General features: G+C 63.0%; 73 protein-coding genes, 1 pseudogene and 1 riboswitch (1 of these 75 only partly in view). Of the genes and pseudogenes, 34 read left to right on the forward strand and 40 right to left on the reverse strand.

Annotated elements, in window-relative coordinates; translation table 11 throughout:
• The 6 genes from ACTJKM_RS01030 to coxB all read right to left on the reverse strand — a co-directional run.
• Positions 1–580 carry the 5' portion of a cytochrome c oxidase subunit 3 gene (locus ACTJKM_RS01030; protein WP_057250682.1) on the reverse strand. Its footprint begins 299 nt before the window's first position, so only the first 580 of its 879 coding nucleotides appear in the window; its start codon is at positions 578–580; its stop codon lies beyond the left edge, outside the window.
• A gap of 64 nt (positions 581–644) precedes the next feature.
• Positions 645–1,238 carry a cytochrome c oxidase assembly protein gene (locus ACTJKM_RS01035; protein WP_057250684.1) on the reverse strand — a complete coding sequence of 198 codons (594 nt, stop codon included), beginning with the start codon at positions 1,236–1,238 and terminating at the stop codon, positions 645–647.
• Between the two features lie 11 nt (positions 1,239–1,249).
• Positions 1,250–1,390 carry a hypothetical protein gene (locus ACTJKM_RS01040; protein WP_043619862.1) on the reverse strand — a complete coding sequence of 47 codons (141 nt, stop codon included), beginning with the start codon at positions 1,388–1,390 and terminating at the stop codon, positions 1,250–1,252.
• Positions 1,390–2,346, reverse strand: a complete 957-nt coding sequence (locus ACTJKM_RS01045; RefSeq protein ID WP_112995466.1) for a heme o synthase — start codon at positions 2,344–2,346, stop codon at positions 1,390–1,392. The genes ACTJKM_RS01040 and ACTJKM_RS01045 overlap by 1 nt, the downstream gene beginning before the upstream one ends.
• Before the next feature lie 98 nt (positions 2,347–2,444).
• A complete protein-coding gene (gene ctaD, locus ACTJKM_RS01050; protein WP_057250686.1) occupies positions 2,445–4,133 on the reverse strand; it encodes a cytochrome c oxidase subunit I in 1,689 nt (562 codons plus the stop codon).
• A 20-nt stretch (positions 4,134–4,153) separates the two neighbouring features.
• Entirely contained in the window at positions 4,154–5,035 is an 882-nt protein-coding gene (gene coxB / locus ACTJKM_RS01055; RefSeq protein WP_440659836.1) for a cytochrome c oxidase subunit II, read from the reverse strand.
• Between the two features lie 341 nt (positions 5,036–5,376).
• On the opposite strand from coxB, the gene ACTJKM_RS01060 reads away from it, so the two are divergent.
• The gene (locus ACTJKM_RS01060) at positions 5,377–5,931 is read left to right on the forward strand and encodes an invasion associated locus B family protein (RefSeq protein WP_373419799.1); all 555 of its coding nucleotides are present in this window, start codon (positions 5,377–5,379) and stop codon (positions 5,929–5,931) included.
• Positions 5,932–6,065: 134 nt separating this feature from the next.
• On the opposite strand, the gene ribB is transcribed toward ACTJKM_RS01060, so the two are convergent.
• From ribB to ACTJKM_RS01075, 3 genes are all read right to left on the reverse strand, one after another.
• A complete protein-coding gene (gene ribB / locus ACTJKM_RS01065; protein WP_112995322.1) occupies positions 6,066–7,166 on the reverse strand; it encodes a 3,4-dihydroxy-2-butanone-4-phosphate synthase in 1,101 nt (366 codons plus the stop codon).
• A gap of 126 nt (positions 7,167–7,292) precedes the next feature.
• Complete coding sequence (aroC, locus tag ACTJKM_RS01070; protein WP_058320384.1) at positions 7,293–8,393, reverse strand: chorismate synthase; 1,101 nt, start codon at positions 8,391–8,393, stop codon at positions 7,293–7,295.
• Positions 8,394–8,508: 115 nt separating this feature from the next.
• Entirely contained in the window at positions 8,509–11,682 is a 3,174-nt protein-coding gene (locus ACTJKM_RS01075) for a bifunctional diguanylate cyclase/phosphodiesterase (RefSeq protein ID WP_425986469.1), read from the reverse strand.
• Between the two features lie 295 nt (positions 11,683–11,977).
• Between ACTJKM_RS01075 and ACTJKM_RS01080 the strand changes: the two genes are divergently transcribed.
• Positions 11,978–12,238 (forward strand): DUF1344 domain-containing protein, encoded by a 261-nt coding sequence (locus ACTJKM_RS01080; RefSeq protein ID WP_057250698.1) that lies wholly within the window; start codon positions 11,978–11,980, stop codon positions 12,236–12,238.
• A 94-nt stretch (positions 12,239–12,332) separates the two neighbouring features.
• On the opposite strand, the gene ACTJKM_RS01085 is transcribed toward ACTJKM_RS01080, so the two are convergent.
• The 4 genes from ACTJKM_RS01085 to ACTJKM_RS01100 form a co-directional block, all read right to left on the reverse strand.
• Complete coding sequence (locus ACTJKM_RS01085; protein ID WP_058320385.1) at positions 12,333–12,917, reverse strand: histidine phosphatase family protein; 585 nt, start codon at positions 12,915–12,917, stop codon at positions 12,333–12,335.
• A 47-nt stretch (positions 12,918–12,964) separates the two neighbouring features.
• Positions 12,965–13,783 (reverse strand): enoyl-ACP reductase FabI, encoded by an 819-nt coding sequence (fabI, locus tag ACTJKM_RS01090; protein WP_057250703.1) that lies wholly within the window; start codon positions 13,781–13,783, stop codon positions 12,965–12,967.
• 208 nt (positions 13,784–13,991) lie between these two features.
• Positions 13,992–15,098 (reverse strand): DnaJ C-terminal domain-containing protein, encoded by a 1,107-nt coding sequence (locus ACTJKM_RS01095; protein WP_057250705.1) that lies wholly within the window; start codon positions 15,096–15,098, stop codon positions 13,992–13,994.
• 208 nt (positions 15,099–15,306) lie between these two features.
• Complete coding sequence (locus ACTJKM_RS01100; protein ID WP_057250707.1) at positions 15,307–15,759, reverse strand: RT0821/Lpp0805 family surface protein; 453 nt, start codon at positions 15,757–15,759, stop codon at positions 15,307–15,309.
• A gap of 141 nt (positions 15,760–15,900) precedes the next feature.
• On the opposite strand from ACTJKM_RS01100, the gene pdxH reads away from it, so the two are divergent.
• A complete protein-coding gene (gene pdxH / locus ACTJKM_RS01105) occupies positions 15,901–16,521 on the forward strand; it encodes a pyridoxamine 5'-phosphate oxidase (RefSeq protein ID WP_057250709.1) in 621 nt (206 codons plus the stop codon).
• Positions 16,522–16,532: 11 nt separating this feature from the next.
• Here pdxH and ACTJKM_RS01110 read toward each other — a convergent pair whose 3' ends face one another.
• A complete protein-coding gene (locus ACTJKM_RS01110; RefSeq protein WP_057251091.1) occupies positions 16,533–17,573 on the reverse strand; it encodes a polysaccharide deacetylase family protein in 1,041 nt (346 codons plus the stop codon).
• 231 nt (positions 17,574–17,804) lie between these two features.
• On the opposite strand from ACTJKM_RS01110, the gene ACTJKM_RS01115 reads away from it, so the two are divergent.
• Positions 17,805–19,064 carry a serine hydrolase gene (locus tag ACTJKM_RS01115; RefSeq protein ID WP_440659896.1) on the forward strand — a complete coding sequence of 420 codons (1,260 nt, stop codon included), beginning with the start codon at positions 17,805–17,807 and terminating at the stop codon, positions 19,062–19,064.
• Positions 19,065–19,297: 233 nt separating this feature from the next.
• On the opposite strand, the gene tldD is transcribed toward ACTJKM_RS01115, so the two are convergent.
• Together tldD and ACTJKM_RS01125 are read right to left on the reverse strand one after the other, a co-directional pair.
• Positions 19,298–20,713: a metalloprotease TldD gene (tldD, locus tag ACTJKM_RS01120; protein ID WP_057250713.1), complete on the reverse strand. Its 1,416-nt coding sequence runs from the start codon at positions 20,711–20,713 to the stop codon at positions 19,298–19,300.
• A 74-nt stretch (positions 20,714–20,787) separates the two neighbouring features.
• A complete protein-coding gene (locus ACTJKM_RS01125) occupies positions 20,788–21,987 on the reverse strand; it encodes a winged helix-turn-helix domain-containing protein (protein WP_440659838.1) in 1,200 nt (399 codons plus the stop codon).
• Positions 21,988–22,159: 172 nt separating this feature from the next.
• Here ACTJKM_RS01125 and ACTJKM_RS01130 point away from each other — a divergent pair, with 172 nt between their 5' ends.
• The 5 genes from ACTJKM_RS01130 to ACTJKM_RS01150 are packed head-to-tail and all read left to right on the forward strand — an operon-like array spanning position 22,160 to position 26,704.
• Positions 22,160–22,840, forward strand: coding sequence for an energy-coupling factor ABC transporter ATP-binding protein (locus ACTJKM_RS01130; protein ID WP_057250717.1), 681 nt, complete (start codon positions 22,160–22,162; stop codon positions 22,838–22,840).
• Positions 22,834–23,439 (forward strand): energy-coupling factor transporter transmembrane component T family protein, encoded by a 606-nt coding sequence (locus ACTJKM_RS01135; RefSeq protein WP_082615825.1) that lies wholly within the window; start codon positions 22,834–22,836, stop codon positions 23,437–23,439. The genes ACTJKM_RS01130 and ACTJKM_RS01135 overlap by 7 nt, the downstream gene beginning before the upstream one ends.
• Before the next feature lie 35 nt (positions 23,440–23,474).
• Positions 23,475–24,038 carry a biotin transporter BioY gene (locus ACTJKM_RS01140; protein WP_440659840.1) on the forward strand — a complete coding sequence of 188 codons (564 nt, stop codon included), beginning with the start codon at positions 23,475–23,477 and terminating at the stop codon, positions 24,036–24,038.
• Positions 24,039–24,042: 4 nt separating this feature from the next.
• A complete protein-coding gene (locus ACTJKM_RS01145) occupies positions 24,043–25,545 on the forward strand; it encodes a class I adenylate-forming enzyme family protein (protein ID WP_440659841.1) in 1,503 nt (500 codons plus the stop codon).
• A complete protein-coding gene (locus ACTJKM_RS01150) occupies positions 25,523–26,704 on the forward strand; it encodes a thiolase family protein (RefSeq protein WP_440659897.1) in 1,182 nt (393 codons plus the stop codon). The genes ACTJKM_RS01145 and ACTJKM_RS01150 overlap by 23 nt, the downstream gene beginning before the upstream one ends.
• 56 nt (positions 26,705–26,760) lie before the next feature.
• On the opposite strand, the gene ACTJKM_RS01155 is transcribed toward ACTJKM_RS01150, so the two are convergent.
• Complete coding sequence (locus ACTJKM_RS01155) at positions 26,761–27,162, reverse strand: acyl-CoA thioesterase (protein WP_057250723.1); 402 nt, start codon at positions 27,160–27,162, stop codon at positions 26,761–26,763.
• Between the two features lie 16 nt (positions 27,163–27,178).
• Between ACTJKM_RS01155 and ACTJKM_RS01160 the strand changes: the two genes are divergently transcribed.
• From ACTJKM_RS01160 to ACTJKM_RS01190, 7 genes are all read left to right on the forward strand, one after another.
• The gene (locus ACTJKM_RS01160; protein ID WP_440659842.1) at positions 27,179–28,150 is read left to right on the forward strand and encodes a zinc-dependent alcohol dehydrogenase family protein; all 972 of its coding nucleotides are present in this window, start codon (positions 27,179–27,181) and stop codon (positions 28,148–28,150) included.
• 63 nt (positions 28,151–28,213) lie between these two features.
• Positions 28,214–29,143, forward strand: coding sequence for a histone deacetylase family protein (locus tag ACTJKM_RS01165; protein WP_058325476.1), 930 nt, complete (start codon positions 28,214–28,216; stop codon positions 29,141–29,143).
• Between the two features lie 2 nt (positions 29,144–29,145).
• Positions 29,146–29,397: an exodeoxyribonuclease VII small subunit gene (locus ACTJKM_RS01170; protein ID WP_057250728.1), complete on the forward strand. Its 252-nt coding sequence runs from the start codon at positions 29,146–29,148 to the stop codon at positions 29,395–29,397.
• A 110-nt stretch (positions 29,398–29,507) separates the two neighbouring features.
• Positions 29,508–30,431, forward strand: coding sequence for a pirin family protein (locus tag ACTJKM_RS01175; RefSeq protein ID WP_057250730.1), 924 nt, complete (start codon positions 29,508–29,510; stop codon positions 30,429–30,431).
• Between the two features lie 244 nt (positions 30,432–30,675).
• A complete protein-coding gene (gene dxs / locus ACTJKM_RS01180) occupies positions 30,676–32,589 on the forward strand; it encodes a 1-deoxy-D-xylulose-5-phosphate synthase (RefSeq protein WP_057250732.1) in 1,914 nt (637 codons plus the stop codon).
• A gap of 283 nt (positions 32,590–32,872) precedes the next feature.
• Positions 32,873–33,643: a TlyA family RNA methyltransferase gene (locus ACTJKM_RS01185; RefSeq protein ID WP_058320397.1), complete on the forward strand. Its 771-nt coding sequence runs from the start codon at positions 32,873–32,875 to the stop codon at positions 33,641–33,643.
• The gene (locus ACTJKM_RS01190; RefSeq protein ID WP_058320398.1) at positions 33,640–34,890 is read left to right on the forward strand and encodes a class I SAM-dependent RNA methyltransferase; all 1,251 of its coding nucleotides are present in this window, start codon (positions 33,640–33,642) and stop codon (positions 34,888–34,890) included. The genes ACTJKM_RS01185 and ACTJKM_RS01190 overlap by 4 nt, the downstream gene beginning before the upstream one ends.
• 169 nt (positions 34,891–35,059) lie before the next feature.
• On the opposite strand, the gene mcpU is transcribed toward ACTJKM_RS01190, so the two are convergent.
• From mcpU to ACTJKM_RS01205, 3 genes are all read right to left on the reverse strand, one after another.
• Complete coding sequence (mcpU, locus tag ACTJKM_RS01195; protein WP_440659843.1) at positions 35,060–37,147, reverse strand: methyl-accepting chemotaxis protein McpU; 2,088 nt, start codon at positions 37,145–37,147, stop codon at positions 35,060–35,062.
• 360 nt (positions 37,148–37,507) lie between these two features.
• Positions 37,508–38,260, reverse strand: coding sequence for a crotonase/enoyl-CoA hydratase family protein (locus tag ACTJKM_RS01200; protein WP_057250737.1), 753 nt, complete (start codon positions 38,258–38,260; stop codon positions 37,508–37,510).
• Between the two features lie 11 nt (positions 38,261–38,271).
• Positions 38,272–40,053, reverse strand: a complete 1,782-nt coding sequence (locus ACTJKM_RS01205) for an acyl-CoA dehydrogenase (protein ID WP_057250739.1) — start codon at positions 40,051–40,053, stop codon at positions 38,272–38,274.
• A gap of 187 nt (positions 40,054–40,240) precedes the next feature.
• On the opposite strand from ACTJKM_RS01205, the gene ACTJKM_RS01210 reads away from it, so the two are divergent.
• Positions 40,241–41,230 carry a transporter gene (locus ACTJKM_RS01210; protein ID WP_110878064.1) on the forward strand — a complete coding sequence of 330 codons (990 nt, stop codon included), beginning with the start codon at positions 40,241–40,243 and terminating at the stop codon, positions 41,228–41,230.
• 48 nt (positions 41,231–41,278) lie between these two features.
• On the opposite strand, the gene ACTJKM_RS01215 is transcribed toward ACTJKM_RS01210, so the two are convergent.
• Entirely contained in the window at positions 41,279–41,731 is a 453-nt protein-coding gene (locus tag ACTJKM_RS01215) for a BA14K family protein (RefSeq protein WP_110878063.1), read from the reverse strand.
• A 407-nt stretch (positions 41,732–42,138) separates the two neighbouring features.
• On the opposite strand from ACTJKM_RS01215, the pseudogene ACTJKM_RS01220 reads away from it, so the two are divergent.
• Positions 42,139–43,149, forward strand: a pseudogene (locus ACTJKM_RS01220) (glycoside hydrolase family 25 protein); the annotation flags it as partial.
• Positions 43,150–43,294: 145 nt separating this feature from the next.
• On the opposite strand, the gene ACTJKM_RS01225 reads toward ACTJKM_RS01220, so the two are convergent.
• Positions 43,295–44,389: a hybrid-cluster NAD(P)-dependent oxidoreductase gene (locus ACTJKM_RS01225; protein ID WP_057250745.1), complete on the reverse strand. Its 1,095-nt coding sequence runs from the start codon at positions 44,387–44,389 to the stop codon at positions 43,295–43,297.
• 1 nt (position 44,390) lies between these two features.
• Entirely contained in the window at positions 44,391–45,635 is a 1,245-nt protein-coding gene (locus ACTJKM_RS01230) for an aromatic ring-hydroxylating oxygenase subunit alpha (RefSeq protein WP_057250748.1), read from the reverse strand.
• Positions 45,636–45,739: 104 nt separating this feature from the next.
• A riboswitch (cobalamin riboswitch) is annotated at positions 45,740–45,948 on the reverse strand.
• 313 nt (positions 45,949–46,261) lie between these two features.
• Between ACTJKM_RS01230 and ACTJKM_RS01235 the strand changes: the two genes are divergently transcribed.
• From ACTJKM_RS01235 to ACTJKM_RS01245, 3 genes are all read left to right on the forward strand, one after another.
• A complete protein-coding gene (locus ACTJKM_RS01235) occupies positions 46,262–46,861 on the forward strand; it encodes a DUF6656 family protein (protein WP_057251094.1) in 600 nt (199 codons plus the stop codon).
• Between the two features lie 79 nt (positions 46,862–46,940).
• On the forward strand, positions 46,941–47,915 hold the full coding sequence (locus tag ACTJKM_RS01240) for an L-threonylcarbamoyladenylate synthase (RefSeq protein WP_440659845.1): 975 nt from the start codon (positions 46,941–46,943) through the stop codon (positions 47,913–47,915).
• Positions 47,916–48,059: 144 nt separating this feature from the next.
• Complete coding sequence (locus ACTJKM_RS01245; RefSeq protein WP_440659846.1) at positions 48,060–49,493, forward strand: FAD-binding oxidoreductase; 1,434 nt, start codon at positions 48,060–48,062, stop codon at positions 49,491–49,493.
• A gap of 70 nt (positions 49,494–49,563) precedes the next feature.
• Here the strand turns inward: ACTJKM_RS01245 and ACTJKM_RS01250 are convergent, their stop codons facing one another.
• On the reverse strand, positions 49,564–52,038 hold the full coding sequence (locus ACTJKM_RS01250; protein ID WP_058325467.1) for a DUF1217 domain-containing protein: 2,475 nt from the start codon (positions 52,036–52,038) through the stop codon (positions 49,564–49,566).
• A 334-nt stretch (positions 52,039–52,372) separates the two neighbouring features.
• Here ACTJKM_RS01250 and ACTJKM_RS01255 point away from each other — a divergent pair, with 334 nt between their 5' ends.
• Positions 52,373–52,939, forward strand: coding sequence for a DUF6101 family protein (locus ACTJKM_RS01255; RefSeq protein WP_057250756.1), 567 nt, complete (start codon positions 52,373–52,375; stop codon positions 52,937–52,939).
• A gap of 512 nt (positions 52,940–53,451) precedes the next feature.
• On the opposite strand, the gene ubiA is transcribed toward ACTJKM_RS01255, so the two are convergent.
• From ubiA to ACTJKM_RS01270, 3 genes are all read right to left on the reverse strand, one after another.
• On the reverse strand, positions 53,452–54,411 hold the full coding sequence (ubiA, locus tag ACTJKM_RS01260) for a 4-hydroxybenzoate octaprenyltransferase (RefSeq protein WP_057250759.1): 960 nt from the start codon (positions 54,409–54,411) through the stop codon (positions 53,452–53,454).
• 69 nt (positions 54,412–54,480) lie between these two features.
• A complete protein-coding gene (locus tag ACTJKM_RS01265) occupies positions 54,481–55,287 on the reverse strand; it encodes a MipA/OmpV family protein (protein WP_440659847.1) in 807 nt (268 codons plus the stop codon).
• A gap of 180 nt (positions 55,288–55,467) precedes the next feature.
• Positions 55,468–56,283, reverse strand: coding sequence for an AraC family transcriptional regulator (locus ACTJKM_RS01270; RefSeq protein WP_440659849.1), 816 nt, complete (start codon positions 56,281–56,283; stop codon positions 55,468–55,470).
• Positions 56,284–56,392: 109 nt separating this feature from the next.
• On the opposite strand from ACTJKM_RS01270, the gene ACTJKM_RS01275 reads away from it, so the two are divergent.
• The 5 genes from ACTJKM_RS01275 to ACTJKM_RS01295 all read left to right on the forward strand — a co-directional run bounded on the left by ACTJKM_RS01275 (position 56,393) and on the right by ACTJKM_RS01295 (position 63,181).
• Positions 56,393–57,589, forward strand: coding sequence for an MFS transporter (locus ACTJKM_RS01275; protein WP_112996382.1), 1,197 nt, complete (start codon positions 56,393–56,395; stop codon positions 57,587–57,589).
• A gap of 172 nt (positions 57,590–57,761) precedes the next feature.
• Positions 57,762–58,802: a polyamine ABC transporter substrate-binding protein gene (locus tag ACTJKM_RS01280; RefSeq protein WP_112996383.1), complete on the forward strand. Its 1,041-nt coding sequence runs from the start codon at positions 57,762–57,764 to the stop codon at positions 58,800–58,802.
• Positions 58,799–61,168 carry a putative bifunctional diguanylate cyclase/phosphodiesterase gene (locus ACTJKM_RS01285; RefSeq protein WP_440659850.1) on the forward strand — a complete coding sequence of 790 codons (2,370 nt, stop codon included), beginning with the start codon at positions 58,799–58,801 and terminating at the stop codon, positions 61,166–61,168. The genes ACTJKM_RS01280 and ACTJKM_RS01285 overlap by 4 nt, the downstream gene beginning before the upstream one ends.
• A gap of 106 nt (positions 61,169–61,274) precedes the next feature.
• Positions 61,275–62,546, forward strand: a complete 1,272-nt coding sequence (gene purD / locus ACTJKM_RS01290; RefSeq protein WP_440659852.1) for a phosphoribosylamine--glycine ligase — start codon at positions 61,275–61,277, stop codon at positions 62,544–62,546.
• 107 nt (positions 62,547–62,653) lie between these two features.
• A complete protein-coding gene (locus ACTJKM_RS01295; protein ID WP_440659854.1) occupies positions 62,654–63,181 on the forward strand; it encodes a plant virulence effector HPE1-like domain-containing protein in 528 nt (175 codons plus the stop codon).
• 115 nt (positions 63,182–63,296) lie between these two features.
• Here the strand turns inward: ACTJKM_RS01295 and ACTJKM_RS01300 are convergent, their stop codons facing one another.
• From ACTJKM_RS01300 to ACTJKM_RS01325, 6 genes are all read right to left on the reverse strand, one after another.
• On the reverse strand, positions 63,297–63,800 hold the full coding sequence (locus tag ACTJKM_RS01300) for a DUF523 domain-containing protein (protein ID WP_440659855.1): 504 nt from the start codon (positions 63,798–63,800) through the stop codon (positions 63,297–63,299).
• Positions 63,801–63,927: 127 nt separating this feature from the next.
• A complete protein-coding gene (locus ACTJKM_RS01305) occupies positions 63,928–64,308 on the reverse strand; it encodes a cupin domain-containing protein (RefSeq protein ID WP_440659857.1) in 381 nt (126 codons plus the stop codon).
• A gap of 120 nt (positions 64,309–64,428) precedes the next feature.
• The gene (gene glyS, locus ACTJKM_RS01310) at positions 64,429–66,594 is read right to left on the reverse strand and encodes a glycine--tRNA ligase subunit beta (protein ID WP_440659859.1); all 2,166 of its coding nucleotides are present in this window, start codon (positions 66,592–66,594) and stop codon (positions 64,429–64,431) included.
• 111 nt (positions 66,595–66,705) lie between these two features.
• Positions 66,706–68,646, reverse strand: a complete 1,941-nt coding sequence (locus ACTJKM_RS01315) for a DUF2207 domain-containing protein (RefSeq protein WP_057251095.1) — start codon at positions 68,644–68,646, stop codon at positions 66,706–66,708.
• 123 nt (positions 68,647–68,769) lie between these two features.
• On the reverse strand, positions 68,770–70,041 hold the full coding sequence (locus ACTJKM_RS01320) for a 3-phosphoshikimate 1-carboxyvinyltransferase (RefSeq protein ID WP_057250780.1): 1,272 nt from the start codon (positions 70,039–70,041) through the stop codon (positions 68,770–68,772).
• 86 nt (positions 70,042–70,127) lie between these two features.
• Positions 70,128–70,676: a LemA family protein gene (locus ACTJKM_RS01325; protein WP_440659861.1), complete on the reverse strand. Its 549-nt coding sequence runs from the start codon at positions 70,674–70,676 to the stop codon at positions 70,128–70,130.
• A 252-nt stretch (positions 70,677–70,928) separates the two neighbouring features.
• On the opposite strand from ACTJKM_RS01325, the gene ACTJKM_RS01330 reads away from it, so the two are divergent.
• Positions 70,929–71,126 carry a hypothetical protein gene (locus ACTJKM_RS01330; protein ID WP_440659862.1) on the forward strand — a complete coding sequence of 66 codons (198 nt, stop codon included), beginning with the start codon at positions 70,929–70,931 and terminating at the stop codon, positions 71,124–71,126.
• Here the strand turns inward: ACTJKM_RS01330 and ACTJKM_RS01335 are convergent, their stop codons facing one another.
• The 6 genes from ACTJKM_RS01335 to ACTJKM_RS01360 all read right to left on the reverse strand — a co-directional run bounded on the left by ACTJKM_RS01335 (position 71,127) and on the right by ACTJKM_RS01360 (position 75,102).
• Entirely contained in the window at positions 71,127–71,678 is a 552-nt protein-coding gene (locus tag ACTJKM_RS01335) for an AAA family ATPase (protein ID WP_440659864.1), read from the reverse strand.
• On the reverse strand, positions 71,675–72,631 hold the full coding sequence (locus ACTJKM_RS01340) for a glycine--tRNA ligase subunit alpha (RefSeq protein WP_058320416.1): 957 nt from the start codon (positions 72,629–72,631) through the stop codon (positions 71,675–71,677). The genes ACTJKM_RS01335 and ACTJKM_RS01340 overlap by 4 nt, the downstream gene beginning before the upstream one ends.
• Before the next feature lie 127 nt (positions 72,632–72,758).
• On the reverse strand, positions 72,759–72,950 hold the full coding sequence (locus ACTJKM_RS01345) for a hypothetical protein (RefSeq protein ID WP_113131948.1): 192 nt from the start codon (positions 72,948–72,950) through the stop codon (positions 72,759–72,761).
• Between the two features lie 131 nt (positions 72,951–73,081).
• On the reverse strand, positions 73,082–73,948 hold the full coding sequence (locus ACTJKM_RS01350) for a S49 family peptidase (RefSeq protein ID WP_057250793.1): 867 nt from the start codon (positions 73,946–73,948) through the stop codon (positions 73,082–73,084).
• 147 nt (positions 73,949–74,095) lie between these two features.
• Positions 74,096–74,884 carry a tRNA1(Val) (adenine(37)-N6)-methyltransferase gene (locus ACTJKM_RS01355; RefSeq protein WP_057250794.1) on the reverse strand — a complete coding sequence of 263 codons (789 nt, stop codon included), beginning with the start codon at positions 74,882–74,884 and terminating at the stop codon, positions 74,096–74,098.
• The gene (locus ACTJKM_RS01360; RefSeq protein ID WP_057250796.1) at positions 74,881–75,102 is read right to left on the reverse strand and encodes a putative signal transducing protein; all 222 of its coding nucleotides are present in this window, start codon (positions 75,100–75,102) and stop codon (positions 74,881–74,883) included. The genes ACTJKM_RS01355 and ACTJKM_RS01360 overlap by 4 nt, the downstream gene beginning before the upstream one ends.
• 107 nt (positions 75,103–75,209) lie before the next feature.
• Between ACTJKM_RS01360 and ACTJKM_RS01365 the strand changes: the two genes are divergently transcribed.
• From ACTJKM_RS01365 to moaB, 4 genes are all read left to right on the forward strand, one after another.
• Positions 75,210–76,226 (forward strand): polyprenyl synthetase family protein, encoded by a 1,017-nt coding sequence (locus tag ACTJKM_RS01365; protein ID WP_058320418.1) that lies wholly within the window; start codon positions 75,210–75,212, stop codon positions 76,224–76,226.
• A gap of 162 nt (positions 76,227–76,388) precedes the next feature.
• Complete coding sequence (locus tag ACTJKM_RS01370; RefSeq protein ID WP_057250800.1) at positions 76,389–78,230, forward strand: tetratricopeptide repeat protein; 1,842 nt, start codon at positions 76,389–76,391, stop codon at positions 78,228–78,230.
• Positions 78,231–78,237: 7 nt separating this feature from the next.
• The gene (locus ACTJKM_RS01375; protein WP_440659867.1) at positions 78,238–79,152 is read left to right on the forward strand and encodes a 4-(cytidine 5'-diphospho)-2-C-methyl-D-erythritol kinase; all 915 of its coding nucleotides are present in this window, start codon (positions 78,238–78,240) and stop codon (positions 79,150–79,152) included.
• 1 nt (position 79,153) lies between these two features.
• Entirely contained in the window at positions 79,154–79,696 is a 543-nt protein-coding gene (gene moaB, locus ACTJKM_RS01380) for a molybdenum cofactor biosynthesis protein B (protein WP_057250805.1), read from the forward strand.
• A gap of 290 nt (positions 79,697–79,986) precedes the next feature.
• Here the strand turns inward: moaB and ACTJKM_RS01385 are convergent, their stop codons facing one another.
• Entirely contained in the window at positions 79,987–80,523 is a 537-nt protein-coding gene (locus tag ACTJKM_RS01385) for a hypothetical protein (RefSeq protein WP_058320419.1), read from the reverse strand.
• Positions 80,524–80,710: 187 nt separating this feature from the next.
• Between ACTJKM_RS01385 and ACTJKM_RS01390 the strand changes: the two genes are divergently transcribed.
• Positions 80,711–81,868: a PA0069 family radical SAM protein gene (locus ACTJKM_RS01390; protein ID WP_057250809.1), complete on the forward strand. Its 1,158-nt coding sequence runs from the start codon at positions 80,711–80,713 to the stop codon at positions 81,866–81,868.
• Positions 81,869–82,115: 247 nt separating this feature from the next.
• Complete coding sequence (locus ACTJKM_RS01395) at positions 82,116–82,763, forward strand: ribonuclease HII (RefSeq protein WP_057250811.1); 648 nt, start codon at positions 82,116–82,118, stop codon at positions 82,761–82,763.
• Positions 82,764–82,888 lie beyond the last annotated feature (125 nt).

Genomic DNA, 82,888 nt, shown 5'->3' on the forward strand with positions numbered 1-82,888 from the left:
CGCCGAGCGCGACCGTCAGCATCAGGCCCGAGATCAGGCCCTTGCGGTCGTTGTGCAGGAGCGCGTGGTGTGCCCAGGTGACCGTCGTGCCCGAAAGCAGCAGGATGACGGTGTTGTAGAGCGGCAGGTGCCACGGATCGAGCACTTCGATGCCCTTCGGCGGCCAGACGCCGCCGGTGAAGGTGGCGCGGGTTGCCTGGATGGCTTCGCCCGGGAACAGGCTCGCATCGAAGAAGGCCCAGAACCAGGCCACGAAGAACATCACTTCCGAAGCGATGAACATGATCATGCCGTAGCGCAGGTGCAGCGACACGACACGGGTGTGGTGGCCCTCATGCGCTTCCTTCACCGTATCCGACCACCAGCCGAACATCGTGTAGAGAACGATGATGAGACCGGCGAGCAGGATCCAGACGTTGGCGAGCTCGAGGCCAAAGATCTTCAGCGAGCTGCCTGCGAGGTAACGCATGTAGCAGATGCCGCCGAAAGCCATGACGAAGGCGCCGATCGAGGCAAGCAACGGCCAGGGGCTCGGGTCGATGATGTGGTAGTCGTGATTCTTCTGATGCGCACCGGCCATGTCAGTAATCCCCGAAATGTCTCTCTCTTGTCGCCCTTCCGGCATAGCCGAAAAGGACCTCCAGTCAAAGTTTGTTCTCTTCCGTCTTCACCTGCGCCACCGGTTTCGACGGTTCGCGCGGGTAGAAGGTGTAGGAAAGCGTCAACGTCTTGATGTCCTTGGTCTCCACCGCCTTGACGATCTCCGGATCGACGAAGAATACCACTGGCATCTCCATCTCCTCTCCCGGCTGCAGCGTCGTCTCAGTGAAGCAGAAGCACTGTACCTTGTTGAAATAGGCACCGGCCTGCATCGGCGTGACGTTGAAGGTCGCCTGGCCCGTCGTCGGCTTCGACGACAGGTTCTTCGCCCGGTACATCACCTGCACGGTTTCGCCGATGCGGATATCGATGTCGCGCTGGACCGGCTTGAACTCCCAGGGCAGACCGCCCGAGGTGTTCGCGTCGAAGGTGACCCTCACCTTCTCGTCCAGGATCACGTCCGAAGCCTGCTCGACGCGCTGCGTCGTACCGTTATAGCCGGTGACGCGGCAGAACATGTCGTAGAGCGGCACGGCGGCATAGGCCATGCCGACCATGCCGGCGACGAAGGCAAGGCAAGTGCCGACGACGACGCGGTTCGAGCGCTGTTTGGGCGTGGTTTCCGATGAATTCGTCATGCCATCCCGCCTCAGTTGACCATGCCGTTGCCGAACTTGATCAGCGTGACGATGTAGAACAGGACGACAAGCCCGAAGAGGACGAAGCCGAGCGCGATGTTGCGACCGCGGCGCGATTTCTTCTGGGCATCAGTGAGCTTGACGGTTTCCATCAGGCAATACTCCCGGCGTGCAGCCAGATATTGACGATCAGGTGATCCGCCATCAGGGCGGAGAAGATCACGAACAGATACATGATCGAGAAGGCAAACAGCTTCTTGGCGGGCAGCATGCGCTCATCCGTCTCAGGCATGCGCAGCACGCCGATCGAATACCCGATGAAGCCGAGACCGAGGGCCGCTGCCACGAGGCCGTAACCGATGCTCGCGAAACCGAGCAAGGTGGGACAGATACCGATCAGCGCGGTCAGCACGGCATAGATGACGATCTGCTTCTTGGTGGTCGCCTGGCCGCAGACATTCGGCATCATCGGCACGCCGACGGCGCCATAGTCGCCCATCTTGAAGAGGGCAAGCGCCCAGAAATGGGCTGGCGTCCACAGGAAGGTGATCAGGAAGAGAACGATGCTTTCGATCGATACGGCGCCGGTGACGCAGGCCCAGCCGATCATCGGCGGGAAAGCACCGGCCGCACCGCCGATGACGATGTTCTGCGGCGTCGAGCGCTTCAGCCACATCGTGTAGATGACCACGTAGAAGAAGATTGTGAAGGCGAGCAACCCGGCTGCGAGCCAATTGACGGCGAGCCCGAGGATGATCACGGAAAAGGCGGAGAGCGTCAGACCGAAAGCCAGCGCTTCCTGCGGCAGGATCTTGCCTGCCGGGATCGGGCGCTTGGCGGTACGGCTCATCACTGCGTCGATATCGGCGTCATACCACATGTTCAGCGCACCGGAGGCGCCGGCGCCGACGGCGATGCAGAGAATAGCGATGAAGCCGATGAAGGGATTGATGTGGCCCGGCGCGAGCACCAGCCCGGCAAGTGCCGTAAAGACGACGAGGGACATGACACGTGGCTTCAGAAGCTCGAAATAATCGCGCGCAGAGGCTTCGGACAGGCGCGCAACGCCTTCCATGCCGACTGCTTCGTGATTGTCGATGACCGTCATGTCGTGTCCCTGTGCAAGTCCCGGCCGCAATGGCCGTGTGTCGCCGGTTTCCCGGCGGGGTGAAGCCGCCGGAACCGGCGGCTTCTGTTCGTTGCCCGTCACTTGATGCGCGGGAGCTGCTCCCACTGGTGGAACGGCGGCGGCGACGACAGCTGCCATTCCAGAGTGTTCGCGCCCTCGCCCCACGGGTTGTCGCCTGCGACGCGCTTCTTGGCGAAGGCTTCGAAGACGCCGAAGAGGAAGATCAGCACGCCGACGGCTGCGATGTAGGAGCCGTAGGACGAAACCATGTTCCAGCCGGCATAGGCATCCGGATAGTCGATGTAGCGGCGCGGCATGCCGGCGAGGCCGAGGAAGTGCTGCGGGAAGAAGATCAGGTTCACGCCAATGAACATGACCCAGAAGTGCAGCTTGCCGACGAACTCGGAGTACATGTAGCCGGTCATCTTCGGGAACCAGTAGTACCAGGCCGCGAAGATCGCGAAGACGGCGCCGAGCGACAGAACGTAGTGGAAGTGAGCAACCACGTAGTAGGTGTCGTGCAGCGAACGGTCGAGGCCGGCGTTGGCGAGCTGAACGCCCGTGACGCCACCGACGGTGAACAGGAAGATGAAGCCGATCGCCCAGACCATCGGGGTCGTGAAGCGGATCGAACCACCCCACATCGTCGCGATCCACGAGAAGATCTTAACGCCGGTCGGAACAGCGATAACCATCGTCGCGAAGACGAAGTAGCGCTGCGTGTCGAGCGACATGCCGACGGTGTACATGTGGTGCGCCCACACGATGAAGCCGACGGCGCCGATCGCGACCATGGCGTAGGCCATACCGAGGTAGCCGAAGATCGGCTTGCGCGAGAAGGTGGAGACGATGTGGCTGACGATGCCGAAGCCCGGCAGGATCAGGATGTACACTTCCGGGTGACCGAAGAACCAGAACAGGTGCTGGAACAGGATCGGGTCGCCGCCGCCTTCAGGCGCAAAGAAGGCCGTGCCGAAGTTGCGGTCGGTGAGCAGCATGGTGATGCCGCCTGCCAGAACCGGCAGCGAGAGCAGAAGCAGGAAGGCGGTGATCAGAACCGACCAGGCAAAGAGCGGCATCTTGTGCAGCGTCATGCCCGGAGCGCGCATGTTCAGGATCGTAGTGATGAAGTTGATCGCACCGAGGATCGAGGATGCGCCAGCGATGTGCAGGCCGAGGATCACGAAATCCATGGCCGGCCCGGGCATGCCCGATGTCGAGAATGGCGGATAGATCGTCCACCCGCCGCCTGCACCATAGGCACCGGCCGGTCCCTCGACGAACATCGACAGGAGCACCAGCAGGAAGGCCGGGATGATCAGCCAGAAGGAGATGTTGTTCATGCGCGGGAACGCCATGTCCGGCGCACCGATCATGATCGGAACCATCCAGTTGGCGAAGCCGCCGATCAGCGCGGGCATGACCATGAAGAAGATCATGATGAGCGCGTGCGCGGTCGTGAACACGTTGAACATGTGCTTGCCGCCGTCGATGGCAGCATCACCCTCGAAGCCGTAGACCATCTGCGCCAGACCGTGGAAGATCTGGATGCCCGGCTCCTGCAGTTCGGCGCGCATGAACACCGAGAGCGTGCCGCCGATGATGCCCGCGAAAATCGCGAAGATCAGGTACAGCGTGCCGATGTCCTTGTGGTTGGTCGACAGGAACCAGCGCTGAAAGAAGCTCAGAGGCTTATGCGCATGGTCTGCGTGGCCATGATCGGAGTGATCATGGCGTTGATCGTGATGAACGGCTGTTCCAGCCATGGGTCGAGCTCCCCTTCCGATTACTGTGCGGCGTTTGCGGCGACGTCGACGGTCTTGGCCGCATCGATGGACGCCATGAGCGCCTTGTTCGCATCGCCGAGATTGGTAGCGGCGGCTGCGAGCCAGGTGTCGTATTTTTCCTGCGAAACAACGCGGATCGCGATCGGCATATAGGCGTGATCCTTGCCGCAGAGCTCGGAACACTGGCCGTAGTACAGACCTTCGCGGTCAGCCTTGAACCAGGTTTCGTTCAGGCGGCCGGGAACGGCATCGATCTTCACGCCGAAGGCAGGCATTGCGAAGGCATGGATCACGTCGGCGGCGGTGACGAGGACACGAACCGTCTTGCCGACTGGAATGACAACTTCGTTGTCGACGGCGAGCAGGCGCGGATATTCCTTCTTGTCTTCCTTGCCGAGGGCGGCGCGATCTTCATCCTTCACCAGCAGGCTGTCGAAGGAGAGCGGGCTTTCGCCGACTTCATATTCATAGGACCAGTACCACTGGTTGCCGGTCGCCTTGACTGTCAGGTCCGGATTGGCCGGCGGCGTGAGCTGCGCGGTCAGGAGCTGGAAGGACGGAATGGCGAGGAAAAGAAGCACGATGACCGGACCGACGGTCCAGACGACTTCGATGGCGGTGTTGTGGCTGGTCTTGGAGGGAACCGGGTTAGCACTCTCGCGGAACTTGACCACGACGATGACCAGCAGGAGGAGAACGAAGAGGGTGATCGGAATGATGAACCACAGGGTATAATGTTCAAACCACGTGATTTCTTCCATGATGCCCGTAGCGGCCGACTGAAAGTTTGTCTGCCAATCGACAGGCTTGTCAGCAAAGGCGCTCGAAGCAAAAAGCAGACAGGCAAGCGCTGCCAGAACTGCATAAGCCTTGTTTTTCACAATATGTCTCCCCAATGCGCTTGATCAGGATCAAACCGGAACGCAGAATCCCTGCGATACTGCTGCGCTTCAAACCACAGTTTGTCCGATGCCGCAACATCTGACCAATCAACCCCATGCGGCATTTTTGCACAAACGCATCTTTTCACACAGGCACCCCTTAGAAGCCGTCACGAATCGACTTATATGACGTCTTCCGCGCCCCTAAAGGCGCGATCGCACGCGGTTCGCGCGGCAACACACGGGATAGGGCCTTAACCCGCCCAATTTCCGCCATATGACGCTGGAATGTGCCCCGCAGGGCTTTTCATTTATTCCCGCGCGCTTCAAGAATAGCCCTGATGATTCGACGTTTTGAGGTTTACATGGGCCTGCCCCTCTTTTCGCGACTGTCGGCCTTCGCCGCCTTCGGCCTTGCCGTTCTCGCTCTCCCCGCTCAGAGCCTGGCCCAGCAGCCCGCCGGAACACCCGGCACGGTCAAGTCCAACCACGGCGCGTGGTCGATCGTTTGCGATCAGCCGGCAGGCGCATCCACCGACCAGTGCGCGCTGATGCAGAACGTCATTGCCGAGGACCGGCCGGAAGTCGGCCTGTCGGTGGTCGTGCTGAAGACGGCGGACCGCAAGGCGAAGATCCTGCGCGTGCTCGCTCCGCTCGGCGTGCTGCTGCCAAACGGCCTCGGCCTCAATGTCGACGGCAAGGATATTGGCCGCGCCTACTTCGTGCGCTGCTTCTCCGACGGCTGCTATGCGGAAGTCGTGCTTGAAGATGAATTGCTGAAGACCTTCCGCTCCGGCGCGACGGCGACCTTCATCGTCTTCCAGTCGCCGGAAGAAGGCATCGGCATCCCGGTCGATCTCAAGGGCTTCGGCGAAGGCTACGACGCGCTGCCGTGATCGGTCGCCGGACCCCACGCAAACAAGACACAGGGCCGCGCTTCGAGCGCGGCTTTTTTATTGGCAGCCGCCGGCACAAACGACAAAGCCCGGATCGACGATCCGGGCTTTGTCGTATTTAGAGACGTCAAGCTTTAGATGATATCGGTTCCGGCGATCTTGATGCCGAAGCCTTCGAGGCCGACATAGTGGCGCTCCCGCGAGGCAAGAAGGCGGATAGAACTGATGCCGAGATCCTTCAGGATCTGGGCGCCGAGGCCGATTTCCAGCCATTCGTTCTCGCGCGCCTGCGCCTCGTCATGTGCTTCACGATCGTGTTTGCCCTTGCGGGCCGTTTGCGACACGCCGACGCCGACCGATCCTTCGCGCAGGTAGACGATGACCCCCCTGCCCTCGTCGGCCATGCGCTTCATGATGCGATCGATCTGGCAGTCCTTGCCGAACACGTCGGCGCCGACATTTTCGAGATGCAGGCGGACCGGAATGTCAACGCCATCGCGAATATCGCCGAAGACGACGGCGAGATGCTGCATCGGATCCCAGGGCAGCGAATAGGAATGCCCCTTGGCCGCACCGTAGGGTGTTTCGATATCGAAGGATCCGCCCTGCTCGATCAGGGTTTCCTTGCGTTGGCGGTAGGCGATGAGGTCGGCGACCGAAACCTGTTTCAGCCCATGGGTCTCGGCAAAGCTCGCGACCTGCGGTCCGCGCATGACGGTGCCGTCATCGTTGACGAGTTCGCAGATGACGCCGATCGGCGGCAGGCTTGCGAGCTTGCAGAGGTCGACGGCGGCTTCCGTGTGACCGGAGCGCATGAGAACGCCGCCTTCGCGGGCGACCAACGGGAAGATGTGGCCCGGGCGAACGAAGTCCGTCGGCCCGACATTGGGGTTGGCGAGGTTGCGCACCGTCAACGTACGGTCATCGGCGGAAATGCCGGTCGTGGTGCCGTGCTTGAAATCGACCGAGACGGTGAAGGCCGTCGTATGGGCAGAATCGTTTTCAGCAACCATGGCATTGAGGTTGAGGCGTTTCGCCTCCTCGCGCGGCATCGGCGTGCAGACGATGCCCGACGTGTGGCGCACGATGAAGGCCATCTTCTCCGGCGTGCAATGCACCGCGGCGACGATCAAATCGCCCTCGTTCTCGCGGCCGTCATCATCGGTCACGACAACGATTTCGCCGGCCTCGAAGGCGCGGATGGCGTCGACGACACGCTTCTGGTCATAGGACATGGTGCTCTTCCCGAAATAGAGGGCGAATTACTTACAGCGCCGCGTGTCTCGTAGACGAGCAAAGGTCGCTGTAACACTTTAAGTTGCTGCATAATTTTGTCCTTAAATCGATTCCGATTTAAGGAATTATGCAGTAAGCCGGCCGGTCTGGCCGCGGTCACGCAGGTAGTGATCGGCGATCGTGCAGGCAAGCATCGCCTCGCCGATCGGCACGGCGCGGATGCCGACGCAGGGGTCGTGGCGGCCCTTGGTGCGGACATCGACTTCCTTGCCATCGCTGTCGACCGAGCGGCGCTCGGTGAGGATCGACGACGTCGGCTTGATGGCAAAACGCGCGATCACGGGTTCGCCGGTGGCGATGCCGCCGAGAATACCGCCGGCATGATTGGAGAGGAAGACCGGCTTGCCGTCGGCGCCGATGCGCATCTCGTCGGCGTTCTCCTCACCGGTGATCTCGGCCGCACCGAAGCCGTTGCCGATCTCGACGCCTTTGACGGCGTTGATCGACATCAGGTTGGAGGCAATGTCCTGATCGAGCTTGGCATAGATCGGCGCGCCGATGCCGGCGGGCACGCCCTCGGCGACCACTTCGACGACGGCGCCGATCGAGGAGCCGGCCTTGCGGATGCCGTCGAGATATTCCTCCCAAACCGGCACGATCTCCGGATCCGGCGCGAAGAAGGGGTTGTTGCCCACCTCGGCCCAATCCCAGTTGGCCCGGTTGATCTTGTGCTTGCCGATCTGGACGAGGGCGCCGCGCACGACGAGCCCCGGAACGACCTTGCGGGCGATGCCGCCGGCGGCAACGCGCGCCGCGGTCTCGCGCGCCGAGGAACGGCCGCCGCCGCGATAGTCGCGGATGCCGTATTTCAGATCATAGGTGTAGTCGGCGTGGCCAGGACGGTAACGCTTGGCGATCTCGGAATAGTCCTTCGAACGCTGGTCGGTGTTCTCGATCAGCATGGAGATCGGCGTCCCGGTCGAGATCATCGTCTCGCCGTCCTCGTCGAACATCACGCCGGAGAGCACCTTGACGAGATCATCCTCGCGGCGCTGCGTCACGAAACGCGACTGCCCGGGCTTGCGCTTGTCGAGCCAGGCCTGAAGTTCGGCGAGCGTGAAACGGACGCCGGGCGGGCAACCATCCACCACGCAGCCAAGCGCCGGGCCGTGGCTTTCGCCCCAGGTGGTGACGCGGAAGAGGTGACCGAAAGTGTTATGCGACATGAAGGCTACCGGACCTTAAGCAAGCAACGGCCGTACGTTTTTCGTACACGGATGCCCTCTCTTAGTGGAAAGCCGGGGACGGGGAAAGACTTTTGCGCCTGCCGCCGTCGCTTCGTCACGATGCCAGGCGCAGGCCGCGGTCGGTCGCAAAGGCGAGGAACTTCTCCGCGCTCAACGGCCGGGAGAAGGCATAGCCCTGCAGGACGTCGCAGCCGAGGATGCCGAGCATCTCCGCATGTGCCATCGTCTCGACACCTTCGGCAACGGTCTCGATGTTGAGCGAGCGGGCGATCTCGATGATCGAACGGACCAGGGCCTGCTCCCGCCGCGCGCTCAGAACCGGAACGACGAGCTGCCGATCGATCTTCAGCCGCTTCGGCTTGATCTTCAGCAGGCTGACGATCGAGGTATGACCGGTGCCGAAGTCATCGAGCTCGATATCGATGCCGAGTTTCTTGATACCTTCGATGTTGGTGGCAACGATGTCGTCGCTCTCGTCGAGGAAGATCGATTCCACCAGTTCGAAACAGATCTGGCCGGGCGCGATGCTCAAGCCTTCGAGCGAGGACAGCAGATCATCCTCCTGAAGCCGCTTCGCCGAAACGTTGACGGAGATCTTGGGAACTCTGAGGCCGGCGGCCGCCCAGCGCATGTGGTCGATCAGCGATTTCTCCAGCACGAGGCGATCAAGCGCCGCCATGACATTCAATTCCTCCGCGATGCCAAGGAAACGATCCGGCGTCAGGATGCCCTCACGCGGGTGGTTCCAGCGCACCAGCGCCTCCACCCCGCACAGCGCAAGCGTGGTCGCGTCGAACTGTGGCTGATACCAGGGTTCGAACTCGTCCCGTTCGATGCCTTCGAGGATCTCGTCGGCGATCCGCTTGGCCGTCACCACTTCGGCCTGCAACACCTCGGTGAAGAACTGATAACGATTACGGCCCGCCTCCTTGGCCCGGTAGAGCGCGATATCGGCATTGACGAGCAGCTTGCGCGCATCGATCTCCGCGCCACGGCCCACCGCCACACCGATGCTGACACCGAAGCGGCAGGGAAAACCGTTGTAATCGACCGGCTGGCGCATCGCGGCGATGATCCGGTCACAGCGCGCCGCCAGCGCCGCCTCGCCCGGCGCACCGGTGACCGCGACCACGAACTCATCACCACCGATGCGGGCGATGATATCGCCGGGCCGGATATTTGCCCGGAGGATTTCGGAAGCGTGGATCAGCATGGCGTCCCCGGCTGCGTGGCCGAGCGTGTCATTGATCTGCTTGAAACGGTCGAGATCGATATGGAGGATGGCGATATCCTCGAGATCACCGGCCCTCGCCAGCCGCTCCAGCGCCTTGTCGAGCATGCGGCGATTTCCAAGACCGGTCAGGGGATCGTGCAGGGCGTTGTGCTCGATCCGTACCCGCGCCTGCTCCAACTCGGCGTTCTTCGCATCCGCCATCGCCTTGGCTGCCCGCAACTGCTCGGTCATCAGCACGTCTTCGGTGACGTCGAGCGCCATGCCGACGAATTTGCGTGCGCCATCCGGCGCCACATGAAGCTTGCCGACCGACCGGATGTGGCGGACGCCGCCAGCCGGCAGAAACACGCGCGCCTGGTGCACATAGGTCTCGTCCGCCGCGATTGCGCGGTTGACCGCGTCCAGCGCCGGCGCCCGATCATCGGGATGAAGCGCGGTGAGCCATGTCTCCTCGTTGGTGGTCCCATCGGTGTAGACGAGGCCGTAGAGCTGGTGCATGCGGTCGTCCCAATAGGTCAGTCCGCTATCGAGGTCCGCCTCCCACATGCCGCATCGATAGGAATCGAGTGCCAGGTCGAGCCGGCGTGAAAGCAGTTCAAGATCCTGCTCACGCTCGTAAAGACCTTTCAGTGCCTGTTCGAGCTCGAGGTTCTGTTGATCGACCTGGGCCTTGGCCGCAGTCAGCCGCTCGGTCTTCATAACGTCGTCTGTGACGTCCCAACTGATGCCGGTGACCTTTGCGCGCCCATCGGCGCCGCGGTGGCTGGATCCGACGTTGCGGATGTGGCGCAAGGTTCCGTCAGACAGCACGACCCGGTATTGCGAGCGATATTCCAGGCCGTCGTCCAGGCTGCGGAACAGCGCGTTGGCGGCGATGCCGATGTCCTCCGGATGCACTGTTGCGCGCCACTCCTCATAGGTCGGTTCCTCCAGATGGACCTCCAGCCCATGCAGGTGGAACATGCGATCGTCCCAGGAGCGCTGCTGCGTTTCGACGTCGATCTCCCAGACGCCGATCTTGGACGCGTCGAGCGCGAGGTTCAGCCGGTGGGAGAGCGTCATCACCTCCCCTTCCCGCGCTTTCAGCTTGGCAATGTTGCGCTGCCGTTCGTTGAAGAGCCCGCCGGTCAAGAGGATCGGGATTACCACGATTGCGACAGCGGCGGCGATCGCCAAGCGAATGGCATCGATGTTTTCGGGAAGCTGGTCCCACTCGCCAACCGGCATGGCTGCGAGCTCCCAAGCGCCACCCGCCAGATCCAGCCGACGCGTCACCGGTGCCTTGCGGAAAAGCGCGTCGTCGCCGAAGAACGCATCCTGGATCCGCTCCTGCTCGGAGATATCCCTGATCGCGAGGTGAACGTCGACGTGGCGATGATCCTTCGTCAGTTCCGGCGTTTCGCTACCCGCCTCCAGAAGACGCGCGGCGCGATAGAGCGCCCTTTCATCGATGATGGCCTCGACATAGCCCCAGCGCTCCATCCGTCCCTGGATCTTGGAAAAGACAGGCAAGAAAAGCTCGAAGCCGTTGCGGCCGCTCGGCAAGCGAATGGGGCCGATCATCACGGGTCTCACCGTCGACGATGCGCGTTCTATCGCGTGCCTTGTCGCGCCGAACCTGTTGAAATCGGTGCCGACGAACCATTGCTGGCTTTCACGCGGAAAGGCGATCCGCACAACACCGGCGGGCGCAGCCGAAGCGCGCACCATCTGCGGGTTCTGGAGAAGAAGCTTCGTTGCCATGACGGTAAAATCGTCAGGCGTCATCGCCGGGTGCACGCCGATGCTGTTGGCAAATCCGTTCAGCGCGGCGATGTTGGTGTTTATCTCCGATTGCAACCGGTTGGCGATGAGGTTCAGTTCGTTCTCGACATCGATCCTGAGGTCACTCTGGAAGTTTTCGCGATTCTGCCGCTCATAGACGTACCCGCCGGCAAACACGACGAGGCCGGCGATCGCCGCTGGTATGAGCGATGGTTTCGCAAATCTGGCTGCCGCCCGAATGCGCTGGCGCAGAACGTCGATGATCTTCAATCTTTTCCCCTCGATCCCCAACCAAAGGTAGCGAGCGAACCTTAAGATTGGCTTTCGTCACAAATCCTTGGAAAACCCTATGATTCATGGGGAAATCAATATTCCGCCTCCCCTACTTCGACGCTCCCCCGCTTGAAAAAAACGATGTCGCCGTCCAGTCTTGCGGCGTCGGACAGGCCATCAAAAAACCGGGGCCTGACGGCCAAAAGCCAAGTTACAAGGCAATTTTTGCCACAATCGGGGACCAAGGGTGATGACAAGAATGTTCGCAGAATCGTTGAAAAGGGCAAGAAAGATGCGTTTTGTCATTGCCGCGCTCATGGCCGCCGCCGGCTTGCTTTCGCCTTTGTCCGCTCTTGCGGAAAGCGCCGACGTGGAAGCGACCATTACGGGTGTCGACACCGAACGTCTCAGCCTGCAGCTCGATGACGGCAAGAGCTACCAGGCACCCGAAGAATTCAATTTCGAGGGCCTGAAGGAGGGCGTGAAGGTGCTGGTCTTCTATACCGAAGTCGATGGCAAGCGGGTCATCAACGACCTCGAAATCGTACAGTAAGCAGCGACCCGTCCCTCAGATCACGCAATTCCGGACGGGAAACCGTTCCATACTTTTCCTGGCATTGCTTTGGGGCGGGTTATCGTTCCGGCCGTCAGATCCAGCCGATGGCACCGCCGGAAATGCGCAGAAGGCGATCCTGCGGGATCGCCGCAGACGCAGCCTCTTCGGCCTCCATTTCTCCAAAGAGCTTGAAAAGCGATCGGATGACACCGCCGTGGCTGACGCAGACGGTCGGCTTCGTCACGTCCTTTAGCCAGGCGGCAACACGCCAGGACAGGATTTCGTAACTCTCGGCATCAGGTCCCGGCGGAATGAAGTCCCACTTCACCGCGCGCCGTTCGGCGATCCTTTGCGGCGCCGAGCGCTTGAGCTCGGGAAGCGTGTGCCCTTCCCAGTCACCGAAGGATACCTCCTTCAGCCGTTCGTCGGTACGGTAGGCGGCGGGATCGAGCCCCATCGCCAGCCTCACGCGCTCCATGGTCTCGCGCGTGCGGCCAAGCGGGCTCGCGACGAAATCGAAATGCGCGGCGTCGGTGCCGAGGATACCGGCGAGTGCTGCGCCATTGCCGGTCGCCTGCTGGCGACCGAAATCATTGAGCGGGATGTCCTTCTGCCCCTGGAGCCGGCTTTCGGCATTCCAGTCGGTCTGTCCGTGACGGATCACATAGATCAGCACAACATGTCTCCGGGCAGCGGGGCCGTCGAACCGGCAAGCCGTGCCGATCAGTCCTTGAGCACGGAGATATCGGGCGCGTCCACCGCCTTCATGCCGACGACATGGTAACCGCTGTCGGCGTGGTGGACTTCACCGGTGACCGAACGCGAGAGGTCGGAGAGCATGTAGAGGCCGACGTCGCCGACTTCCTCGATCGTCACGGTGCGGCGCAGCGGCGCGTTGTACTCGTTCCACTTGAGGATATAGCGGAAGTCGCCGATGCCGGAGGCGGCCAGGGTCTTGATCGGGCCGGCGGAGATGGCGTTGACGCGAATGTTCTTCGGGCCGAGGTCGACCGCGAGGTACTTCACGCTGGCTTCGAGCGCAGCCTTGGCGACACCCATGACGTTGTAGTTCGGCATTACCTTTTCGGCGCCGTAGTAGGTCAGGGTCAGCATCGAGCCGCCATCGGTCATCAGCTTTTCAGCACGACGGGCAACCGCGGTGAACGAGTAGACCGAAATCTGCATCGTCTTGGCGAAGTTCTCGGGCGAGGTATCGACGTAGCGGCCGGTGAGTTCGTCCTTGTCGGAGAAACCGATCGCGTGCACCACGAAGTCGATCTTGCCCCATTGCTTTTCGAGCGTATCGAAGACGGCGTCGATGCTGGCTTCGTCGCTAACGTCGCAATGGCCGGCCATGAAGCCGTCGATCTCGGCGAGCAGCGGCTCGACGCGCTTCTTGAGCGCATCGCCCTGATAGGTCAACGCAACTTCACCACCCTGCGCGTGGATGGCCTTGGCAATGCCCCATGCGATGGAACGGTTGTTTGCAACGCCCATAATGACGCCGCGTTTGCCCTTCATCAGACCGGATGCCTGAGCCATGGTAAGTCCCCAATACTATTTCCAGCAACGGCCGGCGCCGGTGCCAAAGTTCACAAATGTCATAGACACCCCACCGAACGGGTGCGGCAAATTGTCGAGAATTGCCTATGGCATAGTGGCAAGGGTGGTTCAAGCGCGCCTGAGATCAGGAACTGTTAGTCCCCGTAATATTGGTTCAAAGTGTCAGCGAACTGTCACAAATCGACCGTCACAGATAGAATCCGTCGCGCTGCGACTTCATCAGATCGGTCACCTTCTCATCCGGCGTGTCTTTCAGGACCAGCCGCAGCTCCACCAGGAGATCGCCATGGGTCCCGTAGGTTCCGGGCAGGCCCTGGCCTGCGAGACGGATGATCTTGTCCGAACCGGACCAGGCCGGCACGACGACGGTGACCGGACCAACCGGCGTCTCGATGCGCTCCTCGCAGCCGAGGACAGCACCCTGCAGATCGATCGGTAGGGTCGTGAGCAGGTCAAGGCCACGGGTGCGGAAGGTGCCGCTCTGATCGACCCTGAGCGTGACGACGACATCGCCGCGACTCATGCCGGTGACGCGATAACCCTGTTCCGCCAGGCGAATGGTCTGCCCATCGACGGCACCCGGGGGAATTTGAACCTTCAGGCTCTCGCCATCCGGAAGTTCGACAGTCAAGCGCTGGCGATTGATCAGGTCCCGGATGCTGACAGCCAGATCGACGGTAAGGTCGGGCACCTTCTCGGCGGTCTTTGCTGCGCGGCCGCGGATGCGCCGGACGATGGCTGCGACGAGTTCGGCTGCGGGCGCTGCGGCGCGCTGCATGAGCGGCGTATCCGTCCTGGCGACGGCTTCCGGCTGCGCCTCGGCCGCGGGTTCAGGCTTTACCTCGGCAGCTTGAGCCGTGCGTTCCGGCTCCTTGGCCGCTGTCGGTTTCGGCGCGGGCTTGGGCGATGGGTTCGCCGCCGGCTTCGGCGATGGCCGGGCCGACTTGGCACGTGCTTCGGCGCCGAAGATCTGCGAGATGGCGTCCTCGGCGGTCTCCGCGTCGACGGGCGCCTCCTCCTGCACATTGCCACGCATCTTTGCCTTCATCGCCTCCATGCGACGAAGCTCGGCCTCGCGGCGCGCATAGTCGTAGCGACTCCTGAGCTTCGGATCGCGCAGAAGCTCATAGGCCTTGCCTGCCTCGGCAAAGCGCTCGGCGGCAGTGGGGTCGTCCTGGTTATGGTCCGGATGCACGGCCTTTGCCAGCGAACGCCAGGCCGCCTTGATTTCGTCCTGCCCGGCGTTGCGCCGGACACCGAGGATCGCATAGGGATCACGCATGGCTTCTACCATCTTCTCTGATCGGCGGCCTCTCCTTGATGCCCGCCTTATGCCCCGAATGAAGGCGTCATTGTCGCCCGTCCACTGAGCATCGATGATCTGGAGAACTTGCTAAATAGTGGTTAGCCGCAACGGCGCCACCGGCTCTGGAATGAGCGTCGCGGACGATCGTTCGCACTTTTAGAGAATTGTGGTTAATCGCGAATTTCCGAGCGCTATCTCAGGCGCGCGGGCCGAAGCTCGTCAGATACCAGGCGCCATCGCCGCCCTGGCACGTGCTGCCGTCGAACTTTGCGATGCCCTCGTAGGAATGGCGCGTCGTGGTGAAGCGGCGGCAGAGCATGCCGCTCGCGCGGTCTTCCTGAATGATGCTGATGACACCGGCGCTGCCAGAAGTCGCGTTGGCCCAAGGGATCGGGTTGATGCTACCGCCACCGAGTTCGGCCGATGTCACGGCATTGCGGACCATCACGGCGTCGGAGAGGCCATCGGAGGTCTTGGCGACGGGAACGGTACCCGTCGCGACCGTGCGGTCGACGCCGCTGCCAAAGAAATCGAGGCCCGCGCCCATGCAGCCAGAAAGCACCAGGACCGGCAGGCAAATTGCCGCGCTACGCAGCAAGGCGAAGGAATACCCCTTCTTGGTATCGATCCACTTTGCTATGTCTTGCACGGCAATCCTGTCAGACTCGCTGGAGCCGCACGCTGCTCGAGAAGGTCAACGTACAGGCTCCGACATTTTTGATGCGGAAACACCGGTCGGGTTCATCCCGAAGCATTTCCGCGCCAGACATCACGGCATTGGAAGGCAATAATGGCGGCGAATGAGTTAACAAGCGGTGACTTCACCGAATCAAATGAGCCCTTTTCCCTGTTTGGCACATGGCTGAAGGACGCGGAAGGCAGCGAAATCAACGACCCGAACGCGGTCGCGCTTGCCACCGTCGACAGCGACGGATTGCCGAACGTCCGCATGGTCTTGCTGAAGGGATTCGACGAACGCGGCTTCGTTTTCTACACGAATTTCGAGAGCCAGAAGGGCCAGGAAATCCTTGGCGCCCGCAAGGCAGCCATGTGCTTCCACTGGAAATCCCTGAGGCGTCAGGTGCGCGTGCGCGGTCCGGTCGAGATCGTGACCGACGAAGAGGCAGACGAATACTTCAAGAGCCGGCCGCGCGGCAGCCGCATCGGCGCCTGGGCATCGAAACAGTCACGCCCGCTAGAAGGCCGCTTCGCACTGGAAAAGGCCGTCGCCGAATACACCGCCCGCCACGCACTCGGCGAGATCCCGCGCCCGAGCTATTGGTCCGGCTTCCGCATCCGCCCGACCTCGATCGAATTCTGGCACGACCGCCCGTTCCGGCTGCATGACCGGATGGAGTTCCGTCGCGCAACACCCGAAGGCGGCTGGGAAAAGGTGCGCATGTACCCTTAATTGGCGGCCGTTCAGGCGCCCGCCAAGCGGAATGGGATGCCGGACGCCAGCGCCGAGACGTAACGTGCCCGCTGGAAATGACCATTCAGCGAAATGCGCGGCAACGCATGAAGGCTGAATTTCGCGCGTTCGACGAGCGTGCCGGGCTGGGTGGTGACCGCGAGGGAAAAACCGAGATCGGCGACGATGCGATGATCGCGTGCCGAGACGGCTGGTGCGTCGCCATAGGGATAGGCGAAGGCCAGAGGCTGCCGGCCGGTAATGGCCTCGACACGCTCCGCCGACTGGCGAATTTCTCGCCTTGCGTCGTCGCCGCTCAGGCGCGCGATTGAGCGATGGCTGATCGTGTGCGCGCCGAGGCTGGCCAGCGGGCTTTCGATCAACCGCCGAAGCCCTGTCTGATCCAAAGTCAGCCGTTCGGTAATCGCCAGCGGATCGATGCCGTGTTCGATCGCTACGGCGTTCAGCAATGCAATGGCCGTCGCTTCATCGCGGCTATGAACGACCGCCGCGACACGATTGAAGGCCGTCTGCTTGTCGGCAGTCGTATGCGTTGGCAGCGTCTCGACACCGTGACCGAAGTCGAACCGCAGCGTCTCCTTCGTCGCGAGCACGTCGGCGAGCGTTTCCCACCAGAGCGTATGGGTTCGATCGATGAAGCCCCCAGTGACAAACACGGTGAAGGGTGCGGCATGGCGCTCGAACACGGGCAGCGCATGCACGAGATTGTTCCGGTAGCCGTCATCAAGCGTAAGACAGGCGATCGGCCCGCCTCCGGCGGCCAGCGCATCCGGCAACTGTTCGAGCGGGACGAAGCGATAGCCGTCACGCTTCAGTGTCGTCAAAGCTGCGTCGAGGAATTCCGGCGTGATCTCCAGATGGGCGTTGGGATCGAAGGCACGCGCAAGCCTCGGCCGGACATGGTGCAGCGTGAAGATCGCCCCCTTGCCGCGCGCACCACCCATCAGCCCGACGCGGCTCAGCCCTCCGGCGACCTCCAGTCCGCCGGCGATGGCGGCGCGGCGAACAATTGTCGCGATCGTGCTCTTGATGTTCGGCCCCATGTTTCCCCGCGGCATACAGGCCTGGAAAGTTAACGGCGAGGGCGTTAAACCTTGTTGAACGGAGAGGACATTCATTGGCCATTTACCACGGCCCCGAAAACAGGGCGGGACCGCCACATTCCGCCCTAAAGTTGCAACAAAGACACGCACCTTGTCACAAAACGAAACAGCTTTGCGCCCGGCCGACGGCGCTTTCCGACGGGGATCGACATGAAAACTTTGCGCTGCCTCCTGCTTGCGATCTTCGCTTTCGCGCTTGGGTCCGCAACGGCAATCGCCGGAACCGCCTCGCTGGTACTGGATGCGCGCACCGGCAAAGTCCTCTCGGCCGAAAACCCTGACGTGCTCAACCATCCGGCCTCGCTGACCAAGATGATGACCGTCTACATGACCTTCGAGGCGCTGCGGCGCGGCGAACTTTCGTGGGAGAGCAAAATCAAGGTCTCGAAGGCAGCCGCCGCCAAGCCACCGATGCGCCTCGGCCTCAAGTCCGGCATGACTATCACGGTTCGCGAGGCCGTGCTCGGCATGATCGTGCGCTCAGGCAACGACGCGGCGACGGCGATGGCGGAAAGGCTCGGAGGCTCCGAGGCCAACTTCGCCCGGATGATGACCGCCAAGGCGCGGCAGCTCGGCATGCGCAAGACGGTCTTCACCAACGCCTCCGGCTTGCCGGCCAGCCAGCAGGTGACGACAGCGCGTGAGATGGCGACGCTTGCCGTCGCGCTGATGCGCGACTTTCCCAGAGAATACCGGCTGTTTGCCACCGAGAGCTTCAGCTTCCGCGGCCGCAAGGTCCGCGGCCACAACAATCTGATGTATCGCTACGAGGGCATGGACGGCATCAAGACCGGCTATACCAACGCTTCCGGCTTCAATCTCGTCAGCGCCGTCAAGGACGGCAATCGCCGGGTGGTCGGCGTCGTGCTCGGTGGGCGGTCGGCGCGCAGCCGCGATGCCAAGATGGCGGCACTTCTCGATCGCCATGTCGGCAAGGCTTCGACTAAGATCGGGCGGCAGCTGGTCGCGTCCACCCGCGGCGGGAAGGTGGTCGAGGTGACGTCGGCCGCGACATTGGACGTTCCAATGCCCTTTGCCGCGCCCCAGCGGACGAAGCAGGATTCCGTTGCCGCTTTGATTGCGGCAACATCCACAGCCGCTATACCTGCGGAACGTCCCACCGAGGTGGCTGAGATCGAAACGACGGCGGCGGCACCGGCTGCAGCTGGCGGTTGGCAGATCCAGATTTCAGCGGCACCGTCTGCCGAGGCAGCCCGCATGCTGCTCGCTCAGGCACGCTCCGAAGCCGGCGCTCCCCTCGCCGGAGCCACACCCTACACTGAAGCTGTCGGCAAGGGCGCCAATGCCATCTACCGCGCCCGCTTCGTCGGGTTCTCGAGCCGTGATGCGGCAGCGGCCGCCTGCGATGCGCTCAAGCAGCGCTCCTATGATTGCATGATGCTGCCGTCACGCGGGTGAGCGGAGGCGGCGACAGAGGCAGCCTTCGTCATGTTTCCGCGATGATCCTGCGGAAACGATTGGCGGGCCACCAGTCACATTGCTCCTCGGTGTAGCCAAGGAGCAATCCCTCCTCGCGCTCATCTTCCGCGGCGCCGCACGATCTCGCCAGCATCCCCGTTGAACCTGAGTTCGTGGCTTGGCGTGGCGGTCTCCGGCGACGGAAATGACAGCTTGAAGACCGCCATGCAATCTTACGCCTGCGTGCCGCCGACCGTGATTTGATCCATGCGCAGATGCGGCTGGCCGACGCCGACTGGCACCCACTGGCCGGCCTTGCCGCAATTGCCGATGCCGGTGTCGAGCTTGGTGTCGTTACCGACCATGGTCACGCGCTTCATCGCGTCCGGACCGTTGCCGATCAGCATGGCGCCTTTCACGGGCGCGCCGATCTTGCCGTTCTCGATCAGGTAGGCCTCGGTGCAGCCGAAGACGAACTTGCCGGAGGTGATGTCCACCTGGCCGCCGCCGAAGGAAACGGCATAGATGCCCTTCTTGACCGAGGCGATGATTTCCTCCGGCGTCCTCTCGCCTGACAGCATGTAGGTATTGGTCATGCGCGGCATCGGCACATGGGCGTAGCCCTGGCGGCGGCCATTGCCGGTGGGCGTCATGCCCATCAGCCGGGCGTTCTGCCGGTCCTGCATGTAGCCGACGAGCTTGCCGTCCTCAATCAGAACGTTGTAGCCGGACGGCGTACCCTCGTCGTCGATCGAGATCGAACCACGGCGCGCCTCGATGGTGCCATCGTCGACGACGGTGACACCCTTGGCGGCGACCTGCTCGCCCATCAGGCCGGCAAAGGCCGACGTCTTCTTGCGATTGAAATCGCCTTCGAGGCCGTGGCCGACGGCTTCGTGCAGCATGACGCCCGGCCAACCGGAGGCAAGCACCACGTCCATGGTGCCGGCCGGCGCATCGATCGCTTCGAGATTGACAAGCGCCTGGCGCAGCGCCTCATCGGCGCCCGTCTTCCAGTTTTCCTCGGTGACGAAATCGCCGAAGCCGCGACGCCCGCCGGTGCCGAAGGAACCACTTTCCTGGCGATCGCCGTCACCGGTGACGACGGAGATGTTGATGCGGGTCATCGGCCTGACGTCATGCACGCGGTGGCCGTCGGCGCGGAGGATGTCGACAACCTGCCAGCTTGCCGCGATCGACGCCGTCACCTGCCGAACCTTGGGATCCTTGGCGCGCAGATAGGCGTCGATCTCCTGCAGCAGGGCAACCTTCGCCTCGAAGCTCGGCTCGCCGATCGGGTTCTCGTCGCCATAGAGCTTTTTGTTGGTGCGCTGCGGCGCGGCCGCATAGGAGCCGGCATAGCCGCGGGTGACCTGCGCCACCGCATCCGAGGCGCGGCGAAGCGCCGACAGCGAAAGCTCGCCTGAATGGGCGTAGCCGACCGCTTCTCCGGCGACGGCACGAAGACCGAAACCCTGGTCGGTGTTGAAGCTGCCGCCCTTCAGACGGCCGTTGTCGAAGGACAGCACCTCGGCTTGCGCATGTTCAAGAAAGAGCTCGCCGTCGTCGGCGCCGGCGAGCGTCTCCGAGAGAACCTTGCGGATCGTTGCCTCGTCGGCATCGAAGAGGCTCATCAGATCGGTGTTCATGGTGGTGCGCTCCCGCGTCGAGAAATTCTATCGCCTCCATTTAGGAAGGCCGCGGGTTCAAGCCAAGGAAAATATCACGTAAGCGATGCGTCCCAGCCTTCGAGGCGCTCCACTTTTTCGACGCCGGCAAAACGGGCAACACGCTCGAGCTCCGCATCGATGCGCTCCAGGCGGCCTGCCGACGCGCGGACGCCCGTCTCGAGCCAGAGCTTGCGCACGTCGAGGCTGCCGCGCTTGCGGTCCGCCTTCATGTCGATGCGGCCGATCATTCGGTCACCTTCGATCAGTGGAAAGACATAGTAGCCGTATTCGCGCTTGGCCTCGGGCACGAAGATCTCGATGCGATAGAAGAAGCCGAACAGGCGCTCCGAGCGGTTGCGGTCGCGCAGCAGTGGGTCGAAGGGGCTGAGCACCCGGACACGGCCCGGCGGTTCGGGAATATTGCCGAGCGCTTGCGGAAAACCGGTGAAGGCGAAGGCGGCGCGCGGGCGGCCACCATCGATCGCCTCGATCAACACTTCGCAAAGTTCATCGCGATGCTCGGCAACCCAGGTCTTCGCCTCGTCGGGGGATACGAGATCCCAGAAGGCGGCGATCTCGCCGTGGGTGGCAAAGCCCAGGCGTTCGAGCGCACTGCGGCAAGCCCAATCGATGAATTCCTGGTGGCTGACGTCGCCATCCTGATGATGCGGCGGGATCACCCGCTCGGTCAGATCATAGACCTTCTGGAAATTCTCACGCCGCGCGATCGCCAGTTTTCCGGTGCGCCAGAGCACTTCGAGTGCGGTCTTCGAGGGGTGCCAGTTCCACCAGCCACCGGATTCGTGCTCGGCTTCCTTGAGGTCGCGCGCCAGCACCGGTCCGCCCTCGGCGATGCGCTGATAGGTCTCGTCACAGCCCTTCTCGAAGCCCTCGCCGCGCCATTTTTGCCAGCGCTCGACGATCGTCTCGCCTTCCCATTTGAAGCGGTGCTTCCAGTAGCGGAAGAAGCTGCTCGGAATGATCGAGGCGTCGTGCGTCCAGTGCTCGAACAGGTCTCGATCATCTTCCAGAAGCGCCGTCAGATGTTCGCGGCGATAGGTCTGGTTGCGAGCAAACAGGATCTGGTGATGGGCGCGCTCGACCGTGGCGATGCTGTCCACCTGCACGAAGCCGATGTCGTGGATGAGCTTCAGCAGCCCCTCCTTGCCGAGCGCGCGGTTCGGAGCGCCGGAAAGGCCCTGCTTGGCGAGGAAGATGCGACGGGCGTCGCTGTTGGAAAGGCGAATCGTCATGGCGATAAGAATAGGCTTTTATTCCCATAATTCAAACTGGAGCAGGATGAGGAAATGTATGCGCCGTGTTCCGCCCGCATCTCGGTCCCGCGCCACCGCATTGCCCTTGTTGCCGGACTTGGCCTATAGAGCACCCCGAAAACGGCGCGGGCCGAAGATAGCGAGGGACGGAATGGACATCCGCTTTACCGATTGCGCGGTCCGCTTCGGCGAGCGGGTGGCCTTGCACCCGTTGAACTTGGCGCTCAGTGAAAAGCGCGTCGGTATCATCGGTCTCAACGGTTCCGGCAAGACCACTTTCGCCCGGCTGATCAATGGCCTGGTCAAGCCTTCCTCGGGTCGAGTGACGGTCAACGGGCTGAACACGGTCGAAGACGATCGCGCCGTGCTTTCCGAAGCCGGCTTTATCTTCCAGAATCCGCAGCACCAGCTGATCATGCCCATCGTTGCCGAGGACATCGCCTTCGGCTTGAAGAACCGCGGGCTTCCTCGCGAGGAAATCGACCGCCGCATGCAAGGCGCGCTGTCGCGCTTCGGTATCGAACATCTGGCACGACGGCGTGTGCACGAGCTTTCGGGCGGCGAGACGCAGCTCGTCGCCATGGCAAGCGTCGTCGTCACCGATCCGAAAATCCTCATCCTCGATGAGCCGACGAACCAGCTCGACCTGCGCAATCGACGCCGCGTCGCCGAAACGATCGAGGGGCTGCCGGAGGATACGGTGGTGATCACCCACGATCTTGCACTCGTCGAAAACGTCGACCGGCTGCTGCTCTTCCACGAGGGGCGGCTTGCGGCCGACGGCGACCCGCGCGAGACGATCCGCCGCTACCATGAGATCGCCGGATGCTGACGAGCCTGCACATCGAAGGCGACAGCCTGCTGCACCGCCTGCCGGTGAGAGTGAAGCTCATTGCACTCGTAGCCCTGAGCATCGTCCTCTTCCTCAGCGGTTCACTGGTGCTGCAGGCGATCGCCTTCGTCCTTGCCGCCGGCCTCTATCTTTCCGTCGGGCTCCCCCTGAAGGAGGCAATCGCGCGCGTCGGCATCGTCTTCCTGACGATCTTCTTTCTGGCCGCGGTCAACCTTTTTCTGCTGCCGGTCGGCGAGGTCGCGACCCTGACGCTGAGGCTGATGGCCCTGGTGCTGTTTGCGGCCGCCGTCACGGCGACGACGACGATCAGCGCCTTCATGGACGAGATCACTGTACTCTTGACCCCTTTCGAACGGCTGGGTTGGCTGCGGGCGGCCGATGTCAGCCTGGCGCTCGGGCTGGTGCTGCGCTTCGTGCCCGACATCTTCGCGCGCTACGAGGCGATCCGCGAGGCGCACCGCGCCCGCGGCCTGCCGATCCGACCGTTGACGATCATCGGGCCGCTGATCATCCTGACGCTCAAAGATGCCGATACCATCGCTGCGGCAATTGACGCGCGCGGATTTCGTCGCCAATAGATGCGAAAAATCTAATACACAGGGAACCGAACGTCATGAACACCAGAGATCTCGTCCTCATCGCCCTCTTCGCCGCGATCGTCGTCGTGCTCGGCCTCATTCCGCCGATCACGCTCGGCTTCATTCCGGTACCGATCACCGCCCAGTCGATGGGCGTGATGCTCGCCGGGTGCATTCTCGGCGCCAAGCGCGGCGCACTCGCCTTTCTGCTGTTCCTGCTTTTGGTCGCCATCGGCCTGCCGGTGCTCTCGGGCGGTCGCGGCGGTCTTGCCGTGTTGGCCGGCCCGTCCGGCGGCTTCATCATCGGCTGGGTCGTCGCCACCTTCGTCACCGGCCTGATTGCCGAGCGCGCGGTGCGCGAGGGCCAGGCGGAAACGCGCCAGTTCATCGGCTTCTTCCTCGCCTCCGTCCTCGGCGGCGTCGTCGTGCTTTATGCAATCGGCATGCCCTGGGTTTCGGCGGTTACCGGCACGCCGCTCCTGACCGTCGCCACCGGTTCGCTCGCCTTCATCCCGGGCGACCTCTTGAAGGCAGCGATCGCAACGCTGGCAGCCCGCGCCGTCTACGCCGGCTATCCGCTGCTGCCGGCACGCGCCTGAGCCGATGCCGTTTGCCGCCGCGATCCATCGCCACGCGGACGAACATCCGTATGCCCCGGCCTTCCGTATGGAGGGCCGGGTTTTCACTTTCGATGAGCTGAAGCGCTTCGCCGGACAGCTCGTTGCGGCATTCGACGATTTGGCGGGGGTTGCCGGGCACCGCAGCGTGCTTGGCGGCCGCGCATGCCTGATCGTACTTGAGGCCGGCAATCATCCACTCTTCGCCGCCGCCTTTCTCGCCGCCACCAGCCAAGGTAACTGTGTCGCGCTCATCGACCCGCATCTGCCGGCCGCAACCCGCCAGGCCATGCGCGACCGCTTGTCTCCCGATCTGATCGTCAGCGCCAATGGCGCGGACTTGTCTCTTCACGCTCCGGCAAGCGGCGAGACGCGATCCTTCATCGAGGAGGACGGTGGAGATCGAGCACCGCTCGCAGTCGGGGAGGACGGCGAGCCGTTTCTGGTCGTTTTCACCTCGGGAACGACCGGCGCGCCGAAAGCGATCATCCGTGATCGCGGCTCGTGGCGCAGGAGCCTGGCCACCGGCGCGCGCTTTTTCGGCATCGACCATGGCACCCGCACCTTTGCTCCCGGCCCGCTGGCGCACGGGCTGACGCTCTACGCGCTCGCCGAAACGCTCGGCGCCGGCGCCGAATTCATCGGGGCGGCTCATTTCGACGCAGCGCGAGCGCTGACCATCATCGAGACGGAGAAAGTGCAACGCCTGGTGCTGGTACCGACGATGCTGCGGCGGCTCTGCGCAGCGGCCACGAACAGACCGCAGGCCTGCGTCACACATATCACCGTCGCCGGCGCCAAACTGACGGCGAGCGATCGCGCCGTCGCCGCACTCGCTTTTCCGAAGGCGGAGGTCATCGAATATTACGGCGCCTCGGAGCTGGGCTTCATCAGCGTCGCAACAAGGGATGACACCGCTTCGGCCACCGCCGTCGGCCGCGCCTTCCCCGGCGTTGCGCTCAGCATTCGCAATGACAAAGGGGACGAAGTGCCCACAGGCGAAACAGGGACGATCTTCGTTGACAGCGCCCTCATCTCCGACGGTTATGTCGGGCAAAGCGATGGCGCCGGCTTCCGTCGTCTTGGCGAGCTTGCGACGGTGGGCGACATCGGCTTCGTCGACGAGGACGGTATGCTTCATCTTCTCGGGCGCGCCGGCGGTATGGTTCTGTCGGGCGGCAACAACATCTACCCGCAGGAAGTGGAGGCGACACTTGTCGCCTACCCTGACGTTCACGCTGCGCTCGTCCTCGGGCTCGATCATCCGGACCTCGGCAGCGAACTCGTCGCCGTCATCGAGCCGGAGGGCAGCATATTTGACCGATGCGCACTTGAGCGTCATCTCGCTGCCCATCTGCCGCGCTACAAACATCCGCGCCGCATCTGGCTCTGCCCGAAGATGCCAATGACGCAGTCGGGCAAGGTGGCTGCGGGCACGCTCAGGCAATGGATCGCGGATGGAAACGATGCTCTCGAACTCATCGACTGAGCCGGCACGCACACCGGTGATCATTGCCGCGCTCCGGACACCAATCGGCCGGGTCAACGGCACGCTTCGCGATATCGAACCCTCGCAGCTGGCAGCACCGCTGATCGCCCGTATTCTCGGCGATGTCGGGCTGGAAGCGACCGATATCGACGACGTCATTCTCGGCAATGCCGCAAACAGCGCCGGCAATCTCGCCCGGCTCGCAGCGCTCGAAGCAGGCCTGCCGGTCTCGACGCCGGGCGTGACCGTCGATCGGCAATGCGGCTCCGGGCTGGAGGCGATCACGCTCGCGGCGCGGATGATCCAGGCGGGTGCCGGCCGCTTCTACCTGGCCGGCGGGACCGAGAGCGCCAGCCGCGCGCATATCCGTCTGAGGCCGCCGCTGGAGCGCGGCGGCGAGCTCGCGCCCGTCAAGCGCGCCCGCATGGCGCCGGACGAGATCGGCGATCCGGACATGGGCGTCGCCGCCGAAAACGTCGCGACCGCCTGTAGGATCTCTCGCGAACGGCAGGATGCCTTTGCGCTTCAAAGCCATCGCCGCGCCGTTGAAGCCGAGCTTGCCGGCCGTTTCGTCCGCGAGATCGTGCCGATCGAGACGGCGGCGGGTTTTGTGTCTCGCGATGAGTGCCCGCGTCCGAACGCGTCGATGGAAACACTGCAGCGGCTGAAGCCGGTCTTCGTCGAGGGTGGCACGGTGACCGCCGGCAATGCCTGCCCGATCAATGATGGCGCGGCCGTGGTGCTGGTGACCAGCCTTGCCGAGGCCCAGCGACTTCGCGTTCCCTTCGCGCTCGAATTCGTCGATGCGGCGACGGCCGGCGTCCACCCCAACCTTCTCGGCCTCGGCCCCGTGCCGGCGATGCAGAAGCTGAAAGTGCGGCAACCCGCGCTCGATCCGGCCAAGGTCGATTTCATCGAATTCAACGAGGCCTTCGCTTCACAGGTGCTTGGTAGCCTCGACCAGCTCGAAATTGCCAAGGAAAGGGTCAATCTCGATGGCGGCGCCATCGCGCTCGGCCATCCCTATGGCGCATCAGGGGCAATCCTTACGGTCCGGCTTTTCTCGCAAATGTTGACCGCGCCCGCCGGCACCGAAGGACTGGCGATGATGGGCGTTGGCGGCGGCATGGGCATCGTCGCCCTGTTTCGCGCGGTTTGAGCGCGCGCAATTGCGGACGGAAAACCGCTTCGCACTTTTCCTGCAATTGCTTTGGTTCAGACCGTATAGGCCGCCAGCCATTCCCGTGTCGCGGTCGGCAGCGGCAGTGGGGTGTGGCGTTGCGGATCGACCGCCACCCAGACGACCTCCACTTCCGCCACAAGTTGGCCGCGCGCCTCGACCTTGACGGCGAAGCTGATCGAGCTGCCGCCGATCTTTGTTACGTTGACAGTGAAGCGGGCCGGTTCGTCGTAGCGCAGGCCGCGGTGATAGACGCAGGCCGAGCGGCGCACGAGATAGCTCGGCTCGTTCACCACATGCGGGCGGTGGCGCCAGAGACTGGAAAGGGCTGCTTCCGCATGGGCATAATAGGCGGCATTGTGCATATGGCCGTGCATGTCTATATCGCGAAACGGAATACGGATTTCCGTAACGTTCTCCAGCTCCCTGCCGTCCATGCGAGGCTCCCCGACGATGCGCTCCACCCTCGTTAGACAGTTCGGCGACCCCCGGCAAGTGATTGCGGTCGTCGATCGGGAACGCGTCGCACCGGGATCGGGCGACGTCGAAGTAGCGCTGTCGCTTGCCGCCATCAACCCGTCCGATCTCATCCCGGTGACCGGCGCCTACAGCGCCCGCACCACCCTGCCCTTCGTTCCGGGCTTCGAGGGCTTCGGTACGGTGACGCGCGTCGGCGGCGGCGTGACTTCGCTGAAACCCGGCGACCGCGTGGTACCGATCGGCGCCAGCGGCCTCTGGCAGGAGTATCTGCTGCGACCGGCCGAATGGTGTTTCACACTGCCCGACGACATCCGTGAGACCGATGCGGCCACCTGCTACGTCAATCCGCTGACCGCACTGCAACTGGTCGAGGCGCTGCGCGCGCATTTCGGCGCGCTCGACCGGCGCCGCATCGGCGTCACGGCGGCAGGGTCCGCGATCGGCGGCATGCTGATGAAGCTGCTTGCCGGCGAAGGGGCGAAGGCCATTGGCATCGTTCGCAGACAACGCAGCGCCGAGCGGCTTGCAAGCGAGGTTCCCGGCCACGTCGTTCTTGGCGACGAGAGCCGCATACCCGAACTCCGGCTCGACGCGATCATCGACGCCGTCGGCGGTCCGTTTGCCGGCGATCTCATTCTTCGCACCCTCGAACCCGGCGGCGCCTTCATCCAGTACGGGGCGCTGAGCGGCGTGCCGGTATCTCAGGCAGTGATCCAGTCGCGGCCGGATATCCGCTTCTCGTTCCTGTGGCTGCGCACATGGGTACATTCGGCCGGGCGACCGGCGATTGAAGCGGCTTTTGCGAGAAGTTTCGACGGCCTGCGCACCGGTCTCTTTTCCAGCCGGATCGCGGAGATCTATCCATTGAGCCAGCTCGGCGCGGCGCTTGCGCATCAGGCAGATGCGGGCCGCGACGGCAAACTGCTGCTCGATCCGCGCTGTTGAAAATTCCGCCTTTCGACTGCCTCGCCATGGACCTTGCAGGGTGACAGCACTAGGTTTCGCGACATGACCACGTTCCTCTATGAAAATCCGGTCTTTCTGGAACACGAGGTTCCGGAGGGGCATCCCGAACGGCCGGACCGGCTGAAGGCGCTGAACCTTGCGCTCGAACATCCGAACTTCGCCGATCTCAAACGGATCGAGGCGAAGAAGGCGAGCGAAGATCTCGTTCTGCTCGTTCACCCGGAAGAACACCTGCGTAACGTCAAGCGCGCCATCCCGGAGGAAGGCCTCAACCATTTCGAGGCGGACACCTATGCCAGCCCCTTGAGCCTCGAAGCCGCCTTGACCGGAATCGGCGGCGCGACTGCGGCGGTCGACGCGGTCTTTTCCGGCGAGGCCGACAACGCCTTCATCGCGGCGCGCCCGCCGGGACACCACGCCGAAAAGAACAAGGCGATGGGCTTCTGCCTGTTCAACACGGTGGCGATTGCCGCCCGGTACGCCCAGAAGGCCCATGGTGCCGAGCGCGTCGCGATCGTCGACTGGGACGTGCACCACGGCAACGGCACGCAGGACATTTTCTGGAACGATCCGTCGGTGCTCTTCTGCTCGACGCACCAGATGCCGCTTTACCCCGGCACCGGCGCCAAGGACGAGACGGGCATCAAGGGCAACATCGTCAATGCGCCGCTGTCGCCGAACATGGGCAGCGAGCAATTCCGCGAGGCGTTCCGCAGCCGCGTGCTTGCGGCGCTCACCAATTTCCGGCCGGACTTCATCCTGATTTCCGCCGGCTTCGATGCCCATCACCGCGATCCGCTGGCGCAGATCAACCTCGTCGCCGAGGATTTCGACTGGGCGACGGGACGCCTGCACGAGATCGCCGACCGCAGCGCCGGCAACCGCATGGTCAGCCTGCTCGAAGGCGGCTATGACCTTCAGGGCCTGGCCGAATCGGCCGGCCTGCACATCTCAAGACTGATGAGAGGGTAACCATGAACAACACCACGCAACCGGACGTTTCCGCGCTCTCCTTCGAGCAGGCCGTAGAGGAACTGGAGCGGATCGTCTCGGCGCTGGAGCGCGGCGACGTCGCCCTCGACAAGTCGATCGAGATTTACGAGCGTGGCGAAGCGCTGAAGAAGCATTGCGAGGCGCTGCTGAAGGCTGCCGAAGACCGCATCGAAAAGATCCGCCTCGACCGGGCCGGCAAACCGCAGGGCGTGGAGCCGCTCGACGCCGATTGAGAAGCGGATTGATTGCTCCGCGGAAACGCTTCGTATCGGATTGGTCCCTAGCCGCCTCAGCGCGCAGGCGCTAGTTATTGATATGACAGCAAGAAACGGGAGCACGCGCCATGTCTTTCTTTCCAGGCCCCGATCCGCTCGCCGGCGACAAACCCGCCTGTGACGCCATCGAACATCTGATCGTTCCGCGCACCAGCGATATCGGCGGGCTGCAGGTTCGCCGCGCCCTGCCGTCGGCGAAGCGGCGCCTGGTCGGTCCCTTCATCTTCTTCGACCGCATGGGCCCGGCGCTGCTGCGCGCCGGCGAGGCGATCGACGTGCGCCCGCATCCGCATATCGGGCTTTCGACCGTCACCTATCTCTTCGACGGCGAAATCAAGCATCGCGACAGCCTCGGCACCGAGATGGTGATCCGCCCCGGCGACGTGAACCTGATGACCGCCGGCCGCGGCATCGTGCATTCCGAGCGCTCGCCCGAAAACCAGCGCGGCCACGCCCGCTCGATCTCCGGCTTGCAAACTTGGCTGGCACTACCCGACCACAAGGAAGAAATCGACCCGATTTTCAGCCACACCGAGGAGCGCATGCTGCCGCATATGAGCGATGACGGCATCAAGGCGCGGGTGGTCCTCGGCAATTTCGAAGGCGCGAAGTCGCCCGTCTCGGTCTTCACCGACACCATCTATGTCGACCTCAACATCGCTCCGGGCAAAAGCGCCCCCTTTGCCGCACAGTGGGAAGAACGCGCGCTCTATATTCTCTCCGGAGAGGCGATCATCGCCGGCGACCACTTTGCCGACAACCAACTGCTCGTCTTCCGTCCGGGCGACGAGATCACGGTGACCGCCGGGCCTGAGGGCTGTCACGTCATGCTCTTCGGCGGTGCAGCACTTGGCTCCGCCCGCCACATCTGGTGGAACTTCGTCTCCTCCTCCAAGGAGCGCATCGAGAAGGCCAAGGAAGAGTGGCGCACCGGCCGCTTCGACATCGTGCCCGGCGACGAGGAAGAATTTGTTCCGCTGCCCGAAAGCTGATCTCGACCGCAAGTAGAACGGCATAAGCGCATAAAACCGCGCAACATTGCCTCATGGCGCTTGAATCGATTTCGATTCACAGAATCATGCGCTAGTCTCTTGGTTGACGACGCAGGAACGCCTAATTTTGCATTCAGCAACGATTGCGTCTAAAGAGCCGCTTCGACGGTACCACCAACTATCGCGCGCCTGACCCCACGGCGCGCATGAGGCATGCAGCGTGACACAACTGCCAACCAATCCGATGCCGGCTACTCCCTTGCTCGACAAGGTGACTTTCCCCGACGATCTGAAGAAGATCGACGACAAGGATCTGCCGCAGCTTGCCGGTGAGGTCCGAGCGGAAATGATCGACGCGGTGTCGCGCACCGGCGGCCATCTCGGCGCCGGCCTCGGCGTTGTCGAACTGACGATTGCCATCCACAAGGTCTTCAACACGCCGGATGACCGGCTGATCTTCGACGTCGGCCACCAGTGCTATCCGCACAAGATCCTGACCGGCCGTCGCGACCGCATCCGGACGCTGCGCCAGGAAGGCGGCCTTTCCGGCTTCACCCGCCGTGCCGAGAGCGAGTACGACCCCTTCGGCGCCGCCCACTCCTCGACCTCGATTTCTGCCGGCCTCGGCATGGCGGTCGCCGCCGATCTCGACGGCAAGAACCGCAACGTCATCGCCGTCATCGGCGACGGCGCGCTTTCGGCCGGCATGGCCTATGAGGCGCTCAACAATGCCGGCGCGCTCGATGCCCGACTGATCGTCATCCTCAACGACAACGACATGTCGATTGCGCCGCCGACCGGCGCGATGAGCGCCTATCTGGCACGCCTTGCCTCGGGCCGCACCTATATGGGCATCCGCGAGGTTGGTAAGAAGCTGACCGCCTATCTCGGCAAGACCGTCGACCGGGCGATCACCCGCGCTGTCGAGCATGCCCGCGGCTACGTCACCGGCGGCACGCTCTTCGAAGAGATGGGCTTCTACCATATCGGCCCGATCGATGGGCACTCCTTCGACCATCTCCTGCCGGTGCTGCGCAATGTGCGCGACAATGCCAAGGGTCCGGTGCTGATCCATGTGGTGACGCAGAAGGGCAAGGGCTATCCGCCGGCGGAAGCCGCGGCCGACAAGTATCACGGGGTCAACAAGTTCGACGTCATCACCGGCGCCCAGGCGAAGGCCAAGCCGAATGCCCCGGCCTATACCTCGGTCTTTGCCGATGCGCTGACGCAGGAAGCCGGTTTCGACGACAAGATCGTCGCCGTCACCGCCGCAATGCCGTCCGGCACCGGTCTCGACAAATTCGCCAAGGTCCATCCGTCGCGCTGCTTCGACGTCGGCATTGCCGAGCAGCACGCCGTAACCTTTGCCGCCGGTCTTGCTTCCGAAGGCTACAAGCCCTTTGCAGCGCTTTACTCCACCTTCCTCCAGCGTGGCTACGACCAGGTGGTGCACGATGTGGCGATCCAGGGGCTGCCCGTGCGCTTCCCGATCGACCGCGCCGGCTTCGTCGGCGCCGACGGTCCGACCCATGCAGGCTCCTTCGACACGACCTATCTCGCCACACTCCCCGGCTTCGTCGTGATGGCCGCCGCCGACGAGGCGGAATTGAAACACATGGTGCGCACTGCCGCCGCCTATGATGCCGGACCGATTTCGTTCCGCTACCCGCGCGGCGAGGGCGTCGGCGTCGAAATGCCGGAGCGCGGCCAGATCCTCGAGATCGGCAAGGGCCGCGTCGTCAAGCAGGGATCGAAGGTGGCGCTGCTCTCCTTCGGCACGCGCCTTGCCGACTGTCTGCTGGCCGCAGAAGACCTCGATGCCGCCGGCCTTTCGACGACCGTTGCCGACGCCCGCTTCGCCAAGCCGCTTGACCATGACCTCATCCGCCAGCTGGCCCGTAACCATGAGGTGCTGATCACCATCGAGGAAGGCGCCGTCGGCGGCTTCGCCAGCCATGTGCTGCAGTTTCTCGCTGAAGACGGCCTGCTCGACGGCGGCCTCAAGGTCCGCCCGATGGTCATGCCCGACATCTGGATGGAGCAGGCCAAGCCCGAAGCGATGTATGCCGCCGCCGGTCTCGACCGTGCCGGCATCGTCTCTACTGTTTTCAAGGCGCTCGGCCAGAAGCAGGATATCGGCATCGGCGCTGCCGGCTGACACGAACGGCGCCCCGTTTAAAAGCAAAACCCCGGCTCTGGTCGGGGTTTTGCTTTTTGTGGATACCGTCGGAGTTCCCGTCTGCGCCATCGCTGTGCTCCCACGAGACAAAGATCTGCGGGGTTGAACCACTCGGCGGAGGCAACTGGTGTAGCGTGGCGCAGGCGGCGGACGGTAAGTATTCCCCGATTTCTTGGGTTTCCTAGCTGTTAAGCCCAAAGCGGGTCATCGCTCCGAGCGCGAGGGGCTTGCCATTGGGGCGGCAAGTCGCCATGAGAAGCACATGTCAGAAGAACGCCAGAATGAAGAACACAGAAACAGGGTGCGCCTGGATCAGTTGCTGCTCAACACGGGACTGGTCGCCAGCCGCGCCCGCGCCCGAGACGCGATCCAGCGCGGCACCGTCAAGGTCGATGGCCGCACAGTGACCAAGCCGTCATTGATGTTCGCCGAAAGCGTGACGATCACCATTGATGACCCGGCGCAGGACTATGTCTCCCGCGCGGCGCTGAAACTTGTCGCGGCACTCGATCATTTCGCGCTCGATCCCTCGGGCGAAAGCTGTCTCGATATCGGTGCCTCGACCGGCGGCTTCACCGAAGTGCTGTTGAAGCGCGGGGCAGAGCACGTGGTTGCCATCGACGTCGGTCACGGCCAGATCCATCCGCGCATCGAAGGTGACCCGCGTGTCACCAGCATCGAGGGCCTCAACGCCCGCGCGATGACTGAGGACGACGTCGACAACCGAGAAGTCACCTTCGTCGTCTCGGACGTCTCGTTCATCTCGCTGAAGCTCGCCCTCCCCCCGGCGCTCGAGATGGCGCTTCCCGGCGCGCACTGCATCCTGCTGGTGAAGCCGCAATTCGAGGCCGGCCGCGATGCAATCAGCAAGGCGGGGCTGCTCAAGGATCCCGACAGCGCTCCGGCCGTTGCTGCCGAACTGGAACGTTGGCTTGTGGAGGACATGGGCTGGCAGAGCCTCGGCCTCATCCCCTCGCCCATTGCCGGCGGCGACGGCAATGTCGAATTCCTGCTGGCGGGCAAGAAGCCATGAGCACCGAGACCGTCACCATCAACCGGCTCGGCGCCCAGGGCGACGGTATTGCAGAAGGCCCTGACGGGCCGATCTATGCGCCCTTCACGCTGCCCGGCGAAAGTGTGGCGCTCGCGGTCAACAAGTCGCACGGCACGCTGATCTCGCTGAGGGAACCGTCACCCGAGCGCATCGAGCCGCACTGTCGGCATTTCGGGCCCGATGGTGTCAACGGCACCTGCGGCGGCTGCACGCTGCAGCATGCGTCGGACACGCTCTATCACGGCTTCAAGCGCGATCTCGTCATCGCTGCCTTGAAGTCGAAAGGCCTGAAGCCCGAGGTGGCCCCCCTCATTACCGCCCAGCCGGGCCAGCGCCGGCGCGCGGTCTTCACTGCCCGCAAGACCGAGAAGGATCTGCTTCTCGGTTTCAACCAGGCCGAAAGCCACCACATCGTCGCGATCTCCGAATGTCCGATCGCGAGCCCGGGCATCGTCTCGAAGCTCGCAACCATCGCCAGAATCGGCACGGCGATGGCCGTCAATGCCGAGCCTTTCCGTATCACCGTGCTCGAAACGCTCTCCGGCCTCGACCTCGCTGTCGATGGCATCAAGAAGCTCGACGACCGCGAGCGCCGCCGCACGGTCGAAGCGGTGCTTGGCGAGCGTGGCATCGCCCGCGTCAGCCTCAATGGCGAAATCATCGTCGAGCCGGTGAGACCGGTGATCGATTTCGGCGGCGTTTCCGTTTCACCGCCCCCAGGCAGCTTCACCCAGGCGACGGCGCAAGCCGAGGAAGCGATGGCGAAGCTGGTGCTCGACCATCTCGGCAAGGCCAAGCGCGTCGCCGATCTCTTTGCCGGCTGCGGCACCTTCGCACTGCGCATCGCCCGCAAGGCGCGCGTTCATGCGGTCGAGGGCGAGGACAAGGCGCTCAAGGCGCTCGATTTCGCCGCGCGCAACACGCAAGGGCTGAAGCCCGTGACGATCGAAAAGCGCGACCTCTTCCGCCGCCCGGTCATGGCGCAGGAGTTGAAGGTCTTTGACGCGATCGTCTTCGACCCGCCGCGGGCCGGCGCCGAGGCGCAATGCCAAGAGATCGCCCGCTCCGGCGTCAAGAAGATCGTGGCCGTTTCCTGCAATCCGGTCACGCTGGCCCGCGACCTCTCGATCCTGACCGCCGCCGGCTACCGCATCACCTCGGTGACGCCGATCGACCAGTTCCTCTGGTCGTCTCATGTCGAGGCGGTGGCGACACTGGAGAAATAAGACAAGGCCGAGAAGTCGGCGGACGGCGTCAAGAACACCCCAATGACAAGGGCCCGGTTTCCCGGGCCTTTGTCATGTCAGGCTTGAAGCACTTGCGACACCGATTCACGACAGTGGTCTTATCGCTTTGTTATTGCAGCGTTCTGCCGATGGCCACGCTGAGCTCCGCTCAAGCCGCGCGACGACGGCCACCACTTACCGTCGGCACTTCGCCGAGGTTGAACTGGGCGAGCAGCGCATTGAGCGAAGCGGCTTCGGAGGCGAGACCATGGCTTGCCGCCGTCTGCTCTTCCACCATCGCCGCGTTCTGCTGGGTGCCCTGGTCCATGGTGTTGACGGCCGTGTTGATCTCCTGAAGACCCGTCGACTGCTCGCGCGTCGCCGTGACGATCGCGCTCACGTGCTTGTTGATCTCCTGGACTTCGGCGACGATCATCTCCAACGCCTTGCCGGTATCGCCGACGAGCGTCACGCCGTTGCGCACCTGGTTGCCCGAGGTGGTGATCAGCGCCTTGATCTCCTTGGCGGCATTGGCCGAACGCTGGGCGAGTTCGCGCACTTCCTGGGCGACGACGGCGAAACCCTTGCCGGCCTCGCCGGCACGGGCCGCTTCGACGCCGGCGTTCAGCGCCAGCAGGTTCGTCTGGAAGGCGATGTCGTCGATGACGCCGATGATGTTGGAGATTTCGCCCGAAGACTTCTCAATCGCGTGCATCGCCTCGACAGCGTTCGCAACGACTTCGCCTGATTTCTCGGCGCCGGCACGGGTGCGGGCAACGAGAGCGCCGACTTCCTCGGCCCGGCGGGCGGAATCCTTGACGGTCGTGGTGATCTCTTCCAGAGCAGCAGCAGTCTCTTCGACCGAGGCTGCCTGCTGCTCGGTGCGGCGGGCAAGATCGTCGGCGGCCGAGCGGATTTCCGTTGCACCGGCATCGATGCCTCGGGCGTTGGCGCCGACAGCGCGGAGCGTGTCGTGCAGCTTGGCGACCGAGTTGTTGAAGTCGGCCCTTAGACGGTCAAGGCGATCGGCGAACGGGTTGTCGATCCGGTAAGCGAGATCGCCTTCGGCCAGGCGGCCGAGGCCGGACGCCAGACCATCGACGGCCTGCTGGATCTCAGCTGCATCCCGCACCTTCTGCGCCTCGCGCTCCAGACGCTCACGTTCCGACAGCGAACGGTTCGCATCCGCTTCGCTTTCGAGACGGGCACGCTCGACGGCATTCGCCTTGAAGATGGCGACGGCCGCGGCCATCGAGCCGATCTGGTCGGTACGCTCTTCGCCGGGAATTTCGACGTTGTGGTTGCCCGAAGCGAGCTTCTCCATCGCGCCGGTCATCTCCGTCACCGGACGGATGACCAGACGGTTGAGGAAGGTCGCAAGGAAGACCAGCATCACGCCGACGGCCAGGATGGTGGCGATGGTGGCGGCGATGCGGAACTGGTCGATCGCCGAGTAGGCGGCGTCGGCATCAATGACGAAGCCGACATACCATTCGACCGACGGCAGACCCTGGACCGGAACGAAGCTCACCAGCATCGGCTTGCCGCCGAGCTCGGTGTTCATGATGCCGGAGCCGATCGTCGGCGTGTCGATCGGGAAGGCGTCGGTGAGCGACTTTGTGACGAGCTTGGCATCCGGATGCACGAGGATCTGGCCGTCCTTGCTGGCGAGGAAGGCGAAGCCTTCACCGCCGACATCGACGCCCTTGATCATTGCCACCAGCGTATCGAGCGAAAAGTCGCTGGCCGCAACGCCATAGAGCTTGCCATCACGCTTGACCGGGACGGCGGCGCTGATGATCAGCGCGCCACTGGAGGCGTCGACATAGGGCTCGGTCAAGACGCGGGCGTCGGCCTTGACGGCCTGCTGGTACCAGGGGCGCTGGCGCGGATCGTAGCCGGCCGGCATCGGATTGTCCGGCCAGGTGATGAACTTCCCGCTTTCATTGCCGACATAGGTCGACATGAACTCGCTGGTCAGAACGTCGTTCTTCAGGATCGGCTGGATGGCGCTATCGTCCGCGACGTTGCCGGTGGCATCGGCCACCATCGCAGTCAGCGTGACGCGGCCGTTCAGCCACTTGGCGACGCTCTGGGCGGCCTGCGTGCCGGATGAGGCAATGTTCTCCTCGACGGCCTTGGTCGTGGTGCCACGCTGCAGCGTGTCGATGTAAACGGAAAAGCCGGCAAAGGCGCCGACGACGACACAGGACGCGGCAACCAGGATCCGCGTCATGAGGTTCGATCGCTTGGACAAGATGGGCTCCCAATGGGGTGCCGGCGGCTCCCGCCGGACATGAGCTCTCGATGATCTTCGCGCAGCATCCTTCGTCCGCCGGAGGGACGGAGCGCAGACGCCTGCGGGAAAACGTTGAACATGCCAGAAGGCGGAGCCAGCCATGCTTCATGCGGCTGGGGCCTCTCGAAGTGAGGATAGGCCTATCGCGCCCCACGCTAGCGATCGCTATTTAAGAACAAATTAAAATTGATCTATGCAAGTTCGCGATGCCGACGGCATCACGATCTTTACCGTGCGGCGGCTAGAACACCGCCCCCGAAAGCAAAAACGGGTGCACTGCGGCACCCGTTCTCCCACTCGCAAAAGCCTGGAGACTGCTTAGCGGCGCATGAAGGCCTCGAAGGCTGCACGCGCTTCGGCGCTCTTCAACTGCGCCGCGAAATGCTTGGCTTCCTCGTCGATGCGCGCCAGAACGTCGCTGCGGTCGCCACGGACGAGGTCGCGGGCGATGCGAAGCGCTTCCGGCGGCTTTTTGGCGAGACGGGCGGCGAGTGCCAGCGTTTCTTCTTCCACCGCGTCCTGGCCGACGATCTTCCAGATCAGCCCTGCGTCCAACGCACCTTTGGCATCGAGCGGCTCGCCCGCCGCAAGCAAGGCGAAAGCCCGCTGATGGCCCATGATGCGCGGCGCTATCAGGCTCGACGCGGCTTCCGGCACCAGCGCCAGATCGACGAAGGGCGTCTTGAACAGCGAACGTTCAGAGGAGATCGTCAGGTCGCAATGCAGATGGATCGTCGTGCCGATGCCGATCGCCAGGCCATCGACGCCCGAGACGATGGGTTTGGTTGCGGTCGCCAGCGCCTTCAGGAACTCGATCACCTCCATGCCCATGGAGCCACCCATGGCGAAGGCGAGAAAATCGGCCATGTCGTTGCCGGCGGAGAAACAACCATCGGTGCCCAGGAAGGCGGTGGCGCGCACGGCCGGATCGCTTGAGGCAACCGTCAGCGCATTGGTCATCTTCGCGTACATGTCGCGGGTGATGGCGTTCTTCTTTTCCGGCCGGTTGAAGCGGATCACCTGGACGCCGGGATAGGCTTCCGGCCGCTCGATGAGCACGTGGTCGGTCATGACAATTCCTCTCAAGCCAGAACGGCGCGGGCGACGGCCAGGCTGTCGGCGCCGTTGACGACACGATCCTTCAGGGCGGTCGTTTCCGCCAGGAGGTTTTCGGCGGTGAAGCGGCAGAGTGCGATGCGCTGGTCTTCCTTGCCGTCAGCCACTTCGGCCAGACCGCCCTTCGCCAGATAGGCGCCGCTCAGCGTCAGGCCGAACAGGCGCTGATAGGCCGTCGCGCCAGCGAGCGCTTCGGCGAGCTTGCCGCCGGCGACGGCCGCGATCAGCCACTCCGTCGCAGCCGAAAGATCATCCAGTGCCGCATCAAGGCGCGCCGCCGTCTCGCCGAAACCATTCCGGTTCGAGGCGCGCACGGCCTGCGCGATCTCGCGCAGTTCGCCGATGAAGCCGCGCACATGCGCGCCGTCGGAGAGCGGCAGCTTGCGGGTGACGAGATCGATCGCCTGGATGCCGTTGGTGCCCTCGTAGATCGGGGCGATGCGGGCGTCCCGCAGGTAGCGGGCGGCACCGGTTTCCTCGATAAAGCCCATGCCGCCATGCACCTGGATGCCCATCGAGGCTACGTCGACGCCGGCGTCGGTCGAGAAGGACTTGGCAATCGGCGTCAGCAGGCTGGAGCGCTCCTGCCAGTATTTTGCTTTTTCGCCTTCAGCCGCATGCGCCATGTCGACGGCGTGGGCACAGGCATAGGAGATCGCGCGCGACCCTTGCGTCAGCGCCTTCATCGTCAGAAGCGTGCGGGCGACATCGGGATGCTCGATGATCGGGCTCATGCCCTGCCCCGTCCAGCCGGGCGCTTTGCCCTGGGTGCGTTCCTTGGCAAAGGCGATCGCCTTCTGGGTGGCGGCGTCTGCGATGGCGACGCCCTGCATGCCGACGGCGAGACGCGCATTGTTCATCATGGTGAACATGCAAGCGAGACCGCGGTTTTCCTCGCCGATCAGATAGCCGATCGCGCCCTTCTCTGCGCCGAACTTGCCGTCGCCGTAGATCATCGTGCAGGTCGGCGAACCGTGGATGCCGAGCTTGTGTTCGAGCGAATGGCAGAAGAGGTCGTTGCGTTCGCCGAGCGAACCGTCATCCTTGACCAGGAACTTCGGCACCAGGAAGAGCGAAATACCCCTCGTCCCCGCCGGCGCGTCGGGAAGCCGGGCGAGCACCAGATGGACGATGTTGTCGGTGAAGTCGTGTTCGCCCCAGGTGATGAAGATCTTCTGGCCGAAGATGCGGTAGGTGCCGTCGTCGCGGCGCTCGGCGCGGGTCTTCAGCACGCCGAGATCGGAGCCGGCATGCGGCTCCGTCAGGTTCATCGTGCCGGTCCATTCGCCGGAAACCATCTTCGGCAGATAGGTGGCTTTCAGCGCTTCCGAGCCGTGCTTTTCCAGCGCCTCGACGGCGCCCATGGTGAGTGTCGGACCAAGCGCGAAGGCCATGGAGCCGGCGTTCCACATCTCCATGGCGGCGACATGCAGCATGTGCGGCAGGTTCTGGCCGCCGAATTCTTCTGGAGCCGTCAACCCGTTCCAGCCGCCAGCGATCCAATTGTGATAGAGGTCACGCCAGCCATCCGGCGTCTCGACCTTTCCTTCGACCAGACGCGAGCCCTGACGGTCGCCGACGTCGCCGAGGGGCGCCACCTCCTCCGTCGCGAATCGGCCCGCTTCCGACAGGATGGCATCGACCAGATCTTCGCCGAGGTCGCCGAGCGCACCCGATTGCAGCGCGTCGCCCATGCCTGCCACGTGTTTCAGCGTAAACGCGATCTCGTCGACGGGTGCCTTGTACATGATGATCCTCCCAGATAGCCAGGTCGCGCAGGGCGCATCCTCGTTGCGCCGAACACTATTGATTTTTACGTAAACGTCAACGTCAATTGCCGCACTCTGCCACGACGTCGCGCCGCTTCGACTGTAACAAAACTGTCATCAACGGCGCATAGAAGCCAAGGCATAAGGCTTTTGCCAAGGCGTTCAGATGAACCTGATTTCCCCCGAAATACCCGGCATCGTCTGGGCCTATCGTTTCCTGCCAGGCGAAAGCCGCTGCCAGCGCATCGCCACCGACGCTTCGGTCGACAGCCTGCTGACAGGCGAAGGATGGGTCTGGGTTCATCTAGCGCTCTCCGATGCACGCACGCCGGCCCTCATCGAGCGGATCGGCAACCTTCCGCCACTCGCGGTCACCGCGCTGACCAGCCACGACACGCAGGCCGCGATTACGGTTTCGGATGATATCGTACACGGCACGCTCGTCGACTTCGAGCGCACCTTCGATGCCGTGACCAAGACGATCGGCTGGCTGCATTTCGCCGTCAGCGACCGGATCATCATCACCACCCGTCTGCATCCGTTGCGCAGCATCGACCGCGTCAAGGCGGCCGTGGAGAAGAGCACGAAATGTGCCCGCCCGATCGACCTCTTCGAGATGATCGTGATCGAGTTCCAGCGCACATTGATCTCGCTGGTTCTGGAATTGACCGAGGAACTGAACGTCATCGAGGATCATGTCTATGGCGCGGCCGGACATCGCCAGCAGCCAGGCCTTGCGCCGCTCCGCCGCACGGTGGTGCGGCTTCATCGGCATCTGCGCACGATCCTGGCTTTGCTGAGGCGGGCGGCCGCCTCGGATGAAGACGAGGTGCCCCCCGGTTTCATCGACGTTGCCGAGCGGCTTTCCGACCGGCTCGAGGCGGTCGACCGCGACGTCTTCGCTTTGCAGGAACGGGCACGACTGCTGCACGAAGAAATCGACAGCAAGATCTCCTCGGAAACCAACCGCCACCTCTACATCCTGTCGCTGATGACCGCATTCCTGCTGCCGCCGACGCTCGTGACCGGTTTCTTCGGCATGAACACCGGGGCGCTCCCCTTCGCCGACGGCACCGGCACGCTCTATGCGGCGCTGTTCATCGCACTTTCCATGGCCTTTGCCTGGTGGATCCTCAGGCGGATCGGCATTCTTTGAATGTCAGAGAAAAGGCCGGCAGCGAAAGCCCCCGGCCCTGCTCACCCCTTAGCTATAGGGCGAATAGCACTGCTGGCGCGGGCCGCCATAGGGCTGATAACTATTGTCATAGGCCCTGTAGGACCGGTACCGGTTGGCGCACCATTGCACATGGCGGCTGCCGTAGACGGGAGCCGGACGCTCGTAGCGCGGCGGCTGGGCGATTGCCCCGCCGATGATCACGCCGGTGCCGAAGGCGGCCATCGGGTACCACCAACCGTTATAGTAACGGTATCCCGGACGGCGGTAGTTATAACCGCGGTAGCCATTGTAGTAGTAATAGTTGCCGCGGCGTTCATACCCCGGCCTGCGATACTGAACGTTCGTCGCCTCGTTCTGCCGCTCGACGCGAGGCGGCGTCGGCATGAACGCCTGCGACGGGGCCGCGGACGTCATCAGAACTGCCGCGGCAATAATCGCAGAAAACCACCGGCTCTTCCCGGTCTTCAGCAAAGTCTTCATCAAAACCTCCATAACCGAATCCACGCTCCGCAGGGTGCCAAAAAATCGGGCGACCACGGGAACTTCAGCCTCTGCGTGATTTCACCCGGTTCGCTGCAAAACCGGGGATGACCCTCAGCCGGGAAAACCGAAACCAGCCAGCAACGCATAAGTCACCGGTTTTGTTCCATCTTCAGACATCGCGGCTGCTGCGGATCAATAGCTGCAGATCGGCAGCAGTGACGGCTTCGGCGCATTCGTTCATCCGCCTGTCGGCGTCGAAGGCATCACGCGACACACCAATATTATGCAAGGCATTGCTCATATACAGCCGGAGGTCGGTATACTTTCGCGCGCCGCTCCAGCACAGTCCGCCTCGGGGGCTGGGATTTACGATACATTAACGATACTGTCGGCAATCTCAGAGAATGGCAAAGCGGTATATCTCCACCACAGGGATGATTCTGCGCCTCGCGACCTTTCTAGGTCTGGCTTTCGCGGCGGCGATCGCACGCGCCGGTGAACTGGAACCCTGGAAGACCAAGTCCAACGCCATCATCGTCGATGCCTATGAGATGAACAGCATCGACTGGGAAACGATGCTTGCGGACAAGCGCATCTCCGGCTTCATCGCCAAGGCCTCCGATGGCCTGCCCGAGAGCTTCTCCTGCACCGGCGACCACAACGGCGACACCTTCAACCACTGCAAGACCATGTGGCGCAAATACGCCGTCAGCCGTGAGCTCTACCAGACCCGGCGCATGATCGCCCGCACACACGGGCTGCTGTGGGGTGCCTACCATCTCGCCCGTCCCGGCAATCCCGTCGACCAGGCGAACCATTTCCTCGATTACGCCGAGCCGCGCGACGACGAGTTGATGGTCCTCGATCTCGAGGGCATCGATGCGGAGAAATACATGTCGCTAGAGGATGCCGCGATTTTCGCCGGCCACGTCAAGACCCGCACCGGACGTTATCCGATCCTCTATACCAACCACATCACGGCCAAATATATCGCCGCGCACCGCGCCAAGCACCGGCTGCTGTCGCGCCTGCCGCTCTGGTACGCGCGCTACAAGCCGGATATCCGCCAGGTCTTCCCGATGGGCAATTGGGAAAGCTATGCGTTGTGGCAGTTCTCGTCCGGCATCAATTGCGGCAAACGGCGTTGCCCCTACCGCGTGCCAGGGACGCTCGACGATATCGACGTGAATGTCGCTGCAAAGTCGCCGCTGGCGCTGAAAGCGATTTGGGCGCAGGGTGCCTTGCTGCCTGAAAAGCCATTGCCGCTCACCCTCGTTGCTCAAGCCGAGCAGGGGACGGGCATGCACGCGGTCGCACGGGCCTCCGCAACGCTTGGCGAGCCGCTGCTCGTCAGCCGTGCCGGTGCCACGAGCGGCGCCGGCAGCGGCGTCGACAGGCTGGTGACGGGCTCGATCGACTTCGCTCGCCACGAGCGCGCCCTACAGGTGGCGGTCGCCGCCGATGACGCGGCACAGGGCGGTTGTATCGGCGCGGTTGCCAATGCCGACAATCTACGGCGCGTTGCAATCAAGCCTGCGCCCTGCAACACGCCCTGATCCTTCAGGCTTCGATCTGGACATCTCCCAGCGGCCGCGAGCAGCAGGCGAGGATGTAACCCTCGTCGATCTCGTCATCGAGAATACCGCCATTGTGGTTCATCTCGACCTCGCCCGCGACCTTCATCACCCGGCAGGTGCCGCAGATACCGCCCTCACAGGCAGCGCCGATCCTCACACCGTTGGCGCGTGCCGTCTGCAGGATCGTTTGGCCGGGTTTCGCCTCGACCTCCTTGCCGCTCATGGTGAAGGCGACCTTGGCCGCCTGAACCTCACCATCATCGCCGGCACCGGCGCGCACGGCGATCTCTTCCGCGGCAGGTGCTGCCGCCGGCTGGAAGCTCTCCTCGTGATAGCGGGCCATGTCGAAGCCGGCTGCCTTCAGCATCTCGCGCACACCGCGCATGAACGGTTCCGGACCGCAGCAGAACACCGTGCGCTCCTGGAAGTCGGGAGCGAGCAACGGTAGCTTGGCACCGTCGATGCGGCCGCGCAGGCCATGCCAGCCGTGACGCGCCTCGTGCCCCTCGACGATGAAGCCGAGGTTCAGCCCGGACATCTGTGTCGCCAGAACCTCGAGCTCCGAGCGAAACAGAAGGTCGTCCGGCCGGCGCGCGCAGGAGATGAAGGTGACATCGGTCTCCGGCACGCAGTCGGCCATCCAGCGCGTCATCGACATCATCGGGGTGATGCCGGATCCGGCGGAGATAAACAGGTACTTTTCGCCGGGATGACGGACGAAGCTGAAATCTCCGAGCGGTCCAAAAGCCCGGAGCTTCATGCCCGGCTTCAGGTGATCGAACATCCAGCGGGTGCCGACGCTGTCGGCCTGCGCCTTCACCGTGACGGCAATCGACAGCGGTCGCGATGGCGTCGACGACAGGGTGTAGGTGCGCATGACCGGTTCGTCGGCGACCGGCAATTCGAGGGTGACGAACTGGCCGGGCAGATAACGAAACCAGGCGGGCTTCTCCGCACGGAAGGTGAAGGTCATGACATCGGCGGTTTCGACAACCGCCGATGTGCATTCGAGCATCTGCTGCCGGTCGATCCAGACATGCAGTTCGTCGAAATGATGGAAGGAGGACGCCATCTGCATGTCAGGCGACCTTTGAGAGCGGAGCCGCATCGCCCTGCAGGCGCTGCTCCATGAACTTGCAGTACCATTCGACGAACTGCATCACGCCACCCTCGTGCTCCGGCGAATACGGACCGGGCTCATAGGCCGGCGAGCGGATGCCGAAGGCATTTTCCTCGACGATCTGGCGATCCTGGTCGTTGGTCTCGGTCCAGACATGAGTCAGATCCTCGAGCGTGTAGTCGACACCTTCGACCGCGTCCTTGTGGACCAGCCACTTCGTTGTCACCTGCGTGAGTTCCGGCCCCAGCGGCAACACGCGGAAGGTGATGGCGTGATCCGAAAGCACGTGGTTCCAGGTCGTCGGGTAGTGGAACATCAGGAGCGTGCCGATCTGCTTCTGCCTGACATCGGCCGACAGCGCCCTTTTTACGGCGGGCGCACCCGACATGGTGTAGCTTTCGGCATTATCGACCAGCGGCATGCGCGCGGCGCGGAACTGGCCGGTCGGCGACATCCGGAACTCGCTCGGCAGGCCCTCGGCCTCGCACTTCGCCCAATGGGCGGCAATCACCGGATCGTCCTTGGCGCCCTGCACCCCGGTCGCGGTCGGCGCTTCCGGATAGGTCCGGCAGAGTTCGGGGTGATTGGCGGCGCAGTGGTAGCACTCGCGGTTGTTCTCCCAAACGAGCTTCCAGTTGCCCTTTTCGATGATGGTGCTTTCGAAGGCGACCTTGGTCTCTCCCAGCCGGTGCGGCGCGAGGTAGGGGAATGCCAGCTCGCGGAAGGCGGCGAAATCCGCCGGCGTCTCCGACAGGTTGATGAAGATGTAGCCGCCGACCGTTTCGCAATGGATCTGCTTCAGGCTGTGGGCAGCCTTGTCGAAGTCCTCGCCCATCTGGCGCGCAAAGAGCAGCGAGCCGTCGAGCTCATAGGTCCATTGATGATAGGGACAGACGAGCTTCGCCGAAGAGCCCTTGTGCTGCGTGCAGACGCGGGAGCCGCGGTGGCGGCAGGAGTTGTGGAGCGCGCGGATCGTGCCCTGGCGATCGCGGGTGATGACGACCGGATAGTCGCCGACCTGGACGGTGAAATAGTTGCCGGCCCGCGGGATTTCGCAATCGTGGCCGATGAACAGCCAATCCCGATACCAGATGTTTTCCAGGTCCTGCCGGTAATAGTCGGGGTCGATGTAGAAGGCCCGATCGAGGCTGTAGCCGTCACGCCGGCCCTTCAGCTTGCGAAGCATATCGGTCTTGGTATCCATGTCCTGTCCTCATGCGCCATGTTTCGGAGAGGCAGGACAGGAACCCGCACGGGCGCGCACCCATGCGTCTTAGGCTCCGATCCGGCTGCCCGCCGCAACCCGTTACGGTTATGTCTGTCAAGGCTGGTTTCCGGGCTCAGGAGCCGTCCTTCGAAGGACCAGCCCGGCGCCTTCCCGGACGGAAAACCGTCCAGTGGCCTTTTGCCGAGGCTTTCGCTCCACCACCGTTGCGGGGGCAGCGCCGGGATTTGACCGGCTTCCCAATTCTCCGCCTTCCCCTTTGGAAGACGACACCTTGAGTAAGGATATGTAAGCGCGGAAGGCGCCTCGGCAGGCGCCGGATAGCGACATTCAATTCCAGAATGACGACACGATCGAAACCGCCTTCTGGAAACGGAATCGAGAATTTTTCACTTTATAAACATATAGATAGATCAAAAATTGGGCAGATGCCGTCTTTTGTGACTGACATGACGCAGACACAGGAAGGCTTCGCCCGTTTGCGACATTCCCATGAATGTGCAGGGGCATCTTCCGCGAACGAAAGGAAATCCTTCATTAACCATAAGCCACTAGGCTTGCCGGCGGACGAAGATGTCCGGCAGGCAGATGGCACACTGACGATCATGGCAAAGTTCAGATATTACGACGCTGCGGCCGAGAAGCCGCCGGCGGTCATGCCGAAGACGGCCGTTCACACCGAGTTTCTGCGCACCGGCAGGATCAACCGCCGGCAATGGCTGCCGAGCGAGCGACGGTATCTGAGCTACGAAGAAGTCGCGGACAGGACCGGCAAGAAGCTCGCGACCGCCGGTGACACGACGCACAAGCGGATCAACGGCTTTCATGCCTCGATCCAGTTTCCCAAGCTGATTTTTCACCGCACGCTCGTCGGCAAGCCGCATCTCGGCTATTGCCATGTGACGGCGGCGCGGACGGCGGTCACGCCTTCCAAGGACATCACCTGGTCGTTCTACTTCGCCAATTTCTTCAGCGACCTTGGTGATGAGACGCATTTCTTCGACCGTATCCAGAGCGGCTATTCCCGCATGTATTTCGCGGTCGCGATCGAGCCGAACGCCGAAGACGGACAGATGGTCATCAACCGCAACGTCCGCGACAACGGGCTCCTCTTCCGCACGGACGACCCCAAGGTTGCTCTCAAGAACGTGCTGATGCTGGGTGCCCGGGACTCCGCGCTGCGCCGCATCATCCGCAGTCTCTGAGGCAGCAACCGAACGCCCCCAAAAAAATCGTTCTGTTTTCCCGGCACGTCCGTTAAGGAAGCGTCGGAAAGGAAACGGCATGGCAGAGATCATCGACACAGGCAGGGAACCGGACCGCGCGATCGAACGCGCCTGCGCCGTTCTTGCCAAAGGCGAACCGGTCGCCATTCCCACCGAAACCGTCTATGGCCTTGCCGCCGACGCCACCAATCCCGATGCGATCAGCCGCATCTACGAGATGAAGGGCCGGCCGCGCTTCAATCCGCTGATCTCGCATGTCTCCGACATGGCGATGGCCGAGGCCCATGTGCGCTTCGACCCGATTTCCCGACGCCTGGCGGAAACCTTCTGGCCCGGACCCCTGACGCTGATCTTGCCGCAGCGGCCCGATAGCAGCGTGCATGCGCTGGCCTCGGCCGGCCTCGACACGCTTGGCATCCGCATGCCCGACGGCTTTTCGCGCCGGGTGATCGCCCGCTTCGGGCGGCCGCTCGCAGCGCCCAGCGCCAACACCTCGGGCAAGATCAGCCCGACCAGTGCGGTCCATGTCGATGCGGATCTCGGCGAAAAGCTGAAACTGATCCTCGACGCAGGCCCGGCCGAAATCGGCTTGGAGTCCACGATCATCAAGGTCGATGGCGACGAGATCCGGCTGCTCCGCCCCGGCGGCCTCGATGCCGCAGAAATCGAGCGCCTGCTCGATCGTCCGGTGATCCGACCGGAAACGGCGGGAGCAACGATCGAGGCGCCGGGCATGCTGGCCTCCCACTACGCGCCCGGCGCGGCCGTCAGGCTCGATGTTGCCGATGTGCGTGCGGGCGAGGCCTTGATCCGCTTCGGCGGCGGCCGGATCGCCGGCGAGGAACAGGCGGCCATCGTTCTCGATCTCAGCCCGACCGGAAATCTTCACGAAGCGGCAGCCAATCTCTTCGACTACATGAAGCGGGCCGACGCCAGTGGCGCTGCGACGATCGCCTTCGGGCCGATCCCTTCGGAAGGATTGGGAGAAGCGATCATCGACCGGCTGCAGCGTGCGGCGGCGCCGCGAGGGTGAGATCGCGTGCGGCTTCTCCTCCGCACCCCGCCCTCACCGGACGGCCGCGATTGCGGTTATGATCGCAGCCGATAGGAACCGAGGATCGTGTCTTCAGATCGACCGATCCGATAGCGCGCTCAAGCGCAGTGCGAAGGCAGACTCATGACGACCCTTCCCTCTCCTGAACTCATCGCCTCCTTCGTCGAGATCGTCGGCAGCGCCAATGCGCTCACCGCCGAAGCGGACAAGGCGCGCTATCTCGTCGAATCCCGCGGGCTCTTTCGCGGCACGACGCCGATGGTGCTTCGCCCCGGTTCGGTCGACGAAGTCTCTCGCATCATGAAACTCGCCAGCGCGACCCGCACCGCGATCGTACCGCAGGGCGGCAACACCGGCCACGTGGCCGGACAGATCCCGCGGGAAGGCAAAGCGGACATCGTGCTTTCGCTCGAACGGCTGAACCGGATTCGCGACGTGGATCCGGTCGGCAACGTGATCGTCGCGGACGCCGGATGCATTCTCGCCGACATCCAGAAGGCAGCGGACGATCACAATCGCCTGTTCCCGCTGTCGCTCGGATCGGAAGGCTCCGCGCGTATCGGCGGCAATCTCTCCACCAATGCCGGCGGCACGGCGGTGCTCGCCTATGGCAACATGCGCCAGCTCTGCCTCGGCCTCGAGGTCGTGTTGCCAACCGGCGAAATTTGGGACGGGCTGCGCCGGCTGAAGAAGGACAATACCGGCTACGACCTGCGCGACCTCTTCATCGGCGCCGAGGGCACGCTCGGCGTCATCACCGGCGCGGTGCTCAAGCTATTCCCGAAACCGCTTGGACATCAGGTAGCCTTCGCCGGTGTCGGCAGTGTGGAGCATGCGCTCGCTCTCTTCGAAAAGGCCGCCAGCCTTTGCGGGCCGGCGCTGACCGGCTTCGAGCTGATGCCGCGCCTCGGCGTCGAATTCACGACGAAACATATTCCCGGCGTTCGCGACCCGATGGACACCGTCCATCCTTGGTACGCGCTGATCGACATCTCGACCTCGGATTCGGCCGAAAGCGCCGAGCGCATGGTCAACGACCTCCTGGAACAGGGCTTTGCCGCCGGTCTCGTCGAAAACGCCGTGATCGCCGCCAACGAGACGCAAGGCAAGGCGCTGTGGCATGTGCGCGAAAGCATGTCGCCGGCGCAGAAACCCGAGGGCGGCTCGATCAAGCACGACGTCTCAGTGCCCGTTTCCAGCATTCCTGCGTTTATGAAGGAGGCGGACGCCGCCGTCATGAAGGCGATCCCAGGCGCGCGCATCTGCTCTTTCGGCCACATGGGCGACGGCAACATCCACTACAACATTTCGCAGCCGGTCGGCGCCGACAAGCAGGCCTTCCTCGATCGCTGGCGCGAGATCAACGCGATCGTGCACGGTATCGTTCTGAGATATAACGGCTCGATCTCGGCCGAACACGGCATAGGCCAGCTGAAGCGCGACGAGCTCGCAGAAATCCGCGCACCGATCGAGATCGAGCTGATGCAACGGATCAAGCACGCCTTCGATCCGGCGGGCATCATGAACCCTGACAAGGTGCTGCGCGCCGACCGGTGAAGCGGGCAGTCTTCTGCGGCAGGCTTAAGCACCTGCCGCAAAGGGCTCGCTGCACTTTACGCAACCTGACTCAGCGACCGCCTGCGCGCAACTGCGAGAGAGACAGGAGCGTCTCGGCGCTGACGCCGCCTCCGCCGCTACCGCTGAGGATCGCCAGCCCCGGTGATACGTCCGTGTTGTTTTCGACGTCATAAAGTGCCGTGAACCGCTGCAGGAGCTTCTCGAGCTTCCCGGGATCCTGCAGATCCTTGATGTTGACGACGCGCTCGATATAGGCGGCCTGCGCCTCGATCTTGGCGTTCTGCAGCCCCTCCGGCATGCTGTAGGCCGTCTTGATAACCTGGAACAGGGCGGTCTCGGCCAGGATGTCGTAAGCCGTGTTGATCTCCGGGGCCTTGCGCTTGAAATAGAGCGCCAGGCGAACGCCGCCGTTGTCGGCGCCTTCGGACTCCTCGAGCGACTGATTGAGATAGAGGTCGACCGTGGTGATCAATCCGCGCCGGGTCTGGATCTGGCCGGCCTCGCCCCGGACGATCTTGCCGTCTGTGTCGAAGTTGAAGGAGGCGACGATCCCGCGGTACTTCAGCCCGTTCGGATCGGTATTGATGAAGCTCTTGGGATCGTCCAGGTTGGACGTGAACATGTCCTTGAGGTATTCGGTCTTGACCGTTCCCGGATCGATGCCGGACCCGACGAGCACGAAATCGACCAGCCGCCGGTTCGCCAGGAAGGCGTCGAGCGTCTCGATCTTCTCGATCTCGGCCGTGTAGTACTTGGCTTCCTCCTGCGCCTTGACCTTGGCGACCTTCTTCTCTTCATCCGTGCCGAACCGGGACTTGGCGATCACATAGGCCTTGGCCGTATTCATGATGTCGGCTTCGCTCTGCGCCAACTTTGGTGCGCCGAGCGTGCCGTCCGGATTGAAGTTGAATGCCTTTACCAGCTTGACGTAGCGCTCATCGCGCAGCGTGTTGGCATAGCTTCTGGGATCGTTGAGGTCGCTGGTCAGAATCCGCTTCAGCGTTCGGCTGCTCAGATCCTCATTATCGAGGCCGAAGGCGCGCAGCATGAATTTCTTCATGTCATTGTTGGCGAGCAACTCGTCGACCGATTTCATCGTGCCGATCAGGAGTTTGAAGCGTTTGACCAGCGCTTCGTCCTCGGCATCACTCTTGTCGTTGTAGCGCACCATGTAGCCGTCGGACGTCGTCTTCATCTGGTCCGCATCCTGCGCGGTCTTGCCGGCTGGCAGCGTACCGTCAGTCTGGAAGTTGAAGGCGGCAAGCATCTTCTTGTAGGCGGCGTTGTATTCGCCGCCATATTTGTTGACGTAGCTCTCCGGGTCGTTGATGTCGCTGGTGAGGATGTTTTCGACCGTAGAGGGCATCGTCGTCGCGGACGGCAAGCCGAAGGCGGTGATGATGTAGTTGAGCAGGCGGTTATCGGCGATCAGGTCCGAGACCTTGGTAATGCTGCCGATCTTCTGTTCGTAGTATTCCTTGTTGAGCAGCGCCCCGGCGCCGGTCAATCGTGCAGCGCCCGACGGTGTGACGCCGGGCCGCAGGAAGACATAGGCCTCGTTGAGCAGCGCCTTCTTTTCGTCGCTGATCGCCTTCTCACCGGCAGGCACGCTGCCGTCGGCATTGAAATTGAATGTCGAGGCGAGCTGGATATAGATATCGAGACTGCTGATCTGCCTGGCAAGCGTGTTCACCTCCAGGGAGAGCTGCGTCTTCAGCGCCGGCGCCTGGTCGCGCGGCGGCAGCCGTGCATCGAGGTCGGTGACGATTGCGTTCTGCTCATCGATCTTCGTCTGGATGGCAGGCTTGTCGGCATCGGGCGCCGCGGCCAGTTGGGCTGTCAGGCTGACGATCTGGGCGAGAGCGGTGTCGCGCGCGCCGAGATCCGTCAGCTGCTTGCTCGCTTCGGTCAACCGCGTCTTGGCTGCCGTCTGGTTGGCGGTCAAGGTCGCGGGATCGCTGGTCAACGCATTGCGAACTTCCGTGTACGAAAAGGTCTTCGGGTTCAGTCCGAACACGGTGAAGGCAAAGGAGCGCAGCTTTTCGTTGCCCAGGAACTGGTCGACATCGGTGACCAGATCCATGGCCGCGCCAAAATAGGCCATCTCTTGCCGCATGACTGTATCGAGATCGTTGATGCGGTCGTTGTAGAGGCCGATCAGCGCATCCTGCTGTGCGCTGGTTTGAGCCACCGCGGTTGCCGAACTGAAGTTGAAGGCCTGCGCAAAATTGCGGTAGCGTTCATCCGTGAGACGGTTGGCAAAACTGTTATCGTCCTTCAGGTCACTTTCCAGAACCTTGCGCATGAAGGCCTTGGCATAGGTCATGTCCTCCAGGCCATGCGCCTTCATCGCGTAGGAGTAGAGCCGGTAGTCGTCGAGGAACGCGTCGACGGTTTTCACGCGGTCGATGTTTTCCCGGTAATGTTGGGCCTCGCGCGCGATCTGCGGCTGCTGGGCAACACGATTGAGGCTGCTGCGCAAATCACGCGTGATGCGACTATAGTCGAGATAGGTCGATACCATGCCTGGCCCCGTCGGTTACCCATGGGGCGGCCGAACCAACCCCGAAACAGAATTCTGACGCGTCATGATTGCAGCACTGGCTTGTGTGTGGCTTTTGGCCGGCCGCCGACAGGCCGCTTGTTGCGTCCGATCGGAACAAGACCGTCCGACCCGTTGACGAAACAGAAACCCTGAGCGGTCGGCTTTTGCTAACCATCGAAAAACGCAAAGTTTTCTTAACCGCGATTCTTAAGCCGTTCGGAAAGGGGGGCGCCTATTCTCAGCCCATAGAGGACGAAAAAGTCCCGACGAGAAGACCGGAAACGGCTCTCAAGGAAAAACAAGGGCGATTGAAATGCGCAACACACTCTCTCAACCCGCATGGGTCGAAAACACGCTCCGTCTTGATCCGAAGCGCTTTCCACAGCAGGCAAGCTACGCCTTGCGCGGTCACACGGGTAATGTCACGATCAGCCTGGACGAGCGTGGCGCAGTTCTGCGCAAGGTGCTACCATCGAGCGGCCTGCCGCTTTCGATCGCACTGCCGGCGCGGGCATTCAAAGGGGTCGCGGCTCGCGCGATCGATCACGGCGACGGAGACGTTACAGTGACGCTGGAACTTCATCACGACGACCCGGACCTCTGCGTTCCGCTGCTCGTCGCACACGACCTGTCCGACATCGCGGCCGACTGGCGCGCCTGGGCGGAGGCCTATCGCATTCCCATGCTGATGGTCGAAGCGGATGGCGTCGCAAGGCCCCTCGAAGAGCATCTCGGCGACGTGCGCACCGCGCCGGTCAAGCCGCGGCGCCGCCACTCCTTCTTCGCCGAGCGCCGGCCGCGTTTCCTCGTGCGCCGTTCCACCGGCACGCTTGGCGTTCACATGAAGATCGACGGGCGCGAGATCATCGCCCGCAGCTAATCCGCAGCAGCACCTCCAGCGCGACAGCCGGCCGTTCCCTGCGGCCGGCTGTTGTCGTTTGATCTCCGCGCTGGCGATTTTGGGGCTGCCGATTTTGGGATGCCGTTGCGGACGGCAAGCCATTTCACAGGTTTTCTGGGATTGCTCGAGATGTTCCCACGGAAACAGCTCCGCCGCCTTCTTCGTGCCATATCGGGTTCATAGCCAAGATCACGAAAGAAGGAGAAACCTGATGCGCAAGCATATCGTCGCCGCCGTTGCTGTCATCCTGTCCAGCTTCCGTGCGCGTCACGAGGCGAAGGAGCGCAAGGCCGCCCGCGAGATCAGCTGGGCCTGAAGCTTCTGCGGCCCGCCACTACAGCGCCGCGCGTCTTTTCAGACGCGCAAAGGTCGCTGTAGCACTTTCAGGGCTGCATGTTTTTACCCTTAAACCGGCTAGGATTTAAGGAAACATGCAGAAGCGGGACGGACCGAATGCATGAAGAGGATCCTCCGCCGCGACGGAGGATTTTTCATATCAGGCGAACAAGAAACGCCAGCACCAGGCCGACAAAGATGATCAGGCCCACGACCCCATTGAACTTGAACAGCGCCAGGCACTGTGCCGGATCGTGGATGTTCAACACCAGGATCTGATAGGTCAGCATCGCCGCGGCAATCAGAAGTCCGATATAGGCAATGGTGCCGGCACCGGCAGCCACGAAGGACAGCAGCAACAGCAGCGTCGCGATGCCATAAAGGCCGATCAGCCACGGTCGCGGATTTTCGCCGAACCGCCTTGCCGTCGAACGCACGCCGATCAGCTCGTCGTCCTCTCTGTCCTGGTAGGCGTAGATCGTGTCATAGCCGATCGTCCAGGCAATGGCCGCACCGTAGAGCAGCACGGCTGCCAGCGACAGCGTGCCGAACGCGGCTGCCCAACCCATCAGCGCGCCCCAGGAGAAGGCGAGGCCCAGGAAGAATTGCGGCCAATCGGTAAACCGCTTAGCAAAGGGGTAGATCGCGACGATCGCCAGCGACAGGATGCCGAGCACGATCGAGAACGTGTTGAACTGCAGCAACACGACAAGGCCGACGAGCGCCTGCAGCACCATGAACACTTTCGCCTGAAGACGCGAAACGCGCCCCGACGGAAGCGGCCGCGAGCGGGTGCGCGCAACCTCCATATCGATGTCGTGGTCGACGATGTCGTTGTAGGTGCACCCGGCGCCGCGCATGGCAATCGCGCCGGCGGTGAACAGGAAGCAATGATACAGGAAGCGGCCGAACGAGAATTCTTCGGTGCCCGCCGCTGCGCCCGTCGCCAGCGCCACGGACCAGAGGCAGGGCAACAGCAGCAATTGCCAGCCGATCGGACGGTCCCAACGGGCAAGCTGCGCATAGGGCCAGAGCGCGCGCGGCAGGACGCGATAAACCCAATTGTTGGACGGCGCGTCGTGGACGCGGCCGGAATCGGCGGAAAACGTGTTCATTCCCCTGTTTGACGCCGCAGGTCCGGCCGGTCAAGCGGCGAGATCGCCGCGGCGCCCAACCAGCGAACGTCAGGGAAGAGTGAAGTCGAAGCGGTAGGTCGCCGACAGACCGACCAGGACCTGGTTGCGGCTGCCACGCTCTTGAACGAGGCTGGAATCGGCGGCAGGGCCAAGCAGGCGCCGATACTCGGCATAGGCACTCGTCTCAAGCTTCTCCGTTGCCTGCCAGGTGATCGCGGCGCCGACGCCGGCGGATCCGACGCCGCCATGCGGATAATACGTGGCGAGGCCGGATGCGGCAGACTCGCGGTCGTTCACGCCATAATAGGCGCCGTAGTAGTCGCTGGTCGCAGCGGTCAGGCGTGGACCGCCGGAGATGCGGACATTGCTGCTGACATCGGTGAAGGCGTCGGCCGCAACGTCGGCGACGATACCGTGGTGGCTGCGAATGCCCTGGCGAACTTCGGCGCGCACCCGCAGCCAGTCCGTCGGATAAACCTCCGCAAAGCCGCCGACTTCACCGCCGAACTTGATCGGATCGAGGCCCCTCAGGTCGCTGGACGTGCCGGCGTCGCGCTCGAAGATCAGCTTGCCGACGAGACCGGCACGGAAACTTCCTTGGTCGACCAGCGCATAGGACATGTTGTCGTTGCGCGAGGAGAAGCGGACCGAGCTGCCGGCCTTGCCGAGCGAGATCAGGGGCGCGGCCTGGAACATGCGCTTCGAGGCGCCTTCATACTTCGGGCCGAGGAAGCCGGTGGCACCGACCTTCAGATACCAGTCACCGGACCAGAAATACTGGCCGTCACCGGCAGAGGCGGCGTTGGCCGACAGCAAAAGGGTTCCAGAAAGGAGGACGAGAGAACGGATACGCAAGAAACAACTCCGGAAGAATCATTCGCCGGGGCGAAGTTTGACCGTGCCGCTGCGCCGAGGGAGGGAGGGAGGGAGGTGGGCAGGAACGACACGAGGGCGACTTATTGCGGCTTGTTCCTACGATTCCGTTAACCAGGTCAATTCAACCTTCCTTTGCCATACCCGGTTGGCGAACCCCGGTCACTGGCCAAGATAGGTCTTGAGATAGACGCTCGGCGGGCTGCCGAGCATGCGGCGAAACATGGTGGTGAAGGCCGCGACATTCTCATAGCCGGCATCAAGGGCCACATTGGTGATTGGCTCGCCATCGGCAAGGAGCGGCAAGGAAGCGAAGATACAGGCCTGTTGGCGCCAGGTGACAAAGCTAACGCCCGTCTCCTTGCGGAAGAACCGCGTGAATGATCGCCGGCTGAGGCGCATGCGATCCGCCCACTGGTCGATGCTCGCTGCCGCCGATGGCGCCTGCAGGAACTGTCGGCACAGCGCCGCGAGCTTCTCGTCGCGCGGAAACGGCAGGCCGAGCGGGCGTTCCTGCAGTCGGCCGATTTCTTCCAGAAGCAGATCCGTGACCAGTTGTTCGCGCCGCTCCGACATCGTCTCGTTCTCGATGCTGACGAGCGTATCGACAAGGCTGCCGGCGAGCGGATTGATTTCCATGACCATCGGCCGTTCGGCGCGCAGCAGTTCCGGCGCGAAGTAGATCGAGTGCATGCGCACGTCACTGATCATCTCGGCCGAGTGCTCCATACCGGCCGGGATCAGCAGGGCATGGCCGGGCGGAACCATCCACCGCCCGCGCTCGGTGCGCATCAGCACGACGCCGCCGCGCGCCCACCAGAGCTGCGTGCGCGTATGGCTGTGGAAGGGAACCAGAAGACCGGCGCTATAGTCTCGTCCGAGCGCCAGCACCGGGGCGTTTCCCGTCTCGACCCAATCGAGGTTCCGGAAGTGATCGTCATCGGGAAGCTGCGGCAAGGGATATCGGCGGATCGGCATTTGGCCCACTCACAAAAGAAATCGACCAGATCACAAAAGCAGGCCAATCGCAACCTCAGTACAGATAGCCCTTGCCGCATACAACCTTCGAGACGGCAAGGAATCACCCATGTCTACCGTGACCTCAACTTCCGGGATCTCGCCGGAAAAGACGGCCTTCTCCGTCATCCTGGCTGTCAGCTTCTGCCATATGCTGAACGACATCATGCAGTCGCTGCTGACCGCGCTCTATCCGCTGCTCAAGGCGAACTATTCGCTCGATTTCGTGCAGATCGGCCTCTTGACCTTTACCTTCCAGCTGACGGCGTCGATGCTGCAGCCGGCCGTCGGCATCATCACCGACCGCTGGGCGCTGCCCTATTCGCTGCCGCTCGCCATGCTTTCGACCTGCAGCGGCCTGATCCTGCTCGCGAATGCGCATGATTTCTGGGTCCTGCTGGTGGCCGCGAGCCTGATCGGCATCGGCTCGGCGATCTTCCATCCGGAATCGTCGCGCATCGCCCGCCTCGCCTCCGGCGGTCGCCACGGATTGGCGCAATCGCTCTTCCAGGTGGGTGGCAATGCCGGCAGCGCCATGGGTCCGCTGCTTGCCGCCTTCATCGTCATTCCCTTCGGCCAGGGAAGCCTCAGCTGGTTCTCGATCGTCGCGATCATCGGCTTCTTCGTGCTCTCCTGGGTCAGCACCTGGTATGTGCGCCATCGCCGCACCACGATGAGCCGGCCGGCACCGAGCCGTGCCCTTCCGCTGCCGAAGGGGCGGGTCATGTGGGCGGTCGCCGTGCTCGTGCTCCTGACCGCCACCAAGAACGTCTACATGGCGAGCATCTCCAGCTACTTCACCTTCTTCGTCATCGAGAAGTTCGGCATCGACGTGCAGCAGGCGCAGCTCATGCTGTTCCTGTTCCTCGGCGCGGCCGCGGCCGGAACCTTCCTCGGCGGGCCGATCGGTGACCGTTACGGCGCCCGCTTCGTCATTTGGTTCTCGATCCTCGGCGTCATCCCCTTCGCCTTGCTGTTGCCCTATGCGAACCTCTTCTGGACCGGGGTCCTGTCGATCATCATCGGCCTGATCTTCTCCTCGGCCTTCTCGGCAATCGTCGTCTTCGCCCAGGAGCTGGTGCCGGGTCGCGTGGGGCTGATCGCCGGCGTCTTCTTCGGTTTCGCCTTCGGCTTCGGCGGCATGGGCGCGGCCGTGCTCGGCATCTTTGCCGACCGGCAGGGCATCGAGTTCGTCTACACCATCTGCTCCTATTTGCCGCTGCTTGGCATCCTCACGATCCTGCTGCCGAAGATCCCCACGCGATAGGCTCTTCGCGCCGAAATCGCTTCCGTTTTCACCGGGCGCCGCCATGCGACGCCCGGTTTTCGTCTTGCGCCACAAGCAGCACTCGACACCCCATCCCCGTCGCAGCCCCACGTAATCATTCATCAATTTTTGCGCGCTACGGTCGTCTGACGGGCTTGGGCAGGGGTATAGAATGCAGGGGCGAACGGCGATTCCGGCCTTTCTGGCGACGTTGCTATTTGCAACGGCGGCATCGGCCGAGACCCTGAACCTGCTGATCTGGGAATCCTATATCGACCAGAAGATCCTTGATCGCTGGACGTCGATAACAGGCGTCGCGGTGCACCAGGTCTATTACGATAGCGGCGACACCCGCGACGAGGTGCTGGCCGATCCGAACAGCCGCGTCGATCTGGTGGTAACCGGCGAAAACAGCGCCGCCCTTTTCGGCCGCAAGGGCGTGCTCGAAAAGCTCGACGAGACCAACGTCGCCTCGCTCCGGGACTATGACGAAAGCTGGCGCAAGCGCTGCTCGGGCCGAGGCCTGCCCTATCTTTGGGGCACGATGGGCATCCTCTACCGATCGGACGTCGTTCCGGAGGCGCCGGCCTCCTGGCAGGATCTCATGCGCCCAACCCCGGCACTCTCCAAGCATGTCGCCATGTACGACGACCACAACGAGGCCTTCGTCGCGCCGCTGATGCTGCTCGGCCAATCGATCAACACCAACGACAGCGCCACCTTGAAGGCCGCCTTCGGCCTGATGAAGGAACAGGCGCCCTCGGTGCTCACCTACGAATATATCATCAGCTCGATCCAGAACCCGACGGTCAGCAAGGACATCTACATGGCGCTGGGCTACAGCGGCGACCAGCACGTGCTGAACGACAAGGCAGGTACGCCCGGCGTCTGGCGCTACGCCGTTCCCAAGGAAGGCACGCTTTCCTGGCTCGATTGCATGTCGGTCGTCGCCAAATCCCCGAACAAGGACCGCGCGCTCGCTCTCCTCGACTATCTCGGCTCGCCCGGCAGTGCTGCCGCGAACGCGCTGGCGCTCAACATGCCGACGGCAAGCCGGGCAGCCTATGCGCTCCTGCCGGAAGAAGTCCGCGCCGACCCCGCCATCTACCCCTCACCCGACATCCTGGCCAAGAGCCAGTATCAACAGGAACTGTCCACAGAGTCGGTGCAATTGCGCCGGCGCATCATCAGCACATTGGCGAACTTCCAGTGAATCTCGGCAAACGCGCGCTCATCCTGATCTTCCCCGTCGTTCTCGCTGGCTACCTACTGGCGGCAGTCTCGGTCCACGTCACGCAGAGCCGCTCCATCCGCGCGCTCGAACACGCCAAACTGTCGCAGCGCCTGGAACATGCGGCCGCCGTGTTCCAGAACGAGATCGGCCGCAGCAAGGGCTTCCTCAATGCGCTCTTGAACGGCAACTCGCTGCGCCAGTATGTGTCCGAAACGGATGAGAACTACCGCGCCAATGCGCTTGGTGTCAGGCTGCAGGAAAGCATCAAATCACTCCTGGACGACCCGACGGGCTACGTGTCGCTGGCGCTGCTGACTTCCGATCTGAAGACGGACTACTATTTCGAAAACAGCTGGGACCCCTTCGCCCAGATCGACGAGGCCCAGCTCAACCTCGCCCGCCGCTTGATCCGCGAAGACACGCTCGCCGACTGGACCTATCTTTACGAAGCGGGACAAAGACCACGCATCGTTTATTCCTTCTTCCTCGATCCGGTCGCCTTCACCCGGCCGCTGCCGAGCAAGAAATCGAGCGCTCTGCTCGTCCAGGTCGCGATCCAGCCGGACCGCTTCCTCGACATGCAGCAGGCGCTGAAGAAGGAATACGGCTCCGACATCGTGCTCCAGCCCTGGCCGCTGGCGATTACCGAAGACCTTTCGGCAAGCGTTCATCTCGGGCCCTCGCTCTATGCGACGCTCACGGTTTCGAGCAAACATTTCGATGCGCTGTTGGCCAGGCAGAAGATCCTGCTGGCGCTCGGCGCCGTGGCGATGAGCCTGTTCTCGATCTGGCTGATCATCATGCTGATCCGCCGCTTCATTACCGACCCGATCGCAAGCCTCGACGCCAACGTGATGGCGGTGATGGTGGGCGCGCGCGACGAGATCCGCGACATGGAGGAGAAAGGCGAGATCGGGCGGCTGACGGAAAATATCCGCGAATTGCATCGGCAGTCGGTGCAATCGCTGAAACTCGTGCAACGCAGTTCCTGGACCGACACCCTGACCGGCATCAGCAACCGCGGCCATTTCAACGCACTTGCCGCCGGCGCCGTGCGCGAGGCAATCGCCGCCGGCGAGAAGTGCAGCCTGCTGTTTATCGACATCGACAACTTCAAGTTCGTCAATGACAAGCACGGCCACGAGATCGGCGACGAGCTCCTGAAGACGCTGGCCGTCCGCATCGGCGAGCGTGTCGATGCCATTACCGAGCGGCGCGGCCAGAAGCCGGCCATTCTTGCCCGCCTCTCCGGCGACGAATTCGCCGTTTTCGTGCGATCGCGACCCGGCGACGGAACGGTCCGGGAAATCTCGGCCGCCATTCTGGGATTGTTCGAGGACGGCTTCGAAGTCTCCGACAAGCGCTACCCGGTGACCGCAAGCATCGGCGCGGCGATCTGCCCGGACGATGCGACCAACCTTGCCGAGCTGATTTCGAATGCCGATGCCGCGATGTATCAGGCGAAGACCAGCGGCAAGAACCGTTCGGCCCGTTTCTCGCGCGCGCTTCACGATAAGCGCACGCGGCTGCGCCAGATCCAGGACGAGCTGCGCGCGCTCGATCCGGACGAACAGTTCCATCTCGTCTACATGCCGATGGTCGACACCGAAGGCCGCGTCACAGGCTGCGAAGCGCTGCTGCGCTGGTACTCGCCGGTCCTCGGCAATGTTACCCCGGATGAATTCGTGCCGATCGCCGAAAGCTCCGGTCTCTTCACCAAGATCGACTGGTGGGTGATCAACAAGGCGATGTCCGATTGCCGGCAGCTCAAGGCGCTGTTCGGCCCGGAAACGGTGCTGGCAATCAACATCTCCTCGGCCGAACTGCACTCCAAGGCGATTGCCGACCATTTCTCTGACTGCCTGGAGCGACATGGGCTGGAGGCGCGTTCGATCGAGATCGAGCTCACCGAAACCTTCGCCGTCAAGTTCAGCGACCAGCTTCGCCGCAACATCGACGCCCTGCGCCAGAATGGCTTCCGCCTTTCGATCGACGATTTCGGCGCCGGCTACACGTCCGTGCAGCAGATCATCGAATACACGGCCGATACTATCAAGCTCGACCGGGCGCTGGTCTCGAACCTCACCGCGTCGCAGTCGCTGCCGGTGCTCAAGGCGCTCATCGCGCTCTGCCACGCCAAGGACGTCGCCGTCGTCGGCGAAGGCATCGACACGCCAGAGAAGCTCTCGATGCTGACTGCAGCCGGTTGCAATCTGTTCCAGGGCTATCTCATCAGCAAGCCGCTGCCGATTGAAGATCTCGGCATCTGGGCGCTGACGCGCACCGCCCGCTACGCGCACGACGAAGGGCTGGATGACGTACAAACTCGGCAGGCCATCGCCTGAAGGGTGGCGATTGCGGGAATCGCTGCCTGGACTCCCATTTTCCCTTGACCTTGCCGCCCTGCCGTCCTAACCGCAGCGCAGCAATTTCGGGATATCGGGGGCTGCAATGAAGGTTCTTCTCATCGGATCGGGTGGGCGCGAGCACGCCCTTGCATGGAAGATTGCGCAGTCTCCCAAACTGACGAAGCTCTATGCGGCACCGGGCAATCCCGGCATCGCCGAAGAAGCCGTCATCGTCGCGCTCGACACGGACGATCATGCGGCCGTCGCCGATTTTTGCCGCAAGGAAGCGATCGATTTCGTCGTGGTCGGTCCTGAGGGCCCGTTGGTCGCCGGTCTCGCCGACGTCCTGCGCGCAGCCGGCATCGCCGTCTTCGGCCCGTCTGCCGCCGCCGCCCAGCTCGAAGGCTCCAAGGGCTTCACCAAGGATCTTTGCGCCCGCTATGACATTCCGACCGGCGCCTATGGCCGCTTCACCGATGCCGAAAGCGCCAAGGCCTATGTGCGCGCCCAGGGCGCGCCCATCGTGATCAAGGCCGATGGCCTGGCAGCCGGCAAGGGTGTCACCGTCGCCATGGCGCTCGATGAGGCGCTCGCTGCCGTCGACGATTGTTTTGCCGGCGCCTTTGGTGCTGCCGGCGCCGAAGTGGTGGTCGAGGCCTATCTCGATGGTGAGGAAGCAAGCTTCTTCTGCCTGTGCGACGGCAAGACCGCGCTGGCGCTTGCCTCCGCGCAGGATCACAAGCGCGTCGGCGACGGCGATACCGGGCCGAATACCGGCGGCATGGGCGCCTACTCGCCCGCTCCGGTCATGACGGCCGAGATGATCGAGCGCACGATGAAGGAGATCATCGAGCCGACGATGCGCGGCATGGCGGAAAGCGGCCATCCCTTTTCCGGCGTCTTCTTTGCCGGCCTGATGATCACCGCCAAGGGCCCGGAGCTAATCGAATACAATGTCCGCTTCGGCGACCCGGAATGCCAGGTGCTGATGATGCGGATGAAGAGCGATCTGCTGCCGCTGCTCTATGCCGCGGCGACCGGCACGCTCGCCGGCATGGTGGCCGATTGGCGCGAGGAGACGGCCCTGACCGTGGTCATGGCTTCCAAGGGTTATCCGAGCAGCTACGCCAAGAACACGCCGATCGCCGCCCTTCCCGCGGCCTCGGCCACCACCAAGGTGTTCCACGCTGGCACAGCGATGAAGGACGGGGCCTTGGTCGCGACCGGTGGCCGCGTGCTCAACATCACCGCAACGGGCGCAAGTGCAGGCACGGCCAAGGACAGAGCCTATGCGGCGGTCTCGGCCGTTTCCTGGGAAAATGGCTTCTACAGGCACGATATCGGCTGGCGCGCCGTTGCACGCGAGAAAGCGTGATCCGGAGCGGAACTCATTTCCGGATCATTCTATTTTTACCAATTCTCCTGACGAGAAAGTAAGGGAGTGCGCATATTCTCGCCGCTAACAATTGCGGGAGAAAGCGTATGCGCCTGTTGCTGATCACCACCGTCCTCGGGCTTGCCGCCGGCAACGCAGAGGCGTCGTCGATCGAGGCGCTCGCGTCGGGCACGACCGACAACGCCAGTGTTGCCACCGTCTCCTGCGCCGAATGTCCGCCGCTGCAGTCGAAGAAGAAGGTGACCTATGTCGTGCCCACGATCGCTGCAGGCGACGAAACGGTCGAGCTCAAGAAAATCAACGGCGAGATGAAGATGGTGCGCACCGAAGCCTGGCTCGGTGGCTCCCCGGTTGTCTTCGTCAGCAAGCCTTCGCCGGAGATCATCAAGGCGGCTTCCGCCGACAGCGATGCCTCCCCGACAGTCGTCGTCTCGACGAATGCGGACGACCAGAACCCGGTGTCGGATGACGCGAAGATGATCGCGATCGACCAGACCGCAAAGACCGCCGCGGTCACGCCGATCGGCGCCTCCATGGGCGGCTCAGTTGCACCGCCGACCGAAGACGGCTCACAGCAATTTGATCCGTCCACCCTCGAACTTCGGCTAGACTGATCTCCTATCGGGAAAGTTCCCTGCCCCGCTCAGCTGTCCCCTGCATGCAAGGCTGACGGGCGTTTCGCTGCACAGCGAGAGATTGCGCCCCTGAGAGAAGCAGGGGCGCAATCTTTTATTGTGGGCCTTCCAATCCTTCGATCCGCGCGACCAGCGCCTCGATCTGCCTGTCCGAATAGACTTCGATGCCATTGCCGGCGAGCAATGCTGCCGCCACACCCTCGCCCGGATGGCGAGCGCCGGAAAAGCTGCCGTCATAGACGAAGCCGGATCCGCAGGACGGGCTGCCATCGATCAGCAGCGCAAAACGACAGCCGGTTTCCTTCGCCAGCGAAAGCGCGTTTTCGGCGGCCCGCACGAAGTCTTCGGTCACATCGCGGCCGTTGATCTCCACCACTCTCGCCTCGCCTTCGAGCACATCCTTGCCGACGGCGCCTGAAGCAATTTCCGCTGGCGGGCGCGGCACCGGCATGCCGGCAGACATTTCCGGACAGATGGTCACGAGACGGCCTTCGGCCCGCCAGCGATCGACCGCCGGATGAATGAGCGGTTTCGACTGACCGTCATAGCGGACGGCATGGCCCATGAGACAGGCGCTGACGAGGATCTTTGCGGGCATACGACTTCCTACTCCGAGGCCGGTGATGGTCATCAAGCGCGATCCCGACCCTACAGCGCCGCGCTGCATGTCTTCGTCCTCAAATCGAGGTCGATTTAAGGAGACATGCAGTGGGCAGCCACGCGCGTCAGATCCAGCGATCGTTTTCCGCCGTGCGTTCGCCGCCCTCATGGCCGGTGTTGAGGGTGCCGCGCGGCTCGATCAGCAGCATCTTCACCTCGCGCTCCGCATATGGCTTGTGCTCGACGCCCTTCGGCACGACGTACATTTCGCCCGGACCGAGCGTCACCGACCCGTCGTGGAAATCGATGCGCAGTGTACCTTCAAGCACGATGAAGGCCTCGTCGGTGTCCTTGTGATCATGCCAGATGAAGTCGCCCTCGATACGCACGATCTTGAACTGATAATCATTGAGTTCGGCAATGACGCGCGGCTGCCACTGATCGCTGAAGAGCGAGAGTTTTTCGGTGAAATTGATCGGCTTGTAGGTCTTCGTCGCGGTATCCATCGGCTGCCTCCATCTGTGTGATGGAGACAGGATATAGGTCGCCTCACGGCGACCTGCTTGAACGTTTGTGCGGGAGCAACAGCGGATGCTTCCGGCGAGCCGGCAGCCGACCGCTTCGCCTTAGCCTGCGATCTTGGAGAAGTCCGCGACAGTGCCGGTTGCTGAACGGATCAGGCCAAGCAGCGCCAGGCGGTTCGCACGGATCGCGGCATCGTCATCATTGACCAGCACGTCGTTGAAGAACTGATCGACCGGTTCGCGCAGCCTTGCCAGCGCTTCCATCGCCGAACGGAAGTCTTCCTTGGCGATCGCGTTGCGCGCTTCGCCCGAGCCGGTTTCGACGGCCTGGTGCAGCGCCTTTTCGGCATCGAGACGGAAGAGGCCGGCATCGACGGCGTCGGCGACGGTCGTTCCCTTCTTCTCTTCGGCCGCGAGAATCTGGGTCGCACGCTTGGTGCCGGCCAAGAGGTTGCGGCCTTCCTCGTCGGTGATAAAGGCCGTTAGCGCCTCGACGCGGCGGGCAATCATCAGGAGGTCGTCCGAATCCGACGTCAGCACCGCGTCAATCAGGTCGTGACGGGCGCCGAGATCGCGCAGATAGACCTTGAGCCGGTCATGGAAGAAGGAGAGCAGATCGGCGGAAACGTCGCCTGCAAGCGCCGGCTTCTGTGCTCGGAGAGCAACGAGCGCGGCTTCGAAGGCCGGGAGCAACGCCAGGCGCGCCTTGCCTTCCAGGATCAGGCGGATAACGCCGAGTGCCGCGCGGCGAAGCGCATAGGGATCCTTCGAGCCGGTCGGCTTTTCGTCGATCGCCCAGAAGCCGACGAGCGTGTCGAGCTTGTCGGCAAGCGCGACGGTCACCGCCACCGGATCGGTCGGCACGCGATCGGACGGGCCCTGAGGCTTGTAGTGATCCTCGAGCGCATCGGCGACCGACTGCTCTTCGCCTTGAAGCAGCGCGTATTTGTGACCCATGATGCCCTGAAGCTCGGGGAATTCACCGACCGCTTCGGTGCGCAGGTCCGCCTTGGCGAGCACCACGGCGCGGTCGACGAGCTTCTGATCCGCGCCGATCACCTTGGCGAGTTCAGCAGCAAGCGCCCGGATGCGGGCGACGCGTTCGCCCTGCGTGCCGAGCATGGCGTGGAAGGTGACGTTCAGCGCGTCGAGCTTGGCCATGCGCTGGTCGAGCGGCTTCTTGAGATCGAGAGCGAACTTTTCCGCGGACGCTTCCAGCGTTTCGAGATCCGGCAGGTTGCCCTGGTCGCGGTGCCAGAAATGGGCGGCGTCCGAAAGGCGGGCGCGCACGACCTTGCCGTTGCCGTGCACGATCTCTTTACCGCCGTCCTTCGCCTCGATGTTCGAAACGAGGATGAACTTGTTGGAGAGCGTTTCGGCGCTAGGTGCGCGGGTGACGAAGCACTTCTGGTTGGTCTTGATGGTCAGACGGATGATTTCCGAGGGAATTTCGAGATAGGCATCCTCGAAGCTGCCCATCAGCACCTGCGGCCATTCGACGAGGCCGGAGACCTCTTCCAGGAGACCCTCGTCCTCGACGAGTTCCAGCCCGTTGGCGAAAGCGACGTTACGCGCATCGGCAAGGATCATTTCCTTGCGGCGCTCGCCATCGAGAACGACCTTCGCCTTTTCGAGCTTCTCAGCGTAGTCGGCAAAGCGCCGAACCGTAATCGCCTCAGGCGCGTGGAAACGGTGCCCATAGGTAACGTTCGAGGCGACGATGCCGTCGACTTCAAACGGGATCACATGGGTTTCCTCGGTTTCCGAGCCGAAGGTGCAGACGATCGACTGCAGCGGGCGGACCCAGCGAAGCGCACCGGGCTTTGCCGACGCCGCGCCGGAGCGCATCGGCTTCGGCCAGGGGAAATTGCGGATGATGCCGGGCATCGCCTCGGCGATGATCTCTTCGGCCGGACGGCCCGGCTTGACGATGTGAGCGACATAGAAATCGCCCTTCTTCGGATCGCTGTGGACATGCGCCTCGCTGATCGAGGAGAGACCGGCGCCACGCAGGAAGCCTTCGATCGCCTTCTCGTTGGCGTCGGTGCGAGGGCCCTTGCGCTCTTCGCGAATATCGGCGGAGCGGGCGTTGAGGCCACGGATATCGAGCGTCAGCCGGCGCGGCGTCCAGTATTCGCGCGCACCCTCATAGGTCAGGCCCGCCTCGACCAGGGCATCGGTCAGCAGCTTCTTGAGGTCGCCGGCCGCCTTGCGCTGCAGGCGGGCAGGAATTTCCTCGGAGCGGAGTTCGATAAGAAGATCGGGCATGGGAGCGACTTTTTCTGTTCCTGACGGTTGCGGCGGACTTAGCAATCTCTGGCAAGAATGTCACCAAGCCCGTCGATGAATTTGGCGGGATGCCTGCGTTTGGGGCCGGTTTCACCAGCCGCCACCGCCGCCACCGCCGCCACCGCCACCGGAGAAGCCGCCGCCGGTCGAAAAGCCTGACGATGACGATTTGGGCGGGGGTGGCAGGGACGAGGTTATCGTGTCGGCCATCGAACCGGCAAATCCGCCGATACGGTCGCCGAAGGTGCTCGAGCCGAAGCCGTCGCCGTGATACCAGCTCGGTTGATAGGCGACCGCCGCCGCCGCTCCCGCCGCGGCGGCGAGCAGCCATCGATCGAAGGTCTCTGTCCACGGTTTCTCGACGCCGAGCGCTACCGCATAGGGCAGAAGCGTCTCGAAATGCCGGGGCGACATTTCAGGCGCGCCCTGCATGTTCATCCGGTCCTTTTCGGCGAGCGTCATGTACTGCCTAAGCCCGTCGATACCATCCATCATCCGCGTGCCGAGCGGCGTCGGCGCACCCATCAGGAAGAAGAACAACACGTTGACGAGGACGATGGCGCCGATCACGAACAACAGCGGCAACTCATCGGTTTCGGCTGCCGAGTAGAAGACGGCTGCGAGGATCGCCGAGAAGATCGTGAAGGCCACGAAGCCGATGAAGGCGACCACCACGATCGACATGATCCGGCTCATCAGGCTCTTCTCACGGCGCAGCGACTTGCCGAATGAGACGGCGAGGATCGACACGAAGAAGGCGATGAAGACGGGAACGATTACCAGCGGCAGGCTGTCTTCGCTGAGATCGCCGAAGAGGAAGACCGCCGCGACCGCCAGGACCGACAGGACGACCCCGGCGACGATGTAGCCGCTGTTTGCCAGGTAGTACTTGCCGCGATGCTCGCGCTCCATGGCATTGCGAAAATCCGCACCGGTCGCCTGCACTCGTGTGCCATGAGCGCGATCGATCGTGAGCGTGCCGCCGGCCGCATTGACCGCCTTCATGACGGCCGCTTCGCCGGTCGGCAGTTTTTCGTTGCTTCCCTTGCCGGTGGCGGCGATGACGATGGCGTTCTTGAGATCTTCGAGAACCACGTGGCCCTTGACCGCGAGGTTGAGTGCTGCCGCCGACAGTGCGGTCCAGCCTTCGCCGGAAAAACCCTTGTTGTCGATGTAGTTGACCAGCGCCGGCGAGATGCCTTCCGGCGGATCCCAGCGCGGCACCATGACGCCGCGGTCCGGGTCACGCCCGACCCGCAGCCAGGCCTGGCTGTAATAGATGAGGACGAGGACGAGCCCGGCACCGGCGATGACAAGCGCGAGGTGGTCACGCAGCCACCAGGCGTTCTCCTGGCTGGAGGACGGCCTGATGATGCTGCCCTTCGGCATCTTGATGGCGATCGTCAGCCCTTCGCGCGGATCGAGACGGCGGGTGGTGGCGAAAAAGATCTCGCTGCCGTCCCGCGAGCCTCGGGCGTCCTTGCCGGTCGCGCCGTAGCCGCCGGTGAAGAAATCGAGTGCTTCCACCCTAACGCCTTCCGGCAGGGTCACCGTGGCGCTCGCCTCGTCGATCGGGAAGTCCCACTCCGTGCCGGTCACGTTCCAGTAGAGTTCGTCGTGATCGTCGAAGAAACGGATCTGCCGGCCGGTCTCGTAGGTGAACTGGAAGGTATGCTCACCCGGGTCCAGAAACACCTCGGCAGAACCGGTGTAGATGCGGACGCCGCCGCTGATCGACTCCGTGCGGTAGGGCTCCTCCTCGCCATCGCGCTCGACCGATAGCAGCTCGAAGTCGACCTTGCTGCGCTTGCCCTTCGCATCGGTGAAGGTCAAAGGCAGGTCGCGATAGATGCCGCGGCGGATCTTGTTGCCCTCGACCGTCGCCGTGATCGTCTCCGTCACGGTCATCGTGCCGTCCTTGGCGAGGTCGATGACGGAGCGATAGGCGGAGAAGACCTCCTCCGCCCGCCCGATGCCCGCCGTCGCCAGCAAAAGAACCAGAATGGCGAATGCGGCAGCGAGACGGGCCATGCGGATCAAGCTTTCTTCCGGTTGAGGGTCAAGTTCCGGTTGGGGGTCAAGGCGCGGCGATTTGATAAGTTAGAGCGGGATGCGGGCGGAAAACCGCATACACTTTTCCTCATCCGCTCTCGATCACGGCCGGTCGCCGGTGAATTCGACGCCGAGGGATGCGAGCGCGTCCCAATAGGCCGGATAGGTCTTGGCGACGCAGCCAGGGTCCTCGATGGTGATGCCGCGGATCTTCAGGCCGGCAAGCGCGAAGCTCATGGCGATGCGATGATCGGCAAAGGTGTCGATCGATGCCGGCAGGGTCTGGCCGGCAAGACCCGGGTCGGACGAGACGATGAGGTCGTCGCCTTCCTCATGCGCAAGACCCGGCCGGATCGCTGTCAGGCCCAGCGACAGCGCGCGCACGCGGTCGCATTCCTTGACGCGCAGATTGGCGAGACCGACGAAGCGTACCGGCGTGTTGTTGAAGGCGGCGAGCACCGCAATCGTCGGGATCGCGTCTTGCATCTGCGAACCGTCGATGACAGCAGGCAGGTTCGGGAAGCTTGAGATCACTGCATGAGCGCGCGCATCTGGCTGGGAGAAGGCTGTTGCCGGGACGCCGAGATCGATGGCGCCGCCGGTCAGCACTTCCGCCGCCCAGAGATAGGTTGCAGCCGACGCGTCAGGCTCGATGACATAGTCCGCCGCACGATAGCCGGTCGGGGCGACCTGCCAGACGGACGGGCTCACCTGCTCGACTTCGGCCCCGAAGGCGCGCATGGCGGCAACCGTCAGGTCGATGTAACCACGCGCGCCGATCTCGTCGCCGGCAAGCTCGATGCTGACAGGCCCCTTGGCGCCCGGAGCCGCCATCAGCAAGGCAGAGACATACTGGCTGGAAAGGCCGGCATCGATGACGACGCGGCCGGCCGGAAAGCCGCCGGTGCCCTTGACGGTGACCGGCGGGCAGCCGGTCTCGGAGGTAACCTCGACGCCGAGGGCGCCGAGTGCTTCGACCAGCGGCTTGATCGGGCGCTTGCGCATATGCTGGTCGCCGTCGACGACGACTGTGCCATCGACGAGAGCGGCCGCCGCCGTCAGGAAGCGCGTCGCCGTTCCGGCATTGCCGAGGAACAGCGGTGCAGCCGGCGGGAGCAGCTTGCCCGTGCTGGTCACGACGAATGTGGTTTCATCCGGCTCGCTGACCTCGACACCCATCGCCCTGAGTGCATCCGCCATGTAGCGGGTGTCGTCGCTCTTCAAGGCACCCGTCAATCGGCTCGTGCCTTTCGCAAGGCCGGCCAGCAAAAGCGCGCGGTTGGTGATCGACTTCGAGCCCGGCGGGCGCACATGGCCGCGAAGCGGATGGTCGGTCGGCAGGATGGTCAGCTTCTTCATGGTATCGGTGGTCATCGAATAGGTCTCTTGATGCGAATGAGCTGCGGCGGGAGCCCGCGGCCGGGATGTTCGTGGCGATCGGAACCGCGGATGGGAAAAGCTCAGAACTTGACCTGCGGCACCGCGCGATCGGCTTCGTTGGTGATCTCGAAATAGCCGGCTTTGACGAAACGGAAGGTGTTGGCGATCAGGTTCGACGGGAAGCTCTCGACCTTGACGTTGAGATCGCGGGCAGCGCCGTTGTAATAGCGGCGCGACATCTGGATCTCGCCCTCGATCGTCTCCAGTGAGCGCTGCAGTTCGGCGAAATTCTCGTTGGCCTTCAGATCCGGATAGGCTTCGGCAAGCGCGAACAGCTTGCCGAGCGCTTGGGACAGCGCGCCTTCGGCCTGAGCCCGCCCCTCGACATCGCCTGATGGCACCGCTTGCGCCCGGTTGCGCGTGGCGATCACCTCTTCCAGCGTCGACTTCTCGTGCGCCGCGTAGCCCTTCACGGTTTCGATCAGGTTGGGGATGAGATCGGCACGACGCTTCAACTGCACATCGATGCCGGACCAGGCCTCCTCGGCGATCTGCCGCGCCTTGACGAGACCGTTATAGACGAAAACCAGATACAGGATCACGACGACGGCGATTGCCAGACCGATCATAGGGTGCCCTCCAAAATTGCCCGGCCGAGATTAGCACCGGCTTTCAAGCTGCAAAGGCCTTTCTACCGCAATTGCGCGGAGAAACGCATTCCTCCCCAACTGTCGCTGCGAACGGAGGCATTGCGCATACCCCTCGTGAACACAGTGTTCGCGTGCGGCGTCCAATCCCTGTTCCTGCGGGAACGGCAGCATTGCTGACCTTCAGCCATATTCCAATCCAGAGAGCAACTCCTGGAAAACGAAGCTAAGGTCATGAAAACGTTCGCACCCCTCATCAACGCAATCGCCTTCACGGCGCTTTTCGTTGCCTATGCGAACGTGTCCATCGCAGAGGAAAAGCCGGTCGGTGTTCGTCGCGCCTTACAGACCTATGCGGGTCAGATCTACACCGGCGCCTACCCCACGCTGGACCAGGCCAGCAAGGCCGCCGCCATCGTCAAAGTTGTTTGATCAAGCAAGGATACGGCCAGCGATATGCTCGGCGGCCTCATTGGCGCCAAGCGTCGTTACATCGATCTCGACTACCGCGTGACCATTGCCCCGCAGCAATCTGTGTTTGGCCCTAAGGTCCAAAAGGATCGCGGGATCGGTCAGCTTGTTTTGCTTTGACCGCCCGGCCCGTGTCAGCCTCTTGAGATTTTCCTCGACATCGCAATCGATGACCACCGCCACGAAGCGGGCGCCGCGCAGGCGCGCAAGCTCGGCGTAGTCTTCGAAGGCGCGGGTGTCGGAGGCGTCATCCGAGAGCGCATCGGTAAAAACGACGAATTGTTCTGCCGGCGCCCTCGCCAAATGGTCCAACACACTCTCACGGATCGCCGCGCGCAGAGATCGATAGAGCGGTGTGCCGCGCGCAAACAGCGCCTCGGCCGGATTGATCAGCGTGTGGTTGTCGGCAAGCCGCGCGCCCAGCCTTTCGGCCAGATGGCGCGCGATCGTCAGTTTGCCAGTTCCGGGCCAGCCGTTGATGTGAACGACGAGGCCGGACCGTTGCGTGGTCAAGCCGCGTCCCGGTTGAAGTTCGCGCCACCAGCGTCGGTCAGCAGGAAGGCTTCGCCGCAGGCCTTGGCCAGCGTACGGACGCGCAGGATGTAGCTCTGGCGTTCGGTGACCGAGATGACGCCACGGGCATCGAGCAGGTTGAAGACATGGCTCGCCTTGATGCACTGGTCATAGGCGGGGAAGACGCATTTGTGCAGCTGATTGTTGCTGTGATCGCCGGGTGCGCCGGCCGCCAGCAACGCCTGGCACTCCGCTTCGGCATCGATGAAGTGCTGATGCAGCATGGCGGTGTTGGCGTATTCGAAATTGTAGCGCGAATATTCCTGTTCGGCCTGCAGGAAAACGTCGCCATAGCTGATCTTCTCGGCGCCTTCGCGGCCGTTGAAATTCAGGTCGTAGACGTTGTCGACACCCTGGACATACATGGCCAGGCGCTCGAGACCGTAGGTCAGTTCACCGGAGACCGGCGAGCATTCGATGCCGCAGACCTGCTGAAAGTAAGTGAACTGCGACACTTCCATGCCGTCGCACCAGCATTCCCAGCCGAGGCCCCAGGCGCCGAGCGTCGGGCTTTCCCAGTCGTCCTCGACAAAGCGGATATCGTGCAGCAGCGGATCGAGGCCGATCGCCTCCAACGAGCCGAGATAGAGCTCCTGCAGGTTGGACGGGTTCGGCTTCAGGAGCACCTGGTACTGATAGTAGTGCTGCAGGCGGTTCGGGTTTTCGCCGTAGCGGCCGTCGGTCGGGCGACGCGACGGCTGCACATAGGCGGCACGCCAGGGGCGCGGACCAAGCGCGCGCAGGGTCGTTGCCGGATGGAAGGTACCGGCGCCCACTTCCATGTCGTAGGGCTGCAGGACGGCGCAACCCTTGTCGGCCCAGTAGTTGTGCAAAGTCAGGATCAGGGCCTGAAACGAGCGCTTCGGGTTCATATGATCGGGCAGAGTGGTCATGGATCGCGTCCGGATTTCTTCATAAAAATTGAGCCGGACAGGTGCCACGCCTGATGAGAAGGGTCAAGCAACTACAGCGCCGGCCCGCCAATTAGACGCGCCGGAGCCTCCGCGCCCTTTGATCTCGCTACTCGTCGTCGCGTTTCAGCCTGTACTCACCGGTCTCCGGATCCTGGACCAGCGTGCCCTGCGCCCCGGTCCGCTCCTCGCGGCGGGTCTGTTCACGCTGGCGCGTCAATTTCTGCGCGTCGGCCACGAACTTGCGATAACCGAGCCAGAAGATGAAACCTGCGATCAGGAGCAGGATGAGTTGCGGCATTTTTCCTCCAAGGCCATGGCGCGCGGGCTAGGGCGTTTCCGATCAAAGGAGCCGGTGAACGCCCTATCTCATTGTTTCTACGCGATTCCGGGTGCGAAACCGTCTTACAATTTCGCTGGAATTGCTTGGGCTCAAAGCCCGAACCGCGCCCACAATGCCCTTTCCTCGATTGCTTCGGCAAGACCCGCTGCCGCCGACGCCGCCAAGGGCTCGACAAGGGCGCCGGCAACGGCCGTGCCGGTCTGCCGTCGGCCGAAAAGGCTGCGCACCGGCTGGATGAGTTCTAGCCGCGCCTTGTCGCCGTAACGCTTCTTCACCTCGCCGCGCAGATCGCCAAGACCGTCGATTAGCCCCAGCTCCAGCCCGCGCCGGCCAGTCCAGAAAAGGCCGGAGAAGATATCCGGATCATCGGCGAGCATCTGTCCGCGACGCGCCTTCACCATCTGGATGAAGGTATCATGGATGTCGAGCTGCAGGTTCTTCAGAAACGCGATGTCCTGCTCCTTTTCCGGCTGGAACGGGTCGAGCATCACCTTGTTTTCGCCGGCGGTATAGACGCGTCGTTCGACGCCGATCTTCTTCAGCAGCTCCGGAAAGCCGAAACCGCCGGAAACGACGCCGATCGAGCCGACAATCGAGGTCGGATCGGCGATGATCTCATCGCCGGCGAGTGCGATCATGTAGCCGCCGGACGCTGCAACGTCCTCGACGAAGATCAGGACGCGCTTCTTCTTCTCCTGGGCGAGGTCCCGGATACGCTGATAGATCAGGCGCGACTGCACCGGGGAGCCGCCGGGCGAATTGACGGAGATCGTAACCGCAGGCGCTTCCTTGATTGCAAAGGCCTTTTCCAGAAGCGGTGCCGCCGTTGCCAGGTTGAGCGCCGGCCGGAATTGCCCGCCGCCAGCCATGATCGCACCGTGAAGCCGGACAACGGGGATCGTCACGCCTTCCCTGCGAAATCGCCTCGGCAACAACCGTCTCAGGAACGCCTTCATTTCAACTCCTGCCTACTGGATCGCTTTGGAGCAGCGTGAGGAAAACGGCATGGCACCTTTCCTCATGCCGCTCCGATGGCCAAATGTATTGGCCCATCCATGGCATGTATGCACTGCCACGACAAACGCAATGCCGCATACGGTAAATCAGCGGCGGCGATAGGCGGCACGACCGTTGTTGAGATCGTCGACATGATCAGCGAAGCGATGCCCCTCCTCATGCATGACGAGTGGCGCGCGCAACACCAGCCGCTTGCGGCTCTGCTTGATCGCCGTCACCAGGATGCGCACGGCGTTTTCGCCGACGCGCGGATGCAGCGCCGTGATCTCGATGCCGCCGAAGCGGCGGCCGCAGGCGGCGATGATCTCGGCGATCGATTCCGGCCGGGCAATCAACGACAGTTGCCCGCCCGGCTTCATGATCGCGCCAGCCGTCTTCACCCAGACCTCGAAGAGCCCGTCGCTCATCGCATGGGCCTCAGCCTTGAGGCTGTCCGGCGTCTTGCGATCGGAAGCGTCGTTGAAGGGCGGATTCATGATCACGTGGTCGAAGCTGTCATCCGCCAGACCCGCCGCGACACGCGCCTTGCCGGCAAGCGAGACATCGGCCTCCAGCACCGAGACCCGCGAAGCAAAGCGGGCATTCTCAGCCAGCAGCAGGCTGCGACGGGCATACTCCGCCATGATCGGTGAGCGCTCCACCAGCACCACCTCCGCAGCTGCGATCCGCGAAGCGACGGCCATGCCGGCGGCGCCCGCACCGGCGCCAAGATCGGCGATGCGGCAGGGATGATCCGAGGAAACGAGCGATGCCAGCAGCATCGCGTCCATGCCCGAGCGATGTCCCTGCCCCAGCGGCTGAACGACATGGAACTTGCCGCGATGGAAGGCATCGACGGTTTCGGTTGCGGCCGCCAGCACTGGGTCCGAGTTCACGACCGCAACTCCGCCTCGAGCCCGGCGTCGATCAATATCCGCCGCGCGGCTTCCGCGTCCTCGTCCGCGACCAGAAAACGGCGGGGCAGCAGGCCGAGCGAGCCTTCCAGAATGCTCATCCCCTGATCGGCGATGAGACTTGCGATGCCGGCATCCTTCATCAGGCTCTCGGCAAAGGAGAGCACGACGGCATCGTTGGTACGGATCAATTCCTTCATCCGGCGGTTTTTCCTGTCCTATTTCAGCAAGCGGGACAATTCGCCTCTTGCCGCACGGGACACCCCTTCCTATTGTCGAAAGCGACAATGAAAACAGGAGTCCCGGTGTGGGCGTAGTGATACCGCTGGAAGACAGCAAAAACAAACAGGCGTCCGTTAAGCCGCTCGTCGACCTGACAGCGCCGGACATGGAGCGCGTCAACCAGCTCATCCTGTCGAAGGCCGGTTCCGACGTTCAGATGATTCCCGAAGTCGCCAACCACCTGATTTCTTCCGGCGGCAAGCGCCTGCGCCCGATGCTGACGCTCGCCTCCGCCTCGATGTTCGGCTATGAGGGCGACGCCCACGTCAAGCTCGCCACCAGCGTCGAATTCATGCATACGGCGACGCTGCTGCACGACGATGTCGTCGACGAAAGCGACCTTCGCCGCGGCAAGTCCACCGCGCGCACGATCTGGGGCAACCAGGCGAGTGTTCTTGTCGGCGACTTCCTGCTCGGCCAGGCCTTCCGCATGATGGTCGATGTCGGCTCGCTCGACGCGCTCGACGTGCTCTCGACGGCTGCTTCCGTCATCGCCGAAGGCGAAGTTCTCCAGCTTTCCGTCGCCAAGAACATGGAAACGACCGAGGACGATTATCTCCAGGTCATTCGCGCGAAGACCGCGGCACTCTTTGCCGCTGCCGCCGAAGTTGGACCGATCGTCGCCCAGACGAGCAAATCCGACCGCAATGCGCTGAAATCCTACGGCATGAACCTTGGCCTCGCCTTCCAGCTCGTCGACGACGTGCTCGACTATGGCGGCTCGTCGAGCGACCTCGGCAAGAATGTCGGCGACGACTTCCGCGAAGGAAAGATCACGCTTCCGGTGATCCTGTCCTACCGCCGCGGAACGGCAGAAGACCGGGCCTTCTGGCGCGAGGCGATCGAAGGCGGCGACAGCAGCGATCAGAACCTCGAAAAGGCGCTCGGCCTGATCAAGCGCTACGGCGGCTTGAGCGACACCATCGCGCGCGCCCAGCACTACGGCACGATTGCCCGCGATGCGCTGGCACCGCTGCCGGCGTCCCCCTGGAAGTCGGCGCTCACGGAAGTGATCGACTTCTGCATCGACCGGGTAAGCTGACGGGACCTCAACCCTACCGGGACGACCGACAGGATTTTCTTGCCGCATTGCGCCAAAAAAGCCATTCTGTTCCTCAAGAGTTGCGCTGGGCTATATGTGGCTGACTCCGGAAACAACCCTCAGTGGTGCGCAAGACCGAGCAATCGGCACGAAAGGTTTGACATGCGGCAAATGACGATCCTCCGCCTCCTTAGCGGCGCAGCACTGCTGGCTCTCGCCGCAGTCAGCGGCAGCCACCAGGCCTTCGCGGAAGACAAGGTCGCCGCTGTCGAGGAAAGCGAACCCTTTGACATCAAGACGGTGAATACTTTCGCCGGCGCCTTCCTCGCTGCCCGTACCGCCGATACGGACCGCGACTTCGCGTCCGCCACCGAGCTCTACAAGATCGCGCTGCAGTTCGAACCAAACAACAACGACGTCAAGCAGCGGCTGATGATCACCCTGCTGATGGCCGGCCAGTTCGATGAAGGCGCCAAGATTGCCGAGCAGCTGAAGTCAGACCCGGCCGTCGAGCGCATCACCACCGTGATCCGCGCGATCGAAGCGATCCGCAAGCGCGAGTATCGCAATGCGCAGAAGCTCCTCAACTACCAAGGCCCCAACGATCTCGACCGGCTGATGAACGGCCTGCTTTCCGCCTGGGCGAAGTTCGGCCAGGGCAAGCCGAAGGAAGCGCTGGCACAGATCAACGGCCTGGAGGGCCCCGACTGGTTCCGCGTGTTCAAGAACTATCATGCAGGCGCGATCGCGGTTGCCGCGGGCGACAAGCAGACCGCACGGACCAGGCTCAACGATGCCATTCTGGATCGGGAAGGCGGAAGTGCTGCGCCTGACACCTTCATGCGGGCGGTCGAAGCGCTCGCTCGTTTCGAGGCGCGCGAAGGCAACAAGCAGAAGGCGCTCGATACCGTCGCCGTCGGCGAGAACATGGTCAACAACTACACGCCGCTGCAGGCGCTGAGGACCGACATAGAGAACGGTGTTCCGCAGGAACAGCAGGTCAAGAATGCCAGCCAGGGTGCTGCGGCCGTGCTCTTCTCGATTGGTGCTGCGCTCAATCGCGACGGCGCCGAGGATATCGTTTCGCTCTATCTGCAGACCGCCCGCCGGCTCGACCCCGACAGCGCCGACATCCTCGTGATGCTCGGCGGCATCGCCGAAAACCTGAAGAAGCCGAACGAGGCGATCGAGCTTTACAAGGCTATCCCGGAGACCTCGCCGATGCGGCGCGTCTCTGAACTGCAACTCGGCCTGAGCCTGGCCAGCATCGGGAAAGTCGACGAAGCGAAGAAGCACCTGAAAGCGCTGATCGACGTCGATCCGAAGAACATCCGCAACTATCTCGCCTATGGCAGCGTGCTCTCCGACGCCAAGGACTACAAGGAGATGGGCACGCTCTACGACCAGGCCGTCGAACAGATCGGACCGGTGCCGAAGCGCAGCGACTGGACCGTGTTCTTCCAGCGCGGCATTGCCTACGAGCGCCAGAAGCTTTGGGACAAGGCCGAACCGAGCTTCAAGAAAGCGCTGGAACTCAACCCGGACCAGCCGCAGGTTTTGAACTATCTCGGCTATTCCTGGGTCGACATGAACATCAATCTCGACGAAGGCCTCGAGATGATCCGCAAGGCGGTCGAACTGAAGCCCGACGACGGCTACATCGTCGATTCGCTCGGCTGGGCCTATTTCCGCATGAACCGCTTCGACGATGCGGTGGTGGAACTGGAAAAAGCGGCTGAACTGATGGCCGGCGACCCGACGATCAACGATCACCTCGGTGACGCATACTGGCGCGTCGGCCGCAAGCTCGAAGCGGTGTTCCAATGGACGCAGACGCTTGAGCTGAAGCCCGAGGAAGCCGAGATCCCGAAGATCAAGGCGAAGATCGAAAACGGCCTGCCGCCGCTGAAGGAAGAGGTTCCGGCCTCCGCCGATGCCAAGGAAACCGCGCCGAAGAAGGTGACCCCGGAAGCGGAAGCGCCGGCGCCGGACAAGAAGTCCTGATCGATCCATGATTGATGACGGCATCGCGGGCTTCACGCTGACGCGCGCGGCGCCCGCAAAGATCAATCTGGCGCTCCACGTCGTCGGCCAGCGGGCCGACGGCCACCACCTTCTCGAAAGCCTCGTCACCTTTGCCGATCGCGGCGACAGGATCGGCTTTGCATCGGCAGACGCCGACCTCTTTACCGTATCGGGGCCCTTTGCCGCAGAACTGCCCATGGATGCCAGCGCCCAGGGCGGCAATCTGGTCCTAAAGGCGCGAGACGTCCTGCGTGAGGAACTGCGGTCCCGCAACCTCGCCGCTACCGGCCCTGTTCATCTGCATCTCGAAAAGAATTTGCCCCTCGCCTCTGGCATCGGCGGCGGCTCCGCCGACGCGGCGGCGACGCTTCTTGGGCTTCTCCAACTTTGGCACGCCGCGATCGAACCCTCCCGCCTCGATGCAATGGCATTGGCGCTCGGCGCCGACGTACCGATGTGCCTCGCCGGCATTCCTCTCGTGGCGAAAGGCATCGGTGAGGACATCACGCCGCTTGCCGACCTTCCATCCCTGCCCCTCGTACTGGTCAATCCGCTCGTTGCCGTTTCGACGCCGGTGGTGTTCCGGACGCTCCCGAACAAGACCAATGCGCCGCTCGTTTTGCCTCAGGCTTCGGGAACGCTCGACGCGTGGCTGGCGGCAATGGCAACGATGCGCAACGATCTGCAGCCGCCGGCGCAGCAGCTGCAGCCTGTCATCGGCGACGTCTGCCAGTCGCTGATGGAGGCCGGGGCCCTGCTGGTTCGGATGTCGGGCTCAGGCGCCACTTGCTTCGGCATTTTCGACAACGGTGAGCGTGCGGCTGCGACAGCGCGTACTCTTTCGGAGGCGCAGCCCGGCTGGTACGTTCTCGCCTGCAACACGATAGGAAGAGGCAAGTAGAATGGCTGGCATCGACGAAAAACGCCCCTTCGTTCCCGTCGGAATTGCTGTCCTCACGGTGTCCGACACCCGCACGCTCGCCGACGACAAATCGGGCGACACGCTGGAGGCGCGGGTGCGCGACGCAGGTCATCGCCTGGAAGCGCGCGCGATCGTGCCGGACGATCGGGCGCAGATTTACGACCAGGTGAAGGCCTGGACGCTCGAACCGACGATCGACGTGGTGATCACGACCGGTGGCACGGGCTTCACCGGCCGGGACGTGACGCCGGAGGCGCTGGAGCCGCTGTTCGAAAAGCGCATGGACGGCTTCTCCGAGGTTTTCCATCGGATCTCCTACGAGAAGATCGGCACCTCGACGATCCAGTCACGCGCAACTGGCGGCGTTGCCAACGCCACCTTCATTTTCGTTCTGCCCGGCTCACCCGGCGCCTGCCGCGATGCGTGGGACGGCATATTGAAGCAGCAGCTCGATTACCGGCACATGCCCTGCAATTTCGTCGAGATCATGCCCCGGCTCGACGAGCACCTCAAACGCGGTTAAGCCCGGATCCTCCACGTCCCATCGCACTTTCGGCCCGTCTGTTACCTTTGGAACTGACAGCCATTTTTCGTGCCTTTAGCGTCCGATCATCAGCCCACCGAAGATCGGACGCCGCACGTTTCTCTTCAGGCTGCAAAGACGCCTCCCCGCCGATATCCCCGGGCGGGGAGAACAAGGGGATACGACGTGCAGCCAGAATGCTGCCCGGCAAGAAATTTACCAGACAAGGTCATTTGAGAGCCACCTTGAGGTGCCGTCCCTGGGACTGGCACCTTTTTAGTGCACGGTGGTCAGGAGCGTCCCGGCGTCGGCTTGCTTTCGGTGACGACCCAGGCCGGAACGAGCTCCGTCGAGAGTTTGCGGACCGCCCGGACATTCGTCATGTCGCCGAGGCATCGATTGCCATCGGCCGCTGCGAGCGCATCATGTTTGTTCACCAGGAAACCCGTTTCCAGCGGCTTTCTTCGCCGGATCAGGCGGCGGAAGAACGGTTTGCGGTGCATTCTGGAATCGGAGAAGCGCGCGGGCGCCCTGTTGAGCGAGACGTATTCGGCAAGCTCGTCGATCCACCGGCCGATCGGACGGGCACCGGGTTCGAGCAGCATCAGCCATTCGCCGCGCGCCGAACGCACGACGTCGCCGAGATTCCAATCGACGTGAAAGCGGCAGCCGGCCGCTTCCGCCACACGCGACGAGCCGTCCTTGGAGCCGTGATCGAGGACAATCACATCACTGACGAGGCCCTCCACGGCGCCGGCGACGAGCACCGACAGCGTCTGCACCAGCTCGGCTTCGTTGTCCCGCGTTTCCATGATGATCGTCAGCATAGCCCGTCCTACCGCATCACACTCACAATTGCTACATGCACTGCTGGCTTGGCTGAAAACCAAACCGGGGAGCACGAAACTCCAAACGTACTGCTCCCGCTTTTTGTTCTTGAATTGTTCTCGTATTCGCGATAGGAAAATAATCAGAACAAAACGGGATCAAAGATCTGATTCCGGGGAGATTCCAATGAACGAGCTGTCTCAGATCAGGCAGGGTGCGCTTGCGCCCGCCAATACGGCAGATGTCGCCGAAGCGATGATGAGCGCAACAGGCTTGCGGATCGATATCGACCGCCGCCGCGGACGCGGCGCCGGGCTCAACACGTCCGGCCGCTTCGAGCCGCAGGCGCGGGAAAGCTTCGACGACGGCTGGGAAAGCCTGGAAGATCTGCCCCCCTTCAAGACCGAAGTCCAGGTCGAGAAGCCGCGGACGGTGATCACCCGAAATGAATCTCCCGATATCTCCTTTGACCGTTCGATCAACCCCTATCGCGGATGCGAGCACGGCTGCATCTATTGTTTCGCCCGCCCCACACACGCCTTCATGGGCCTGTCGGCGGGTCTGGATTTCGAGGCGAAGCTCTTCGCCAAGCCGGATGCCGCGCGGCTCCTGGAGCGCGAACTGGCGCGACCGGATTACAAGGTCAGGCCAATCGCCATCGGCACCAACACCGATCCCTATCAGCCGATCGAAAAGGAATGGCGCATCATGCGCCAGATCCTCGAAGTGCTGAGGGACGCCAACCACCCGGTCATGATCGTCACCAAATCGGCGATGGTCACCCGTGACATCGACATCCTCGCGCCAATGGCCGAGAAGGGACTGGCGCGGGTCGGCATTTCAGTCACCACGCTCGAGCGCAAGCTGGCGAGGACAATGGAGCCCCGCGCCGCAACGCCGCCCAAGCGGTTGGAGGCGATGCGTGCCATTGCCGAGGCCGGCATCCCCGCCGGGGTTCTCGTCTCTCCGATCATCCCGGCGCTCAACGACCATGAGATCGAGCGGGTTCTCGAAGCGGCAAGGACGGCCGGTGCGACGGAGGCGAGCTATGTGCTGTTGCGCTTGCCGCTCGAAGTCAGCCCGCTGTTTCGTGACTGGCTTCTGCGCAACTATCCGGACCGCTACCGCCACGTCATGTCGCTCGTCCGCTCCATGCGTGGCGGCAAGGACTATGACGCCGAGTTCGGCAAGCGCATGAAAGGCGCCGGCCCCTATGCCTGGCAGATCGGCCGCCGCTTCGATCTCGCCACCAAGCGCCTCGGCTTCAACCCGACACGCCGCCAGCTTCGCGACGATCTGTTCGTGCCGCCGCTCGGAACGGGGGTGCAGCTCTCGCTTCTTTGAAGGTTTTCCGGAATGGCCTGCGTGATGGCTGTTCCGGGTTTGTGGCCAGCGATAGGCACCGAGGATGCCCGGGGGCAATGGGGGAGTTTTCGTTACCGCCCCTCAGGCAACCCGGTGTGAACGCTAGAAGGTCGCAAAACAGTTCCGGTGCCCCGCCCCCGCCTGGGGCATCGGCCATCCCCCCGTCCGCCGCCGCACTCGGACCTGGGGGCTTGAAGAGAATCGGTCGATCATGCGAATTAGACTTATGTCTCGCAGGTCGTCCGATTCTCCCCTTTTTCCCGATATCATCGAAGCACCCGATTTCAGTTTTGAACTCTCGGCAAGAGGTGATGGATTCTGGCCGGTCGCCGGCGCCGATGAAGCTGGTCGCGGTCCGCTCGCAGGACCGGTCGTAGCGGCTGCGGTCATTCTCAATCCCGACGCCATTCCCGAGGGCCTCGATGACAGCAAGAAGCTCAGCGCGCAGGCGCGCGAGAAGCTGTTCGACGAAATCCTCGCGACATCGGAGGTATCGATCGCCTCGGCCTCGGCCGGCACGATTGATGCCACGGATATCCGCAAGGCAAGCCTGGAGGCGATGCGACGCGCAGTGGCGGGTCTTCCCTCGACCGTACGCTTCGTACTCGTCGACGGCCGCGACGTGCCGCCCGGGCTTTCATGCCATGCCAAGGCAGTCGTAAAGGGCGACGCACGGTCGCTATCGATTGCCGCCGCTTCGATCGTCGCCAAGGTTACGCGCGATCGCATGATGGCTCGCGCCGACCTCGCGCATCCCGGCTACGGCTTCGCGCTCCATGCCGGCTACGCGACCGTAACCCACCGGCGCGCCATAGAAACGCAAGGTCCCTGCGCCCTGCACCGCATGAGCTTCCGGCCCCTGCGGCAGGATTAATGGCGGCTGAACGGTTCTTGGGAGCGCCGATTCTAGCTCGCCAGCTTGCAGAAGAAATCTTGTCTGACACAACAGCGCGTGCCCATAGGGCCACGCGCCGATGAATATGCGCGCGTAAAGTTTTA

Source organism: Ensifer sp. 22460 (genome assembly GCF_052044935.1).
Lineage (GTDB): Bacteria > Pseudomonadota > Alphaproteobacteria > Rhizobiales > Rhizobiaceae > Ensifer.

Bases quoted from the DNA above. Each gene is read 5' to 3' on its own strand.
- ACTJKM_RS01330 (WP_440659862.1), top strand. From the start codon at position 70,929: ATGAAAACGTTCGCACCCCTCATCAACGCAATCGCCTTCACGGCGCTT.
- ACTJKM_RS01185 (WP_058320397.1), top strand. From the start codon at position 32,873: ATGTCAGAAGAACGCCAGAATGAAGAACACAGAAACAGGGTGCGCCTG.
- ACTJKM_RS01225 (WP_057250745.1), bottom strand. From the start codon at position 44,389: ATGCAGATGGCGTCCTCCTTCCATCATTTCGACGAACTGCATGTCTGG.
- dxs (WP_057250732.1), top strand. From the start codon at position 30,676: ATGCCGGCTACTCCCTTGCTCGACAAGGTGACTTTCCCCGACGATCTG.
- ACTJKM_RS01235 (WP_057251094.1), top strand. From the start codon at position 46,262: ATGGCAAAGTTCAGATATTACGACGCTGCGGCCGAGAAGCCGCCGGCG.
- ACTJKM_RS01270 (WP_440659849.1), bottom strand. From the start codon at position 56,283: ATGCCGATCCGCCGATATCCCTTGCCGCAGCTTCCCGATGACGATCAC.
- ACTJKM_RS01360 (WP_057250796.1), bottom strand. From the start codon at position 75,102: ATGAAGGAATTGATCCGTACCAACGATGCCGTCGTGCTCTCCTTTGCC.
- ACTJKM_RS01390 (WP_057250809.1), top strand. From the start codon at position 80,711: ATGAACGAGCTGTCTCAGATCAGGCAGGGTGCGCTTGCGCCCGCCAAT.
- ACTJKM_RS01300 (WP_440659855.1), bottom strand. From the start codon at position 63,800: ATGCCCGCAAAGATCCTCGTCAGCGCCTGTCTCATGGGCCATGCCGTC.
- ACTJKM_RS01215 (WP_110878063.1), bottom strand. From the start codon at position 41,731: ATGAAGACTTTGCTGAAGACCGGGAAGAGCCGGTGGTTTTCTGCGATT.
- ACTJKM_RS01325 (WP_440659861.1), bottom strand. From the start codon at position 70,676: ATGATCGGTCTGGCAATCGCCGTCGTCGTGATCCTGTATCTGGTTTTC.
- ACTJKM_RS01255 (WP_057250756.1), top strand. From the start codon at position 52,373: ATGCGCAACACACTCTCTCAACCCGCATGGGTCGAAAACACGCTCCGT.
- pdxH (WP_057250709.1), top strand. From the start codon at position 15,901: ATGGCGGCGAATGAGTTAACAAGCGGTGACTTCACCGAATCAAATGAG.
- ACTJKM_RS01275 (WP_112996382.1), top strand. From the start codon at position 56,393: ATGTCTACCGTGACCTCAACTTCCGGGATCTCGCCGGAAAAGACGGCC.
- ACTJKM_RS01205 (WP_057250739.1), bottom strand. From the start codon at position 40,053: ATGTACAAGGCACCCGTCGACGAGATCGCGTTTACGCTGAAACACGTG.
- ctaD (WP_057250686.1), bottom strand. From the start codon at position 4,133: ATGGCTGGAACAGCCGTTCATCACGATCAACGCCATGATCACTCCGAT.
- ACTJKM_RS01315 (WP_057251095.1), bottom strand. From the start codon at position 68,646: ATGGCCCGTCTCGCTGCCGCATTCGCCATTCTGGTTCTTTTGCTGGCG.
- ACTJKM_RS01145 (WP_440659841.1), top strand. From the start codon at position 24,043: ATGCCGTTTGCCGCCGCGATCCATCGCCACGCGGACGAACATCCGTAT.
- ACTJKM_RS01040 (WP_043619862.1), bottom strand. From the start codon at position 1,390: ATGGAAACCGTCAAGCTCACTGATGCCCAGAAGAAATCGCGCCGCGGT.
- ACTJKM_RS01280 (WP_112996383.1), top strand. From the start codon at position 57,762: ATGCAGGGGCGAACGGCGATTCCGGCCTTTCTGGCGACGTTGCTATTT.
- ACTJKM_RS01240 (WP_440659845.1), top strand. From the start codon at position 46,941: ATGGCAGAGATCATCGACACAGGCAGGGAACCGGACCGCGCGATCGAA.
- ACTJKM_RS01305 (WP_440659857.1), bottom strand. From the start codon at position 64,308: ATGGATACCGCGACGAAGACCTACAAGCCGATCAATTTCACCGAAAAA.
- ACTJKM_RS01175 (WP_057250730.1), top strand. From the start codon at position 29,508: ATGTCTTTCTTTCCAGGCCCCGATCCGCTCGCCGGCGACAAACCCGCC.
- fabI (WP_057250703.1), bottom strand. From the start codon at position 13,783: ATGGCTCAGGCATCCGGTCTGATGAAGGGCAAACGCGGCGTCATTATG.
- ACTJKM_RS01210 (WP_110878064.1), top strand. From the start codon at position 40,241: ATGAACCTGATTTCCCCCGAAATACCCGGCATCGTCTGGGCCTATCGT.
- ACTJKM_RS01200 (WP_057250737.1), bottom strand. From the start codon at position 38,260: ATGACCGACCACGTGCTCATCGAGCGGCCGGAAGCCTATCCCGGCGTC.
- ACTJKM_RS01035 (WP_057250684.1), bottom strand. From the start codon at position 1,238: ATGACGAATTCATCGGAAACCACGCCCAAACAGCGCTCGAACCGCGTC.
- ACTJKM_RS01245 (WP_440659846.1), top strand. From the start codon at position 48,060: ATGACGACCCTTCCCTCTCCTGAACTCATCGCCTCCTTCGTCGAGATC.
- ACTJKM_RS01370 (WP_057250800.1), top strand. From the start codon at position 76,389: ATGCGGCAAATGACGATCCTCCGCCTCCTTAGCGGCGCAGCACTGCTG.
- ACTJKM_RS01165 (WP_058325476.1), top strand. From the start codon at position 28,214: ATGACCACGTTCCTCTATGAAAATCCGGTCTTTCTGGAACACGAGGTT.
- ACTJKM_RS01150 (WP_440659897.1), top strand. From the start codon at position 25,523: ATGCTCTCGAACTCATCGACTGAGCCGGCACGCACACCGGTGATCATT.
- ACTJKM_RS01350 (WP_057250793.1), bottom strand. From the start codon at position 73,948: ATGAAGGCGTTCCTGAGACGGTTGTTGCCGAGGCGATTTCGCAGGGAA.
- ACTJKM_RS01320 (WP_057250780.1), bottom strand. From the start codon at position 70,041: ATGACCACCGATACCATGAAGAAGCTGACCATCCTGCCGACCGACCAT.
- purD (WP_440659852.1), top strand. From the start codon at position 61,275: ATGAAGGTTCTTCTCATCGGATCGGGTGGGCGCGAGCACGCCCTTGCA.
- tldD (WP_057250713.1), bottom strand. From the start codon at position 20,713: ATGAACACCGATCTGATGAGCCTCTTCGATGCCGACGAGGCAACGATC.
- ACTJKM_RS01170 (WP_057250728.1), top strand. From the start codon at position 29,146: ATGAACAACACCACGCAACCGGACGTTTCCGCGCTCTCCTTCGAGCAG.
- ACTJKM_RS01385 (WP_058320419.1), bottom strand. From the start codon at position 80,523: ATGCTGACGATCATCATGGAAACGCGGGACAACGAAGCCGAGCTGGTG.
- glyS (WP_440659859.1), bottom strand. From the start codon at position 66,594: ATGCCCGATCTTCTTATCGAACTCCGCTCCGAGGAAATTCCTGCCCGC.
- ACTJKM_RS01345 (WP_113131948.1), bottom strand. From the start codon at position 72,950: ATGCCGCAACTCATCCTGCTCCTGATCGCAGGTTTCATCTTCTGGCTC.
- ACTJKM_RS01230 (WP_057250748.1), bottom strand. From the start codon at position 45,635: ATGGATACCAAGACCGATATGCTTCGCAAGCTGAAGGGCCGGCGTGAC.
- ACTJKM_RS01140 (WP_440659840.1), top strand. From the start codon at position 23,475: ATGAACACCAGAGATCTCGTCCTCATCGCCCTCTTCGCCGCGATCGTC.
- ACTJKM_RS01060 (WP_373419799.1), top strand. From the start codon at position 5,377: ATGATTCGACGTTTTGAGGTTTACATGGGCCTGCCCCTCTTTTCGCGA.
- ACTJKM_RS01135 (WP_082615825.1), top strand. From the start codon at position 22,834: ATGCTGACGAGCCTGCACATCGAAGGCGACAGCCTGCTGCACCGCCTG.
- ACTJKM_RS01080 (WP_057250698.1), top strand. From the start codon at position 11,978: ATGCGTTTTGTCATTGCCGCGCTCATGGCCGCCGCCGGCTTGCTTTCG.
- ACTJKM_RS01250 (WP_058325467.1), bottom strand. From the start codon at position 52,038: ATGGTATCGACCTATCTCGACTATAGTCGCATCACGCGTGATTTGCGC.
- ribB (WP_112995322.1), bottom strand. From the start codon at position 7,166: ATGTCCTATGACCAGAAGCGTGTCGTCGACGCCATCCGCGCCTTCGAG.
- ubiA (WP_057250759.1), bottom strand. From the start codon at position 54,411: ATGAACACGTTTTCCGCCGATTCCGGCCGCGTCCACGACGCGCCGTCC.
- aroC (WP_058320384.1), bottom strand. From the start codon at position 8,393: ATGTCGCATAACACTTTCGGTCACCTCTTCCGCGTCACCACCTGGGGC.
- ACTJKM_RS01160 (WP_440659842.1), top strand. From the start codon at position 27,179: ATGCGCTCCACCCTCGTTAGACAGTTCGGCGACCCCCGGCAAGTGATT.
- ACTJKM_RS01295 (WP_440659854.1), top strand. From the start codon at position 62,654: ATGCGCCTGTTGCTGATCACCACCGTCCTCGGGCTTGCCGCCGGCAAC.
- ACTJKM_RS01190 (WP_058320398.1), top strand. From the start codon at position 33,640: ATGAGCACCGAGACCGTCACCATCAACCGGCTCGGCGCCCAGGGCGAC.
- ACTJKM_RS01125 (WP_440659838.1), bottom strand. From the start codon at position 21,987: ATGACGATTCGCCTTTCCAACAGCGACGCCCGTCGCATCTTCCTCGCC.
- ACTJKM_RS01130 (WP_057250717.1), top strand. From the start codon at position 22,160: ATGGACATCCGCTTTACCGATTGCGCGGTCCGCTTCGGCGAGCGGGTG.
- ACTJKM_RS01340 (WP_058320416.1), bottom strand. From the start codon at position 72,631: ATGACCACTCTGCCCGATCATATGAACCCGAAGCGCTCGTTTCAGGCC.
- ACTJKM_RS01155 (WP_057250723.1), bottom strand. From the start codon at position 27,162: ATGGACGGCAGGGAGCTGGAGAACGTTACGGAAATCCGTATTCCGTTT.
- moaB (WP_057250805.1), top strand. From the start codon at position 79,154: ATGGCTGGCATCGACGAAAAACGCCCCTTCGTTCCCGTCGGAATTGCT.
- ACTJKM_RS01095 (WP_057250705.1), bottom strand. From the start codon at position 15,098: ATGGTAGAAGCCATGCGTGATCCCTATGCGATCCTCGGTGTCCGGCGC.
- ACTJKM_RS01045 (WP_112995466.1), bottom strand. From the start codon at position 2,346: ATGACGGTCATCGACAATCACGAAGCAGTCGGCATGGAAGGCGTTGCG.
- ACTJKM_RS01375 (WP_440659867.1), top strand. From the start codon at position 78,238: ATGATTGATGACGGCATCGCGGGCTTCACGCTGACGCGCGCGGCGCCC.
- ACTJKM_RS01395 (WP_057250811.1), top strand. From the start codon at position 82,116: ATGTCTCGCAGGTCGTCCGATTCTCCCCTTTTTCCCGATATCATCGAA.